The following is a 113892-nucleotide window of genomic DNA, read 5'->3' as shown; positions in this document are numbered from 1 at the left end:
GCGCACCATATTTCGACGTTCTTCACCAGCATCGCGTCTCACGACACCTATGCCCTGCTGATGGGCGTGTACTCGGCAGTCCTGGGCTTCTTCATTCCGTCCGGTGGCGGCAAGTGGATCATCGAAGCGCCGTACGTGATGCAAGTGGCCAACGACCTGAAGTACCACCTGGGCTGGGCGGTGCAGATCTACAACGCGGCCGAAGCGCTGCCGAACCTGATCAACCCGTTCTACATGCTGCCGCTGCTCGGCGTGCTGGGCCTGAAGGCGCGGGATTTGATTGGCTTCTCCTTCGTGCAATTGCTGGTGCACACGCCGTTGGTGCTGTTCCTGCTGTGGGCGTTGGGGACTACGCTGGCGTATATCCCGCCAGTGATGCCGTAAGCGTCTCCACATAACCTGTGGGAGATTCTATGTTGACTAATCAACCCCTTTCGCCACCAAGGCGGCTCCCACAGGTTGCATGTCGAATCATGGATTTGTGATCGACGCTGATTCTGTGGGAGCCGGCTTGCTGGCGAAGGCGGTGTGCCAGTCAACGTTTCGATTGCTGACCCTTCGCCTTCGCCAGCAAGTCGGCTCCCACAAGCGTCGCATCCGGCCGGAATCATTCGGCGCGCCACAGTGCCGTGTCGGCTGGTTGACGATAATTTGTATCGAACCACATAACCCCGCACAATCGCTGCCCCTCATCGACCACCCGGCAGTCCCCATGAAAAACATCGCCTACTTTGCCTTCGCCCTCCTGGGGCTGATTTGGGGCACCAACTTCATGTTCATGAAGTGGGCGTTGGAATGGATTTCCCCGGCGCAAATCGTGCTGGTGCGCTCGGTGTTCGGTTTCCTGCCGATCCTGATCTACGCCCTCGCCACCCGCGCCCTGAGCTGGAAGCACCTGCGCCACGCCCATCATTTTCTGGTCATGGCCCTGCTGGCGACGGCGGTCTATTACTACCTCTACGCCCAAGGCACGACGTTGCTGCTGTCCAGCGTCGCGGGCCTGCTCAGCGGCGTGATTCCGCTGTTTACCTTTGGTTGTGCATTTCTGTTTCTGCGGGAGGAAAAACTCAATGCCCGCATGACCCTGGGCGTGTTGATGGGCTTCATCGGGGTGCTGCTGATCGCGCGGCCCTGGGCCAGTGGCGATGCCGCCATTTCAGCGAAGGGTGTGATGTACATGATGCTCGGCTCGCTGAGCATCGGCTGCTCGTTCGTCTACGCCAAACGCTTCCTGACCGGACTGAACATTTCAGCGGTGGCGCTGTGCACCTATCAGATCGGCATCGCCATGCTGATCCTGTTCGCCGTCACCGACCGCACCGGCATCGAACACATCAGTGAAAGCCCGAAAGCCATGATCGGCGTTTCACTCGGTCTGGGGCTGTCGGGTACGGGCGTGGCGTACATCCTCTACTACTTCATCGTCGAACGGCTGGGCGCGGTGATCGCAGCGTCGGCCACCTACATTCCGCCAGTGATCGCCCTGCTGATCGGCATTTTCGTGGCAGGCGAACCCGCTCATGTGCTGGACGTGGTAGCGATTGCCGCGATCCTCGGTGGAGTATTCGTGCTGCAAAGTGGCCGAAAGATCGCGGCGCAGCGGGTCGCACCGCAAAGCTGAGGAACATCACATAACCTGTGGGAGCCGGCTTGCTGGCGAAGGCGGTGTGACAGTTAACGTTGCCATTACTGATCCACCGCCTTCGCCAGCAAGCCGGCTCCCACAACGTCTGCTGCATCACTGCGAATAGGCGTAATCACGCTCGACCCGCGTCACCCGCGTGGTGCAGCGGCGATACCAGGTCGACCTCCCGCGTTCGCGGATTTCCCGATGCTCCGGGTGTTCTTTCCAGGCCAGAATCGCCGCTTCGTCGCGCCAATACGAAACGGTGATGCCCACGCCACCCGCCCCTCTTGCTGATTCCACACCCAAAAATCCGGGCTGCTGGCGCACCAGGGCAAGCATTCGTTGCGCGGCGTGCGCATAACCCTCGTCGTCCTCGTTTGTGCGAGTCGACGTAAAGACCACCGCGTAATATGGCACCGCAAAGGTATCGGTCATCATCGCGATCAGCCTCCGCTTGCCGCGCAGGCCAGCACGAAGGCTTTCACCAGCGGCGGAGTACGGCCTTGCAGTGCGGCGCGTTCGGGTTGAAACAGAGTGGCGACGAAGAACGGATGTCCCTCCAGTTCCATCGCGCGAATTTCCTCGTCGTGGTCATAGCCTGAAACCTTCAGAGGTCCGGCGAAAACCTGCGCTTCCAGTTCCTTGCGCAAGCCGTAGCGGCAGCGATAACGCTCGTGGGTTTCCTCAGCCCCATAGGCCTTGGCGATACGCGAGCCGGCCACCAGGCGAATCGGCGCGAACGCCTCGACCAGTGAGCAACTGAGGGGCGTGATGATCGCCTGATCGGAATCCGGCGCCGTTTCGGCATGCTCGGCATCGGTCCAGTCGAGATGATTGCGCGCATATTCCAGCAGCGCATGCTGAAAGCCCCCGCAAGTGCCCAAAAACGGCATTTGCCTTTCCCGAGCAAAACCAATCGCCGTCAGCGCGCCGTCCATGTCGCGATAGGGGCTGGCCGGGACACACCAAACCCCATCGAACGCCTCCAATTCAGCGCCCTGTCCCACCTCTGTCGTCGGCACCCAGAGGCCCTCGACGACGATGCCGGTCTCCCCTGCCACTCGGTCCAGCGCCACGGGAATGGCCTGATGGGCGGGGACGCTTTCATCGTAATCACCCACCAGCGCGATACGGATCACCTGTTTCTGCTTCATGCCTGCTCCCTGTTTCAAACGCTTTGCGATCGGTCTGGGGATGACTATAAGCTTGCCGTGATGCAATCAAAATTGGCATTAACGCAAAGGATCAATGCAGCCATGCAATATCGAATCAGTCATGCCGACCTCACGTTGATCCTCGCGCTGGTGCGCGGCAAGACGTTGCTCAAGGCGGCTGAACGACTCAAAGTCGACGTCTCGACGGTGTTTCGAGCAGTGCGTCGGCTGGAAGCGTCCGTGGGCACGGCACTGTTCGATAAGAGCCGCTCAGGGTATCACCCCACCAGCGCAGCGATTCTGTTGGCACAGCAGGCAGAAAGCGCCGAACACGCCTTGAGTCTGGCGCAGATCAGCCTTGAACAAGGCCAGCACATCGTCAGCGGCACAGTACGTCTGACCTGCACCGAAGCCGTCCTCCAAAGCCTGCTACTGCCCGCCCTCACCCGCTTCATGCCCGACTATCCAGGCCTCAAGCTGGAACTCAACACGTCCAGCACCTTCGCCAACCTCAGCCGCCGCGACGCCGATATCGCGCTGCGCCTGACCAATGCCCCGCCGGAGCATCTGGTGGGTACGCGTCTGGGGACTGTTTCGTATCAGGTCTGCGCCAACGCGTCCTACCTGCAACGACACGAACCGACCGATTTGAGCGCCATGGACTGGATTGCGCCGGACGATTTTCTCCCTGACCACCCGACCGTGACCTGGCGTCGCCAGCAACTGCCGGGCGTGAACCTGGCCTACCGGTGCAGTTCAATGCTGGCGGTTGCGCAATTGGTGAGGGCCGGAATGGGCGTGGCCGCGCTGCCGGACTTCATGCTGCATGAGGGAGATTTGCAGCGACTTGGGGACCCGCTTGAAGGCTACGACACCGCACTGTGGCTGCTGACTCGACCGGATTGCCGGGCGCTGCGTTCGGTGTCGGCGTTGTTCAGTGAGCTGACCCAAACACTCAAATGGGCCTGAAGGCATCGATATGCCTGACACTGCGAGCACCCTGTGGGGGCGAATTCATTCGCGATGACGGAGGCCCAGACGATGGAGATGCAGCGTTTGCACGGACCTCATCGCGAATGAATTCGCTCCCACAGAGACCAGCGCTCTCACCCACCCCGCTGCTCACGCCGAAACTGCCCCGGTGGCATGCCATTGGCCTTGCGAAAACGTCGCGAAAAGTACGCTTCATCGGCAAACCCGCAGATCTGGGCAATGTGGCTCAGGGGTTTGCTGCTGTTCATCAAATACGTGCGCGCCAGGCGCATGCGCCGCTCAAGAACCAGCTCGGAAAACGTACTGCCCGTCTCTTTGCGCAACAGGTGCGTCAGGTAGTTGGGCGAGAGGAACGCTGCCGCTGCCGCATCGGTCAAGGTCAGGGCCGGATCGGCAATATGCTCGCGAATGTAATCCATCACCCGCGCCATCGCATCCCGCCGCCCTCGGCGCTCTGCCTTGCTTGCCGACAGCGCGCGTAACTCGGGCTCGAACTGATTGCAGACCTGACCAATCAGTTGCAGCAGATACCCCCGCAACATCGACGCCGAACCCAATTGCCGGGTTTGATCCACTTCGCGCATCTGACCGAGCAATGCCGTGATCTCGGCAAAACGGGCGTCGTCGAGGATGAAATCCAGATGTTCCTGAAAGCGAAACGGCGCCAACTCAGGCGCCTCGTTCAGCGGTATGTCCTCCAGGTCCATCGGGTCGCATTGCAGGTGCTGCAACAGAAAATCCTGAGAGAAGTTGATCAGCACGAAATTGCCGTCTTCCGGGTGAGGAATGACGTGCAGGCGATGGGGCAGGATGAACGCCAACGTGTTGCGCGGAAAGGGCCGGATCGCACCACCGATGTGCTGCACGGTGTCGCCCCCCAGGTTGATCTGGATCTGGAAATATTCGTGTCGATGGGGCGAGGTCAGGGCCGGGCGAGCGGACTTGTCACGGATGTAGAAATCCATGCGGTCGCTGCGTTGCTGCATGCCATAGGTCTGGATGCGGGAGGTATTGGCCATCGCTGAAACACCTGCAAACTCTCGGTCGGACGGCCGCATCTTAGGGCAACGACAGCCGTTCGACCAAAAGATTGTCAGGTGTGTCAGCCGATCGTGACGGTCAACTCAGCAAGCCCTTCGATGCCCGCCGTGACCACATCCCCCCGTTGCAGCGCGCCCACGCCCGCTGGGGTGCCGGTGTAGATCAGGTCACCAGCTTTCACGCCCACCGATTGCGACAGGTAGGCAATCACATCCTTGACGGCCCAGATCTGGTCCGCCAGATCGCCGCGCTGGCGGGATTCGCCGTTGACGTCCAGCCAGATCGATCCGCTGTCCGGGTGGCCCACTTTGCTCACCGGCAACAGGGCGGTGGCGGGTGCCGAGGCGTCGAATGCCTTGGCCCACTCCCATGGGCGGCCCATCTTCTTGGCTTGCGCCTGCAAATCGCGACGGGTCAGGTCCAGGCCGACGCCGTAGCCCCAGACGTGGCTCAACGCGTCTTGCGGGTTGATGTTCACGCCATCCTTGCCGATGGCCACCACCAGCTCGATTTCGTGGTGCAAGTCCTGAGTCAGCGGCGGATACGGGATCGTGCCTTCGGCAGGCACCACGGCATCGGCGGGTTTGGCGAAGAAGAACGGCGGCTCGCGATCGGGGTCGTGGCCCATTTCACGGGCGTGTTCGGAATAGTTGCGACCGACGCAGAACACGCGACGGATGGGAAAGCGCGCAGACGTTCCAGCCACCGCCAGCGATGGCGTGGCGATGGGTGCAATGACGAATTCGCTCATGGTCATGTCCTCTCTTTTGAAGGTTGATTGACATGAAAGCAGTGTGAGGATTCGGCAACAGGCCGGGTTGGACAGATCCCCGCAGGTTATGGACGGAGCAACGGAGCTGCAGGTGAACACAGCACTTGTGAGAGCTGACTTGTTGTGAAAGCGGCGGGTCAGCTAGGCATGAGGTGACTGAGGTATCGTATTCGCCAGCCAGCCGGATCCCACAGATTTTGCGGCAACTCTGATGTTCTCAGTCCGACGCAATCATTGTGGGAGCCGCCTTGGTGGCGAATGCGTCGGGGCAGGCACCAAAACTGGCTGACTGACCGCGCGTTCCAAGGAGCTTACCCACGCCCCACAAACGGCATGCTGTTGGCCATCACCGTCATGTTCAGCACGTTCGCCGACAGCGGCAGGCTGGCCATGTAACTCACGGCATCGGCCACGTGCTGCACATCCATGGTCGGCTCCACTTGCAGCTCGCCATTGGGCTGCAATACGCCCTTGGTCATGCGGTCGGTCATTTCGGTCAGCGCGTTGCCGATGTCGATCTGGCCGCAGGCGATGTTGTACTGACGGCCGTCCAGCGAGGTGCTTTTGGTCAGGCCCAGCACCGCGTGTTTGCTGGAGGTGTAGGGGGAGCTGAACAGGCGCGGCGTGTGGGCCGAAATCGAGCCGTTGTTGATGATCCGCCCGCCCTGCGGCACTTGCCGACGCATCAGGCCGAACGCTCCGCGCACGCAGAGGAACATGCCGGTGACGTTGGTATCGATCACGTTCTTCCACTGCTCGACCGACAATTCGTCCATCGGCACCGCCGGAGCGCCGATTCCGGCGTTGTTGAACGACACGTCCAATCGTCCAAAGGTGTTTTCGATGGTCGCGAACAGCGCTTCGACACTGGCCGCGTCACGCACATCGGTAGAGACGGCCAACGCCTGCTGCCCCGCCGCCTTGGCTTGTTCGGCCAATTCAACCAAGGGTTCCAGCCGACGCCCGGCAAGCACCACGGCGTAGCCGTCTTCGAGCAATTGCAGTGCGACGGCGCGGCCAATGCCGCTTCCTGCGCCGGTGACCAGCGCGACTTTCAAGGCAGGCGATAAAGACATGGAGAACTCCTTTTTGTTAATGGATTAGGAATACATCCGAGCGAACCTGTAGGCGTGAGCTTGCTCGCGATCGAGGTCCGATCAGTCACCCATGCAATAGCCTGAAGACTGGATCGCGAGCAAGCTCACTCCTACAGACAGGTGGAGCTCAAGTTAACTGTGCACCGGGGTCAACACCGGTTTGCCCGCATAAAACGCCAGCAGGTTGTTGGCCACCATCTGCACTGTGTCACGTGAAGCTTCTGGCGAAAGGCCCGCGACATGGGGCGTCAACACCACGTTGTGCAGGATTTTCAGGCTGTCAGGGATGTGAGGCTCATCATCGAACACGTCCAGCCCGGCTCCGGCCAGACGCCCGTGCTGCAACGCATCGACTAGCGCCTCGGTGTCAACCACGCTGGCGCGGGCAATGTTGATGAGAAACCCGTCTGCACCCAACGCTTCGATGGCTGACTTGTCGATCAAATGCTGTGTGCCACCGCCGCCAGGGGTCGCGATGATCAGGAAGTCACACTCGGCGGCCAGCGCCCGTGGCGAATCGCAGTAATGAAAGTCCACGTCGGCGCGTGGTGAACGGTTGTGATAACTGATCTGCATGTCAAAACCCTGCGCACGCTTGGCAATCGCCAGCCCCACCGCGCCCAGCCCAAGAATCCCCAACCGCTTGTGGGTAAACGACGGACGCGTCACCTTGCGCCATTCGCTGCGCCGCGCCGACGCATCGGCCAGGGGAATGTCGCGCACCAGCGACAACAGTAACGACATGGCATGATCGGCCACCGTCGGCGCATTAACCCCGGCGCCGTTGGTCACGGTAATGCCCCGTGCTTCAGCAGCGGGCAGATCGACTTGCTCGTAACCCGCACCGATCACACAAATGATCCCCAGCTTCGGCAACGCCGCCATCTCATCTGCGGTAAACCCCAACGGCCCACGGGTCAGCACTGCATCGATCTCATCGCCCCGAGTGGCCACCGCCTCAGCCCGCGTGGCCGGGGTCGGCGCCAGAATCAAGCGAAACCCGCTCTGCTCCAGAATCGGCAAATACTCGTTCACGCTCTCGACCAGCACCAGCACCGTCTTCGTCATCATCACACCGTCGGGTCATTTTCGATGGGACAGACAGTAGCGCGAGTCAGAGCGGTTGTGCAGGGAAATTACGTTCAACACGGTAGATGCCCGTGCCCTCTTACCCCTCGAATCGATTTCCCCCATTCTTCTTTGCGCTGTACATCGCCTCATCGGCATGCCGGAACAGTTGCGCCAGATCAGTCGCATTTTCCGGATAGTTGGCAATGCCGATGCTCGGCAGGATCTGCCAGTCGTGCCCTTTGAGCACCATCGGCACATTGAGCACCTTGCAGATTTTCTCGGCGACTTTGCCTGCATCGTCCCGACTGTTGACCCGGTCCAGCAAGACCACGAATTCGTCGCCCCCGATGCGTGCCACGGTGTCGGTTTCGCGCACGCACTGTTTGAGTCGATGTGCGACCTCCTGAAGCAGCAAGTCCCCAGCGGCATGGCCGAGGGTATCGTTGACCAGCTTGAATTTGTCCAGGTCCAGATAGAGCAGCGCCAGGCGGCCCTTGCTGTTTTTGGCGCGCTCCAGGGATTGCTGCAATCGCTCCTGAAGCAGCATACGGTTGGGAATCTGGGTCAACTGGTCGTACTGGGCCATGCTTTTGAGGCGGTCATACAGTTGTTTGCGTTCAATGGCAGCAGCGACCTGGGTCGAGACGAATTGCAGCAGTTCCTTGTCGCGTTCGTCGTAGTGCGGGCAATCAGGGTGGCTCTTGACCAGCAGCGCGCCAATGATGCCATGCTGGGTTTCCAGCGGTGCCGCCAGCCAGGACAGACCGTCGGCGCCCAGCAGAGCGCGCAAGTAGTCAGGCGCACAGTGTGGCGTGTCCTGTTGGCCATGTTCAGGGGCCAGTAACAGGGAGCGCCCCTGCCCCACCACTTCGGTCGCCAGCGCGTTGGCCATCGGCTGTTGCAAGGTCGGGTCGAGGGCGTCGACGTGGTAGGTAAAATTCAGCAGCCCGCTGTATTTGTCACGCAGGGCGACGAAGAAACTGCGCGCAGGCAGCAAATCACCGATCACGCTGTGCATGTCTTTGAACAACGCCGAGAGATCACTGGCCGTGTGAGCGGCTTCGGAGATGCGAAACAACGCAGCGCGCATCGACTCGGCACGCTTGCGCTCGGTGATGTCCCGGGCCACAGCGATGCGCAGGTTGTCCACTTCCGACCAGCGCGCCGACCACATGATGTGCACCACACGGCCATCTTTGCGGACGTAACGGTTCTCGAAACCTACGTTGGGCTGCCCGGCCATGATGTCGCGGGCCTCGGCCAATGTGCGTTCGCGATCATCGGGATGAACCAGCTCGATCATCTTGCGACCGATGAGTTCATGGGGCAGATAGCCGAAAATCCGCTCCGCCGCCGCACTGACGAACACGTAGCGACCCTCTGCATCGACCACGCAGATGGCATCCAGCAGCATGTCGACAAATCCCACCAATGCAGCGTAAGTGTTTGTTTCCATACGATAAAAGCCACCTGCAAAAAGAACGTTCACGCACCTGACAGCTGACCGTCATGAAAAAGCGCAACACGGGCCGCCATAGTGCACAAAGCCGTGACGTTCGGCCATGCGACCGGCGTTCATAACGACAGGTTTTTTCCAGTCGCGACACATCGGTTGCCCGCACTGAAGATAGCTGTTTATGGTCTGACGGATGCGCCCGGACACACAGCGCTGCCTGGCAGGCAGAAACGCGCAGCGGTTTCTCGCCGCTTCATGAATGAATCATGCTTATCAAGGAACGTTATCAATGCTTAGAGGAATCTCCAGATCATTGCGTTGCAGAACAGCGTTGGCCAGTGCAATGAGCGCTGTTCTGTTGTCTTCGGTCCCCGCCATGGCGGCCAGTGAGCCAGGCAAGGCGTTGGCAGCCAAGGCCGGTATCCCGTGGCCTGCGGTGATCGCCCACCGGGGTGCGTCGTTCAATGCCCCGGAAGAAACCATCCCCTCCTACACCCTGGCTCGTGAATTGGGTGCCGACTATCTGGAAATGGACATCCAGCGCACCAAAGATGGCGTGCTGATCGCACTGCATGACGACACGCTGGAGCGCACCACCAACATCGCCGAGGTCTACCCTGACCGTGCGAAGAACCCGGTCAGCAGCTTCACCCTCGAAGAGCTCAAGCGTCTGGACGCCGGGTCCTGGTTCAACAAGGCCCATCCGGATCGCGCCCGTGCCAGTTACGCCGGACTGAAAATTCTGACGCTGGATGAAGTGATCGACATCGCCGAGGGCGGCAAGAACAAACCGGGGCTGTACATCGAGACCAAAGTCCCCGCGCAGTTTCCAGGCATCGAAGACGATTTGAAGAAAAAGCTGGAGCAGCGCGGCTGGCTGAGCCAGCGCCCGGCCGCCGAGAAGGGCTACGTCAATGTGGCCCACACACCGGGCCGCGTGGTGCTGCAGACGTTCGAAAAGCCGAGCCTTGAGTTATTGCAGAAAGCCATGCCGAACACGCCAAAGGTGCTGTTGCTGTGGCTGGGTGACGGCTACATTCAGGCCGCCTCCGACAAGACGTTCAAGGACTCCGGCGCGAAGGACAAAGCAGCGTTCTATGCCACACAGGAAGTGAAATCGAAGGAAGAGTTCGCCGCATGGATGGACTGGGCCAAGGCCCACGGCGCCATCGGCACGGGACCTGCGGCGGCGCTGAAAGACGGCGGTGATCAGAGCTACATGGATCTGGTGCAGCCGTGGATGAACAAAATGGCCCATGATCGCGGCCTGATCATCCATCCCTACACCGTGGACGATGCGGTGGACTTCAAGGCCATCAGCGCGCGCGGGGTCGACGGTTTCTTCACCAACCGGGCGTCGGAACTGCTGAAGTTCTATGGTCGACCGTCGAAGGAGAGTATGGAGTCGATTCTGAAGCGGATCGGGTATTGAACCCATAAGTCGCGAGGGGGGATGTAGAACTGTGGGAGCCGGCTTGCTGGCTCCCACACGCCGTGTTAACGCTTTTACGCCAACTCGGCCACCACTGCCGCCAACGCTTGGGCCGGATCCGCCGCCTGGCTGATCGGGCGACCAATCACCAGATAATCGGAACCGGCATCCAGCGCCTGACGCGGTGTCAGAATGCGGCGCTGATCGTCCTGGGCACTGCCCGCAGGGCGAATACCTGGCGTCACCAGTTGCAGCGAAGGATGGGCCGCCTTCAGGGCCTGAGCTTCGAGTGCCGAGCACACCAGGCCGTCCATCCCGGCCTTTTGCGCCAATGCCGCCAGACGCAGCACTTGCTCCTGTGGCTCGATGTCCAGACCGATGGCCGCCAGGTCTTCACGCTCCATGCTGGTCAGCACGGTCACGCCGATCAACAGAGGCTTGGCGCCACTGCGCTGCTCCAGCACATTGCGGCAGGCGTCCATCATGCGCAGGCCGCCGGAGCAGTGCACGTTGACCATCCACACGCCCATCTCGGCAGCGGCCTTGACCGCCATCGCCGTGGTGTTGGGGATGTCATGGAATTTCAGGTCCAGGAACACTTCGAAACCCTTGTCGTTCAAGGTTTCGACGATGCCCGATGCGCTGCTGGTGAACAATTCCTTGCCCACCTTGACCCGACACAGTTTCGGGTCGAGCTGATCCGCCAGTTTCAACGCCGCTTCGCGGGTCGGGAAATCCAGGGCAACGATGATGGGGGTCTGGCAAGCGGACATGAGCGGGTTCTCTGGCAAGTCGAAATCGGCGCGCATTGTAGCGGAACCTGCCGCTGCGCGGGACCCGGTGATCGTAAAGTGTGACCCAGCATCGCGGTTCACCCTGTGGGAGCGAATTCATTCGCGATGACGGAGGTCCAGACGATGGAGATGCAGTGTCTATACCGACCTCATCGCGAATGAATTCGCTCCCACAGAGAGCAACGAACGCCCACTTATCGCGCACGATCAAGGCCTGATCGCCGAACAAGCATCCTGCATACGACCCTTTTCGAAACATTGCGACACATTTGCACACTACTGGCATGACCACTGCAACGCTCCACCTCCCGATGAGCCAATCAATCCAGGGAGTGACGCATGAATACGCAACTGAAGCCCACACTGGGCACGCTGCATTTGTGGGGGATCGCTGTGGGGCTGGTGATCTCCGGTGAGTATTTCGGCTGGAGCTACGGCTGGGGTGTGGCCGGGACGCTGGGTTTTCTACTCACGTCGCTGATAGTCGCGGCCATGTACACCTGTTTCATCTTCAGTTTTACCGAGCTGACCACTGCCATTCCCCACGCGGGCGGTCCGTTTGCCTACAGCCGCCGAGCCTTTGGTGAGAAAGGCGGGTTGATCGCAGGCCTCGCGACGCTGATCGAGTTCGTCTTCGCCCCGCCCGCCATCGCGCTGGCCATCGGTGCTTACCTCAACGTGCAATTTCCGGCGCTGGACCCCAAGCATGCAGCCGTCGGCGCTTATATCGTTTTCATGACCCTCAACATCCTCGGGGTCAAACTGGCGGCCACGTTCGAATTGGTGGTCTGCGTGCTGGCCGTTCTGGAACTGCTGGTGTTCATGGGCGTCGTGGCTCCAGCCTTCAGTTTCAGCAACTTCGCGCTGAATGGCTGGGCCGGGTCTGACAGTTTTGGCGCTCCGGCGATTGCCGGGATGTTTGCAGCGATCCCCTTCGCCATCTGGTTCTTCCTCGCCATCGAAGGCGCCGCCATGGCCGCCGAAGAAGCGAAAGATCCCAAGCGCACCATTCCGAAAGCCTACATCAGCGGCATCATCACCCTGGTGTTGCTGGCGATGGGCGTGATGTTTTTCGCCGGTGGTGTGGGCGACTGGAAAGCCCTGTCGAACATCAATGATCCGCTGCCTCAGGCCATGAAAGCGGTGGTCGGCGAAAGCTCCGGCTGGCTGCACATGCTGGTGTGGATCGGCCTGTTCGGGTTGGTGGCCAGTTTCCATGGCATCATTCTGGGCTATTCGCGGCAGTTCTTCGCCCTCGCCCGCGCCGGTTATCTGCCTGCTTCGCTGGCCAAACTGTCACGCTTTCAAACGCCTCATCGCGCGATCATTGCCGGGGGCGTGATCGGTATCGCGGCGATTTACAGTGACGGGCTGATCAACCTCAGTGGCATGACCCTCACTGCGGCGATGATTACCATGGCGGTATTCGGCGCGATCGTCATGTACATCATGAGCATGTTGAGCCTGTTCAAACTGCGCAAGACCGAGCCGCTGCTGGAGCGCACGTTCCGCGCGCCGGGCTACCCCATCGTGCCGGGCATCGCGCTGCTGCTGGCGGTGGTCTGCCTGATTGCCATGGCCTGGTTCAACGCGCTGATCGGGCTGATTTTCCTGGCGTTCATGGCCGTAGGTTTCGTGTATTTCGGCGTAACCGGCCATGCGCGCTCGGCGGCGCCTGCCGATTCGATGTTGACGGGGGTTTAGAAGAAGCGCTATGTGGGAGATTCTATGTTGGCGGGTCAACCGCATTCGCCACCAAGGCGGCTCCCACATTGACCGCGCCAGACCGAAGCGTTTTATTCGACGCCATACCTGTGGGAGCCCGTTTGCTGGCGAATGCAGTCTGTCACACACATCCATGTTGAATGACACACCGCGTTCGCCAGCAAGCAGGCCCCACAAAATGGCGAGCACGACACCAACTCTATAACCACGCATCCCCTGGAATGGAACCACTGAGCAGCGCCACTGCTCAAAGCGGTATCACAAGAAGGAGAGAGCCCCCATGCCCTGGTACGCCTGGTTAATTCTGGTCATTGCAATCGGCTCGATCGTCGGTGGTTTGCTGATGCTCAAGGATTCGGCAAAAAAACTGCCCCTGACCGAAGAACAATTGCGACGCGTGCACGAGCGCAACGCGGAAATGGACGCCAAGGAAGCGCGCGATCGCTGAAGCCGTCATCAGCGGGCGGTGCAACACCACCGCCTGCCTCCCCTCTTCTCAATCCCGACTGTCACCGTCGTCCAATGCCACTGCATGGTGGCTGGCCTGTGGCGTGACCGCGATACGGAACGGCTGGAATATCTTGAACATCTGTCCGTTCTCCCGGAGTTGACGCAACAGGTCGCTGAACTTCTCCCCGGTGATCGGTGCATTCGGGCGCAACAGAGCAAAGTGTCGATACACCTGATCCACCCGGTCCGACACCAAAAACTGCCCGGCGTCCTGCGGGTTGGCGGCGATGAATGTGCTCAGGTAGGAGCGCGTGACCAAGGCGATGTCCGCCCGGTCACGCAGCACCATCGCCAGGTTGCTGTCATGGGAATAGGTCAGCGTGGCGTTGTAATGCTCGGCCAGAAACTTGGGGTCGGCGTTGAAATGGGCGAATGCGTAGTGATAACCGCTGAACAGCGCCAGACGCTTGCCCTTCAACTCTTCGAAATACGCTTGCGTACGCCCCGCGACACGGTGAGCGACAAAGATTTCCGCGTCTTCAAGCCCCATGTCCACATCCTCGTGCGGGATGTCTTTCCAGCCCCAACCGGGATTTTCAAAGATGGCCATGTCGAAACGTTCCTGCTGGAAATCGCGGAAACGACGAGGAATGGACGTCGGGACCATCTCGAAGCGATAGTCACTCTGCATGGCGTTCAACGCATCGACCATTTGCGGCAACAGCCCGGTGTCTTCACCCCGTTCAGGGCGAATCGTGTAGGGCGGAAAATGCGCCGCACCAATACGCACCAACTGCGCCGCACCTGCCTGCCAAGCCCACAACGTGGTCGTCGCCAAGAGCAACGTGTTCAAAGCCATCCGCACCGGCGTAGACATCAAGACAAAGCACCTCTGGCGAATAGGAGTACGCGTAAGCTATGCGTTCACGGACAATTAGACAACGCTCAAATCAACTCAAAACCCGCTTGATTCTCGCTCCAGTCACCTGGGCAACGACAGTGCTATCTGGTTCATGCAAGGCTCCGATGTCAGGGATGTCCGGGAAATGGCCGATATGCAGCCCGATCCTTCGTCCGTAGCCTGTGTCGACGACGCCCCGCACCCGGGCCTACAAAGGTACTTACAAAAAAACGTTCGCGCCGCAATTTATGATGGGCGTTGTCACCAGGCAAGGGCTCGGACCCGATTTACGACCGTTGCCCGATAAAAAGCTGTTTCGCCCGGCAAACCACCGTTGACCCACACGGTCCCAGACATCGCACACCCGCAGCGGGTTGGACGCCGCCGCGTGAATGTGGCTACGCTGCATGTCGGTGCCACGGGTTAAGAAACTGGAGTTCGAGATGCCCCATTGGTTGGTGATAGATCTGGAGGCCACCACCGAAGAAGGCGGCTGGCCAGTGGCAGAGATGGAAATCATTGAAATCGGCGCCTGCGTGGTCAATTCGGAAGGACGGGAAGTCGATCATTTCGAACGCTTCGTTCGCCCCGTTCGCAGGCCGCAATTGACGCCGTTTTGTCGCGAACTGACCCACATACAGCAAGCCCAGATTGACAGTGCGCAACCTTTGCCGACGATCTGGCCGCAATTCGAACGCTGGATGAGCCATCACCGGTCTCGTCTGGTGGGTTGGGTCAGTTGGGGGGATTACGATCGCCAGCAGTTCGACCTGCAATGGCAACAGCACCAATTGACCAGCGACCTGAGCAGCCTGCCGCACATCAACCTCAAACAGCGCTTTGCCCACGCCCGTCAATTGCAAAAGCCCTGCGGCCTGAACACGGCGCTACAACTGGCGGGCATGCATTTCAACGGCCAGCAGCACCGCGCACTGAGCGACGCCAGAAACACCGCCCGACTGCTGCCATTGGTGGCGCCGGGCTGAAGGCGACGCATTTATCAAAGCGGATGACGGCCTTTTGTACGTTGGGCATACTGTCCGACCTTTTTCAGCCCTTCCAAGGAGATCAGCCATGTTCAAGGTCAACGAGTATTTCGACGGCACCGTCAAGTCCATCGCCTTCCAGCAAGCCGATGGCCCGGCCACCATCGGCGTCATGGCTCCCGGAAAGTACAATTTCGGCACCGCTGACCGCGAAATCATGCATGTCGTCTCCGGCTCGCTGAAAGTGCTGCTGCCCGGCGCCTCCGACTGGGAAACCTTCAACGCAGGCGACCAGTTCCGCGTACCGGCCAACAGCAAGTTCGACCTGGAAGTCAGCGTCGAAACCGCTTACCTGTGCGAATACCGCAAGGATTGAAGCACCGAGAGACTCGCCTGCCGGTCGAACGCACTGGTGGGCGTTTTATGGCGACTGATCAACTGCATTCGCCCCCAAGGCGGCTCCCACACTGACCGAGCCGGATTCAGACCCCGGTTCGACGAACCTGTGGGAGCCGCCTTGGTGGCGAAAGCGACTTGACCAAGCAACATAGAACTCCCACAAGGTTGCATCGAACCGCAGCGATGGTACAGCCCCTTACACACCTGCTCCTTGTACATTGAATTGCAACGCCGCCAACCGCGCGTACAGCGCATTGGTTGCAATCAATTCGGCATGCGTTCCCACCGCCACTAATCTCCCCTGATCCATCACGGCGATCCGGTCCGCGTTCTGCACCGTTGCCAGCCGATGGGCAATGACCAGCGTCGTACGGTCCTTCATCAAGGTCGGCAACGCCTGTTGAATCAAATGCTCGCTTTGCGCATCCAACGCACTGGTCGCTTCATCGAGCAGCAGGATCGGCGCATTGGCCAACAGCGCCCGCGCAATCGCCAGCCGCTGACGCTGCCCGCCTGACAACCCCATGCCCCCATCCCCCAGGTGCGTCTGATAACCCTGCGGCAACAGCTCGATGAACTCATGAGCGTGAGCGATGCGCGCCGCCGCCTTCACCTGCTCCTCGCTGGCTTTTGGATTGCCATAGCGAATGTTGTCTTCGACGCTGCCGAAAAACAGCGCGGGCGTCTGGGACACCCAGGCAAAACAACGACGCAGGTCCAGCGGATCGAGGCGTTCGACGGGCAGTCCTTCGATCAGTACCCGTCCTTGCTGCGGGTCGTAAAAACGCAGCAACAAGTCGAACAATGTCGATTTCCCGGCACCCGAAGGCCCCACCAGCGCGAGGGTTTCCCCGGCTTCAATGGTTAAGCTCAGACCTTCGACCGCATTGCGTTCAGGCCTCGACGGGTAGGCGAAGCTGATGTTTTCCAGTGTCAGTTGGCCGCTGACGCGCTCAGGGAGTGTCAGCAGGTCACGGCTTGGCGGGGTGATTTCGCTGCGCGCCTGCAACAGCTCGGTGATACGCTCGGCGGCGCCCGCAGCGCGCTGCATCTCGCCGATGACTTCGCTGAGGGTGCCGAACGCACTGCCGACGATCAGGCTGTAGAACACGAACGCCGCCAGTTCCCCGCCAGAAATACGACCGGCGATGACGTCCATCCCGCCCACCCACAGCATCACTGCCACCGCCCCCAACACCAGCACGATCACCAGCGTTAACAGCCATGAGCGTTGAAGAATCCGCTTGCGCGCCGTGTCGAATGCGCCTTCAGCGGTCAACGAGAAGCGCTGTCGGTCCTGTTCCTGGTGGTTGTAGGCCTGCACGGTCTTGATCTGCCCCAAGGCTTCGGACACATAGCTGCCCACGTCCGCGACCCGATCCTGGCTTTCCCGCGACAGGCTGCGCACACGACGGCCGAAAATCAGGATCGGCGCCACCACCAGCGGCAAGGCCACCACCACGATACTGGTCAGTTTGGGGTTGGTGAAAAACAGCAAGATCACCCCGCCGATCACCATCAGCGCGTTGCGCAGGAACATCGACAACGACGAGCCGATCACCGATTGCAGCAACGTGGTGTCAGCGGTCAGACGCGACTGGATTTCCGAACTGCGGTTGTTCTCGTAAAAACCGGGGTGCAGGCTGACCAGATGGTCGAACACCTCTTTGCGCAAGTCGGCCACGACGCGCTCGCCGATCCATGACACCAGATAAAACCGGGTAAAGGTGCCCACCGCGAGGGCCACCACCAGCGCCATGAACAGCGCGATGCTCTCGTTGAGCAATGCGGGCGAGCGGGTCAAAAAGCCCTGATCGACCATCAATCTGATCCCCTGCCCCATCGACAAGGTGATCGCCGCCGTGACGATCAGCGCCACCAATGCGCCGATGGCCTGTTTGCGATAAGGCGCGATCATCCGCAGCGCCAGACGAATGGCATGACGCTGACGTCCGGAAAACATTGAAGCCATGAAATGCACCTGAGAGACCACACGATGCCAGAGCGTACACCGCCGCGAAGGTGCACGCTCGTCGAGCCTGGCTGAACTCAGGCGATTACAGTGAGTCAGGTAAAGGGTGTCCACATGCGTTATGACGTTATCAAGGGAGGGTTAGCGTGGATCGGTCTAACAGCGGGGTGGCAGTTTGCACCGTGTTCTGGTGGACTGTTTGAACGCTTGATGCGTCCAGGGATGTCACGGCGCATTCATCAAGCGCGGCTACGTTATAGGTGTATTGAAGCGCACAACCTGATGAGGAGACAGGCCATGAGCTTACAGAGCAGCAATCAAGAAACGATTGTACGGCCCCAGCCCCAGTCTCAACTGGGCGGCGCCATTCTCGATGAACACGGGAATCAAATCCTGATTACTGAAGAAATGGTTCAGGCCGCATGTCAGGAATGCGAAAAGTACTGGGTCAAACCTGAAAAACAAGATTGATGAACAGACTGACTTGAAACCCGGCCCGCGCGCCGGGTTTTTTATGCGTATCCGTTTGTCTATCTTCGTCGCCCTACCACTTGTGATGAAACGTCCTACCCAGACTGAATTGACCCAAACAGCGACCTTCGATTACGTGCCTTTCTGTTCAACCTGAACCTGTTTACTCATCAAGGAAGGCATTCGCATGACACAAACAACACTCTATAGCTACACAACCGACGACGTTAACAAGGCCTACAGCCTGATCGCCCCCACTATTTTCGACTCAGTTTCCGAGCCGAACGCTAAAACGCAGCCCTCAATGCTGATCGTTGCCGGTGTTCAGGGCTCAGGTAAAACCTACCTGCTGGAAAACACCCTGCTGAAAACCAACCGCTATCAAAACTTCATCAGGCCTTACTTGCTCGAATACCGCGAATATCATCCGCAGTATCAGGAGATGATTGAATACGGCGTGTTGCACGCCTATGAGCATACCGAAAAGTTCATCTGGGAGTTGGGGCAAAAAATCTTTCAAGACGCGTTCGAAAAGAACTACAACATCATTATCGAAACCGCTCTGGACAGTATCGATTTTGCGCAACTGCCTACCTACGCGGCCAGCAAGGGGTACGTCTTTGACGTTCACCTGATCGGTTGCAAACGTGAGTTCGCTCACGTCTCTACCATCGAGCGAGCGCTGAAAAGCATCGACGACAAGACCCTGGAACGTTTCGTGATGCTGTCGAACATTGACGAGAGCATGGCCAATGCACAATCGATCCTCACCGCCTTTGAAAATGCCTGCGCGGCCTCGGTCGGTTCGACCATCACGATGTACGAACGCGGATTCGGGACGCTGCGCAATCGTCGCGTGGTCTGTCAGAGCCGATGCACCAAGCCCGACGACCTGACACCGGAAGCGATCGTCGACGACAGTGGCGCCACCCTCAACCCGGAGGATCACAACATGCGCATCGTACGTAACCCAGAAGCGAACAAGCCCTGTTCGTTCAACAACTACGCCAAACTCGTCAACACTCCAATCGTGTCCCTTGAAGAGCGCGGCGAAACCCTGAAGGCCTCGCACATTGCGTTGGCCAAGGCAGAGCGCAGCATCGAGCCTGTGCCCTATCAGGTGTTCAACGACCTGTATGCGTACGTGGTGAAATACGTGTTCCGTTAAACCGTAACGGCGCCCAGAGCCTTGACGATCCGCTGCAAGACGTCCGAGTGACCGACGATGCCGACCTTCAGACCTTCGATTTCCCGGCGCGGTGGATAGTGCTTGCGCAAGGCGTCGAAGGCCAGGCGCTGACTCGCGCTGTCGCCCACCAGGCTGCGGCGGAATTCCGCATCATCCCGGCGCGGATCATAAACCCCTCGGCAGAGCATGTTCAGCGCCCAGACCGGATCGGTCGCAGCATCGAGCGAGACCTGCGCCAGCCATTGTCGGGGCAGCAGGTCTTCGAGCTGGATCACCGGAGGCTGGCCAAGGTGCGTACAAAGGGCCTGATAGATCTGCGCCGTACCGCGTTGCCGACCATCCAGGCTGTAACCGGCGATGTGCGGGGTGCCAATGACACACAGGTCGGCCAGCTCAACGTCGACCTTGGGCTCCTCTTCCCAGACATCCAGCACCGCTTGCAGGTCTTCGCGTTCGAGCAACACGTCGCGCAGCGCGATGTTGTCCACAATCGGGCCGCGGGCGGCGTTGATCAGCCATGCGCCGTGCTTGAGCTGTTGGAGACGCGTGCGATCAAACAGATGCCAAGTCGGTAGGTCGCCACTTTTGTTCAACGGGGTGTGCAGGCTGATCACGTCGCAACGGGCGATAATTTCGTCGAGGCTGACGTAGTCGCCTCCCTGCGCTGCCTGCCGTGGCGGGTCACAGACCAGTACGTTCCAGCCCAACCCCTGCAACACCTTGATCAAACGGCCGCCCACCTGGCCTGCGCCCACGACACCATAGGTACGTTGATTGAGGTCCACTCCTTCGATTTCGGCGAGGGTCAGCAGACTGCCGAGTACGTAATCCACCACGCCGCGGGCGTTGCAGCCCGGTGCGCTGGACCATTGAATGCCCGCTTCGTTGAAATAATCGAGGTCCAGATGGTCAGTGCCGATGGTGCAGGTGCCGACGAAGCGGACTGAGGAGCCTTCCAGCAACTCACGGTTAACCTTGGTCACCGAGCGCACCAGCAGAATGTCGGCATCGGCCACGGCGGCGCGGTCGAGGGTGCGCCCTGGATAACGGCGGATTTCGCCAAAACCGGAGAAAAAGGCGTCGAGCAGTGGAATGTTTTCGTCAGCAACTATGCGCATGGTGGGCTCCCTGAGGTCGCGGCAGTGTAGGCGCTGACGCGCGCGGGGGCCAGCACCGTGCCGGGGAGCGGAGGAATATCAGGCGAGTTTCTTACGGATCCAGTACAGGTACACGCCATCGGCGGCCTGTTTATCGACCAGTTCATGATCCAGAAACACGCAGAATTTGGGGATGTCGCGCTGGGTCGAGGGATCGGTGGCGATGACCTTCAGCAGCCCGCCTGCGGGGAGGTCGCGCACTTTCTGGTGCAGCATCATCACCGGTTCAGGGCAATTGAGGCCCGTTGCGTCGAGAACGGCGTCAACGGCAAGGCTTTCGAGGGAATCAGACATGGGGCACTCCGGAAACTGGCGGGCATTGTCGCTTAAATGGGCGAGTGCGCCAACCGTTGGTAGTCTGGCGGAGCGGGTGCAGACACCACAAAACTCTGTCGTCCTTGAAACCGCTGCCGCCTGCAAGCCGGACTGCTGCAGGGTAAGGGCAAGAACCGTAACCTGATGGGAGCGAATTGCCACCCACGGCGCGCCAACGGCCTAAATTGCCATCAACCATCCCCACTCTGTGCGGTCAACTACGCTGCTGCCTACTCTCTTTGTAGGATTCTGCGACATCTTGGTGGTTGGTGATGAACACCCCGGCCCGTATGATCCTAGACATTTTTGCGCAGATTAGAAGCCTATGTCCCTGATAGTTCTACTGCTTCTGCCTTTTGTTGGCAGCTGTCTGGCGGCGCTTTTGCCGCACAACGCTCGCAACAGCGAATCCCTTCTGGCTGGCCTGATCGCCCTGATCGGCGTGATTCAGGTGGCACTCTGGTACCCGCAAATCGCCCACGGCGGCGTGATGCGTGAAGAATTTTTCTGGCTGCCCAGCCTGGGCCTGAACGTCGTGTTACGCCTCGACGGCTTCGCCTGGCTGTTCTCGATGCTGGTGTTGGGCATCGGCACGCTGGTCTCGCTCTACGCCCGTTATTACATGTCGCCCGAAGACCCCGTCCCCCGATTCTTTTCGTTCTTTCTGGCATTCATGGGCGCGATGCTGGGCCTGGTGATGTCCGGCAACCTGATTCAGATCGTGTTTTTCTGGGAATTGACCAGCGTCTTTTCTTTCTTGTTGATCGGCTATTGGCACCACCGCGCCGACGCCCGACGCGGCGCCTACATGGCGCTGATGGTCACAGGCGCGGGCGGTCTGGCGCTGCTGGTGGGAGTCATGCTGCTCGGGCATGTGGTCGGCAGTTACGACCTGGATCGTGTGCTGGCATCCGGCAACGTGATTCGTGCCCACGCCCTGTACCCGGTTTTGCTGACGCTGATCCTCCTTGGCGCCCTCAGCAAAAGCGCACAATTTCCTTTCCATTTCTGGCTGCCCCACGCCATGGCCGCGCCGACGCCGGTGTCGGCGTATCTGCATTCGGCGACCATGGTCAAGGCCGGGGTGTTTCTGCTGGCGCGGCTGTGGCCCGCACTGTCGGGCAGTGAGCAGTGGTTCTGGATCGTCAGCGGCGCAGGGGCCTGCACCTTGGTGATCGGCGCGTATTCGGCGATTTTCCAGACCGACCTAAAGGGCCTGCTCGCCTACTCCACCATCAGCCATCTGGGTTTGATCACCCTGTTGCTCGGCCTGAACAGCCCTCTCGCAGCGGTCGCCGCGGTGTTCCACATTCTCAACCACGCCACCTTCAAGGCCTCGCTGTTCATGGCCGCCGGGATCATCGACCACGAAAGCGGCACGCGGGACATCCGCAAGCTCAGCGGCCTGATCAAACTCATGCCCTACACCGCGACCCTGGCCATGGTCGCCAGCGCTGCGATGGCCGGGGTGCCGCTGCTCAACGGCTTTCTGTCCAAGGAAATGTTCTTCGCCGAAACCGTGTTCATCTCCTCCACCGCGTGGGTCGAGGCGGCGTTGCCGGTGATCGCGACCATTGCCGGGACCTTCAGCGTCGCCTATTCCCTGCGCTTCACGGTGGACGTATTCTTCGGCCCCAAGGCCACTGACCTGCCTCACACGCCTCACGAGCCGCCACGTTGGATGCGGGTGCCGGTTGAATTGCTGGTGCTGACCTGCCTGATCGTCGGGATTTTACCGGCGCTGTCGGTCGGCCCGCTGCTGTCCGCTGCCGCACAACCTGTCGTCGGCGGCGAGCTGCCCGAATACAGCCTGGCCATCTGGCACGGCTGGAATGCGCCGATGATCATGAGCCTGATCGCCATGGGCGCGGGTATCCTGCTTTACCTGTTGCTGCGCCCTCACTTCAAGCGTGCCCGCTTCAAAGGTCCGCCGCTGATCTGGCGCCTGAATGGCAAGCGCCTGTTCGAGCGAGTGCTAGTGCTCAAGCTGCTCGCGGCACGCGGTCTTGAAAACCTGCTGACAACCCGACGCCTGCAAGCCCAGTTATTCCTGATGGTGTTCGTGTCGGTGATCGCAGGCTTCGTGCCGATGTACGACGGTGGCCTGACCTGGGGCGATCGCCCGAAAATTCCGGGGTCGGGTGTGTTCGTCATGCTGTGGTTGATCGCCATCGCCTGCGCCCTTGGTGCGGCATGGCAGGCCAAGTACCACCGACTGGCAGCCGTGACCATGGTCGGCGTCTGCGGCTTGATGACGTGCGTGACGTTCGTCTGGTTCTCCGCGCCGGATCTGGCCTTGACCCAACTGGCCGTCGAAGTGGTGACCACGGTGTTGATCCTGCTCGGCCTGCGCTGGCTGCCACGACGCAACGAGAACGTCGCCCCACCGCCTCGTTCGCGCAATCGTGCTCGCGCCCGTCGGGTGCGCGACTTCGTATTGTCAGTGGCAGTGGGCGGCGGCATGGCGCTGCTGTCCTACGCCATGCTGACTCGCCCTACGCCAAACGTGATTTCCGAGTTCTACCTCAGCCGCGCGCTGTCTCAGGGCGGCGGAACCAACGCGGTCAACGTGATGCTGGTGGATTTCCGCGGCTTCGACACCTTTGGTGAAATCACCGTATTGGCGGTGGTCGCACTGACGGTCTTCGCGCTGTTACGTCGCTTCCGGCCGCCGAAAGAAAGCATCCTGCTGCCCGCGCAACAGCGTTTGCTGGCGCGGGATGTGGTCACCGATCTGGTCAACCCCCGTAACGCCAAAGACACCGCGCTGGGCTTCATGATGGTGCCCGCCGTGCTGGTGCGCCTGCTGTTGCCAGTGGCGTTCGTGGTCTCGATGTACCTGTTCATGCGCGGCCATAACCAACCGGGCGGCGGTTTCGTCGCGGGACTTGTGATGTCGGTGGCGTTCATTCTTCAGTACATGGTGGCAGGCACCCAGTGGGTCGAAGCTCATATGAGCTTGCGCCCGCTGCGCTGGATGGGCACCGGCCTGTTCTTCGCGCTGGCCACGGGGCTTAGCTCGATGGCGCTGGGTTATCCGTTCATGACCACTCACACTGCCCATCTTCACCTGCCGCTGTTCGGGGATTTCCACGTGGCCAGTGCGCTGTTCTTCGACATTGGCGTGTACGCCGTGGTGGTCGGCTCGACGCTGTTGATCCTGACCGCGCTGGCTCACCAATCCGTGCGCAGCCATCGCCCGACGTCGTTACCACAGCCGATTGATCCGGCACTCGCCCCCACCCCCTCACAAGGAATTCAGTGATGGAAGAAGTCATCGCGATTGCCATCGGCGTGCTCGCCGCCTCCGGTGTCTGGCTGATCCTGCGCCCTCGGACTTTTCAGGTAGTCATGGGCCTGTGCCTGCTGTCCTACGGCGTGAACCTGTTCATCTTCAGCATGGGCAGCCTGTTCATCGGCAAGGAGCCGATCATCAAGGACGGCGTGCCTCAAGACCTGCTCAATTACACCGACCCGCTGCCCCAGGCCCTGGTGCTCACGGCCATCGTTATCAGCTTCGCCATGACCGCGCTGTTTCTGGTGGTCCTGCTGGCGTCTCGCGGTTTGACCGGCAACGACCACGTCGACGGCCGGGAGGGCAGTGAATGAGTCTGATGAACCAACTGATCATCGCACCGATCCTGCTGCCCACCCTGACCGCCGCGTTGATGCTGTGGCTGGGCGAAAAACACAGGCCGCTGAAGGCGCGGATCAACCTGTTGTCCACCGCGCTCGGCCTGGCCATTTCCATCACCCTGATGATGTGGGTGCAGACAACCGGCACGACCGGCTCCATCGGCGTGTATTTGCCGGGCAACTGGGAAGCGCCGTTCGGCATCGTGCTGGTGGTCGATCACTTGTCTGCGTTGATGCTGGTGCTGACCGGCATCGTCGCCTTCTGCGCGTTGCTCTTCGCGCTGGCCCGTTGGGACCGGGCAGGTGCGAGCTTTCATGCACTGTTCCAGATTCAGCTCATGGGCCTGTACGGCGCGTTTCTGACAGCCGACCTGTTCAACCTGTTCGTGTTCTTCGAGGTCCTGCTTGCTGCCTCCTACGGCCTGATGCTTCACGGGTCGGGCCGTGCGCGGGTGTCGGCAGGGCTGCATTACATCACCATCAACCTGCTGGCCTCATCGTTGTTTCTGATTGGTGCGGCGCTGATTTACGGGGTGACCGGCACCCTGAACCTGGCCGATCTAGCGATCAAAATTCCACAAGTCTCCGAGGCAGATCTGGGCCTTTTGCACGCAGGCGCGGCCATTCTGGCGGTGGCCTTTCTGGCCAAGGCCGGGATGTGGCCGCTGAACTTCTGGCTGGTGCCTGCTTACTCGGCGGCCAGTGCGCCGGTGGCGGCGCTGTTTGCCTTGATGACCAAAGTCGGCGCCTACACCCTGCTGCGCCTGTGGACACTGCTGTTTTCAGGGCAAGCCGGGGCGTCGGCATTCTTCGGTGGCGACTGGCTGATCTGGGGCGGGATGGCGACACTGGCCGTGGCCGCGATCTCCATCGTGGCGGCCCAGCGGCTGGAGCGCATGGCCAGCCTGAGTATTTTGGTGTCGGCGGGTATTCTTCTGTCAGCCATCGGCTTCGGCCAGCCGAGCCTCACTGCTGGTGCGCTGTTTTATCTGGTGAGTTCAACGTTGGCGCTGGCGGCCTTGTTCCTGTTGGCCGAACTGATCGAGCGCTCACGTTCGGCCAACGAAATCCCGCTGGAAGACGACGCCGATCAACTGCCCAAGGCGCTTGAATCTCTGCACCCGGTGCCGGGCACCAACCTGGATGACGAACAGAAAGCAGTGGTCGGTCAGGTGATCCCCTGGACCATGGCCTTTCTGGGTTTGAGTTTCATCGTGTGCGCGCTGCTGATCATCGGCATGCCACCGCTCTCGGGCTTTCTCGCCAAGCTGACGCTGATCAGCGCCCTGCTCAATCCGCTGGGGCTGGACGTGGCCAAAGATGAAGCGATCAGGGCCGACAGTTGGACGCTGGTCACGTTGTTGATCGTTTCGGGGCTGGCCTCGCTGTTCGCCTTTGTGCGCGTCGGCGTCAAACGTTTCTGGACCGCCCAGGATCGCCCGTCCCCGGCTCTGCGCATGTATGAATGCGTCCCTATCGCCCTGCTGCTCGCGACCTGCATCGTCCTGACGTTCAAAGCAGAAGGATTGTTGCGCTACACCCAGGACACCGCTCAAGCGCTGCATGACCCACAGCAATACGTGCTGTCGGTGATGGCGGCCAAACCCGTGCCGTCACCCGATATGGAGGTGCAGCCATGAAGCGCCTGTTTCCTGCGCCGCTCTTGTCGCTGTCGCTTTGGGCGCTGTGGTTATTGCTCAACCTTTCCGTAAGCGCGGGCAACCTGCTGTTAGGCGCGTTACTGGCGTTTCTCGCGCCGATCCTGTTTGCGCCGTTGCGCCCGCAACCGGCACGCATTCGCAAACCGGGTGTGGCGATCAAACTGTTCTTTCTGGTCGGGCGGGACGTGCTGGTCTCCAACCTGCAAGTAGCCTGGGGCGTGTTGCGCGCCGGGCAAAAACCACCCCGTTCGGCGTTCGTCAAAATCCCGCTGGACCTGCATGACGCCCATGGTCTGGCCGCGCTTTCGATGGTGTGTACGGTGGTGCCCGGCACGGTTTGGTCGGAGCTGGCACTGGACCGCAGTGTGCTGCTGATGCACGTGTTCGACCTGGATGATGAAGCGCGCTTCATCGAGCACTTCAAGCGCACTTACGAACGCCCGTTGATGGAGATCTTCCAATGAGTCCGCTGCTCAACGTTGCGATCCTGCTCAGCCTGTCGCTGTTTACTCTGGCGATGGTGCTGACCCTGATCCGCCTGTTCAAAGGCCCGTCCGCCCAGGACCGGGTGCTGGCGCTGGACTACCTGTACCTGCTGGCCATGCTGATGATGCTGGTGCTGGGGATCCGTTATGCCAGTGACACCTATTTCGAAGCGGCACTGCTGATCGCCCTGTTCGGCTTCGTTGGCTCGTTCGCCTTGGCCAAATTCCTGCTGCGTGGCGAGGTGATCGAATGAATACGCTGGTGGTGTTGCCGATGTGGGCACAGGGGCTCACAGCCGTGTTGCTGGTCGCCAGCAGCGTGTTTGCCTTGATCGGGGCGTTGGGGCTGTTGCGCATGAAAGAGTTTTTTCAGCGCATGCACCCACCGGCGCTGGCCTCGACCATCGGCGCCTGGTGCGTGGCGCTGGCCTCGATCATCTACTTCTCGGCGCTGAAAGAAGGGCCGATTCTGCATGCATGGCTGATCCCGATTCTGCTGGCGATCACCGTGCCGGTGACCACCTTGCTGCTGGCTCGAACCGGGTTGTTTCGCAAGCGCATGGCGGGGGATGCAGATGTGCCGCCGGAGGTGTCGGAGGGGCAACATGAGGGGCGATGAGACTCGCCGATTTCAGTAGGACCAGCGAGGACAAAAACGGCCAGGGCGCTAAGGGATACCGTTGCGCCCATGCTCACGAAACCCGACACGCTGATTCAGGCGGTCGTAGTAGTCGTGAACAGCAGGTAGAGGGGGATGCGCAAGCGGCGTCTCGAACCAACGGTTCACGGACAAACCAATGGGGATATCGGCCAGCGAAAAATGCTCGCCTGCCACATAGGCGCCGGTCGATGCCAGTTGCGTGTCCAGTACGTTCATATAGCGCGCCCACTCCGCGCAACTGGCGGCAAGCATCTGCAAATCCTGATGCAAGGGCGACTGCCGCACCAACGCCATGAACGCATAGCTCCAGGACTTGTTCAGGTCCGAAGCCTGCCAGTCGATCCATTGATCGACCCGCGCCCGCGCCTGCGGATCGACCGGGTACAAACCCGCCTCACCGTAGCGTGACGCCAGGTAGCGGAGGATGGTGTTGGATTCCCACAAGGTGAAATCGCCGTCCTGAATCACCGGTACCATCGCGTTGGGGTTCAGCGCCAGAAACTCGGGCACATGAGTAGGCTGAAAACCCGATCCCCAGTCTTCACGCTGGAACGGCAGGCCGATTTCAGTGCAGGCCCACAGCACTTTTCGCACGTTGATTGAAGAGGCTTTGCCCAGTATCCGAAGCATGTCCGCGTCCTTGCCTGAAGAAAGCGGACAGTTTAATGAGGCTTCAGCCCTTCGTCACGGCACGCTCGATCCACTCGATGATGATGTGCGCGTCATAGGGCTTGCCCAGAAAGCACAGCGCCCCCGCGGCCATCGCACGTGCGCGCGCCGGCTCTCGGGGATACGCGGTGATGAAGATGATCGGCATCGACCGCCCTTCGCTCGCCAGTGCACGCTGTAACGCCAGACCGTCCATGCCCGGCATCTGCACGTCACAAATCAGGCAATCGACCGTTTCAACATCGAACGTTGCAAGAAACGCTTCGGCACTGGCAAACAGACGAGGCTCATGGCCAAGCGAACGCACCAGACTGGCAAGGGCCATCCGGCAGGATTGGTCATCATCGACGATGGCGATACGAGGCACGCGGTCCACGCACTAGGCCTCGGGCGTGCAGGCGTTTGATTGCCAGGACTTTGGGCTGGTGCCGTTCAGTTTCCTGAAGACCCGAGTGAAGTACGACTGATCCGAAAACCCGCACTCGTGGGCCACCTGACAAATGGGTAATTTGCGTTGACGTAGCAGCGCTTCCGCCCGGCGAATCTGCTCCCTACGAAACCAGTCGTGCGGGGCCATGCCGGTGGCGTTTTTGAATGCACGGGAAAAGTGGCTTCTGGAAATCGCACATTCCTTGGCGATCCACTCGATCGAGCAGCCTTGGGCCATGAGACGAATCATCAGGTCCTTGGCCTTTTTCACGCGCCATGGCGCCAGCGACTCTTGTGGCCGTTTGAATGGACCATCGTCGCAGGCGTCGGTGATGACGTTGAGATCAAGGGCTGGCAGTGCAGACATGGGCCTTCTCTCTGCCCTACGGCAGTTGCAGTTGATGACTTGCCCGTACCACATCGGCCACGGTGCTGGCGTGCAATTTGCGCATCATGTTGGCGCGGTGCAGCTTTACCGTGATCTCGCTGACCTCCAGTTGGCTGGCGATCTGCTTGTTCAAAAAGCCGTTGGCCACACCGCCCATGACTTGCCGTTCTCGGGGCGTCAGGCAATCGAATCGCTTGCGCAACACATCGACCGCCCGCTGTTGTTCCAGGTACTCGGCGTACCCTGTCAACGCACTCGCGACCGCGTCGATCAACGCCTGTGAGCGAAAGGGTTTGGTGAGGAAATCCGTCGCGCCCGCTTTCATCGCGCGCACCGACATGGGAATGTCGCCATGACCGGTGATGAAGATGATGGGCAGTCGACTGCCCGAATCCGTCAGGCGCTGTTGCAGGTCGAACCCGCTGCAACCCTGCAACCGGACATCCAGAATCAGGCACCCTGCCCGTTTCGCCAGCGGGTGCGAGAACAGTTCATCCGGGTCACCCAGGGCAACGACGCGATAGCCGACCGACCTGAGCAGGCTCGCGAGCGCCTCCCTGAGCACCGGATCGTCGTCCACGACGAACACGACCGAATCGCTCATGCGGGTCGTGATCGCCAGGGTCATGTTGTGCATGTCAACCTCCTGTCTCATCACTGCCGTTCGAGCTTTACCGGGCGTCGAACGGCCAGCGCTCACATTGCTGGATCAGCCCACCGGAATCGGGTTGTCGACCAACGACTGGTTGAAACCATGAACCTGCGCATGCGCTTGAGAGCGGAGTTGTCGCGCAGCGCCTGAATGGCGGCGACCGTCACTTCCGGTGCGTCGGTGGCAAGACCCGCCGCCTTTCTGCGGCCCGCGATAATGACTTTATTGCCCAACTTATGGAACGCTTCCGCCAGGCCACGGCCAATGCCTGATGTGCCGCCTGTGATAAAAATAGTGTTATCGGTCAGTTGCATGGCCATCTGTCCTGTTGTCATAAGTTCGGGAATTCGAAAGTGCGCCACTTGACCTGGAGACAGTGCATTAACGGTATGCGACGAACTGTGTACTTGAGCGGACAACGGGTCAACTCATACTTAAGGTTAGGGTATGAACAACTAGCCTCCCCATTCATGACGACCGAACGATAAAAAAGAGCTGTTTTTCAAGACAGATAAAGGGCCTGTTTCCGGTTAATCCGTGTCCCCTTCCCTGGCTTCGCGCCTGAGCGATTGCGGCGAGACACCCAGCTTGCGAACGAACACCTCGCGCAGATGACGACGGTCGCGAAACCCGGTCTCGCGGGCGATGATTTCCAGCGAATGCTGACCGCGCTGGATCATGTTCCGCGCGGTTTCCAACCGAAGCTGCTCCACGGCCTTGGCCGGTGACAGGCCGGTTTCCGACAGAAAGACCCGGCGGAACTGCCGCTCGCTGAGGTGGACGATCCGCGCCAGAACTTCCGCGCTCAAGTCATCGCTCAGGTGCGCCCGGGCATAGTCCAGTGCCACCTGAACGCGGTCGGATTTGGGTGCGATATTGAGCATTTCAGAATGCTGGGATTGCCCGCCAGAGCGTCGGTGGTACATGACGAGCACCTTGGCGACGCGGTTGGCGACCCCATGGCCCAGGTCTTTTTCGACCATGCCAAGCGCCAGGTCCATTGCCGCCGACAGCCCGGCAGACGTCCAGATGGCACCATCATTGATGAAGATCGAATCCGGTTCGACGAATGTGCCCGGAAAACGGTCCTTGAGAACGCTTGCATAGGCCCAGTGGGTGGTGACTTTCTTGCCTTCGAGCAGACCGGCTTGCGCCAGCACGAAGGCTCCCGTGCACATGCCGCCCACCCGCTGCGCCTGACCTGCCGCCCGCTTGAGAAAATCCAGTTCCTCGGCGGTGCTGACATGGCCGATCGGATCAACGATGCCGGACACCATCCACGTATCCGCCCGGGATTCGGACGTCACTGGCTGCGTATTCACCGACGCCCCGATGGAGGAGGTGACCACGCCCCCGCCCAGCGAATAATTGGTGACCTGATAGACCTGCTCCCTGGCGACGACGTTGGCGAATTCGAACACCGACTGGGTGCCCAACGCCATGACCTGAAATCCATCGGTCAGGAAATAGCCGATTCTGTGCATGCTCGCTCCGTCTGGCGCCATGTCCGAAAACATGACCGTAAATGTCGTTTCAATTCGCGTCAACGCACGGCACGATGCGAATAAGGAAGTGACAGCTCATCGGGGGATGATCGGGGTCGCATCCTATAATGAATTTCATCGTGAATCGACAGTTGTTCAGCCATTCACTTATTCATTGACACTGTATGAAATGTGCAGCGCCCCATAGCGCGCAACTGTAAAAGTTCTATAAAAAAACCCATTACAGAACTTAGGCAATACGCACCAGAATCCTATTAATCCTGTTCATTCGCTCGTACTAATAAAAACCGCAAGATCATCAAGGGACAGCAATAACATTCCGTTCTGCCCCTCGGTTTCTTAATAGGCTTGATCACGAAGAGCAAATGACTATGGCTGAGCAATCCGTAAGTTTTCATGCCCCTGTGCGTTACGTGGAAATCGGTGGCCGAACACTCGCCTATCGAACGTTTGGGCACGGCATTCCTCTCGTATTGTGTGTGCGGTTTCGTGGAACGATGGACGCGTGGGATCCGGTGTTTCTCGACAGCCTGGTGCAGCAGGGTTTCGAGGTCACCGTTTTCGACTACAGCGGTCTGGGCCGCTCCACCGGCGAGAAGACCTACAACCCCGCCTCGCTTGCGAAGGACACCCTTGAGCTGATCACCGCCCTGAAATTGGGTCGGGTGGTCATTGGCGGCTGGTCGATCGGCGGCGTGGCCGCGCAAATCGTGCTCGCTCAGGCGCCGCAGTCGGTGAGCCATCTGGTGTTGATCGCGACCACGCCGCCGGGCGTGCTGGTCAAGACCGGCGAGCCGCTGTTCTACGAGCTGGCTCGCCGTGAAAACGACTTCGACGATTTCGTCAGTCTGTTTTTCGAACCGTCCTCCGCGGCCAGCCGCAGCGCGGCCGAACGCGCCTGGGAACGACTCGCGGTCAAGCGCGACGATGCCAGCCCCGAGGTGCCCCACGAATGGGCCGGGGCGCAGTTGGGGGACGGACCGAAAAACCCGGTGTTCCCGGCGGACGCCGTGTTGCAGGTCTTGAAAACCACGACCGTGCCGGTGCTGCACTTGGGCGCAGACCACGACATCGTCTTTCCGGTAGAGAACTGGTACGCGTTGAGCGGCCAGTTGCCGACGCTGCACACCGTGACCTTTCCAGCTGCAGGCCACGGGCCTCAATTGCAGTTTCCCCGAACCGCTGCCCGACACATCGCGGCGTTCGTGAATGCCGACAACGACTGACACCCGATCAACCGGGCCACGTATCCCACCGCTGGCCCGCTGAGTTTTTCACGGCAACGGAGGGCGGCGTCTCGACGATGGCGAGACGCGCCGCTCACCGCTGCCCATTCAACACGTTTAGAGAGCGATCATTCATGACATCCCCGACTACTTACAAATCTGTTGTCGCCACCGCCCCCGGCCAACTGGAGCTGGTCGAACGCCCTGTCCCGATACCGGGCACTGGCCAGGTGCGCATCAGGGTCGAAGCCTGCGGCGTGTGCCACTCCGACAGCGCTACGGTGGAGGGCTTCGCAGGCGTCCCCTACCCTCGCGTACCAGGCCATGAAGTCATTGGCCGCATCGACGCACTGGGCGACGGTGTTCAGGGCTGGAGCGTCGGGCAACGGGTCGGCGTTGGTTTCCTCGCGGGAGAAGACGGCACCTGTCCATCGTGCCGACAGGGCGACCCGGTGACCTGCCAGAACCCGGTGATCACCGGGATGACCACCGACGGCGGTTACGCCGAAATCATGGTGGCCGAGGCTCGCGGGCTGGTGAACGTGCCGGAAGACCTGGACGCCGCCGAGGCCGCCCCGCTGCTGTGTGCGGGCCTGACGACATTCAACGCCTTGCGTCACTCCGGCGCTCAGGCGGGTGATGTGGTCGCCATCCACGGGCTGGGCGGGCTGGGGCATCTGGGCGTGCAGTTCGCGCGCAAGATGGGCTTTCACACCGTGGTGATCGCGCGAGGCGCCAACAAGGCAGACATGGCGCTGTCTTTGGGCGCGCACCGCTACATCGATGCGACCACCGAAAACGTCGCCGAAGTGCTGCGCAGCCTGGGTGGCGCGAAGGTGGTGCTTGGCACGGCGCCTTCGGCGCAAGGCATGACCGACACCATTCCCGGTTTGTCGCCGCGTGGTCAGTTGGTGGTCGTCGCAGTTCCGGGCGAACCCCTCGCCATCAACGCCACCGACCTGATCTTCGGCGCGCGCTCGGTCAGTGGTGCCCTCACCGGCACCGTCATCGACAACGAACAGACCCTGGCCTTCGCCAACCTTCAGGCCATTCGCCCGCTGGTGGAGACGTTCCCGCTCGAACAAGCCGCCGAAGCATACGCCCGCATGATGCGCGCCGACGTGAAGCTGCGCGCGGTGCTGGTCATGGGAACGCCCACGCCATGACACCACCGATCACGCCCGCCGAAGCGCACGTATTCGAGCGCTTTCACGACGCGGTGTTCGTGCGTGACATGGAAGGAACGATCCACTTCTGGAATGCTGCGTCGGCCGCCCTGTACGGGTGGCCCTCGCACACCGCGCTGGGCGCCAACGCGCGCGCCCTGCTGAAGTGCGAACACCACCGCGATCCACACGCCTGCGCCGACGCCAAGGTGCTGGCGGACGGTTATTGGGAAGGCGAGTTGTCGCGGCTGACCGAAACGGGCTCCCGTCGTTTGGTGAACGTCCGCTGGTCCCTGCGCAGGGATGCAGCGGGCAACCCCGTCGGCGTGCTGGAAACCGGCCACGACATTTCCTCGGCCAAGGAACTGGAGCGCCATCTCAAGGCCAGCGAGTACCGTTATCGCAATCTGTTTCAGGCCATGGCGGCCTCGTTCTGGGAGCTGGACTTCACCGCCGTCGGCCCCAAAATCCGTGCACTACTCGATGCCGGGGTGCGTGATCTGGAGCCTTACTTTCTGACCCATCCTGAAGTGGTGCGCGACATGATGCGCAGCACCCGCGTGCTCGACCTGAACGACCACAGCCTGCGCCTCTTCGGTCGTGGCAACCGCGCCGAAATGCTCGGCACGGTTGATCGCTATTGGCCGGACGAGAGCATTCAGGTTTACGCCCGCTGCGTCGTCAAATCCCTGGCGGGATTGCCCAACAACATCGAAGTCACACGCTTGAAAACCATCGACGGCACCGCGTTCGAGTGCCTGTTCACGGCCTGTTTCTCCAAAGAAAATCTGGCGCGCGGAGTGATCCTGATCGGCATCATCGACCTGTCTGAACTGGCGGCAGCGCGTCATGCGCTGGAGATCATGCAGACCGAACTCGCCCATGTGGCACGCATCTCGATACTGGGCGAGTTGAGTGCGTCGATCGCCCATGAAATCAAACAGCCCCTCACCTCGATTTCCACTTACGCGCAAGCCGCCCTGCGCTGGCTCAAACGGCCACAGCCTGATTTGCAGGAGATCGAAAACGCGCTGTTGCAGATCATAGACGAGGCACAAAGGACCGACGATGTCATCGGCCGCATTCGCGCCATGGCGCTGCGTCGCCCCGCTGAAGAATCGGACGTGGCCATCAACGAAGTGGTTCAGGACTCGCTGCAGTTCACCGATCATGAACTGCGCAAGCATTCGATCCGCCTGACCACCGAGCTGGCCGGCGCACTGCCACCGGTTCGTGCCGACCGGGTGCTGTTGCAGCAGGTGATCGTCAACCTGGTGATGAACGCCGCTCAAGCCATGGCCTCGACCGCATCTGCGCCTCGGGAACTGACGCTGCGAAGTACCAGCCCGGACGGCCAGGACGTGCGTTTCGAAGTGCTGGACAGCGGCCCCGGCATCGCTCCCGGCCTTGAGCACAAACTGTTCGAAAGCTTCTTCACCACCAAGACCACCGGCATGGGCATGGGCCTGCCGATCTGCCGCTCGATCATCGAGGCTGCGGGCGGCCTGATTCAACTGGAGAACCGGGACGACGGCTCATCGGGCGCGAAGGTCACGATCACCCTGCCCGGCCTGAAGCGCCCCGTCTGACAGCTCCCTGTCGCTCAGGAGAGACACGACAGCAGGTCATGCTCGGTGGCGTCGTCACGTTCATAGATGGCAATCGAGCGTAATAGATTGCGCTCGATCAACTGCTCGAACGCAGGCCGGAATATCGCGTCGGTGCTTGCGTCCATGGTCTCCAGCGTCGACCACGCGCACTCGATCACCCAACGCCCCCATGACTGCCCCTGCACATGCACATGACAGTCGACGCAACCGTCAGCGCCTTTGAGTTGCGCCATCGACGCATGCATCAACTGTGCGCACGTCGACGAGAGATGGGGATGTGCCTGTATGACCACGATTTTTCTTGCAGATGAAATGCGCATCGGAATCCCCGTTGACGGCCCTCTGCACCGAGAGCAGCCGAAGTGAGCAACGCATGAATGAAAGTGGGGTCTGGCCGTATGATCCAGCGCCGGGGAAAGGTGCGCCATAGTCGGTTGGCATAGCGACCCCACACTCAGGTATAGGGTGGCGATTGCGAAGCAGCAACGAGGCCCGCCATCAACAGGTGTTTCAAGGGTCGACCACTCACAGGCCATCGCACACAAGGTGCTTTTCGTAACGCAGCGCTTCGGTGTGGTCTTCGTAGTAATGCTCGACGCATGCGAAACGCTCATATCCGTTGGCTTCGTAGAGGCTGATGGCGGCGGGATTGTCGGGGCGCACCTCCAGTCGCAACCGCGTGCAATGGCGGGCCAATGCACAGGTCTGCGCTTCATCCAGCAAACGCTGCCCCAATCCATGCCCGCGCCAGGCCCGGCTGACAGCAATCGAATACAGACGTGCAACGGAGGTGCCCCGACGAAACAACACCAGGGCATAACCGGCAAGTTTTTTCTGCGCGGTGACGACGATCAGACTGGCGTTCGCCCGGCTGACCATCCTGTGGAAATGGCGCTGACGCAAGCGGTCGAGGGTGAAACATTCCTGCTCCAGCTCGACCAGAGCCTGCACATCGTCCATCGACGCAACGTGAACATCAAAAAGCATGGCAACACCGTAATGTTTGAGTAACGAACCGGGACAGGCCCAAAGGCCCGTGATTTATTGAAGCGGCGTCTTCTTCAACACGGATCGATTACTCATGTCAGCGGTGCAAGCCAACGTGAACGCAGTATTGGACAAATCCGAAGGTTCGACAATCACCCTCGTCGAGGAACCTCCCAGTCCCCACCCTTCTGGCAGTCGATTGCTGATTCTGGTCGAACGCAAAGAGGACTGGGCCGACTACCTGCCCAGCGAAAGCCTGATGCTGGCGCAGGATTACCTGGAGCACAGCGACGATTTCCCCCCTCGCACCCAAGTCATCAACCTGTGCCGTCATTACAAATACCTGGGGCAAGGCTACTACTGCTCGCTACTCGCCGAAGCCCGTGGCCACAAGGTGTTTCCCTCGGTGAGAACGGTCAGCGAACTGGCTCGCAAGGCCTTGTATGGCGTCGGGCTGGACGATCTTGAACGCACGCTGGAACGAGCACTGGCCAATCATCCCTACGGCAGCACTGAAGCGTTCACACTGTCGTTGTATTTCGGCAAGGCTTCCATCGCCTCGCTCCAAGAGCTGGGTCGCCAGCTCTTCGAGAGCTTCCCTTGCCCAATCCTGCTGGTGGAGTTTCGTCGCGGCGAAACCTGGCAGATCGCCGGGATCAAAGCGGGTGCGCTGCACCGGCTTCGCGACGAACAGCAGCACGTCTTCGCTGACGCGCTGGATGCTTTCAACCGACGTACCTGGCGTCAACCGGCCTCTCGCCGGGTGGCCCGTTACGATCTGGCGATCCTTCACGACCCGACCGAAGCACTGCCCCCCTCCAACCCCCGAGCGCTGGAACGCTTCGTCGAAACCGGCAAGCAGTTGGGCATCGACATCGAACTGATCGAGAAAAAGGACTATGCGCGCCTGGCCGAGTTCGACGCCCTGTTCATCCGCGAAACCACGCGGGTGGACGACCATACCTATCGGTTCGCCAAAAAGGCCGAGAGCGAAGGTCTGGTGGTCATCGATGACCCCTCCTCCATTCTTCGCTGCACCAACAAGGTCTACCTGGCCGACCTGCTCAAGCGCCGGGGGCTGGGTATGCCTGCCACCGACATTCTCTACAAGGACCGCCCTCAGGAACTGGAACGGGTGGGTCGTCGCCTGGGCTTTCCACTGGTGCTGAAAATCCCGGACGGCTGTTTCTCGCGAGGCGTGATCAAGGTCGCCGACGCGCAGGCGCTGCACGCCGCCGCACAGGAACTGTTCGAACACTCGGTGCTGCTGCTCGCGCAGGAATATTGCTACACCGATTACGACTGGCGGGTGGGCGTACTCAACGGCGAAGCGCTCTATGCCTGCCAGTACTTCATGTCCAAGGGACACTGGCAGATCTACAACCACAAAGCGTTGGCCGGTGAAGTCAACGGCCTGTGTCGTGCTGTCCCGGTGGAGCAGGCCCCGGTCGCCGTCATAAAGCTGGCCGTGGACACCGCACGGCTGATCGGCGATGGGCTTTATGGCGTCGATCTCAAGCAGGCCGGCGATCGCGTGTTGGTCATCGAAGTGAACGACAACCCCAATCTGGATGCCGGAATCGAAGACGCCGTGCTGGGGGACGAGTTGTATCGTCGGGTGTTGCAGGCCTTCACCCATCGACTCGAACGAAAACACCGTGGACAGGCGTGGTGAACGATGGTTGAAGGCTACTGCATTCAATCCGGTGCCCTGCGCGCGGCACCTGAACACAACGCCGAGGTGTGGCTGTGCATCGCACCGGATGCCCATCAACAAGTGGCCTTGCAGGCGCGGCTCGGCATCAGCGCACAAGCCATGGAGTCCTCGCTGGACCCGGACGAAGTGGCCCGAATCGAGATCAAGCCCGATCACCTGTTCCTGATCTGGAAGCGCCCGGAGAGCTTCGACGGCCGGGCCTTCAATGTGTCGTCTTTCGGCGTGGTGTTGAGCGAGCAGCGACTGGTGGTGATCTGCGCCAGCAACTCGCTGCTCTCGAACGTGAAGGACGAACCGGACCTGACCGGACCACTGGATGTGCTCATGGCGCTGCTGGCCGAAAGCGTTCATCACTACCTGGGGCATTTGCGCGTGGTGAAACAGGTCGCCCGCGAGATTCAGCAGCAATTCACTGAAGCGATGGACAACCGCCAACTGGCGCAGATGTACAACCTCAGCGAAAGCCTCGTGTACTACGTCAACGCGATTCACGGCAACGGTACGGTACTCACCCTGTTGCGCAGCCATGGGCAGCGGCAAGGTTTCAGCCCCGACCAACTGGACACACTCAACGACCTGATCATCGAAAACGAGCAGAGCTATCAGCAAGCCAGAATCCACGCCAAGGTGTTCGCCAACCTCATCGAATCCCGGGGCAACCTCGCCAACAACGGCATGAACCTGGCGCTGCGCAAACTCACCCTGATCAACGTCGTGTTCTTGCCGCTGAACCTGATTGCCGGCATTGGCGGCATGTCTGAGTTCAGCATGATGACCGCAGGCGTGCCCTGGTGGATATCGTTCCCGGCGCTGGTTTTGGGCATGACAGTGCTGGGTGCCGGGATGGTCGTCGCCCTGCGCCGCATGGCCTGACCAACCCCCTTCATTTCCTTCGCACACAACGTTCAGGAGTCAAAGATGCAAGCCTCAGACATCGGTTTGGTGATGATGGGTGTGATCGCGGTGCTGGGTACCGTGATCAGCCTGCTCGACCATCGCACGCAACGCGAGCCATCAGCGCAGGGCCGTCGAGCGGATCGGGAAAACCCTCGAAGCTGACAACCGCTGCGGTGACGTTACAGGGGCATGGACGCCCTCCTCCGTCAAACGGCCGCTGTCCTTCATATGTCGATGTCCAGGCTATCCACCAACGCTCTGAGCTTCAGCGTGGTGGCGATGGTCCTGATGAACAATCACTGAGCCGTGGCGAGCGCCTGAAAGACGAGCGCCGACGTGCAGGGCATGGCCACGTCGGCGCTTGTTTTTCAGGGATGAACCACCTCGATTTGCTGAAGGAAGGTCAGGTTGTCTTCCAGATGCCAGTTTTCAGCGATGCGGCCATCGGCGATGCGGTAGATGTCGGTGGCGATGAAGTTAACCGCCTGCCCCTGCCCTTTCACACCGTTGAACGTGCCGGTGAAATGCCCAGTGAAGCGCAGGTGCGAGACGACGCGATCGCCGCTGACGATCATTTGCTGGACCTCCACCGCGAGGTCCGGCACGGCCGTCAGAAACCCTTTGGACGCGGCCAAGGGCCCTGCGATGCCTTGCGGGCGCCCCGCTGGCAGGGTGCGGTCCATGAAGTCAGGGGCCAGCGCAGCGCGAGCCAGGTCCGGGTTTCCGGAAGCCCAGAAGGTCGCGTAACGGCGCGCAGCCAGCGTTTGGGCCTGCACGTGTTCTGGCGTCGCAGCGGGATCGGTGATCAGCACGTTGGGTGCAATCAACGGTGTTTCGGCAGCGACGGCCGTTTGGGTCAGCGCAGAAGTCAGGGCAGCAGCGGCCAGCAGGCCAGTGATCAAAGCACGCATCAGATTTCTCCAGTGTTGGCAGGTGGGTAGTCGACGTAGCCCTCAGCAGCGCCCCCAAACAGGGTCGACGGATCGAGTGCCGCAAGGGGCAGGTTGTGTTGCAGACGCGTTGGCAAGTCAGGGTTGCCGACGAAGGCCCTGCCAAACGCCACAAGGTCGGCGTAGCCTTGGGCGATCACCCATTCGGCGCGCTCACGGTCGTAGTGACCAGCGACGATGATCGGGCGGCTGAAACGTTCACGCAGGGACTTGCGGAATGACTCGGTGAAGACCGGCGCATCGTCCCAGTCGGCTTCCACCAGGTGCAGGTAGCCAATGCCTTTGGCTTGCAGGTATTCAGCAGCTTCGAGGATGGTGGGCAGAATGTCCGGGCAGTCCATGCCCCGCGCGGTGAGGAACGGCGCCAGGCGAATGGCCGTGCGTTCGGCGCCGATTTCATCGCTGATCGCGTCGATCACTTCCCGCAGAAAGCGCAGGCGATTACTGCGAGAGCCGCCGTATTCGTCGGTGCGTTTGTTGGAGGTGGTGCGCAGGAACTGATCCACCAGATAGCCGTTGGCGCCGTGCACTTCCACGCCATCGAAACCGGCGCGGATGGCGCGACGTGCAGCCTGGCGGAAGTCGTCGACGATTTGCGCGATTTCAATGCGGCTCAAGGCACGGGGCGTCGGGCTGTCGACCATGGCGCCTTGCCGGGTGACGGGATCGACTTTCCAGATCTGCCCTTCGAACGGCTCGGCAGACGGCGCCACCGGCAGCTCGCCACCGTGGAAGTCCGGGTGCGACATGCGCCCCACGTGCCACAGTTGCAGGAAGATGCGACCGCCTTCGGCGTGCACCGCCTGGGTGATGCCGCGCCAGCCCTCCACTTGCGCTTCGCTGTAGATACCTGGGGTGAAGGAGTAGCCCTTGCCCTGAGGCGAGATCTGCGAGGCTTCAGTGACGATCAACGCAGCCGAGGCGCGCTGGGCGTAATACTGCGCGTTGAGCGAATTGGGGATGTCGCCGGGCTGAGTGCTGCGAGCGCGGGTCATGGGGGCCATCACCACGCGGTGCGGGGCGTTCAGGCCAGCGAAGGCAATGGGGGTGAACAGGTTCGTTGAGGGTGGCATGGTGAAGGATTCCTGAGTCAGTGGCGGTTGATGGACTCAGTGTGCGTTTGGCGATCCGATTTGATAATTGGGTTAATCTTTGATGGATTTTCAAAAAATCTGGAAAAGTCATGGACAACCTGGAAGCCATTCGGCTGTTCGTCGAGGCTGCTCAATCCGGCGGGCTTTCAGCGGCCGGTCGCAAACTGGGCCTGTCACCGGCAGCGGCAAGTGCACGTTTGCTCAAACTTGAGTCGTCCCTCGACACCCGCCTGTTCGAACGCACCACACGCCAATTGCGGCTGACCGACGAGGGCCGGATTTACCTGCAACATTGCCGTCAGGCCTTGCAGGCACTGGACGACGCCCGCGCGGCGCTGTCGGTGGAGAAGAAGGAAATTCGCGGCAAGATTCGTATCTCGGCCACCTCGGACTTCGGTCGCCACGTGCTCAACCCCTGGCTTGACGAGTTCACCGCGCGGTATCCCCAGGTGGTGCCTGCGTTGCTGCTCTCTGATTCGCTGTCTCATCTGATCGCCGACGACGTGGACCTGATGATCCGTTTTGGCGTGCCGCCGGACAGTTCGCTGATCGCCCGCCCGCTGGCCACCAATCGCCGGGTGCTGTGCGCCTCCCCGGCATATCTGCGGCGCAAGGGCATGCCTGATCACCCGGATCAACTGACGAACTTCGACCACATCATCGCGGGCTCGTCAGGCTGGTCCAGCGAGTGGCGTCTGCAACGAGGCGATGAAAGCTGCGTATTCAAGGTGCCACTGGAAGCCGCCCGCGAGACCAACGACGGCGCCCTGGCCCGTCAATGGGCCATCGACGGTCATGGCATCACCCTCAAGTCAATCTGGGACATCAACGCCGATCTGGCGGCGGGTCGTTTACAGTTGGTGATGCCCGATTGGCAAACCGCCGAGGCGCCGGTGCATGCGCTGTACCCGCGCAATCGCTACCTGCCGCCGAGGGTGCGAGCATTGCTGGATTTCCTGCGCGAGCGCTTTGAACGGGCTGCGCAAGAAACCGCTCTCTAACGGCCGGTCGGCAGGACTGCTACAAGGGACCGTGTTAGCTACGCCACGACGCGGCATCTGGAAGGCAGGCTGAGCGCACGCAGATATTCAGCGCTCTGGGCTCGCTGCGCGAGCCGATCTTTCCGGTTTTTTTGAAAATCCGTCAAACACCAGCCCAATTTTCAACATCAAGACTGATTTGCACAATGAGTTCACTCCATCAATGACCTCACGGGCAAAGCAGGCCTTCCCATGTACCTGGATCACGCCAATATCGTTACCCCGGACCTCGACGCGACGGTCCGTTTCTTCACCGAAGTAATCGGTTTGAGGGCTGGCCATCGCCCGAATTTCCGGGTGCCCGGCGTCTGGCTCTACCGTGATGAGCGCCCCCTGATTCACTTGAGCCAGGCCACGGGCGGCTCGCCCGCGACCTGGTTGTCGTCGCGCATCGACCACATTGCCCTGCGCGTCGCCGACCCGACCGAGTGGACCGCCCTACTCGACCGGGTCAACGCCAGCGGCCTCGACCACCAGATCCATACACCCGATGACGGCAGCGACTTTCAGCTGTGGGTGCCATTGGCCGCGGGCGTCACGGTGGAAGTCATCGTGGCGCCATGAACGCGCGAAGAAAGCCCCTCAGGACAACGAATACTCCTTCCCGATCACTTGGGGATCGAACGGTTTGCGGCTGAAAATCCGCCGTACCATGGGCGCGAAGTGTTGCAGATCCGGTGTCGGGTAGTCGGGGTCGAACGACGCCTGATCCCAGCGCTCGCAGAAATCCACGCAGAGCGAATAACAAGGGTGATCCTTGTAGCGATCCCGCTCGTTACGATCGCCACCGAAGTGATGGGCGTAGTAGAAATTCTGGAACAGGCCATGATGGTGAAGGATCCAGGCCACCTCGCCACGCACGTAGGGCCGAATCACCGAGGCCGCGAATTGGGAGTGGTTATAGGGCGCCAGGTCGTCGCCAATGTCGTGGATCAATGCACCAACGATCATCTCCTCGTCTGCCCCGTCCGCCTCAGCGCGAGCGGCGGTTTGCAGGGAATGTTCCAGGCGGTTGATCTGGTAGCCCGAAAGCGTCGTCGCCAACCCTTGCAAAGCGTTCAGAATCCTCTCGGGCAGCCCTTTGTTGAATTCTTTTTCAAGGTGTTCAAGGAAGTGATACTCCTCGAACGTGCCGTCTTTCATGCGGATGAATTCGACCTGGTCCATATCAGGCAGCCTCTTCGGATGTACGGTTTCGTTTGAAGATCTCGCTCAACCGCTCACGGGGTCCATCAAGATCGATGTAGCAGCCCTGTAGATGGCGATGACCTTGCGCCGGGTCGTAGTGGGTGCGCCCGTGCAGCACGCGGCTGTTGTCGAACAACATCAACTCGCCGGCCTGCAGGCGGAATCTGACCTCGTAATCCGGGTGATTGAACAGCTCGGCCAGGCGCTTGCGGGCCAGATGAAACGCGCGCATGTCCGCCGCCCCCAACAGCGGCAAACTGTCCAGCCGCGGGCTGTAATGCACACCCAGGGTCTGGCCGGCTTCGTCGGTCTTGATCATCGGCCTGCGGGTGGTCAGCTCGACGCCCTTGTCCACGAAGCGGAAGCGCACCGGGGTGTTCTTGAGCAACAGGTAACCGGGCAGGTCTTGCGCTTTCAATGCCTCGACCACCTTGATGCTGTCCACCAGCGTCGACAGGCCGCCCGAAGTTTCGTTGATCAGGCAATGCAGCAACTGAATACCGGGCACCGGATCGCGATAAGGGTTGTCGGTGTGCGGCCCCAATCGGACGCTGCGGTACGCCAGATCATTGGCCTGAGGTTTGGAGTACACCTCGAAGTATTGTCCGAAGTTGGTTTCCTTCACATAACCAAACTTGCTGCCCACCGCCAGCACCTGCTCCGGCGTGTTCGGAACGTGGGTCAGCACGATGTAGCCGTACTTGAGATACGCCGTCAGTGCGGCCTCGAATGCCGGGTCGTGGTTCATCGCGCGCCAGTCGTGGCGAATCAGGCTTTGATCCAGATCGCTCCCCCACGCCACCGTTGACGGCGCGTGATCAGCATCGACCAGCTCTGCCATCAGTTCCTTCGTCGAATACGTGGCGCAATAGCCGTCGCTGAAGGCCAGTTGCACCTGCCCCGCCGAGACGTGCTGCACATCGATCAGACGAATGTCAGGGTCGATGAGGTGCGAGTCAAACAAGCGCTGCTGAGTGAGCGAATCAGTGGCATCCGGGTCCTGCGTCTTCTCTCGCAGCCAAAGGGCTGGCACTTCGTACTCGCCGGATTCGGTGAGCAACTTGATGGCGGGTGGCGTCTGTTGAATGTCCAGTTCGGTGGCGTGCATGGGGCAAGTCCTGAGGGTTTGTGAAACATTCATTCCTGGAAAGAAGCGCGAGTTGAAGCGCCGGTTCGTCGCGTCACCATGCAGCTTTCTAATGCATGCACTTTGCGAATTGGCAGCAGGCGACGTTGTGTGTGAGGATGCGCTGGCGCTTTTCGTTGCTTCTTAGTGGGCACTCTAGCCAGTGAGAGGCAGTGCCGGTAGCTGCCCAAACTTTATACAGACCATGCAAAAACCTTATGAAAGATAACCACCGCAACCTCCCGGCGCTGAAGGCACTGATGGCGTTCGAAGCCGCGGTGAGGCTCGGGTCCATGACCGCTGCTGCGAAAGAGACCGGGACCACCCAACCGGCCATTTCCCAGCAGATCAGGAGCCTGGAAGACACCGTGGGCGGTGCGCTACTCGACCGCTCGGGCAATCGCTTGCGCCCGACACCAACGGGCAAGCGCCTTCACGAAGAACTTTCTCCAGTGTTGACCCATCTGCATGCCGCCCTTGAGCGCGCCCGCGTCGGCCTGACGCAGCAGGTTCCGCTGATCACCATCGCGGCGAACTTCGGCTTTTCACACCTCTGGTTGTTACCCCGATTGCACGTGTTGCAGAGCGCGTTTCCGGACGTGCGGTTTCAGGTCCTCCCTGTCGACACGCTGGACGCTGCCCTCCTGCACGAAGCCGATCTTTCCATCAGCTTCGATCAGCGCAATTCAGGGCGCGAAGGCGAAATCATGCTGGCACCCGAGTGCGTCTTCCCCGTGTGCAGCCCGGGCTTTGCACAGCTGCATGCGTTGGGAAACGAGGTGACTGAACCCGATTTGCGCGCTGTCGCGCTGCTGCACATGGACGAGCGCAACCCGCGCTGGCTGGACTGGGCACGCTGGTCTGATCTGGCGGGGTTTGGCGAGCTGAATGAACAGACCAGCTTCACGTTCAACAACTATCCGCTGCTGTTGAACGCTGCGATTCAAGGCCATGGCCTGGTGCTGGCGTGGGGCGCGCTGGCCGAGCAGGCCATACAGGACGGGTTGCTGGTGCCGCTGGGGCCGATCGTCACCCGCGAGGATCACGGGTATCTGTTGCGAACCCGTCATCGCAACAACGCCCTGATCGCGCCCATCGTCGAGTGGTTCAAATCCACCATGAACTCGACTCAGGCGTGACCTCACTTCGCAGCCGTCAATCGGTGCACGCGACAGGGACTGCGCGTCGCTCACGGCCTGGCTCGGATCGTCGACGATGCGCACATGAATGTTCAGCGCGCGCAGTTCACGCTCTGTCTGTGCCAGCTTTTCAGCAGTGCGATTCCACAGCAGCACCGTATCGATGAAGATGAACGCTGCCTCCTCCATAGGTAGAAGTCGCCCGTGACCATGTGACCACGTTCTTCCAGTCCGCCGCCGGGTCGTCAGTGGGGCCTGAGCGTTGTGAAACGGTGATGCCGATGTCCGGGTAATCCGGGTGAGCGACGAAACGAACCCGAGCATCGGCTTCATCGATCCTCCGCACTCGTGATAAATTCTGCGCCGCCACCTCTAACCCATAGAGGGCATTCAAGGAGAGAAGTAAGTGATCAAGTCTTTGTTGGTTGGCGCAATGCTGACACTGGTATCCGCATCGGCTTTTGCACTGAGTTGCGACAACCCTCGCAACGCCTATGACCGAACCTACTGCGCGTCGCTGAAAATGGTTCAGGCAGATCAGGACATCAACGAGCAATACAAGAAGACGGTGAGCGTGCTAAACCCGGAGCAAAAGAAAAAAGTCAAAGACGCCCAGATCCAGTGGATCAAGATTCGTGACAACGCCTGCTCCAACGATGGCCTGCTCTACCTGGACTGTGCCAACGAGAAGACCGAAGCGCGTATCGTGATACTCAAAGCCATCGAGCGCGAATGCCGCGCTTCGGGTTGCGACGACGCCAAGCTGTCGCAAGTGGAATAAGCGCTACCCACTTTTTTCATCCGCTGCTTATCAATAATCAAGGGCCGGAAGCTGCCGACCATACGGAAACGGCAGCCTCAGGCTCATCTTCAGGCAACGTTGGGGAACCAGATCAACGTGCCCCGACCCGCTCACGCAGGCGTTTGGCCTCGGCAACGTTGGCCGCGCCCGGCAGGGTGATGCCGTTTTTCGCGGCGAGAATCTCGGCCATGACGCTGACCGCAATTTCCGCCGGGGTCTTGCTGCCGATGTAAATGCCCATCGGGCCATGCAGACGTTCAAGCGAGCGATCGGTCTCGCCGAAATGCTCGATCAAGCGCTCACGGCGCAATTGGCTGTTGCGCCGCGAACCGATGGCGCCGATGTAGAACGCGGGGCTTTGCAACGCTTCCAACAGCGCCAGATCATCCAGTTTGGGGTCGTGACTCAGGGCGACGATGCAGGTGCGCAGGTCGACCGCAAAATCCCGCACCACGTCATCCGGCATGCCCACCACCTTTTCGACCCCGCTCACCGCCCACGTCTCGACGTACTCGGGGCGCGGATCGCAGACCGTGACCTTGAAGCCATTGAACAGCGCCATGGTTGCCAAATACTCGGCCAACGCACCGGCACCGATCATCAGCAATCGATACCCTGGCCCCAACGTGTTGAGCATCTGCTGGCCGTCGAAGCTGAACTGCTCCGGCATCGCGCTGCGTTCCAGCGCGACCTCATTACCTTCCAACGTCAAGCGGCGGCGCACCAGATGCCCGGCGTCGAGGTGACTCAACAACTCATCGAGAGACCGCCATGAGGGGCTGAACTCCAGCACCAGTTCCAGCGTGCCGCCGCAGGGCAAGCCGAAGCGATGAGCCTCGTCAGCGCTGACGCCGTAACGCACCACCTCAGGCGTGGCGTCCGGCAGCCCGCTGCCGCCATAAGCAGTGGTGTAGCGGTGAATCAGGTCGTCCTCGATGCAGCCACCGGACACACTGCCCACCACGCGACCGTCGTTACGCAGCGCCATCATCGACCCCACCGGGCGCGGCGACGACCCCCAGGTGCGGGCTACCGTCGCCAGCAACACCCGATGCCCCGAAGCGAGCCAGTCGCGGGCCGTGCGCAACACCAACAGGTCGATGCTTTCCATCGGGCGTTCCTCTCAGCGCATCTGCAAAATGATCGGGCTACTGCTTGCCGGATCGGTGTGCTCACGCAGCTTGCCGACCGCTTGCGCATCCACAGCGCCGCCCTGATTGCCCCATGTGCCGCGCACAAACGAAAGCACTTCAGCGATCTGCTGGTCCGACAACTGCTCACGGAAGGCCGGCATGCGATAGGCATCCGGCACCCCGGCTGCAACTACTCGCTGTGAGCCATTGAGGGTGATGTTGATCGCCGAGGCCACTTCTTTGGCCAGCGTCGACGTCGCCCCCGCCAGTGGCGGCATCGCATCAGGCTGGCCCTGACCGTCAAGCCCGTGACAGGACGCGCAACGGGTCACGTAGGTATGAGCACCCGGTGCATCGAGGCGGGTCGCCGCTGAGACCGCCTGATATTGCCAAGGCGCGCCGTCACGCTGGCTGTCGCCTGGCAGCGATTTCAGGTAACGGGCAATCGCCGCCAGATCCTCATCGCTCATGAATTGCGTGGAGTTGTTGAACGCCTCGGTCATGGAGCCGAAGACCACGGCATGGCGGTTACGCCCGGTCTTGAGGAACTGTGCGATCTCGCCCTCACTCCAGCGGCCCAGCCCGGTGTTGTGGTCGTTGCGCAGGCTCGGTGCGTACCAGCCGTCGAGCAGCGCGCCGGAGACGAATGCCGAGCCAGACTCATCCAGCGCCTTCTCGTTGAACGCCAGGCCACGGGGCGTGTGGCAACTGCCGCAGTGCCCGGCGCCCTGCACCAGATAAGCGCCGCGATTCCACTGCTCGTCCTGACCGGTCTTGGCCACGTACGGCGTGGTGTCGGCAAACACGCCGTTCCACAACGCAATCGGCCAGCGCAGGTTCAAGGGCCAAGGAATCGAACTCGCGACGTTGGCTTGCTTGACCGGCGCTACGCCCTTCATGAAAAAGGCGTACAGCGCGCGGACGTCATCGTCGTTGAGCTTGGCGTAAGATGGGTACGGCATCGCCGGATACAACCGCCGCCCGCCTGGCGCGACACCATGGCGCACAGCGCGGTCGAAGTCCGCCAGGCTGTAGTTACCGATCCCGGTGTCCTTGTCCGGGGTGATGTTGGTGGCGTGAATCGTCCCCAACGGCGTGGCCATTTCCAGACCGCCTGCGAACGGCTTGCCATTCGGTACGCTGTGGCAGGCCACGCAGTCACTGAGGCGAGCGACGTATTCACCTCGGGTCACCAAGGCCGGGTCGATATTGGCCACGGCCACTGAATCGTTTTGCAAAGGCGAGGCAGGCTCGCGGGTGACATACCAGGCCAGCAGGCCAGCCGCGATCAGGCACGGCACGGCCAACCAGCCAGCGGTTCTTGCGAATCGGCTGTTCTTCATGAGCACTCCGTGCAGGTCAGGTGAAAGAATGTCGGCTCAACGGCAGGCTGCGCACGCGCTGCCCCGTCAACGTCGCCACAGCGTTGGCCACTGCAGGGGCGACAGCTGGCAACGGCGGTTCACCGATGCCGCCCATCTTTTCCCCGCTCTCCACCACCTTCACGTGCACCCGCGCCATCCGCGATGGCGGCAGGATCGGATACAGATCGTAGTTACGCCCTCTCGGCACGCCGTTGACGTACACCACCTCTTCCACCAGCGTCTGCGACAGCCCCAGCGCCACGGCGCCGTTGACCTGCGCCTCGACAATCGCCGGGTTGACGATGCTGCCCGGATCGATCGCCTGCCAGATATCGTGAACCACCACTTGACCGTCTTTGATCGACACCTCGGCGATCACGGCCGTCTGCGTACCAAATGGCGACGCCATCGCGACCCCGCGTGCGCGCTTGCTGCCGTCTTCGGCAGTGAACGGCCCGCGCTTCCAACCGCCCGACAATTCGCCCACCGCGTTGAGCAAGGTCGTCAGCCGCTGATTGTCCCGCAGCAGGTGCAGGCGCAACTCGAACGGGTCCTTGCCGCCCTTTTCGGCCAGCTCATCGAGAAACGATTCGTAGAAAAAGTCGTTGAGCGAATTACCGACCGAACGCCAGTAACCCAGCATTACCGAGCCCTTCACATAGATCTGCGCGATCCGCTTGTTGGGGATGGCGTAGGACTTGCCCGCCAGCCCTTCAAGTGCGGTGGGGTCGATCTTCTCGCCCTGTTTGCCCGCCAGCCCTTCCGTCGGCCCTTCAGTGGCGCTGACCGCTTCGATTGCCACCGGCCAGCCGTCGCTATCCAGTGCACCACGGAAATTGACCGCTGCAATAGGGCGCATCGCGTCGCGCAAAAACTCCTCTTCGCGACTCCAGATCAGCTTGACCGGCTTGCCGACCGCCTTCGCCAGCGCGATGGCCTGCGGGTATGGATTGGCTGATTCGTACAAAAAGTGCCGCCCGAAAAAACCGCCCAGTAATGGCGAATGCAGTGTGATCTTCTCCGGATCAAGGCCCGTGCGCTTGGCTATGTCGGCGCGGAACATATCCGGCGCCTGATTGGGCAGCCAGACTTCCAACGAACCGTCGGGGTTGAATCGCGCCAACGCCGAAGACGGCTCAAGCTGCGCGTGGTTCAGGTACTGGTTGTTGTACGTGGCCTCGACCTTTGATTTGGCATTGGCGAACACGCTTGCAACGTCACCTTCTTTCTCGTCATCGCGGGCCGGGCCTTTTTCGGCGGCCAGACGCTGGACGTAGGCCTCCGTGGAGAAGTTCGCCGGCATCACCCGCATGCTCGAATTCGCAGGCGCTTCCTGCCAGTCGACCTGAATCGCTTCCACCGCCCGTTTGGCATGCCACCAACGCTGCGCGACCACCGCCACGGCGCCCGGCAAACGGTGCACCGAATGCACGCCTTTCATGGCCTTGACCTGCTCTTCGTTGCGCAGGTTACCCACGGTCATGCCCAGACGCGGCGCGTGCTGAACCGCTGCATGCAGCATGCCGTCAACCTTCATGTCGATGCTGTACATCGCCTTGCCAGTGGACTTGTCATACGCATCGAGGCGCTTGACCGGCTTGCCGATCCAGCGGAACTGGCTTGGGTCGCGCAACTTCACACTGGCCGGGTCCGGCACCGGCAGGTCCATGGCGCGCTCAGCCAATTCGCCGTAGCTGATCGAACGGCCGGAGGCCGCGTGCACCACCTTGCCCGGCTCGGTGGACAGCTCGCTCACCGGTACGCCGAGTTTCTCTGCCCCGGCCTGCAAGAACATCGCACGGGCCAGCGCGCCCATACGGCGCATGGTCGGATAACTCATGCGCACCGACATGCTGCCACCGGTGATGCGCATGCCGTTTTCCATGACGTAATAGGCCTCGCCGGGCGGCGCCGCGTCGACGAAGAACTGCGACGGATCGACGTCCAGCTCCTCACCGACGATCTGCGCCATGGCAGTGAACGTGCCCTGCCCGCCTTCGATGAACGGGCAGCGCAAGTGCACGGTGTTGTCCGGGCGAATTTCCAGAAAAGCCGGGACTTGTGTGCCCCGCTCAGTGGTCGCGCCAGCGACGGCCGCCTGCACGCGGGACGACCCCAACGGCAGCCCGAAGCCCAGCACCAACGCGCCAAGGGCCGTGCCGGTCAGAAAACGGCGACGGGAGAAATTGACCGGCTCGCTCAGACGCTGGCCCAGCGCTTGTTCGATGGCATCAAGACGGGCGTTCATCAAGCTTCCCCTTTCGCGAGGTCATGCACAGCGGCGTGAATCGCGTTGTAAGTGCCGCAGCGGCACAGGTTGACCATCGCCGCTTCGATCTGTGCATCGCTCGGTTTGGGGTTGTGTTTGAGCAAGGCCGTGGCCGCCATGACCTGCCCGGACTGGCAGTAACCGCACTGAGCCACTTGATGATCGACCCAGGTCGCGACTACACGCTTGCCCACGTCGTCGTTTTCTATGGCCTCGATCGTGGTGACTTCGCGCCCGACCACACCGGCCACCGGCGTAACGCAGGAGCGCACCACATTGCCGTCGACCAGCACCGAGCAAGCGCCACATTGCGCCAGGCCACAGCCGTATTTGGTACCGGTCATGCCCAGGTCGTCGCGAATCACCCACAACAAGGGCGTATCCGCATCAGCATCGACCTGATAGGTCTTCTGGTTGATTCGTAGTTCCATGGTTCACCCGCTGATCATCGGTCGTATTGCGTGTTATAGGGCGTGACCTGCATCGGGGCGGGTCATCGTGAAAGGCTGTCTCGGCAGACCGCCAACGCCTGCGCGGCTTGGTTGTGACCGCGCCATCAGGCCGTGGTGCCCACTTTTGTGCAGGCGTCCAGAGCATCGGTGGTTGTCAAGAATGGTGAAGGTATAACGAATCAACTCTAGCCCCCAAATCGGCAATTTCCCACATGTGTACCGGCAAGCTCGGAGGATTAGGCAAGCATTCGAGAGGATTGCGCTACGACGTGAGAAACAGTCGTATTTGGATGGCAACTTATTCAACTTTGACCATGACGAGTAGCGGGAAAAACGAAATGCCCTGTTGAACAGGGTTCATCAATCGGCCAAACATGAAAAAGCCCTGCAAGTGCGCAGGGCTTCGTTGAATGCAGCGTTACCAGCGGCCGGCGTGCTGCCCACCATCGACGTTCAGGGTTTCGCCGGTCACGAACGCGCCGTTTTCCAGATACATCACCGCATCGACGATGTCCTGCTCTTCGCCCATGCGTCCCATCGGATGCAGCCTGCTGAGGAACTCATGGTTTTCCTGAGAGTGCATCGGTGTCTTGATGATGCCCGGCGCCACGGCGTTGACCCGGATACCGCGGGTCGCGTACTCGATGGCCAGGCCACGGGTGACCGCCTCCAGCCCGCCCTTGGACAGCAACGCCAGCCCCGACGGCACGGCGGTCAGGGCCTGACGCACCAGGGTCGTGGTGATTTGCACGACATGGCCGTTTCGGCGCTTGAGCATTTCTTCAATCGCCAGTTGAGTGATGTGAAAAAATCCAGCGACGTTGGTGCGCAGCACGTTGTCGTAGTCCTCGGCGGTGTACTCGGTGAAGGGCTTGCTGATGAAAATACCCGCGTTATTGATCAATGTGTCGACCCGACCGAAACGTTCCAGAGCGGCGTCGATCAACTGCTGCGCCACCTCGCGGCTGGCGATGTCGCCCGCGATCGCGATGATGCCACCGTCGGTGGAGGGTTTGATATTGCGGGAGTTGGCGATCACCCCATAACCGGCCTTGCGATAGCCTGCAACGATGGCAGCCCCGAGGCCTTGAGATGCGCCGGTGACGATAGCGACTTTTTGCTCATGATTCACGATGCAATGCTCCGATGAGGGATCGGCCTGTTCGGGGCGGTTGAGGCCTTCCAGTGCCGACCTTTGAGTGGGTTCGGAGGGGATGCTACGGCGGTTTACAGCGGTTAAAAATTCGCTATCTTCTCTCAATGGCTGATAAAAAACGCACAGACATCGACTGGCAGGACGTAAGGGTTTTCCTCGCGCTAGGCCGCCATGGCAGCCTGTCGGCGGCGGCGCGGGCGCTGTCGGTCAACCATGCGACCATCGCCAGACGCATCCAGTCCCTTGAATCCACAATGGGTGAAAAGCTGATCGAACGCAGACCGGAGGGCTACGTGCTCACGCCTGCCGGGATACGCACGATGACAGCGGCTGGCGACATGGAAGCCGCCGTTCAGACGCTGGGGCGCGGCGGCGCTGACGCATCGCCCCGAGGGCTGGTCCGGGTCAACGCACCGCCTGCGCTGGCGCAGGGCTTTCTGGTCGAACAACTGTCGAAGCTGCCTGCGCAGTACCCCGGTCTGGATATCGATCTGGCGACCGACCTGCGCTCGGTCAGCCTTGAGCGGCATCAGGCCGACATCGCCGTGCGTATTGGCCGCCCTCTGGATGGCCATTTCATCGCCAAAGCGCTGGGGCATCTGGCGTTTGGGTTCTATGGCACTGAAGCCGTCTGTCAGGCTGTTGAAGACGGAGGCGAACCGAGTTTCATCAGTTTCAATGAAGAAAACGCGGACCTGACGGATGCACAGTGGCTCGTGCGTCACTTTCCGCAGGCGCGTATTGCCTTTCGCGCCAGCCATCACGTGGCGCAGGCCATGGCGGCAAAATCCGGCTCGGGGCTGGCGCTGTTGCCACATTACGTTGGTCGTCAAACGCCCGGTTTGCGGCTATGCCCCATGGACCGCGTTCCACCGACGCGGGAAGTCTGGTTGCTGATGCGTCCCCAGGACAAGAAAGACCTGCCCATCCGAACGGTGGCGGACTTTCTGCAAGGTGTGTTTGTAGAACAGCGTGGATTGTTTGTGGACTAGCGCCGTCCTTACACCACCTTCTAAACGTCTTTTCCGTAGGAATAATCCCTCTCGTTTCCGGGATCGCAACCACGCCTTACATCCCTCGCCGTCGCTGTAACGCCCTCTCCCCCACGCCTTGAATGGCGCCTTGTCCCGGCAAGGCTGGCGCCAGAGAGGCCACGTGTTCTTTCGCAACATCGTCCCGTCGTGGTTCGAACTCCAACGGCTGATCGCCGACACGCTCGCACGCCGAACCCATCAGCACTCGGACGGCCACACCCATTTGTCCGGGCCACCCGCGCACTCCCCGGCCAATCGCGCCCACCAGGTGCGCATGGCGTTTCATCAGGCGCTGTCGCTGGCCGCACAGATGATGCGTCAGCGCTTTGCCGATCTGGACATCGACGAGGTGCTGAGCGAACTGCTCGACGTAGTCAGTCAGGCCGCGCTGATCATCGTGGGCAGTGTGCTGACCGGCGCCGTGATTGGCGGTGGTATCGGCGCATTCGCGGGAGGCATTGGCGCTGTGCCCGGCGCTGTCGCAGGTTCAGCGATCGCTCTGATTGAAGGACTGGATAGCGCCGCAAGACAAGTTGACGCGACCAAAAGAACAACCATGAAAATCAATGCAACGCTAACTCGTTGTAAGTAGGAGTTTCCAATGGATGAATACTTTCAGATATTTCTCAACGACTTGGGAGCACTGTTCGAGCACAATTCAGTGCCTCATTCATCGGTAAAAAAGTATAGGCACACGCTTCCCAAGCAACTTATTTCGCACTGGATCAAACATGGCTGGAGCGGCTACGGCGACGGTATTTTCTGGGTGACAGACCCGGATGAATATCAGAAGGTTGTCTGTGAATGGCTCGAAGAATCCAAGGTCCCTTCCGCAGATAGCTATCATGTCGTCGCCAGAGGCGCATTCGGCGATCTCTATCTATGGCAAGAACATACAGGGCACATCTTAAAGATCACCGCCTTTCTTGCCCGATATCACATCCGGACAAATGTACCGGGTAGCGATCTAGACGAGGAAATACAGTCTTTTTTCGCCCTAATGAGCCGAGAATCCAACGACTTCGATGACATGTTTGAAAAAGCCCTGAAAAAACTCGGCCCACTCAAATCCGACGAAATATACGGCTTCGTCCCCGCCATGGCCCTCGGCGGCCCTGGCAAATTCGAACACCTTCAGAAAGTGAAAATCATCGAGCACATCGCTTTCTTATCCCAACTCTCCCCCCTGACCGACTGGGGCTTTCCGGACTTCGAGACGATCATGAAGCTGACGGAATAGTGCTCCCCGGAAAAGCCCCCAACAGAATCCCGCCCTGCGCGCCTGGGTCTATGACGGCGGAAATCACCGAGTGTCTTCCAGCGCGCGCCTATCGGTTTCGATATTCCGGCACTGTCACACCGCCCACACCCCAACTGTCCAGATCCACTTCTTCGATCACCACAAACGTTGAGTCCAGCGGCTTGCCCAGCACTTCCAACAGCAACTCACTCACCCCCTTGATCAGCGCTTTTTTCTGCTCGGGCGTGGTCGCACTGGCGCCAGGGGCGGTGCCCTCACGGGTGACTTTGATGTTGACGTAAGGCATCGAAACTTCTCCTGTTCGATCAGATGGCACGGGTCGCGAATTCGACGCGCACGCCGCCGGGGATGGCGCAGATGAAATGCAGCACGTCCGATCCAGGCCTCATCGGCTGGGGTTCGAACTCAACGACCACACCAGGATAGTCACGCACACGTTCGAACAGATCCTGCAAAGCGACATGAGTGGGCACTGCCAGCGCCAGGTGATGCAGGCCGACGTTCTTGCGTCGGTCAAACGCGACCGCACGGGTCGGTTCGGCCACCTGCCATAGCGTCAGGGTGACGCTGCCGTCCGAGACGAACGCAGCCGGGTATTCGGGTTTGCGCCCCACTTCCTTCCAACCCAGCGCGCTGCAAAAAAAGGCGGTCGTTGCCTCAAGATCGGGAACGGCCAGGCCCAGATGGTGGATACCGCGGGTCAATGCTTCAGACATTGCGGGAAGCTCCTGATGCGCCCTTGTGCGGGCAAGGTCAAAGGACCAGATCATGAGCGTTCACACGCGAATTGATAATTCACAGATTTCGGGAAGCACCTTCTCACATTTCGGAAGGATGCTCGGGACTGCGGAGGGCACACCAATCCCCCGTAGCAGTCCGGCCGGGCGGCTACAGGGGTTGCGCACGATCATCTATGGAGCCGGATTGCTCCACGACCCACCCAACGCGGCCTGCAACTGCACGCTGGTCACCAGTTGAGTCGCGACCAGGCTCAGCAAGGTCTGGCGCTCGCTCAAACTGGTGGCCTGAGTGGTCGCGACGTCCAGGTAGTCGATCACGCCCGCTTCGTACTGATCACGACTGACCGACGCCGATTCCTCCGCTGATTGCGCCGAATTGCGCCGCGCTGCCAGCTCTGGCTGCAAAGTGCGCAGTTCCACCAGATAGTCCTCGACCTCACCCAACGCCGTGAGCACGGTCTGGCGGTAGGTGGCGACGCTCGCGTCGTAAGCGTGCTGCTTCTGTTCGACCTGGGCCTTGGTGGCGCCGAAGTCGAGAATCGTGCCGGTCAGGCTCGGGCCGATGGACCAGAAACGGTTGGGCAGCGAGAACAGGTGGCTGATGGTTGAGCTTTGATAACCGCCACTGGCACTCAGCGTCAGGTCAGGATAATAGGCGGCCGTCGCCACCCCGACAGCGGCGTTGGCGGCCGCCATTTCACGCTCGGCAGCGGCGATGTCCGGGCGACGTTCCAGCAAGCGGCTCGGCACACCCAACGGCACCTCGGGCACGTGGTAACGCCAATCGGGGTCGACCGCCACGGCGAAGTCCGCTGGGGGCTTGCCAATTAACAGAGCGATGGCGTGCTCGAACTGCGCGCGCTGCCATTGCAGGTCGAGCATCGAGGCCTGAGCGCTCTGCAATTGGGTCTTGCCGGTGGCCAAGTCAGCCCGCGAGACGATTTGCTCGTCGTACTTGTTCTGGATGATTTGCAGGTAGCGCTCGTACCCGGCGATGGTTTCGCGGTACAGGGCGATGCGCTGGTCGAGCAAGCGCATCTGGAAGTAGTCCTGCGCCAGCGACGACTGCGCGCTCAACGTGGCGTTGGCCAGGTCTGCGGCACTGGCCTGGGCGCTGGCGCGGTCCTGTTCGTTGGTGCGGCGCAGCTTGCCCCAGATGTCGGCTTCCCAGCTCAGGTCGAGGCTGGCCGAGTGTTCTTTTCTCACCCCGCCGCTGCTGCTTGTCGTCGTTCCAGAACTGCTCGAAGACGAACCGGTCGCCGACTCACTGCGGGTGCTCGACCCCGTGCCGGTCAGCGTTGGAAACAGATCCGCCCGGGATTCACGCACCAACGCCAGCGCCTGCTGGTACTGCGCGGCGTACAATGCGACGTTCTGGTTGTTGAGCTGAACCTGCGCCACCAGTGCGTTCAGTTGCGGGTCTTGATACAGCTCCCACCACGGGCCTTTGGGCAATTCATCCTGCGGGTGCGCGGCCTTCCAGCCTTCGGCCTCTTTGAAGGTGGTGGAGATCGGCGCGGTGGGCTTGTGATAGTCGGGGCCGACCATGCAGCCGGTCAACAGGCTGCTGGCGAGCAGCACGGCGATGCACAAGCGGGACGGCAATGGAGCGTTCATTCATTCAACCTTTCAGTCAGCCGTGCACAGGGGTGCGACGGATACGCGTGTACCAGAACTGCCGGGAGGCACGGCTCATGCGGTCTAGATAGAGGTACACCACAGGCGTGGTGAACAGCGTCAACAGTTGGCTGACCAGCAGCCCACCCGCGATGGCGACACCCAGCGGTTTGCGCAGGTCGGCGTCACCACCGCTGCCCAACGCCAGCGGCAAGGCGCCGAAAAACGCGGCCAGCGTGGTCATCATGATGGGCCTGAAGCGCATGCGGCAGGCCTCGATGATCGCCTGCTCGGGCGACATCCTGCGGTCGCGCTCGGCCATCAACGCGAAGTCGATCATCATGATCGCGTTCTTTTTCACGATGCCGATCAACAGCAAGATGCCGATCAAGGCGATCACCGTGAGCTGCATGTTCACCGCCTTGAGCAGCAACAGTGCGCCCACCCCCGCCGACGGCAAGGTCGAGAGGATGGTCAACGGGTGCACGTAGCTCTCGTAAAGCACGCCCAGCACGATGTACACCGCCAACAGCGCGGCCGCGATCAGCCACGGCATGCTCGCCGCTAGCGCCGCATAGGCCTGCGCGGTCCCGGCAAAGCCGTACTGCACGTCACGGGGCAAGCCGACCTTGTCGACCGCCTTGTTGATCGCCGCCGTGGCCTGCTCCAGCGACACGCCATCCTGCAAATTGAACGCAATGGTGCTGGTCGCCGACTGGCCCTGATGCGCGACCGCCAGGGGCGCGTTGTCCGGGGCGAAGGTGGCGAAGGCGGTCAGCGGCACTTGCTGGTTGTCGCTGTTGATCACGTACATGCGTTCGAGCATGGTCGCGTCGCTGGTGTAGACCGGGTCCAGGCCCATGACCACGTGATACTGGTTGAGGGTCTTGTACAGCGTCGCGACCTGGCGCTGGCTGTAGGCGTTGTTCAGCAGGTTGTCGATGTCGCTCACACTGACGCCCAGACGGCTGGCGGCTGCGCGGTCGATGTGCAGTTTCATTTCCTGGCCACCGGTTTGCGAGTCCGAGTCGATACCGGTCAGTTCCGGCAATGCGCGCAGGGCCGCTTCGACCTTCGGCTCCCAGGTGCGCAGCACATCCAGATCGTCCGCCTGCAAGCTGAACTGATAGGTCGCGTTGGCGCTACGACCTCCAACGCGAATGTCTTCAGCAGGCATCAAGAACACCTGAATCCCGGCCACTTTGTTGTTCTGTCGGGTCAGCCGGTTGGCGATGGCCGCCGCACTGCTGGTGCGTTGGGTGTAGTCCTTAAGCCGAATGAAGAAATCACCGGTATTGCGCGAGCCCGCCCTACCGCTGCCGGTGGAGGACATTACCGCTTCGACGTCAGGGTCAGCGGCCAGGTCGTGAGCGATCTGCATCAGGTGCGGCTTGAGCGCCTGAAAGGAGATGTTCTGGTCAGCCCGCACGGCGCCCATCAACACCCCGGTGTCCTGCGCCGGGAAGAAGCCTTTCGGCACCGTGACGTACAGGTAAACGTTGAACACCACGGTCAGCAGCAGGCTGAACAGGGTCAACAGCCGATGACGCATCACCCACGCCAGCGCCGCCAGATAGGCGCCCTGCATCTTCGCCAGACCGGTCTCGATCCAGCGATACAAACGCGGGTCGCGGTCGTTGTGATCGGACTGACGCAACAGCATCACGCACAGCACCGGCGTCAGGCTCAGCGATACGATCATCGACAGCCCCAGCGCGATACTCAGGGTCACCGCGAACTCGCGGAACAGACGCCCGACAATGCTGCCCATCAACAAAATCGGGATGAACACCGCCACCAACGACAGGGTCATCGACAGCACCGTAAAGCCCACCTCGCGAGTGCCCATCAATGCCGCACGCAACGGGCGCATGCCCCTTTCCTGATAGCGGGCGATGTTCTCCAGCACCACGATGGCGTCGTCCACCACGAACCCGGTGCAGATGATCAGCGCCATCAGCGACAGGTTGTCGAGGCTGTAGCCCATCAGGTACATGATCGAACACGTGCCGATCAGCGATACCGGCAACACCACCGCCGGAATCAGCGTGGCACGCACGTTGCGCAGGAAGACGAAGACCACGGCGATCACCAGCAACGTGGCGATCAGCAGGGTTTCTTCAGTGTCGTGCAACGAAGAACGCACGGTCGGGCCGCGGTCGATCACGCTGATCAGTTGCACGTCGGCCGGGATCTCGCGCTGCAATTCCGGGAGCAGCGCCTTGATGCTGTCGATGGTCTGCAACATGTTGGCGCCCGCCTGACGGGTCACGCCCAGGGTCACCGACGGCTGTCCGTTGTAGTAACCGCCGACGAAGGTGTCCTCCACCGAGTCATAGACGTTGGCCACATCGCGCAGGCGAATGGCGCTGCCGTTCTGGTAGGTGATGACCAGGCCCTGATAATCCTTGGCCTTGTCGATCTGATCGTTGGCGTCGATGACCCAGCTATGCCCTGCCCCTTGCAGAATGCCTTTGGGCTTGGCCTGCGTGGCTTTGTTGATCGCCTCGCGAACGGTTTCCAGCGAAATCCCGGCGTGGTTGAGCAGGTTGGGCTGCACATCGATGCGCACCGCAGGCAATGCACCGCCGCGCACCGACACTTCGCCAACGCCATTCACCTGCGCGACCTTCTGCTGCAACTTGCTGTAGGCCAGGTCATACAGCTCGCCGGGGCTGCGGGTCGAGGAGGTCAGGGCCAGCATCAATACCGGCGCTTCAGACGGGTTGGCCTTGCGATAGGTGGGCAGCGACGGCATCGAACTGGGCAACAAGGCGCGGGAGGCGTTGATCGCTGCCTGCACATCGCGAGCGGCGCCGTTGATGTCGCGATCCAGCTCGAATTGCAGGATCAGGGTCGTCGAGCCCTGGCTGCTGGTGGACGTCATTTCGGTGATCCCGGCGATTTGCCCCAGGCTGCGCTCCAGTGGCGTGGCGACGGTCGCGGCCATGGTTTCCGGGCTGGCGCCGGGCAGCGAAGCACTGACCATGATCGTCGGGAAATCCACCTGGGGCAGCGGCGCCACGGGCAGCAGCTTGTAGCCGAGAATCCCCGCCAGGGTGATGCTCAGGCTCAGCAGCAGGGTCGCCACCGGGCGCCGAATGAACAACCGCGAAAGGTTCATGCCTCGCCTCGATTCGTGCGCGCACTGCTACGAGTGAAACGGGCTTTGGCGCGTTCAGACAGGCGATCGAACAACAGGTAAATCACCGGCGTGGTGAACAGCGTGAGGACCTGGCTCAGCAACAGCCCGCCAACGATCACCAAACCCAGCGGCCTGCGCAGTTCAGCACCCGCGCCCGTCGCCAACATCAGCGGCAAGGCACCGAACAACGCTGCCAGCGTGGTCATCAGAATCGGTCGTAGACGCAGCAGCGCCGCCCGATGAATCGCCTCGCGGGCATTCAGGCGCTGGTGCTGTCGGCCTTCCAGGGCGAAGTCGATCATCATGATCGCGTTCTTCTTGACGATGCCGATCAACAGAATCACCCCAATCAACGCAATCAGGCTGAATTCGGTGCCGGTCAGCAGCAGCGCCAACAGCGCGCCGATGGCCGCCGAAGGCAGCGTCGAAAGGATCGTCACCGGGTGAATGAAGCTCTCGTACAGCATGCCCAGCACGATGTACATCGTCACCAGCGCGGCGAGGATCAGCCACAGCGTGTTGCCGGTCGCGGTCTGGAATGCTTCGGCTGCACCCTGATAGCGCAGGGTGATGCTGCTCGGCGCATTGAGGTCGGCCATGACCTGACTGATCGCCTGCTGCGCCTGCTCCAGCGAATAACCGTCCGCCAGGTTGAACGACACCGTGACCGCCGGGAACTGATCCAGACGGCTGAGGGACAGCGAACCGGTGCGCTGGCCGACCTTGGCGATGTCGGTCAGGCGCACCATCTGCGTGGCAGTCGTTGTGGTGCTGCTGGTGGTCGAGCTGGAGGTGCTGGATGTGGTCGTGGTGCTGCTGTTGCTGCCGTTGGTACTGCTCGCCGACGCCAGATAGATATTGTCGAACGCCGCCAGCGACTGTTGGAAATGCCCCGGCACTTGCAGCACCACGCGGTACTGGTTGGACTGGGTAAAGATGGTGGAAATCAACCGCTGGCCGAAGGCGTTGTACAACGCGGTGTCTACGTCCGAGGCGCTGATGCCGTAACGCATGGCCGCTGCGCGATCCAGTTCGACGTAAGCCACCAGCCCCTGATCTTGCAGATTGTCGATGACATCGCGCATTTCCGGACGGTTTTGCAGCTTCTCCATCAACTTGGGAATCAGCGCCGACAGGTTGGCGCTTTCCGAGTCGTCGAGGGTGAATTGGTACTGGCTGGGGGTCAGTTGGTCGTCGACGGTCAGGTCTTGGGACGACACCAGATTCAGGCGAATGCCCGCCACCGCGCTGGCAGATTTTTCCAACCGGGTGATGACCTGGCTGGCGGTTTCATTGCGTTCTTCAAAGCCCTTGAGTTCGATCTGCAAACGGCCATTGTTCAGCGAGTCGTTGTTGCCATCGACGCCGATGGTTGACGACACCGACTCTACCGCCGGGTCTTGACGCACCACGTCCACCATCGCCTGCTGACGGCGCGCCATCTCTGTGAACGACACGTCCTGCGAGGCGCGGGTGAAGCCTTGAATCAGCCCGGTGTCTTGCGTCGGGAAGAAGCCTTTGGGCACGACCAGATAGAGAAAACCGGTCAGGGCGACGGTGCCGACGGCGATCAGCAGGGTCAGTTTTTGATGATCCAGCACCCAGACCAGCCCCCGATCATAGCCATCGAGCACCTTCTGGTACTGACGATCACCCCAGGTCGCAAAACGTCCTTTCCCCTCTTCCGGCACATGGCGCAGCAAATGGCCGCAGAGCATCGGCGTCAGGGTCAGCGAGACAATCATCGACACCAGAATCGCCACGGCCAAGGTGATGGCGAACTCGCGAAACAGCCGCCCCACGACATCGCCCATGAACAGGAGCGGGATGAGTACAGCGATTAGCGAGAACGTCAGGGAGATGATGGTGAAGCCGATTTCCTGCGAGCCTTTGAAGGCTGCGGCCATCGGCTCTTCGCCCTCCTCCAGATGCCGCGAGATGTTCTCCACCACGACGATGGCGTCGTCGATCACGAAGCCGGTGGCGATGGTCAACGCCATCAGCGTCAGGTTGTTGATGCTGAACCCGGCCAGGTACATCACTCCAAAGGTGCCGATCAGCGACAGCGGCACGGCGAGGCTCGGAATCAGTGTGGCGGTGAAGTTACCGAGGAAGGCGAACGTCACCAGGACCACCAGACCGATGGACAGCAGCAGTTCGATCTGCACGTCCTTGATCGACGCACGAATGGTCTGGGTGCGGTCGCTGATGACGGTGAGTTTCACCGAATCCGGCAAGGCCGATTGCAGGGTCGCCAGCTTGGCCTTGATGCTGTCGACCACTTCGATAACGTTGGCGCCGGGCTGGCGTTGCACGGCAATCACAATCGCCGGTTTGCCATTGGCGCTGGCGCCCAGGTACTGGTCCTGCGGGGCTTCGGCGGTGGTCGCCACGTCCTTCAGGCGCAAGGCCGCGCCGTTCTCGTAGGCCAGCACCAGTTCGCCGTATTCCACGGCATCGCGCAACTGGTCGTTGGCGTCGATGGTGATCGAATGGGACGGGCCGTCGAAGCCGCCTTTGGAGCCGTTGACGTTGGCGGCGTTGACCTTGCTGTAGACGTCTTCCAGCGTCAGGCCGTGGGCCGCGAGGCTGGTGGGGTTGACCTCGATCTTCACCGCAGGCTGCTGACCGCCCGCCAGACTGACCATGCCCACGCCGGAAATCTGCGACAGCTTGAGCGCCACGCGAGTGTTGATCAGGTCTTGTACGCGAGTGAGCGGCAGACTGTCAGACGTCGCCGCCAGCGTGAGCACGGCGGTGTCCGCCGGGTTGACCTTTTTGTAGGTCGGCGGGTTGGGCAAGTCGGTGGGCAGCAAGCTGTCGGCGGCATTGATGGCGGCCTGCACTTCCTGCTCGGCCACGTCCAGCGACAAGTCCAGCGAGAACTTCAGGGTGATCACCGAAGCTCCCGCCGAACTGGTCGAGTACATCTGCGACAAGCCCGCCATCTGCCCCAACTGACGTTCAAGCGGGGCGGTGACCGCCGAGGCCAGCACACTGGAACTGGCGCCCGGATACAAGGTGCTGACCTGAATGGTCGGGTAGTCCACTTCCGGCAGCGCCGAGGTCGCCAGCAAGCGATAGGCGAAAATACCGGCCAACATCACCGCCAGCATCAACAACACGGTGGCTACCGGACGCTGGATAAACAGTCGCGATGGATTCATGGGGCGACAGCACCCTTTGCAGGCTTGGCAGTTTTGGCCGTTGTCTCAGTCGCTGGTTTCTCGACCTCGACCTTGCTGCCTTCACGCAAGTGATCGATGCCCCGCGTGACCACCTGCTCGCCTTGGGCTACGCCTTGGCTGATGACGGTCTGATCGCCCATCACCGGGCCGGTCTTGATCGTGCGGCGCGTGGCCTTGCCATCTTTCACCACGTACAAAAACTCGCCGTCGCTGCTCAGTTGCACCGCAGCCGACGGCACGACAACGGCGTTGCGCAGGGTGTCGGTGGTCAGCTTCACGTTGACGAACTGGTTGGGGTACAGCTTCTCGTCCGGGTTATCGAACTGCGCTTTCAACTTGATGCTGCCGGTGGCCGTGTCGATCTCGTTGCTGATGAATTTCAGTGTGCCTGTGGCCAGCGGCGTGGTGCCCAACTGGTCCAGCGCCTGCACGTTCAGGGCTTCACCCTTGCGCACCTTGGGCAGCAACGAAGCCAGTTGCGCTTGGGGCAGGCTGAAGGTCACGGCGATGGGGTTGGTCTGGGTCACCGTGACGATGCCGGTGGTGCTGCTGGACGACACGATGTTGCCCGGATCCACCAGACGCAGGCCGACATAGCCATCAATCGGCGAGACGATCCTGGCGTAGAGCAGATTGAGTTTGGCGGCGTCGATCTGGCCCTGATCGGCCTTCACCGCACCCGCATATTGGCCGACGGTGGCGATCTGCGTGTCCAGATCCTGTTTGGCGAGGGAGTCCTTGGCGAACAGTCGTTTATAACGCTCGGCGGTCAGTTGCGCGCTCTTGAGCAGCGCCTGATTCTGCGCCAGATCGCCCTGATACTGATCCAGCGTCGCCTGATAGGCGCGAGGGTCGATCTGCGCCAGCAATTGGCCCTTCTTCACGTACTGGCCTTCGGTGAAATACACCGCCATCAACTCACCGTCGACCCGGCTGGTGACCGTCACCGAGTAATTTGGAATCACGGTGCCCAGCGCCTGCTGAATCACCGGCACGTCCGCCGTGCCCGCTGTGCCCACCGCCACGCTGACCGGCGCCCCGGCATCCATCATCATGCCCGGCCCGCCATGCCGCCCGCCGGGTGCCGCGAGCGCAGGATTCTCGGCACCGGCACCGGCACCGGGGGCCGACGCAGGCGTGTGCTTGAGGTACACCACAACAGCGCCAATGGCTGCAACGATCAGGAGCGCAACGACAATGCGCTTGCGAGAACGGGTTGCTGAATTCTGGGTCATTGGAAACTTCTGTGTGGACTAGGGACAGGGTGCAACGGCCAGCACGAGCTGCATCAGAGATCAGCGTAGTGGCTAAATGACCATATGCCGCTAATGGACCGTGCAGCAGGCGAAAAAATTCCAGGGTCGGAAACATCAGCGCGCCGCCAAAACATTTAGCCGCGCAAGAAGGGCAACAACAAGTTGTAAAGACCGACTTTGCAGACTATTTACACTCGGAAAAGCCTTATGGGGCGGGGTTTGCAGGGTTTATCGTGTTTGTATCGGGATGGTTGCCGAGACGTATCAAAAAGGGTACGAAAGACAGTCGAAACACTGAATAGATGACAGTGTTGGCGGCTCAAAACGGGATCTTTGCAGTTCATCGTCTGATCAGATGATGGAATTTCTCTTGGGTGCAGCCATGAATACCTATCACCTGTTGATTTCTATGGCGGCCACCGTGCTGCGGCTGACCGGTGCATCTGGATCGCTGAGCAACGCTTACCAAATGCCATAGGGAATTCCATTTTTCTCGATCCATGCCTTGGCTTCCGGCGTGGGGGCACGGTAGTACTCGCCCTTGTTGTTCAGGTACGGGCCACGGGTTTCGATTTCGGCCTGGTAGCGGCCGATTTCCTTGAAGGCCAGACAGGGTCCCCCCAGCCACACCTTAATGATGCCCCCCGGCGCCATGCCCAGTGAAATCACCTTTCGATAATCATCGATCCACTCCTTCGCTCCTTGGCAATACACTCTCTCCGGTTTCACCATTTCGTCTCGCACCCATTGAGGGATATGAATACGAAGCTTGTAAGCTTGCGGTTCAACCAGCGACTGCCAGCGCAGAAAAAGACGTTCAGGGAGATCGACGTTGTTGATGGGCATTCCACCCGACACTCCGTTGTGCCAGCCCTTAGCGCTACCCGTATAGCTCGCAACCCCTCCGGTCACATGGAAAAACGGCAGCCCTCGCTGGTCGATCACATCCACTGTCTCGACCCACACCTCCATGTGCTTGGGCGCAGCCAATCCCACATACCACGCGTAATAAGGCAGCTTGGGAGGCGGTATCGGTTGTGGACCACTGGCACAGGCGCAGAGGCTGATCAGCAGCCCAACTAGAAGCATCAGTCGTTTCATTGCGGATACCCCTTTTGCGGCTGATCGGGGTACACGTTGCGGCGGTTATCCGGTGCAGGTTTGGCAAGCATCACACCCTTGGCCGGTGTCCAGTGAGCCGACTGGTGGATGTAGCGCGAGCGCAGCAGTCGTTCTTGATTGGGATCCAGAACGACCGAAGAACCCGCCAGCACCTGCTCGATGATGTGGTCAGCGACAGGCGCCAGATCGGAGGGCAGCTTGAAGCGCTGATCGCTGTCGCTGATCTCGTCAAAAGGCACACCATGGCGCACGCCCAGCTCGCGCATTACGCGCAACACGACCAGAGCGAGTTCCCCACGAACGCTTCGCTCCAGCGTTACGGTGAGCCAGTAGGCCTGCGTGTCGTTGCCATCCCTTCGGTGATGAGCCTGAGCAGCCGCCCAGGCTTTGGCCTCAATGTTTCCGTCACCATTCAGCCCGCTGGCGCGCAACGCCTCCGCTTGCGCGACCATGGCCAGCCACTGCGGATGCGACTCCAACTCGCGGCCCACTGCGACCTCGATCCGTTTGGGTTCGACCAGCCACAGACGCTCCCGAGCATTAGGCAGGTAGCCCCCGCCAATGTCCGAATGCACGCCGGGGAGGCTGATTTGCAGGTGATGACTCAGCAAGCCGTTCAGCGCGAAATTGAGCCTGCACTCGTCCCGGGCCCCCAACTGAATCACTTCGCGGGCACAGCGAGGAGGCAAGTACAGGTTGACGCCGTCGTTGTCGCTGTTGGCCGGACTCCAGTCGCTGCGTTCAGGCGAAGAGATGGCGGCCACCGTGTTCATTGCGGATATCGTCTCTGCGGCTGACCGGCGCAGCGGGGTCGCTGAGCTACGCTTACCAACTGCCATAAGGAATTCCGAATTGCTCGACGTAGGCCTTGTTTTCGGGTTCCAGAGGCACGTACTTGCCTTCGCTCTTACCGAGGTATGGGCCGCGGGATTCGATTTCGGCTTGGTAGCGGCCGATTTCCGTATAGCCAAGGCAAGCGCCGCCCACCCACACTTTTACAATCCCCCCTGGTGCCATGCCCAAGGTGATGGAATCCCGATAGTCATCGATCCATTCCTTGGCACCCTTACAGAACACGCGCTCGGGCTTGACCATCTCGTCTCGCACCCATTGAGGAATATCAATACGAAGCTTGTAAGCTTGCGGCTCCACCAGCGACTGCCAGCGCAGAAACAGACGTTCTGGGAGATCGACGTTGTTGATGGGCATCCCACCTGATACTCCGTTGTGCCAGCCCTCAACGCTACCCGTATAGCTCGCAACCCCTCCGGTCACATGGAAAAACGGCAATCCTCGCTGGTCGATCGCATCCACTGTCTCGACCCAGACCTCCATGTGCTTGGGCGCAGCCAATCCCACATACCACGCGTAATAAGGCAGCTTGGGAGGCGGTATCGGTTGTGGACCTCTGGCACAGGCGCAGAGGCTGATCAGCAATCCAACCAGAAGCATCAGTCGTTTCATTGCGGGTACCCCTTTTGCGGCTGATCGGGGTACACATTGCGGCGGTTATCCGGTGCAGGTTTGGCAAGCATCACACCCTTGGTCGGTGTCCAGTGAGCCGACTGGTGGATGTAACGCGAACGCAGCAGCCGCTCTTGATCGGGATCAAGCACGACAGAAGAGCCTGCCAGCACCTGCTCGACGATGTGGTCAGCAACAGGCGCCAGATCGGTGGGCAGTTTCCATTGCGGACGATCATCCAGCGTCTTGAACGGCACACCATGGCGCACGCCCAATTCGCGCATCACGCGCAACGCCACCAGCGCCAGTTCCCCACGAACGCTTCGCTCCAGCGTCACGGTCAGCCAGTAGGCCTGCGTGTCGTTGCCATCCCTTGGGTGATGGACCTGGGCAGCCGCCCAGGCTTTGGCTTCGATGTTTCCGTCACCATTCAGCCCGCTGGCGCGCAGCGCATCCGCTTGCACGACCATGGCCAGCCATTGCGGATGCGACTCCAATGAGCGGCCCGCTGCGACCTCGATCCGTTTGGGCTCGACCAGCCACAGACGCTCCCGAGCATTAGGCAGGTAGCCTCCGCCAATGTCCGAATGCACGCCGGGGAGGCTGATTTGCAGGTGATGACTCAGTACGCCATTCAGTGCGAAATTGAGCCTGCACTCGTCCCGGGCCCCCAACTGAATCACTTCGCGGGCACAGCGGGGAGGCAAGTACAGGTTGACACCGTTGTTGTCGTTGTTGGCCGGACTCCAGTCTCCCCGCTCAGGCGAAGAGATGGCGGCCACCGTGTTCATTGCGGACATCTCCTCTGCGGCTGACCGGCACAACGGGATCGCTGAGCAATGCTTACCAACTGCCATAGGGAACTCCGAATTGCTCAACGTAGGCCTTGTTTTCAGGTTCCAGAGGCACGTACTTGCCTTCGCTCTTACCGAGGTATGGGCCGCGGGGTTCGATTTCGGCTTGGTAGCGGCCTACTTCCTTATCTTTTAAACAGGCTCCTCCGACCCATACTTTTACAATTCCACCCGGTGCCATACCTAAGCTGATGATGTCCCGATAGTCGTCTTTCCATTTTTTAGAACCAGTGCAAAACACGCGCTCGGGCTTGACCATCTCGTCACGCACCCATTGGGGTATCGGGATACGAATCTTGTAGGCTTGCGGTTCAACCAGAGATTGCCAGCGCAGAAAAAGACGTTCAGGTAGATCGACATTGTTCACCGGCATTGTCTTCCCTCCACCCTCGTGCCATCCCTCCACCTGCCCGGTATAACTTGCAACACCTCCGAAAACATGGAAAAACGGCAGCCCTCGCTGGTCGATCACATCCACTGTCTCGACCCAGACCTCCATGTGCTTAGGCGCAGCCAATCCCACATACCACGCGTAATAAGGCAGCTTGGGAGGCGGTATCGGTTGTGGACCACTGGCACAGGCGCAGAGGCTGATCAGCAGCCCAACTAGAAACATCAGTCGTTTCATTGCGGATACCCCTTTTGCGGCTGATCGGGGTACACGTTGCGGCGGTTATCCGGTGCAGGTTTGGCAAGCATCACGCCCTTGGTCGGTGTCCAGTGCGCCGACTGGTGGATGTAACGCGAACGCAGCAATCGCTCTTGATCGGGATCAAGCACGACAGAAGAGCCTGCCAGCACCTGCTCGACGATGTGGTCAGCAACAGGCGCCAGATCGGTGGGCAACTTCCATTGCGGACGATCATCCAGCGTCTTGAACGGCACACCATGGCGAACGCCCAATTCGCGCATCACGCGCAACGCCACCAGCGCCAGTTCCCCACGAACGCTTCGCTCCAGCGTTACGGTGAGCCAGTAAGCCTGCGTGTCGTTGCCATCCCTGCGGTAATGAGCCTGAGCAGCCGCCCAGGCTTTGGCTTCGATGTGTCCGTCGCCATTCAGGCCGCTGGCGCGCAACGCCTCCGCTTGCGCGACCATGGCCTGCCATTGCGGATGTGACTCCAACGAGCGGCCCGCTGCGACCTCGATTCGTTTGGGCTCGACCAGCCATAGGCGCTCCCGAGCATTAGGCAGGTAGCCTCCGCCAATGTCCGAATGCACGCCGGGAAGGCTGATTTGCAGGTGATGACTCAGTACGCCATTCAGTGCGAAATTGAGCCTGCACTCATCCCGGGCCCCCAACTGAATCACTTCGCGGGCACAGCGGGGAGGCAAGTACAGGTTGACACCGTTGTTGTCGTTGTTGGCCGGACTCCAGTCGCCACGCTCAGGCGAAGAGATGGCCGCCACAGTGTCGAACAAACCGATCAGGTTGAGCTTCACACCCACCGCTGGATCAAAACTGTTCACCAACCCAAAGCGCCCAGGCTGAAGTAATTCTTTGAAAATCCCGCAGCCCGGCTTGAGGAATTCGTTGGCGCAATGGCGGGCGGCGGCGGCACCACGGCTAAATCCAAAAATATCAATTTGGATATCCCTGACTGGTTTTCCGGAATTTGTCTTCTGGAAAATATCTAGCTGTCGTTCAAGCAACCCCGGAGCTTGCGCCACTCTAGCTACAACACCAGTTTCACCTCGTCCTAAGCCTTGACCAATCACCGTGGCATCTTTGCCACCACTCCGCGTACCAATGCCCTCTACATAGACAGAGACAAAGCCGATATCCGCACTCTTTTTAAGTGGTGTTACGGCGTTATCCGGATACAGCTGATGCAAATACACCACATTACTCGGCGCATTCCCGTAGCTGTTATCCGGCGCCTGCGCAAACGCGCTCCCGGTAAACCCATCGAAGCCGTATTTGTTGCAGACCGACTGGATGCTTTCCAGATCCCGGGCGTCGTAGATCTCCAGGTCCTCCCGCCGACACTGTTCGGTGGCTGCCGCGTTGGCCATGTTGTTGCCGGTGCCATCGAAGAACAGGCCCAGACGCAGGGTGATGCCCTCTTCCAGTTCTTCTTCCTCTTCCTCCTCTTCGCGTGCTTCAGGGTCCAGCTTCACACCGGTTTCTTCCAGAGTGATCCGATCGGCGCCGTAGCCGTAGGCGCGCTCGGTCAGGCCTTCGCTGTCGGTGACGCCCTGCACGGTGCTGCCGTCGGCCAGGGTCATGCGGTAAGGAATGTAGGGCGCGGGTTTTCCGCTGTCCTTGTCGACCATGCGAAAGCCACCCTTCATCGGGTACAGGAACTCAGGGTCTTCCTGTTTCCACGGTTGCAGGGCCTTGTCCAGTGAGGACGCGCCGCCCCAGGTGATCCGATCATTCTTCAGGTTGATGCGGTTGGGGCAGCCGATTTCGACGCTGCCGTTGGCGATCTTGAGGTAGGCGCTGCCACTGACCAGGGTGATGCCGTTCTTCGCATTGAGGACAATTTCACCGTCAACACTTTCCAGGCTTAGCTCGGCCTTGGAGCGAAGGGTCATGGCGTCACTCTGCGCCTCGACCCGCACCGGGCCTCTGGCCGCCAGCAGCTTCAACCCCAGCCGATGGGCGTACAGGCTGATAGCCTCGCCCGCCGCGACGCTGAAGCGTTTGAAGACACTCACGTCGGCGCTCTCGGCCGCGGTGACCGCAAGATTTTGCGCGGCCGACACTTGCAGGTTCGTCCCGGAGGTCAGCGCCATGCCTTCCGGCGCCGATGCCAGCAGCCCGACCTTGTCGAGGCCGGACAACGCGGCTTTCAGGCGCTTTTGCTCAGCCGCATCGGCGGGCAAGGCCCCCGACACCGCAGCACTTTGCGCCAATGCCTGCACCAGTTGCAGTGCATCTTCCAACTGCGCCAGCGCGGCGTTCATGCTGAGCACATCACCCTGCGCTTTCGGCTGGCGGTCGGCGGTAATAAACAACCCCTTCCCACCCCGAATCGCCCCCCAGCCATCGGTCCTCAGCTCAAACCCTTCCCCGCGCTTTTTCTTCTGCGCATCCACCAGATGCCCCAGGTTCAACTGGCTTTTCCCGCTGTGCTCGGTGCTGAGCTTCACATGCTCCTGCCCGCGCTCATCCTCCATGCGCAGTTTGTTGTTGGCCGGGGTGCGCAGCACGTTGCGTCTGTAGTCAAGCCGCGCCAGGGTCACGTGGTCGGGGTGTTGGTCGTCGTGCAGGGCATGGGCGATGTAGGGGCGGTCGGGGTCGCCTTGTTCGAAGGCGATGGCCACTTCGGTGCCGCAGATCAGCGGCAGGTGCAGGCCGTGGGTGTCGCCCGCGTAAGGTCGGGCCAGGCGCAGCCAGAGGCTTTCTTCGCCCTGTTTCCAGTCGTCGCGGTCGAACAGGAAGTTGACCTTGTAGCGGCCTTCCCTGTCGATGTGGCTGTAGGGGTCGTTGGCGCGGTTGCTGGTGACGCGGGCAGGCAGTGTTCCGGCGATGCGCGGTTTGGGCTGCAACGGCGGTCGGAAGCAGACGCGCTCGGCGTAGGGCATGGCGTCGAAGGTGGTTTGCAGGCTTGAATCGCGGGCGGCGTGCAAGGTCAGGCCGGTGATGACCGCGCCCGGTTTGAAGGCCTGCGGTGCGCCGCCGGTGATGTCCAGCACTTGCGCCAGATGAAGGGTGGCGCAGTTGCTGGTGCCGCTCAGGCCGGTCTGGGCGTTGAGGTAGCGTTCGTGGCGCAGGCGGGCGTAGAAGAAGCCGCTTTCGCTTTGCAGGTCTTCGTCCTGATCCAGTTTGTCGCCGAGTTCGGTGTAGGGCTCGGCGTAGTGATAGGCCTCGCCGTAGGTGGTGCGCGCGCCGCGGGTCTGGTCGACGTTGTCGTCGAGTCCGACACGGGCGTTGCGTGGGTCGTAGGCACGGAAATGGATGTTCTTCTCGACCACTTCGTGGCGGGCTTGCAGGTTCCACACGGCATCCTGAGTGCCACCGCTCAGGCCCGACGGAGGGCGGCATGGCAATGGGGTGCGGGGCCAGCGGTAGTGGCGCTGGTCGTCGTGGAATTCCACCACGTCGATGCCCAGTCGGTCATCGCTGACGAAGCGGTACCAGATGCCGACCTCGGCCAGCAGGCGGGCGATGAAGGCCAGGTCGCTTTCGTCGTACTGCATGACCTGCAAGCGTTGCGGGTACTCGCGCACGGTGTTGAACCAGAAATCCTGACCGAGCATGTCGTGGCGGCTGCGCAGGACGTGATCGACGATTTCGGGCACGGATTTGTGCTGATAAATACGGGTTTGTCTGCCACGCGCCAGCCGGGCCAGACGCGGTTGCAGGGTCACGGCGTAGCGCGCTTCGTCGTGGGAGCCGGACAGACGCCGAAAGCCGGTGATGACGCCGTTCACGGTGCGCAGTGGTTTGATCTCGGGCTCCGGAAAGCCGGGGAACGGCTTGTCCAGCGGGTCGGGCACGGCGTGCAGGCTGAAACGGGCCTGACGGTTGAGCACGCGCTCGGCGGCGATGTCCTGATCTGACGAGGTGAATTCGATCTGGTAGGTGAACGGCTCGCTCAGGCGCTCGGTGCCGGTGAAAGTCAGGACGTCGAGGGTGGCTTCGAGGCTGCAGACCCAGAGGGTGTGGCGGGAGTGGTCGAAGAACAGCGGCGGCGCGTTATGCATGGTTGACATCCGTGGCAATGGAAAGGCCCGGCGCGTCCATGCGCAGAGTATCGTTGCGAACAGTCAGTGATTTTGCTGGGCAATGCCAGAGGGCAAGCCAAGAACAGGAGGGGTATTACCTAATGTCGGGATGTTTCCTACATGGCCCTAGACGGGAGGGCGGAAACAGCGTCAACGCAGCAAATTCGGCTAGGCATCCCGCCTGCGAAACACGGGATGCTACCGCTCACCGCATCTTCAGGAGTTTTCACCCGGTGTCCGACGTCCTGCACAACCCCACTTACGGCAAGCGCTTCGAGGCCGTGCTCGCCTACATCGATACGCACCTTGAAGGCGATCTGTCGGTGAGCACATTGAGCCGGATCGCGAACTTTTCGACGTTTCATTTTCATCGCCAGTTCTCGGCGTATGTCGGGGTGCCGGTGTCGCAGTATGTGCATTTGATGAGGCTTAGGCGTGCGGCGCATCGGTTGGTCGAACGGCCGGGACAGTCCGTGCTGGAAACCGCGCTGAGCGCCGGTTTCGAAAGCCCCGAAGCCTTTTCAAGGGCCTTCAAGCGCGCGTTCGGCGTGGCGCCGAGTGTGTTCGCCAGGGCGCCGAACTGGCAGGTCTGGAATGCGGCGTTCGTTGTCCCCCACTTTTCCAGGAGTATCACCATGCAGGTGCGTATCGTGACATTTACCGCAACCCGCTTCGCCGCGCTTGAGCATCGCGGGGCACCGGGGCGAATCAATGAGAGTGTCGAGCGCTTTCGCCAGTGGCGCATGCAGAGCGGGCAATCGCCGGTGGTGACGAGCCGCACGTTCGGCATGCCTTACGACAACCCCGACACCACGCCCGCCGAGGATTTCCGTTTTGCGATATGTGGCGAGATCAGCGAAGACGTAGCACCCAATGCGTTTGGCGTGGGCGAGTTGGTCATCCCCGCGGGCCGCTGCGCCGTGGTTCGCCATGTCGGCTCACCGGATTACATCGGCGAAAGCATCTACCCGATCTACCGCGACTGGTTACCCGCCAGCGCTGAGGAGCTTCGTGATCATCCGCTGTTTTTCCATTACCTGAGCGTCTATCCCGAGACGCCGCTGGACCAATGGCAAACAGATATTTATGTGCCGTTGAAATAGAGAAACGAGTACCCTCGGCCAGAAACAGGCATGTTTCAACCGCGCTATTGAAGGCGCTGAATCAGGTGTTCAAGCACCTGCCTGACTGGCCGATTCACTCACCTGCCCGAAAGGGATCGCAAATGCGTGTGGCAGTCCGCTATAACGCTTTTTCAATACCCCCCGCACGCTCAGGGACGTCCCGATGGATCGGACGGAGCCAATGAAGGCACCTCTCAGCCAGACCGAACACCGGACATTCGATGTGCCACCCTCTCCTGCCACGTTCAACATTCGCTTTGCCGTTCAGCCCAAACGGGGCGAACGCCCTGTCTCCCGACTGTTTTCACAACCCAAGGGCCAGATAGTGTTCACCCACAGCGGTATCTGGCGGGAGATGCTGATTGGCTTCACGCTGGCCCGATCGCTGAACGAGCCCGCGCGTTCGAAGTCTGCAGTACGCAGCCTGGAATTTTCCGGCGTTCTGGCCTGTGCGGTGTTGGGTTCATCGCGGTACGTGGTGACGGAGATTCGTGAGGCGATCCATCAACCATAAGGCCTAGGCAACCCAGCTCACAGGAGCCAACTGATGTTCCACCTAATGTTCAGCAGCCCGTGTCTCTACGTGATCGTTCGATACATCTGGCCGATGCCCTGGCCACTGCCTGCGAGGTTGGCCAGCGCGCTGTTGCTGCTGCTCGCCTCGCAGTACCACCTGTATTCGCGGTTCTCGTCCGGCAGTGTGTTCTCTCCGGAGTTTCCACGCGCCGTGGTGGTGCTGTTCAACTGGGCATTCGGTGCGATCCTGTTGCTGGCGGTGCTGCATATCGTCCTGGATCTGGGCACGTTGCTGACGATGCTGATTCGACAGCGCTGGCTGACCATCCCCGCTGCGGCCCGATACGCCGCTGGCACTGCCGCACTGGTGCTGGCCGCTATCGGCGTGCATCAAGCGATGCGCGTGCCGCCGGTCAAGGACATCGAGGTCGCGATCAAAAACCTGCCTGCGCAGTTCGACGGCTACACCGTATTGCAGTTGACAGACATGCACATCAGTCGGCTGTTCGATGAGCCGTGGGCGCGGGAGGTGGTCAACCGTTCGAACACGCTCGGGGTGAACCTGATCGTGATCACCGGCGACCTGATCGATGGCCCTCTCAGTACACGCACGAAGGACGTGGCGCCGCTGCGCGATCTGCATGCGCCCGACGGGGTGTACGTGATTCCAGGCAACCACGAATACTTCTTCGACAACGAAACATGGATGCAGCATTTTGCTTCGATGGGCATGAAGCGCCTGAACAATAGCCACGCGGTGATCGAACGTGACGGCGCGCAATTGACCCTGGCAGGCGTGACGGATTTGAGTGCACCGCGTGCGGGGCTGCCCGGTCCCGATCTGAGCAAGGCGCTGTCCGGCGCACCTGCGAACACGCCGATCATCCTGCTCGACCACCAGCCGCGCAACGCCCGGCAGGCTGCCCGCCAGGGCGTGGCATTGCAGCTGTCGGGGCACACTCACGGCGGTATGATCCGCCCGCTCGACCTCTTCATCGCCCGGGCCAACGAAGGTTTTGTATCCGGCTTCTATGACGTCGATGGCATGCAGCTCTACGTCAACAACGGCACGGCGCTCTGGCCGGGGTTTGCCTTGCGTCTGGGCGTGCCGTCGGAGCTGACACGTATCACGTTGAGGCGGGCTGCAGAACCGGGCTGAAGCGAGGTATTAACGCCGCCACACCTGCCCTTCCCCACTCACCACCCAAGGTGACTGATCAGCGATGATCTGCACCCCGCCCACCCAACGCTCTGCTGGCGTGCAGTCGAGCCAGTTGGCCTGCCCGCGCAGAATCTGCTCGCCCAGCTCAGTGATGCGAATCACCCGCCTGGACCACGCATCCCCCGGTTCTTCATGCACCAACGGCTGGGGCGCGTCGATCAGCGAGCGCAGCAACGCATGGAACATCATGTCGCCCAGATACGGCAGTGGTTCGTAACGCAGCATCAGTTGGCCAAACACTTTTCCGGCGGGCAACTCCCCCGCATCAGCGAGGATGCGCAGGATCAAACGCTGCGTCAGGCTCAGGCCGTCGTCTGCACCGGGCAGTTCCTGTAACTGCCTCGCCAGCGCAGGGCCGAGCAACGGCAGTTCCGTATGATGCGTTGCGGCCAGACGTGCCCAGTCGCGCGGGTCTGGCGCAGTGAAGGCCGCCCAGGCTTTGCGCGCGAGCGCCACGGCGTCTTCGCCGAGCGGTCGCCGTTGCGGCCAGAGCCAGGCCAGTACGTCCGGCGCCAATTGGCCAATGCCGATGAAGCGCTCCACACCAGGCATCCGGCTGATTTCGATGAGTTCGAGCCTGCGCGGCATCGCCGGCAGGCTTGCCAGCAAGCGGATCAGGAACAACTGATCGTAGGCATCCGCCTCGCACCACAACACCAGCTCACTGTCGGCATTCAGTTGCGCCAGCGCCTTGCGCTGCACGACTTGACGCTGCTCGACATCCCGCATCGACAGCCCGAATGCCTGCTCGATGTAAACCGCGCGCACGGCCCAGTATTCATCGTCCGGCAAAACGGGCACCGGCCCCATGACCATCGGATCGTCGAACATCTGAAACGAGCCTGAAAATCCTGCAATGCGCAGGCCGTGTTCGATGTCGTTGCCGCAGCGCCAATGCTGGACGTTCGCTTCGCCGGTCGTGGAAAAATCCGGATGACGGGCAGCAAATTCGATGCTGTCGGTGTGGGCAATCAATTTGGGCCAACTGGCGAACCCCGCTTCGCGCGCCACCAGCCATTGGGTATCGGCGAGTCGATAGTCAGGGCCAGGGATACCGAGTGTGTGCAACTGGGCACGAGCGTCGTCGGCTTCGTGGTTGTTCAGGGCTTTCAACAGGCGCTTGGCGCGTTTGCGCAGCGCAGGGACATCAAGAAGACCGGACGTGTTAGAGGCAGGCATGCCAACTCCTTACAGGGCTCGGTCCGCCGACAAGCCGGAGCTGGAATGAAGAATGTGGAAAAGCAGGCTGTGGGAGGCCCCTTCGCGCGGACCGCGGGCGTAGCAGACGCCTGAATGCGGACTTTAGCGGGATGAAGGGGCATGAGCAACGTTTGATCCTGCTCTCACGACATCAGCGCGGACATTGACAGCCTGATGAGTCGCTGGCTATAACGTATTTCGTTGTACGACAACATATGATTCGTTACGAATCACGACTAACAATAAAAACACCCGTCGGTCACTCACATGAAAGCGAATTGCTTGCTCATCACCCCACATACCCTGCCTTTGGCGCTGTTCTCGGCTGATTGCACGTCCGCTGCGTCGATATCGCTCGTGAGTATCTTTTCGATCCCGCCGCCCTGTACTTGTTAGACGTCAGACTCCAGGCGCTTCGCCTCGGAGACGTACATATGCACTCTCGCCCAATCGCCGAGAGACCATCACACCGCCAAGAACAAGAGTGATGTCATGAGCCTGAACGAGTCCACCCATCCATCATCTGCGCCTGCGCAAAGCCGTACCCAGGCGGCGACCCGGACGGTCGGCAAATACCGCTGGACGATCTGCGCGCTGCTGTTTTTTGCCACGACCGTCAACTATCTGGATCGTCAGGTGCTCAGCCTGTTGGCCCCGGATCTTTCGACGCAATTTGGCTGGAGCAACACCGATTACGCCAACATCGCCTCGGTCTTCCAGTTCGTCTACGCCATCGCGATGATCTTCGCCGGGCGCGTGGTCGACAGAATCGGCACCCGGACCGCCTACACGCTGGCCATTGGCGTCTGGTCCACGGGGGCCGTGATGCATGCGTTCTCAGTGCCGCTGGGGCAAGGCATTGGTGCGATCACCACAGCGCTGGGTTTCGCCGCCATTCCGGTGTCCATCGCAGGCTTCATGCTGTCGCGCGCCGTGTTGGCCATCGGCGAGGCGGGCAACTTCCCGATCGCGATCAAGGCCACGGCGGAATATTTCCCCAAGAAAGAACGCTCGCTGGCCACCGGTATCTTCAACTCCGGTGCCAACGTCGGCGCCATCGCTGCGCCCATTTGCGTGCCTTTGATCGCTGCGGCGTGGGGCTGGGAATCGGCCTTCATCGTGATCGGCCTGCTGGGCTTCGTCTGGCTGGGCTTCTGGATGGCGCTGTACGCCAAGCCGGATCAGCAAAAGCGCCTGACGTCCGAAGAGCTGGCTTATATCCGCAGTGACGAGGCCGAGTCGGTCAAGGCGGCGCCGGTTGCGGACACGTCTGCCAAAAAAGTGTCCTGGTTCAAACTGCTCACGTATCGCCAGACCTGGGCCTTCGCTTTCGGCAAGTTCATGACCGACGGCGTGTGGTGGTTTTTTCTGTTCTGGCTGCCCACTTATCTCTCCGCGCAGTACGGCATGAAAGGCGCGGCCATCGTGATGCCGCTGTTCGTGCTGTACAGCATGACCATGGTCGGCAGCATCGGCGGTGGCTGGTTCCCGAGCTATTTCATGGCCCGTGGCGACAAACCCTACGATGGCCGCATGAAGGCCATGTTCGTGATCGCGCTGTTCCCATTGCTGGTGCTGCTGGCACAACCGCTGGGCTACATCAGTTTCTGGGTGCCGGTGTTACTGATCGGCATTGGCGCCTCGGCGCACCAGGCGTGGTCCTGCAACATCTTCACCACCGTTTCCGACATGTTCCCGCAGAAAACCGTGGCCTCGGTCGTCGGCATCGGCGGCATGGCAGGCGGCCTGGGCGGCGTGGTCATGACCAAGATCGGCGGCTGGGTGTTCGACTATTACAAGTCGATCAACGACATTCATACCGGCTACATGATCATGTTCGCGATCTGCGCGCTGGCCTATCTGGTGGCGTGGAGCGTGATGAAAGCCTTGGTGCCGCGCCACAAAGAAATCACCGACCTCTGAACCTCAAACACAAGCGGGGCGTGATGCGCCCCGACCACAACAAAAAGGAAATATCGATGACCAAGTTGAAACTGCTGGTGGGCTTTTTGGGTGTGTTTTCAGGGTACGTCCTGGCCGCGCCATCGGCCGATGAGCAAGCTGTCGCCAAAGCGGTCGACAACATGACCCAGGCCATGCTGCACAAGGACACCAAGGCCCTCGCTGCCCTGACGTCGGACAAAGTGACCTACGGCCATTCGAGCGGCAAGATCCAGAACAAGGATGAGTTCATTGCCGACATCGAAACCGGCCGAAGCGGCTTCAAAACGCTGCAGATGTTGAACCAGAAAATCACCATCGACGGCGACGTTGCGCTGGTGCGAAACCACTTCTCCGCCCAGGCGGTGAACAGCGGCGTGGAAGTCCCGACCGAGATCGAGAACTTCCAGATCTGGCAGAAACAGAAAGGCCAGTGGTTGCTGATTGGTCGTCAGGCGTTCAAGTTCTGATCCACCTTCCTTTCTCTGAGCTGTCGGTGGGGTGATCCTCCATTACCCTGCCGACAGACTGTCGGACTCAACGCGACACAAAACACGGTCAGCAGGGCCGTGGCACCGTCCAAGGTTCAACCTCGAACACTCTCAACGCTCAAGCTCGCGCCTTCCCTGCCGATGAACTTCCCAGTTCGCCCTCGCCTTCAGGCACTATGTGCCACCGCCGTCTCAAGGAAGATGCCTCATGTCCGCTTCGCTCGACCTCGCCGCTACTCAGATCCGTCATGCCGTTCGTGCCGCTACCGAAGGGCTGGTGGGCCGTGAGCAACTGGCCGAGTTGATCGTGCTGGCGGCTGTCGCACAGGAACACATTCTCGTGGTCGGCCCGCCCGGCACCGCGAAAAGCGCGGTGGTGCGTCGTGTGGCGCAGTCTATGGGCGGTCGCTATTTCGAGTACCTGCTGGGACGCTTCACCGAGCCGTCGGAGCTGTTCGGCACGGTGGACCTGAAGAAGCTGCGCGAAGGCACGGTGGAAACCGACATCAGCGGCATGTTGCCCGAGGCCGACATCGTGTTTCTGGACGAGGTGTTCCTCGGCTCGACGGCCATTCTCAATACCTTGCTGGGCGTGCTCAACGAACGGCGCTTCCGCCGAGGTCACACGCAGGTGCAGTGCCCGTTGCGGGTCTGTGTCGGCGCGGCCAACGGGCTGCCTGACGACGAGTCGCTGGCGGCGTTCGGTGACCGCTTTTTGCTGCACCTGTTCGTGGATGCCGTGCCCGACAACCAGTTGGAAGCGATGCTGGCGGGCGGCTGGCAGTCGGAGCAGCGTCCGGTTCCCCACCTGTTGGGCCTGACTCAACTCGACACCCTGGGCCACGCGCTCAAGGACGTCGACCTCGCCCTCGTGCGGCCAGCACTGGCCCAGGCCATTCGCCGCCTGCGCGAAGCCGGTATTCACCTGTCTGACCGGCGCATCGTCAAATCACAGCGCCTGATCGCGGCGGCAGCGCTGCTGCGCGGGCAGCTCGAAGCCAGCGAAGCCGACCTCTGGCCGCTGCTCTACGTGCTGCCGACCAAAGAGATTCAGCAACACGGCCGTGAAGTGCTGAAAGACCTGTTTGCCCAGTGCAACAACAGCCATCTGTTCAGTGCCGTCGAAGAGGCGACGCTGCAACCGATGGCGCGCCTGCATCGGCTGATCGAGACTGCCGAGGATTACCTGGCACGCACTGAACCGCCCGCCAGCCCGTTGCTGGAGGCGCTGCTGCGGGAGATCGATGCCAACTTCAACAGCCAGACCCTCCCTCAGCGTCTGCATGAGGTGCGCGGCCAGGTGGCCCATCTACTGACCACCCAGGCATGACGAACATGGCCACTGCCCCCGCCATTCCCTGGCGTTGGCGAGCGCGCCGCGACCCCGGACAGGCCCAGGCCGCCGTGGCCTGGGGCGCGGTCGCAGCCCGCCTGCACACCCGGCTGCTGCGCATGAGCGAGGATCAGACGTCGCGCCTGCACGCCACCGCCAACCGAGAGGTCTTGATCGTCATGGGCCATGTCGACGACCTGCCGTGGGTCGAGGGTGTCGAATATGCCTGCGCCGAAACCGCTGCGCCCGGCCTGTGGCTGCCCACCAGTTGGGAACCGGATACGCCGCTGGACTTGATGGGACAGGCCCTGCTGCGCAGGTTCTCCCGCGCGCCGCTTTTGCTGTGGCATGCGCCGAACGCCGTGCTGCCGCTTGATCGATGCCTGCCCGTCACGGCCCGGCATCTGCAACACATTCAGGATGAGTGGGCAGGTCGCTGATGCAATTACCACCCGCCTTACAACCCTGGCGTGAATGGCTGCACGGGTTCGACTCAGAGCAATGGCCGCTGCTGGCGGATCTGTTCGCACGCCTCAACCCGATCCTCGGCCCGTTGCGCGGCATGCAGCAGGGCGGTGTGCCTGAACCCGACGGCCTGGGCGACCTGCAACGCCGTGGTCCCTATGAACGCCTGCTGACCAGCGAATGGCTGCTGGCCGACGAACTGCCCGATGAATTTCTGCGCAGGGCAGCCGTGGGCGAGCATCTGTTTCTCGCCCCGCAGTACCGTACCCATCAAGCCAATCGCATGATCGTCGTGTTGTTCGACGCAGGCCCCCTGCAATGGGGCGGACCGCGTCTGGTGCATCTGGCGCTGCTGATCCTGCTCGCCCGACGCGCCAGTGAGTCCGGTGCCGAATTGCGCTGGGGCATTCTGCAAAACACGCCACAACTGCATGAATTCAAGCATTCCGCACATTTGAAGCGACTGCTGGAGGCGCGCACCTACCAGACCGTCAGCGAACTGCACTGGGACGCCTGGCGTGACTGGCTGGCGCAGCAGGGGCACGACCACGGCGAACGCTGGCTGGTCGGTCCGCGTCTACCCATCACGGACGCCCGCGCCTGTACCCATCGGGTTCAGGTACAACGCAGCCTCGATGGCCACAGCCTGACGTTCGCGCTGCAGGGCGCAACGTCGCGAAACATCACCCTGCCCAACCCGGATGAGCGCCTGGCCCTGCAATTGATCAAGGGCGAATTCGACACCTCGCAACAGATGCCCCATCGGTCGGTCAAGGGCCGCATTCCAAGGGTCGCTCTGACGCTGGCGCCGGTCATTTCCAGCACCGGCAGCCATGTCGCCCTGAAAATGCTCGATGAGCCGGGACTGGTGGTGATCAAGTTGCCCGCCCCAAAACAGAAGAAGGCGCTGGATGTTCGTCAGACGCTCTGGAGCAAATTTGCCACACCGCTGGCGATCCACTTTCCGGGTCGCACACCCGGCGCCGTGCTGAGCATCGACGAAACGCTGGTGTTCTGGAACATGCCCGGCGTCAACCCGGTACGTCGGCCTGAACGCGAGCAACTGCAAGTGCCCGTGGGCACTGCCGCGCTGCTGCCGGTGATCTGGCTGCACAACGGCACCTATGGCCGGGTCTTTCTGCTCGACACTCAGGGGCATCTGGTCTTCTGGGTGATCGACAACGGCAAACTGCCCACCCCGCATCAGCCGGGCATCACCCACGCGATGGCCGACAACGTCGTGGGCATGGCCAAGGTCGACCACAGCACCCTGGCCTACTTGCGCAAGGATGCCGGTCGGTTGTACGTGCACCGGCTCAGCCCCTGGCAGAGCAGTTCAACGGGGCATCTGGTCGGCATGGCCAACCACGTCGATCAGGTGCTGTTCCCGGCCAGCCCTCGTTGGCATCAAGCCTTTGGGGGCTGCGCCTGGATGCGTCAGATCGACGAGCACCAACAGTGGCAACTCGTCTCGCCCAACGGCCAGACCGAGCAGGTGGATCTGGCACCTGGCTGGAAAGGCATCGGCCTGCTGATCGGGGAAGACGACGCGCTGTGCATGATCCTGCTCAGCCCCAACCAGCAATCTGTCGCGGCCTGGAGCCTGGGCGAGCAACAGGTGCTGTTCACCACCCCCGATCCCATCGCCAGAATCAGTTTCTGCCCGATGAGCAAGCTGGTCGCCACACTGACCAAGACCCGCGAACTGCTGGTGTATTGCGTGCCAGACGAGCGCCGGGTCCTGCAAATCATGTGCAATCAGGCACCTGCACTGACAGAGGACAACGCCCATGTCCGGACCTGACGCGGTCACCATTCGCCGCCCGGCGTTGACGGGCTATCAACAAATCGAGGGGCTGTGGTTTCCCGTCGAGCGCTTCAGCGAACAGGAACGCGCCCGGCTGATCGTCGCCCATTGGCAAACCGACGCCACGGCCTTTCGCTTCGCTGGCGGCGATTTGCTGCGCTTTCCCAAGGCCAGGGCGATGCTCTGCGAAGGCGTCGCGGGCTGGCCCCTGATTCGTCAGGGCAGAACGCTGTGCTCGGCGCAGTTGACCCCGGCAGAGATGCAGCGCCTGGCCCATGCCGATGTCTGGCTGGTACTGGGCACACACGTCAGCGCCCTGCACCTGCGCGACGCCACACCGCTCTCGCCCGAGCACTGGATCGACATCAGCCAGTGCGCGCTGCTCGACACCTATGACTGCCGCGAGGTACTGCCAGACGCTCTCATCGAACCACCCTCCCCACCGACTGACATACGGGAAATCCTTGGGGACTCGCTCGCGCCCGTCAGCCCCGAACGCGAAGCGGTGATGCAAGCGCTGCTGGAGCGGCAGCGCCTGGCAGGAGCCCAAAAAGCACCTTCCATTCGAGGCCCCCGCAATAACGGGAGCCATCAGCAGAACGCGCCCCCGATCAAAGATGGCATGGCAGGTTTTATCGCGGTCGCGGTGGGCATTGGCCTCTACGCGATTCATGCCTTCAATGGTGCGCAACTGCCGACCTTGACCTCCACGGCGAACCCCGTCAGGCACAAAACCCCTGCCGCCCCTGCCACGTTCGACTGGGGCAATACGGTGCTCTGGACGGTCATGGGCGCTGTGCTGTTCACCCTGGTGCTGATGGCGATACGTGCCTGGCGGCGCGGCGGCGCAACGGCGGTTGCACAACCATCGACCCACGCCGCCCGCCCCGCGCCGTCAAACGTACCGCCACGGGCATCGGGCAAACCCCGTGGCCCGGCCAGGTGGCGACGCTGGCTCACGCGCCTGGCTCACCATTCGCGCCTGTCTGCGCTCTACGGCAAACGCCAGGCGGCGTACATGCAGCGGATGCTGGAGATGTTCGAGAACGGCGACCTGCACGAAGCGCTGCGCCACGCCATTCCTCTGGGCGGCGGTACAAGCGATGGCGGACAGGCATTCGGCACTCCCAACCGACGCGACGATCTGACGCTCAGCCAGCGTTCCGGCCCGCGCAGCAGCCTGTATTTCAGCGACGATCTGGAGACCCATCTCAAGCAGGTCTACCGGCAGTCCTTCGAACGGCTGGACCGTGAGGGGCGTGTCGAAGAGGCCGTGTTCGTGCTGGCGGAACTGCTCAGAGCACGTCAGGAAGCCCTCGACTATCTGGAAAAGCACCAACGCTTTCAGCAAGCCGCCGACCTTGCGCTGGCCTGGGACATGCCCGCCTCGACCATCGTGCGCCTGCTGTGTCTGGCGGGCGACTGGCAACGGGCATTGCAGGTCGCAAGGCGTGACAGCGCATTTTCCGATGCCGTCCTCATGCTGGAGAAAAGCGGATCTGACCTCGCCCCGCGCCTGCGCCTGGAATGGGCATTGGCCCTGATCGACAAGGGTCTGTGGTTGCAAGCGGTGGACGTGATCTGGAGCCTGCCGCAAGAGCGCGAACGCGCCGGGCAATGGTTGCTCGCTGCCGAAGCGGCCGGCGGCAGTCTGGCGATCAGCGCGTTGGTAAAACGCGCCATCCTGCTGCCCGACACGCTGACCGCTTATGGCCCTTGGGTCGAACAACTGCGCGACGATCCTGCGGGAGCACTGCACCGGGCCACCCTCGCCCACGCGCTGCTGGCCCACAAAACCCACAGCCCGGCGCTGGCCTGGCTTGCGGCCGCGACCGTGCGCGCCGTCATCTGCGATCAAACCGGGCCGCACGCACAGCTCAGCCATAAGCAGCTTCAGGCGCTGGTCAGAATGAGCAAGGACAAACTGCTGCAGGCCGACTTGCCCGGCAGCGCCCTGCCCCGCAAAAAACAGCCCAATCCGGCCCTTGAGCGGGTCAGCGACCCGCTGACGTTCACAGCGCCAGAGCGAGGCAGCCGCGCGATCCTCGACGCGGTGCCGCTGACCGACGAGCGCTACCTGCTGGCATTGGGAGAAGCCGGTGCGCTGGTGGTCGACGCCAGCGGCAAGACCGTCTTTCACTTTCCAGTGCCCACCCAGACCCTCGTGCTGGGCCGCAGCCGTCAGGTCGCGCTGGCCCTGGCACAGCGCGGCGACGTCTGGCGCATCAGCAAACTGGATCTGGTCAACCGCAGTGCCCACGATCTGGGCGTGCTGATGCTGGACGCCTTCGCAAGCACCTTCGATGGCACCGCCTGGACCATCGGCCGAGGTTCGCAATTGCGCGTCGTGGACGTCGATCGCCGGTTTGAAACGCTGTGGCACATCAGCGATCTGCCCGGAAAAGTCGCCTACATTCGCGACAACGAACACAACGAATCCGTACTGCTGAGCACGCCAGAAGACACCCAAATCTGGCATTACCTGCTGCCCAGTCGCCGCCTGCTCAGCCGCGAGCCAACGCCCGCCAGAAGCCAGGCGCACAGTTGGCAAGTGTTCAACGCCACCGGCAGAACCACCGAGTTCTGGATCAAGAACAGTGATGACGCCGATTCCATCCTGATGGTCCACGCCAGCGGCGCCAGCAAAGGCTATCGCCTGCCCGGTTTCATTCAGGATGACGTCGACCCGCTACACGTTTACCCATTCGAGCAATGGCTGGTGGTGTGCTACGCCGTCGCCAACGATGAGACCCGCTGGCACTTCATCCACCGCAACAGCGACCGCCTGTGTGCCGAACTGAAATGGCCGCCGGAACATGCGCAACTGCGCGTGGTGGGCAACGAATGGGTGCTGTTCGATCATCAAGGGCGGCTGCTGCATATCGATGCCGATCATTCGCGGGTGCGAGGGGTGTCGGTGGGGTGAAAGACCTGAACGGCAGTGCTTGAGCGATTCTGTTGGCCGCTGCTCAGGTCATGCACCGCGCGATCTTTCACTGGACCCACAAGCTCGGGAGTTCAAGAAGCCTACGCCAAAGGCCGCCGCGAGCTGGAACATGAACTGGGCAAGACCATGCGTTATCGCGCCATCCGCGAACTGGCCAGTGGTGACAGTGGCAAGGTCATCAACGATCTCAAGCCCATCTGGTTGATGAGCCCGCCGGGCAATTCAACGGACTGTTCCTCAAGAACCTGGAGAACGTTCAGGGGGATGAGCGCGACGTGATCATCCTGAGCATCTGCTACGGCCCTGGCCCGACGGGCAAGATGCTGATGGACTTCGGCCCGATCAACCAGCGTGGCGGAGAACCGCAGCGGGCAAACCCCGCTAGAACAGGGCGTCATCCACATGATGACCAAGCGCGCCGAAATCGAGTTTCTCGACGCGGTCAGCGTTTACTTTCATCACGCAACGCCGGGGCTGGGCCCGCAGGTAGAGGTTTACCAGAACCCCGAATGGGGCAATCACATGCGCGACAAAGCAGTACGAGGCATGCGTTATTTCGACAGTGTCCTGAAAAATCAACCGTTCGTTGCGGGCGACAGGTTCACCATGGCCGATATTGCGGTCCTGGGCGGCATGATTTTCGCCGCTCTGGTTAAGCTTCCCATACCGGACGAATGTGAAGCGTTGCGAGCATGGCATGTAAGAATGCAAGAGAGACCAAGCGTCCAAGAGTGGCGAGCAATGGTAGAGCGCGGCGCGCCACAAAAGTGAAGCGAAGAGGCATCTGCCCTCTCTGGTAGGGGGCAGATGCAGTGCTGGGAATCTGCGTTCGTCACTGGCTGCAATCGGCCAAAATCGAACACTCGCGCTCAGTCATCTCCCCGCGTGCACCATGTGAAACGCAGCAACTCGGTTGCTGCCAAGCTGGAGGAAACTGCAATCAGCGGTGCAAATTGCGCCACCACGTACTCAGCCGGGGGCGAGCCATGAGATACGAGTTAGCAAAGAGCCTGCGGTAAGGCACCCAGGCCAACCGCTCTCATTCTCCAGATCCCGTTAAACCTGAGATCCACTGCCGAAAGGGGCTCAATATCGATGGCATGAAATGAGGCGGGTGGGCAACGCAGCACCTTGAGTAACGCTGCACGCATCAAGAACGGATGCGTGACAGCAACAATATGGCCGGTGCCTGACAATGAATCCAGCCAGTCGTTAACGCGCAGGCACACGCCATGAATGGACTCGCCTCCGTGGGGAGCTGCCTGCCAGTCTTGAATCCAGGCACCCATCGCGGCGGGCCCTATCGCTTCAACCTGCCGTCCCTTCCAGTCCCCAAAATCACAATCGCGAAGGGCTTCGGTGATTTCGACAGTGCCTGAGAACAGCGCAGCAGTCTGTCGGGCTCTCAGTTCAGGCCCGCACACAAACCGGGTCTGCCGACCAAACATCTTTGACCACTCGCCCTTCTTCTGCTCCCAGTCGATCTCCACAGGCTCGTCCAGGGGGAAGCGTGCCTGTTTTTGAGCCAGAGTCCTGGCATGAGCGATCAGCGTCAAGCGTAGAGCCATATCGGAATTCCTGTGGTGCCTGGATGCACTCAGGCTACACCAGCCGAGCTGTATCTTTATGTTAGGAAGTAGAAGTCGATCAAATTCCGACGCGGTCGGGCCACTGTAGCCGGCTCAACGCCGAAAGCCAGACCTCACTTCGATCTTCCCCACCGTCACCGGGACGCGAAATCCGGTATTTGGGTTTGCCAAGGTGTTTGAAGAACCTCAGGTGGATAAGGCAATCGCCTTTGAAGAAAGCATGGCGCACATGCACGGTGATGCAGAAGAAGAGGAAGAGCTGGCCGAGCTGCACATGACGCTGAATGACACCAGCGGCGGACTCATCGACACGCTGTAGAACGACTGACACGTGAAGCCGATCGGCTCACCATCGACCTGCGAGGTGATCACCGTGATGCCCGAGGCGTAGTGCCCGAGCGCCTCGCGAAAGCTCAGTGGCTCGATGGCCTTAGCAGAAAGCGACATGGCAGATCCTGATCCTAACGGGAGAGTTCTCGGCGAACGATATCTGCGCCAGCACTCAACGCATTCAGCTTGCCCCGGGCAACGTGGCGCGGCAAAGGTGCCATACCGCAGTTTGTGCACGGATAGAGCTTGTCGGCATCGACGAATTGCAGTGCTTTGCGCAGGGTGTTAGCGACTTCTTCAGGCGTTTCGATGGCATGGTTGGCCACGTCAATTGCCCCGACCATTACTTTCTTGCCGCGAATGAGCTCGATCAGGTCCATCGGAACGTGAGAGTTGTGGCATTCCAGCGAAACGATGTCGATGCTGGACTTTTGCAGTTTAGGGAACGCCTCTTCGTACTGGCGCCACTCTGAACCCAATGTCTTTTTCCAATCGGTATTGGCTTTGATGCCGTAGCCGTAGCAAATATGTACGGCGGTTTCGCACTTCAAGCCCTCGATGGCGCGCTCCAGCGTGGCAACGCCCCACTCGTTCACCTCATCGAAGAACACGTTGAAAGCAGGTTCGTCGAATTGAATGATGTCGACCCCGGCAGCCTCCAGCTCCTTGGCTTCCTGATTGAGGATCTTGGCAAATTCCCACGCCAGTTTCTCACGGCTCTTGTAGTGAGCGTCGTAAAGGGTGTCGATCATCGTCATCGGGCCAGGCAAGGCCCATTTGATCGGCTGCTGAGTTTGCGAACGCAGAAACCTGGCGTCTTCGACGAACACCGGTTTTTTACGCGCAACAGCACCCACGACGGTCGGAACACTCGCGTCATAGCGATCACGAATTCGAACGGTTTCGCGTTTTTCGAAATCAACGCCTTCAAGGTGCTCGATGAACGTCGTCACGAAGTGCTGACGGGTTTGTTCGCCGTCACTGACGATATCGATACCGGCATGTTGCTGTTCTTGCAGCGCCAGACGCAGCGCATCCTGCTTACCTTCAATCAGCGCTTCATCTTGCAGTTTCCAGGGTGACCAAAGTGTCTCGGGCTGAGCGAGCCAGGAGGGCTTGGGCAAACTACCCGCCGTGGACGTGGGCAACAACTTTTTCATGGGAAATAACCTTGGCTTTGAATTGATCAAAAGGCGCAACTGACAGACCACTGCTCAAGCACGGCCTGATAAGGCTTGATGAAGTGCTCTTCGGCAAACTTGCCCTGCTCCACCGCCAGACGACTGCGCTCTTCCCGGTCATACACAATTCGGGTCAAGGAGTAGTCCTGATGCTTCAGGCTCGGTTGATAGGATTTGCCTGCTGCCGAGTTCGCGTTGTAGATCTCGGGCCGGTAAATCTTCTGGAACGTGTCCATGGTGCTGATGGTGGCAATCAACTCAAGGTTGGAGTAGTCCGCCAGCAGGTCACCCGAGAAATAAAACGCCAACGGCGCAGCACTGTTCGGCGGCATGAAGTAACGCACGGTCATGCCCATTTTCCGGAAATATTCGTCGGTCAGAGAATACGCATCCTGTTGGTACTCAAAGCCCAATACCGGGTGCTGATTCTCGGTGCGGTGGTAAGTACGCGTACTCGACACGCTCAGGCAGATGACCGGCGGCTTGTCGAAATGCTCTTTATAAGTGGCGGAATTGACGAAGCACTTGAACAGCTTGCCATGCAGATCACCAAAATCTTCTGGCGTGCTGAAACCGGCCTGGTTCTTGTTGTGCTCCAACAGACGCACGCTGAAATCATAGTCCCGTACGTAAGAGGAGAAGTTGTTCCCCACGATGCCACTGATGCGCTCGTGGGTGTGGCGATCAACAATCGTCGTTTTCAGAATTTCAATCAACGGGATGGCATGTTCGCTGCTGCCCGCATCAATATTCATCTCGGCGGAAATGATGTTCAGCTCGACCGTGTAACGATCACCGGTAGGGTTGTCCCAATGGGCCAGCGCGTTGAAGCGGTTATCGATCATCTTCAATGTGTTGCGCAGGTTCTCCCGACGGCTTTCACCCCGAGCCAGATTGGCAAAGTTAGTGGTGATCCGCGTGTTGTTTGACGGAGCGTAATGCTCGTCGAAACAAATGCTCTTGATCGCAAATGTGAATTCGTTGTTCATCGTAGCTGGCACCCTAATTTTTCAGGCAAATCTGAATCAGCTTCTGGCTGCTTCAGCTTCTGCCCATCGTCGGTTTCCTCACTCGATGACCATAAGCCTGGCCTTGGTGAAGAGCTGGGGGCAGCTTAAAGCGGGGGCTACATGAACAAAAACGAATTTATCTCAAAAAAATATTAGTCACGCTCATGATGGGACGAAAGAAGCCAGAGAGGTTCTCCCCCTGCGTTGGGCCTGCATTTGCCGTGAGAAACTGCTGAAACCCTTCTTTCTGGATGGTCCGTTGGACACCCTTCAGGGCAAGTCTCGGGGGATATGTATAACGTGTCTTCGTTTGCCGTGCTCGCTGTCAGCGCCCATACCGCAGAACAGCTCGTAAACAAGCCTCAGGCTTGCGCAGCGTTACTGGCTTTACTTTGGAACATGGCGGCATCGGCCTTGAACATCAGCTCGTCGAGGAGTTCGCCATTTTCCGGATACCAGGCCACACCAAGGCTGGCGCTGACTTGGATCTGGTTGTCCCTCCAAGGCATGGGCCGCTCGATAGCCTTGCAGATGTCCTGGGTGATGCGTTGGATATCGTGTTTGTGATGCGCGCCGTCGAGCAGCAAGACAAATTCATCGCCGCCCATGCGCGCGGCAATTTCGAACTCGCGAATATGGGGTTTGATGGCCGAGGCGACATGGATCAGCACGGCGTCGCCCGCCTGGTGGCCAAAACGATCATTGATCTGCTTGAAATTATCCAAGTCGATATAACACAGGGCCAGATGCTCTCCTCGGCTCTTGGCGCCGAGCAATTTCTGGGTGACGAAGGGAATAAAACGGTTGCGATTGGGCAAGCCAGTCAGGCTGTCATAGAACGCCAGCTTGCGGACCTCCTCTTCGGCGAGTTTGCGCAACTTGATCTCTTTGCGCAGATGGCGCTGGGCATTCAACAGCACCAGCGTGAACATCAGGATCAGCACGCCACCGATGCTGATCAGGATAATCGTCTTGCGCAGCCGCTCGACGAGCTGTGGCGGGTTGGGGTCGTAGATGAAGTTTTCCAGACCGTCGATGCTGTCGACCATGCCCAGTTCGAGGAAGGTTTCAGCCATACGTTGCCAGCGCCCCGGATTCATATGGCCGATCTCGATCAAGTCGGACTGCACCAGTGGACGCATGGCTTGGGCTTCGAACGCCAGGTGAGCGCGGCTTTTCTCCACCGAATACTGCTTGAGCAGCAGGTCGATGATTTCTTCAGGGTGATCCATCGCGTAACGCCAGCCGCGCAGCGTCGCGCGACGGAAAGCCTCGACCCGCTGAGGGTGCTCATCGATCTCGGCTTGGGTGGTGAACAGGATGTCGCTGTAGAAGTCGATCCCGTAGGTGACGGGCGAGATCACGTTGTAGTCCACACCACGCTGTTGCAGGTAGAAGGGTTCGTTGGTCAGGTACGAGTTGAAGGCCGTGACCTTGCCGCTGGCCAAGTCCTCAATTTGGTAGCTGCTGGGCAGCAGTTGCATTTTTTCGAGGGGTATCCCCTCGCTGCGGAACATCGCTAGAAAGTCGGCATCGGTCTGGGCATCCATCAACATCACAGGCTTGCCGATCAGGTCGTGCACGGTGCGAACACCTTTGTCGGTGCGCGCCAGAAGCACCGAGGGCGAATGCTGAAAAATCACCGCCAGCGCCACCAGAGGCTTTCCATGCAGGCGAGCGAAGAGTAACTCGCTGTTGGCCTCACCGTACTGCGCACGCCCGGAAAGCACTTCTTCGACGGGTGTGACGTTAGGACCACCTTCGTGAATGCGTACGTCCAACCCCTCTTCGCGGTAATAGCCTTGCGCCACGGCAGCGTAGTAGCCGGCGAACTGAAACTGATGTTTCCAGCGCAGCTGCATATCAATCACCTGCACGGCACCATTCTGCTGGGTAACCGGGCTCGCCAAAGCCGCCTGAGCCGGGAACAACAGCACGAAACACAGCAGCCGACGCAGCCGACCCGACAGACGTTTATCCGGCTGACCTGGCGTATTAGAGCCGCTACGGAGGCTGGGCATAGTGGAGGGTCCGTGAATCGCGCTTATCGTTTAGCGAGCAAGGCAGGAGCGGCATTGTGGCATCACAGATGGGGTGCCAGCAATCGCGTGCCCTGTTGGGGGCGAAGTGTGGCCTTGCAGACATGTTCAGATCTAACGCAGTAGCACGCACCAGCAAGCAACCCATTGTTTGACAGCTCAACACGATCCATTCGGCATTCGCCATCGGCTGGCCTCCTGTCAAATGTCATCACCCCTCAAGCCGTCTTGCCGCCATTCACGCGCACGATCTCGCCGGTCATGAAAGGTACCGCCCCCGAGGCCACGAAGACGATCATTTGAGCAATCTCCTGCGCTGTGCCGATGCGCCTCATCGGCACACCTTCGATCATGCGTTCTCTTCCTGCCTCATCAGCGGCAATCCGATCGAACATTTCGGTTTGCACAGGGCCAGGTGCCACGGCGTTGACCCGAATGCCAAACGGCGCGGCTTCCAAAGCCACCGATTTAGTGATCCCTTCCACCGCGTGTTTGCTGCCGGCGTACAGGGACGCATTGGGCGCGCCCTTGATGCCCATGCTCGATGACAGATTGATGATGCTGCCGAACCCTTGCGCTCGCATCACGCGCATTTCGTGCTTCATCGACAACAGTGTGCCCAGCACGTTAGCGGCAAACACCTGCTCGTATTCGGCAGGTGTCACTTCCTGAATGGGTGCGAACTTGCCGTCCACCCCCGCGTTATTCACAGCCGCGTCCAATCGACCAAACGTGGAAACGGTCACATCAACGAGACGTTCGATCTCGCTTTCATCGCGCACATCCGCACGCTGAAAAATTGCCTGCGCGCCCAGCGCTTGCAGTTCCGCGAGCAGCGTTTGCCCCGCGTCGTCGCGACGCCCCGAAATCACCACCCGGTAGCCCGCTTGCCCAAAGGCGATGGCTGTCGCTCGGCCAATGCCTGCCAGCGCGCCTGTTATCAGTGCTACCGGCGTATCGTTGCTGTTGTTCACAGGGCTGCTCATCATGATTCTCCAGATTGGGTTCAGCGTCTCGCACCCGCTCAACGGGCGCCAAATACGGGGTTCTCGAAAATGTCGGCGTGACCTTGGGGAAGTGCGCGCCAGTATTGCGGGGGGGCTGCAACCTTGGCGCCCAGCTCTGCCGCCGCCCGCCATGGCCAACGGGGGCCATTGAGCATCGCGCGGGCGATGGCCACCAGGTCGGCCTTGCCCGACCGGACGATCTCGTCGGCTTGACGGGGGTCGGTGATCAGGCCCACGGCGGTCGAGAGCAGCCCGGTCTCTTGCTTCACTTTTGCAGCGAACGGCACCTGATAGCCGGGGGCAGGCGCGATCTTTTGCATCGGGGAAATACCGCCCGAGGACGACACCACTCAATCCGCCCCATGCGCTTTCAGGGCGTGAGAAATGGCCACCGTCGCCTCGATGTCCAGCCCGCCCTCCATCCAATCGGACGCCGAGAGTTTCACGCCAAGCGGGCGATCTTCTGGCCAGGCGTCGCGCACGGCGTCGAAGACTTCCAGCAGAAAGCGCATGCGATTTTCCAGCGACCCACCGTACTCGTCGGTGCGCTGATTGGCGATCGGCGAGAGGAACTGGTGGATCAGGTAACCATGGCCGCCGTGCAGTTCCAGCGCATCCACACCTAAACGGACGGCGCGCCGGGTCGAGGCGACGAAAGCATCACGAAGGCGCACGATGTCGGCTTTCGTCAGTTCGACAGGCGCCGCCTCGCCCTCTTTGTGAGGTATCGCGGACGGTGCGACGGTCTTCCACCCGCCCTCTGAAACAGGGATGAGCTGGCCACCGCGCCACGGTTCGTAACTGGAGGCCTTGCGGCCGGCGTGGGCCAGCTGCAGGGCGACAGGGATCTGCGAATGGTCCCTGATCGCTTGAATGACCGTGCCGAGCGCCGCCTCGGTGTCATCGCTCCACAACCCGAGATCACCGGGGGTGATTCGCCCTTCGGGTTCAACCGCTGTGGACTCGATGGTCAGCATACCGGCACCGGAAATGGCCAGTTGCGTAAGGTGTGCAACATGCCAGGCGTTAGCCAAACCATCGACTGCGCAGTACTGGCACATGGGCGAGACGACAATGCGGTTGGGCAACGTGAGACCGCGCACTTGCAATGCTGAAAACAGACCGTTCATGAGGACCCCGTTGATCAGAAGGTAACGGCCTGCAGAATGAGCGATGCCCCATTCGCAATAAACGGTGTAACGGTCCAGTCACTTCGGCGTTTTTGTCTGTTATTCCATCGTTGCTCTGTCCATCCGACGATCAAGGCATTGTTTGGCCCGAATGAATTCTGTTTAACGTGTACGTCGATTTATCCCGATTCATCGTCCCCGTATTGTCGCTCCACCTCTGCCGCACTCATCACAGTGAATGCGGCAACCTTCTCTCACTACGGGATACTCATATGAAAATCGTCGTAACAGGCAGCGCCGGTAACGTCTCCAGGCCATTGACCGAATTGCTTCTGGCGGCTGGACATCAAGTCAGTGTCGTCAGTCGCAACGCCGAAAACATCGCCGCGCTAGTCAAACAAGGCGCGAACGCCGCGATTGGCGACATGGAAGATGTGGCTTTCTTGACAGACACATTGAAAGGGGCGGATGGGGTTTACCTGATGTTGCCGCCGATGTGGAACTCGCAAGACCAGAAGAAACAAAGCACCGAGTACGCGCACAACTTCAAAGCTGCCATCGAAGCGACGGGCGTTAAAAACGTGGTGTTCCTCAGCAGCTACGGTGCTGATCGCCAGACGGATGCCGGCCCTATCAGCGGCATGGGCCTGGCGGAAGATGTGCTCAACACATTGGGTTCCGACGTGAACGTGCTGAGCCTGCGCACGGGCTACTTCTACACTAACTTGCTGTTGTCCATCGACCTGATCAAAAAATCCGGTCACATGGGCAACATGTTCGCAATCCCTCAGGGGCGATTCACGGTCGTCGACCCCGAAGACATCGCCCGCATCGCGGCGGCGGCGCTGGCCACACAAAACTTCAAGGGCCATACCTATCAGTACGTGATCAGCGACCTCACGGGCACCGATGAAATTGCTGCGCTGATCGGTCAGGAAATCGGTATCCCACACCTGAAATGGGAAAAGTTCGAGAAAGAGGATTTCCGCCAGGTGCTGCTGGGTTACGGTTTCGCCAACGGGGCGGCAAATGATTACGTCGAAATGTTCGACACCCTCGACAAAGGCCTGCTGTTCGAACACTTCTTCGAAACGAAGGCGCCGTTTGGTGGCACCTCTATCGAAGCGTTCGCCAAACGTTTCGCCGCCATTTATAAAAGCCGCTGACCCAGAGGTGCTGACGTGATCAAAATCAGTGTGATGTACCCGTTCGGCCGCGACGTTCACTTCAATCACCGTTATTACCGTGACGTGCACATGCCGCTGGTGAAAAAGCGACTGGGAACCTACCTCCTCTCCTACAGCATCGACAAGGGACTGTCGGGCATGGAACCGGACAGCACGCCCTTGTACGTCGGCATGTGTCACCTTTACTGTGAATCCGTCGAAGCGTTTCAAGCCGGTATTGCGCCCCATGGCGAGGAACTGGAAAACGACATCGCCAACTTCACAAACGCGTTGCCGGTGTATCAGATCAGCGAAGTCGTTGCGTTGGAGGGAGGGTTCATTCCATCAAGAGCGGATGATGCTCAAACCGCTCGGCGATCCAGTCGACGAACACCCTGACCGTCGGTGAAAGGTGTCTGTTTTGCGGATAGACGACTGAAATCGGCATGGACGGTGGAACGTAGGCGTTCAATACGTCCACCAGTTCACCGGACGCCAGATAAGGCGCTGCCATAAACCGCGGCGCCTGAATAATCCCCACCCCTCTCAAGCAAGCGTTCATCCACACTTCCGTGTCGTTCACAGCCAGGTTGCCTCGCAAAAGCGTCTCGACGAACTGGCCATCGACGGTGAAGCTGAAGTTCATCAGCTTGCCATGGCGTCCCCAGAAATAATTGATGGCGACATGGTGCTTGAGGTCGTCCAGCGCCGTGGGCATGCCGTAGCGCGTCAGGTAATCCGGGCTGGCCACCGTGACTGGCCGGTAGAGGCCAATGCGTCGTGCCACCATGTTGGATGTCGGCAATTCGCCCACGCGAATCACGCAATCGACGCTGTCCTGAATGAGATCCACGGGCTTGTCTCCAAAGCCCGCCATCAGCGCGATGTCGGGGTAGCGCTGATGAAAGTCGTAAAGACCCGGCAACACCAGCAGCTTGCCCAGTGATGTCGGCATGTCGATGCGCAAGGTGCCGCGAGGCGTGTCCGCTTTTGCCACAAGCGCATGTTCGGCCTCTTCGATGTCCGCCAGAATCCTCACGCAACGTTCGTAATACGCTGCGCCGTCCGGCGTCAGTCCGAGGCGGCGGGTGGTGCGTTGCAACAGCCGAATCTTCAGGTGGGCTTCGAGCTGCTGAATAGCGATGGTCGCTGACGCCTTGGGAATGTGCAGCGTGTCCGCCGCCTTGGTGAAGCTGTTGGACTCCACCACTCGGGTGAACACTTTCATGGCGAAGAACAGGTCCATGGGCAGGCCTCCTGCGAAGCGGAGAAGAAACATGACATGCGCATTCAGGTCTCGTCCCATCAGGTGAGAAAGCCCGCAGGGTAGGCAATCGACGTGCCCGAAAAAACCGGCCATGTCTCCAGACACATCGGACAAAAAGGCTGCAATCGCCCGCCGACCTGCGCGCTCCGCTTCGCTGCTTATCGACCCAGCAGTCATCCATTAAAGCTATTTTGTCCGGAATGTTTGGATATCTGGCCTGTTTTTCCCCTTCTTCTCTCTCCCTAGACTTCGAAGCCTGTTCCGTGAATCTCTGGAGTTCGCCATGCGCCCTTCTGCTTCCCCCATCCGCGTCGGCCTGGTCGGTCTTGGCAACTGGGCCATGCACGGCCATGTCCGCGTGCTCTCGTTGCTGCCTCAATACTCCATCAGTGCCGTTTACAGCCAGCGGCTGGACAGTGCGCAAGTCGCGGCGGCGCAGTGGGACATTCCCTATGTGGCTGAATCTCTGGATGAGTTGGTCAACCACCCCGAGGTCGATCTGGTGGTGGTCCTGACGATTGCCCCACAGCACGAAGAGGCGGTACGCGCCGCTATCGCTGCTGGAAAGAACGTGTATTGCGAGTGGCCGCTGACCACCAGCACTGCGGTCTCTCAGGAGCTGGCCTGCCTGGCGAGGCAGGCAGGTGTGCGAACCCTCGTCGGCTTGCAGCGTCGCCATGCACCGCATAACCGCTATTTGCAGGATTTGCTGCAACAAGGCTACGTCGGAAAAGTGCGCTCGGTGCGCATCCACGTGAGCATGAATTACTTCCAGGCGCTGCGCCCCAACGCGCTGCGCTGGACCGTACCGGTGGAGAACTTCTCCAGCGTGATTTCGATCTACGCCGGTCACTTTCTCGACATGCTATTCACCGCGATGGGCTGGCCAGTGAGTGTCAGCGCACTGATGGTCAACCAGTTCGACACCGTCACTATCAAAGAAACCGGCGAACGATTGAGTAGTACCGCACCGGATCAAATGGTCCTCGCCGGGCAACTGGAAGACGGCGCCTTGCTCTCGGTTCATATCGAAGGCGGCAAGCGCAACGGCTCCGGGGTACAGATCGAAATCACCGGCCACGAAGGCGATTTGCGCATCACCAACGTCTCGGCGTTCGGTGATACAGGGCAGGACTACGTGATCGAAGGCGCGCACGGCGATCACCTACCGCTGGAAGTGCTGCCCATTCCCGCCAGCTATTCGCGCCTGCCGTCTGCGGACCTGCCTTCGTCGGTGCTTGAACTGGCCGAGCTGTATCACGTTTATGCCCAGGACCTTGCCGAAGGCACTCATGCGGCGGCGACGTTTCAGGACGCCGTGCGCATGCACAAGCTGCTCGATGGTGTGCTGACCTCATCGCAGACCGGCCGTCGAGCACTGCTCGCCCTTTGAATTCTCTATCCCCGGTTGCCTGACCCATTCTGGAGATCCCCATGACCTCTTCATCGCCATTGAAGCTGTTATCCGACGCCATTGTTGGCCCCTATCGCCTCAACCATCGCGTGGTGCATGCGCCCATGACCCGGCTGCGCGCGGACCGCGATGACAGTCCGAGTCAAATGATGCAGCGCTACTACGAACAACGGGCCTCCCGAGGCGGTCTGCTGATCGTCGAATCCACTCACCCTTCAGCGGACAGCCGGGGTTACCTCGGGGCGCCGGGCCTCTACACCGATGCCCATCGGGACGCCTGGAAACCTATCGTCGAGGCCGTGCACGCCAAGGGCGGCGTGGTGTTTTTGCAACTCGGCCATGACGGCCGTCAGTCTCACAGCGACTTGAGCAACGGCAAACCGCCCATTGCACCTTCGGTCGTGCCGTTTGAAACCAACGCCTTTACTCAAAACGGCTGGGTGCCGGTCTCGCCGCACCGTGCAGTGGAAAAGGACGAACTGCCGGCGTTGGTCGAAAGCTATCGGCAAAGCGCCCAGCGAGCACTGGACGCAGGCTTTGACGGCGTCGAGCTGCACAACGCGAACGGCTACTTGCTGGACACCTTCCTGCAAGACGGCACGAACAAACGCACCGATGAGTACGGCGGCCCCATCGAAAACCGCGTGCGATTCCCGTTGCAGGTGCTCGATGCACTGGTGTCGGTCTGGGGTGCGGATCGGGTGGGCGTTCGCGTGTCGCCGAGCGGTCAGTGGGGTTCGATTTCCGACAGCAACCCGCAAGCCACCTTCGAATATTTCGCGCGCCGGCTGAATGAATATGGGCTGGCCTACCTGCACGTCATTGAACCGCGCATCAAAGGCACCGATGAAATCGAGCCCGACCGCCCACCCGTGGCAGCAGCCTTTCTGCGCCCCTTTTTCGACGGCCCGATCATCGCGGCCGGCGGCTTCGATCGGGGAGGTGCCGAGGCGATTCTGCAATCCGGGGCGGCTGATCTGGTGGCGTTCGGTCGTCACTTCAGCGCCAACCCGGACCTGCCTGAGCGCCTGCGCCACGACTGGCCGCTGACACCTTATGTGCGCGACGCGTTCTGGGGTGGCACGACACAGCACTACATCGACTTTCCCGAGTACGGCGCTGAAAAAAATGGCCGGTGACTGCCGTTTTCTAGCGCCGACTCTTCAGAAGGATCACGCCGATGAACAGCTCATCGATTTCACTCGTGCCCTTGTACTGGCTTGCACTGGGCACCTTCGCCGTGGGTACGGAAAGCTTCATGCTCGCGGGGCTGTTACCCGATATTGCCACCGACCTGGCAACGACTGTCGTCGCCACCGGCCAACTGGTGACCGTGTTCGCCCTGGCGTACGCCTTCAGCTCGCCCATATTGACCGCCTTGACGGGCCGGGTCAGCCGCCGAACGCTGATGATTTTCACCCTGCTGGGTTTCACCCTGGCGAACCTGATTGCCTTCATGGCACCTGACTACTGGGTGCTGATGTTCGCCCGGGTGCTGCTGGCGTTTACGGCAGGGCTGTTCGTACCGGGGGCCAACGCGCTGGCGGGCGCCATCGCCGGTCCTGACAAACGCGGCACGGCGCTGGCCATCGTCAACGGCGGCATCACCCTCGCCGTTGCGTTCGGTGTGCCGCTGGGTTCCGTCGTGGGTGAGTATCTGGGCTGGCGCATGACGTTCGCCGGGGTGGCGGCGCTTTCCGCAATGGCCAGCCTTGGCCTGATCGTGGGGCTGCCTGCCGACATCGGCCACGGCTTGCCAGTGGCCTCATTGCGCGAACGACTCGAAACAGCCCGCCGCCCGGTCATTCTGCTCAGCCTGTTGGTGACCACGCTCTGGGCGACCGGCGCGTACACGGTTTACACCTACCTGGCGCTGTTCATCGTCGATACGACGTCACTGACGGGCAGTCAAGTCGGGTATGTGTTTTTTGCCTGGGGTGTGGCCGCCGGGGTCGGTGTGATCGTCGGCGGCAAACTGGTGGATCGTCTCGGCGCGCGCCGGGTCATTCCCCATTGCCTGACGGCGATGATCATCTCGTTCGTGATCCTGTCTCTGAGCGCCGATACGTTTTCCGTTGATCAGGCACTGGTCCCCGTCGTGGTCGGGGTGTTGGTGTGGGGCGTGGCTCACTGGTCGTTTTATCCGGCGCAGCAAGCTGGCCTGATCGGCATCGCCGGTATCAAAGGGACGCCCATTGCGCTGTCCCTCAATGCCTCATTCATGTACCTGGGCTTTTCGCTGGGCGCTGCCCTCGGTTCGCTGACACTGGGCTTCGCCTCCGTGACGGCACTGGGCTGGGTGGCGGCGGGCTGTGAAGTGTCCGGTCTGATTCTGCACCTGCTGATTCGTCGAAAAGTGTCGAGCAGTGCAGCGCTGGTGTGTGCCGTCTGAAGCACACCCGCGTTCGCGATCGCCCTCCACCCCGAGGGCACCCTGACGGTTCGCCTTGTTCTGGGCGAGCCGTCGCTTCCTTTCTGTCCATCCCTGGAGATTCTCATGCCTCGCATTATCCATTTCACCGAATACGGCAGCCCAGACGTGCTGCGCTATCAAACCATTGAAACCCCGACCCCGGCCGCAAACGAGGTGCTGATCCGGGTCCGCGCCATCGGTTTGAACCGGGCCGAATCCATGTGGCGACAAGGCAACTATGTCGAACCGGTCAAACTCCCGGCTCGCCTGGGGTATGAATCAGCGGGCGTGATCGCCGCCGTTGGTGCGGGCGTCGAACACCTCGCTGTGGGCGACCGGGTCAGCACCGTGCCGTCGTTCTCCTTGAACGATTACGGCCTGTACGGCGAAGAAGTGCTGGCGCCCGCCCATGCCGTGGTGAAGCTGCCTGATTCGGTGTCGTTCGAACAGGCCACTGCTATCTGGAATGTGTTCATCACACCCTATGGCGCACTGATCGAGAACGGCCAGCTCAACGTCGGCGATGTGGTGTTGGTGCCAGCGGCCTCCAGCTCGGTCGGCCTCGGCACACTGCAAGTGGTTCGCGCCGCAGGCGGCATTCCGGTCGCGCTGACACGCACCCGCGCCAAACGCGAACAACTGCTGGCCGCGGGTGCGAGTCACGTGATCGTGACCGATGAGGAGGACCTGGTGTCAGCGGTCAACCACATCACCGAAGGTCGCGGCGCGGACATCGTGTTCGAGCCTGTCGGGGGCGCCAATTTCCCCAAACTGCTGGAAGCGCTGCGCGTCGGGGGCACGGTGTTCATCTACGGCGCCTTGAGCGAGGACATCACACCTTTACCGCTGCTGACAATGATCGCCAAGTCCCTGGTGATTCGTGGCTACAACCTGTTCGGCACCACCACCGACCCCGAACGTCAGCGCAAGGCGACTGAGTACGTATTCAAGGGTTTGCACTCGGGCGAACTGCGCACTGTGATTGCCAAGACATTCGCCTTCGACGAGATGGTCGAGGCGCACCGTGAACTGGAGAAGAATCTGCACCTTGGCCGTATCGTGGTCACTGTGAGCTAACGCGATCCCACGCCTCCCTTTCAATGCCCGATGCACACCATCGGGCTTTTTATTGGGCGATATCTGGCGGGTGATTGCGCTTGTCCTTCACGCACAAAAAAGCCGACAGCGATAGATCGCCGTCGGCTGGGCTGTACCGCTGTTGGATCACACTACAGCGGCAGCTTCGTAGAAGGGATAGTCGATGTAGCCGACTTCCGTGCCGCCGAAAAAGGTCGGACGGTCATAGGCGTTCAACGGAAGTTTGAGACGCAGCCTTTCCGGGAGATCAGGGTTGGCGATGAAGTGACGACCGAACGCCACCAGGTCGGCATCGCCAGCACGGATGATCGCCTCTGCGCCGTCGCCATCAAAACCACCCGCCGCGATGATCACGCCCGGGAAATGCTTGCGTATCATTCGTGCGGCCACCGGGGCAGGGTCGGCGTTTTCATCTTCGACGTTGCCCAGAATACGCGGCTCGATCAGGTGCAGGTACGCCAGGTTCAGCGGCGCCAATTGCTGAGCGACGTAGGTGAACAGGCCCTCCGGATCAGCATCGCCCATATCTCCCCACGTCCCGCTTGGACCCAGGCGCACGGCGACGCGGTTGGCGCCCCAGACTGAAATCAGCGCGTTCGTCACTTCCAGCAAAAAGCGCGCGCGGTTTTCGAACGAGCCACCGTAGCGGTCGGTGCGCTTGTTGCTGTTGTCTTGAAGGAATTGGTCCACCAGATAACCGTTGGCGCCGTGCAGTTCGACGCCGTCGAAACCGGCTTTGACGCCACGTTCGGCTGCGGTGCGGAAGCGCTCGACCAGTTCGGCAATTTCCTCGATCGTCAGTGCACGGTTAGGCGTGTTCGGCACCCAACCTTCCTGGGTGTACGCCACGCCGCCATGGGGCACTTCCGATGGTCCGACCGGAATGCTGCCCTGCGGCTGGACTTCGCTGTTGGACTGACGACCTGCGTGGTAGAGCTGCAAGAAGATCTTCGCACCCTTGGCGTGCACGGCGTCGGTGACCTGTTTCCAGCCGGCGATCTGGCTGTCGTCGAACAGGCCCGGTGCGCCCAGATAGCCGTTGCCATTGGGCGCCGCGATGGTCGCCTCACTAATGAGAAGGCCGCCTTCGGAGGCGCGCTGTGCATAGTACTCAGCCATCAAGGGACCGGGACGTGCACCCTCTTCGGCACGCATGCGGGTCAAAGGCGCCAGTACGACGCGGTGGGAAAACGTGAATGGGCCGATGGTGACCGGCGAATGGAGCTTGGACATGATTGCCTCGTTCGGATAGGGAAAAGACGCTTGCCCGCCCGAAAGTCAGCATGGCTTTCACGGGTCGGGCGCTGGCCGCCAGTACAAGGCTTTTCCTGAACGAGATAAACAGCCCAACCGTCACAACAATTCGGACTATTCGGCTGTAATCCCATCTATCGGTGACATCGTCAGGGTGTTACCGAATCTTCACGTCGGGGTTGAGGCACCGCTGCGATGTGCTGTTTGAAATAGTCGATCAACACCCGCAGCTTGGGCGTGGCGTTGCGGCCGGACGGCCAGAGCATCCACAGCGAACCCCGATGGTCGGTGAATTCCGGCAGCACACGTTCAAGCTTGCCGTCCCGCAGCGCTTGAATCGTCGAGAAGTCCGCCAGGCAAGCGATGCCCAGCCCTTCCAGCGCCATGTGGGTGAGCGCGTCGGTGGTGGTGCACGCGATGACTCTGCCCAGTTCCGGATCGCTATCGGCGTCCGGGTCGCGCACCGGCCAGCGTTCAAGGGAACCGGTGGCAGGAAACTTGTGCAGCAGGCAGGCGTGATTGCGCAACTGGTCCGGATGCGTCGGTCGACCACGACGCGCCAGATAGGCCGGTGAGGCCACCAGTTCAAGCTTGTATTCCCCTAACTTGCGCGCCATGAGCCGCGAATCCGATGGCTGCCCGGTCCGGACCACGGCATCGAAGCCCTCCTCGATCACGTCCACCATCCGATCCGAGAGGTCCACGTCCAGCTCGATCTGCGGATAGGCCTGCATGAAACCGGTCAGCAGCGGAAAGATCAGCGTGTTCTGCAACGGTACGCTGATGCGTAATTTGCCGCGGGGCTCATCCGCCAACTGCGACAGCTCGATTTCCGCCTGCTCGGCCTCTTGAATGATGCGCTTGCAACGCTCCAGAAACAGCTCCCCCTCGGCGGTGAGGGTAACGCTGCGGGTGCTGCGGTGAAACAGACGCACGCCCAGGCGCTCTTCCATGCGCGACACACTCTTGCCCACCGCGGAGGACGAAATCTCCATCAAACGGGCGGCTTCGGTAAAACTGCGTGTTTCTGCGACCTGCACAAAGGCCATGATGCCACTGAGACTGTCCAGCATGAGCGCTCCAGAGAGGGGGGCACAACTCGCACCGGCTACCCGCGAACTGGACCGGATACACCCTCATGTTACTTGCGAAAAAGACGCTAGACATTACGCCTGAGCGAACCGCCAGCATAGCTCGCTCACTCAAATGACGCTTCGCACAGGGCGCGAACCATCACTCGTCCTGTCTGCAAAATGTGTGATCTCCCCCGCCCCAACGTCGTCAAGAACCCTAACCCCCAGCCGTCATGGGGGACGAATAACAGGGCCTCCCATGCAAACGCTGTTGAACGAGATTCTCGACGAAGTGCGTCCTTTGATCGGCCAGGGCAAAGTGGCCGATTACATCCCGGCGCTGGCCGATGTGCCGGCGCAGCAACTGGGCATCGCGGTGTATGGCAACGATGGCAGTTACTACTGCGCGGGTGACGCGCGGGTGCCGTTCTCGGTGCAGAGTATTTCCAAGGTGTTCAGTCTGGTTCAGGCGATTGGTCATTCCGGCGAGGCGATTTGGGAGCGGCTGGGCCATGAACCGTCGGGTCAGCCATTCAACTCACTGGTGCAACTGGAATTCGAGCGCGGGCGTCCGCGCAACCCCTTCATCAATGCAGGTGCGCTGGTGATCTGCGACATCAATCAGTCGCGCTTCGCGGCGCCGACCTTGTCGATGCGCGATTTCGTTCGGCGGCTGTCGGGCAACCCCCACGTGTTGATGGATGCCCGTGTGGCGGATTCGGAGTATCAGTTCCGCGCGCGCAACGCGGCCATGGCGTACCTGATGCAGTCGTTCGGTAACTTCCACAACGAAGTCGAAAGCGTGCTGCGCAGCTATTTCAGTTATTGCGCCCTGCGCATGAGTTGCCTGGATCTGGCCCGGGCGTTCTGCTTCCTGGCCAACGACGGGTTCTGCAAGCACAGCGGCGAACAGATTCTGAGCCGACGCCAGACCCAGCAGGTGAACTCGATCATGGCCACCAGCGGGCTGTACGACGAAGCGGGCAATTTCGCCTACCGCGTGGGCTTGCCGGGCAAGAGCGGTGTGGGCGGCGGGATCGTGGCGATCGTGCCGGGGCAATTCACCGTGTGCGTGTGGTCGCCGGAATTGAACGCAGCGGGTAACTCCCTTGCCGGGATGGCGGCGCTGGAGTTGCTGAGTGCGCGGATTGGCTGGTCGGTGTTTTGATCGACCGACAGAAGCGCCGTCATTAGGCTGAAGCACTGCTGGTGGGGCTGCCGTTGTTTTACCGAGTCCGAAGTCATTGGCCAATCCACGAGTGGCCCAGGCCAGCAGTGTCAATTCCAGCCTGACGGCAACGAAGCGTAATGGATGAGCTTGCCGCTGAAAATTACAGAACAAGTGTGATTTTGAGGGAGCGCTATCGACCACAAACGGCAGTTACCGACCATTCAATCCCGAATGCTTGCCACGTCAAACCCGGCGAATTTCAATCTGAAGCCCTTCGCCCCTAATCCGGAGCCAGAAAGTGGCGGGTGATCAGGTCGAACTCCGAATCGGTCGCCGCGAATTCTTGCACCGCGCGACGGTTGCGAAGGTGTAAGCGGCCTCGACAGGTGTCGTCATCCACCTCTATCAAGACCGTCTTATCACTCACACTGATAATTACTATCGAACGGCCCGCCTGTCGGGCCTGCAGATCTGACTCTTACAATCGCCCCACGATTTCCCCCCCGCTCCTGCGCCTTTTCAGGCGACATCCCTACTTGGAATCCGACACCATGCCAAGCGCCAGCCAGGCCACTCAAGGCCGTCCCGAACATGACCAGCAAAATCTCAAACAGCAATGGTTAGCCATCCTTTCGGTCGCCGTGGGCGCCTTTGCGCTGGTGACCAGTGAATTTCTGCCGGTAGGCGTACTCAACGACATCGCCGCCGATATGAACATCAGTGCCGGTCACGCCGGTCTGATGGTGACCCTGCCCGGCATCATGGCCGCCCTCGCTGCGCCATTCCTTTCGGTGATCATCGGTGCACAGGACCGTCGTTATCTGCTGACCAGCCTGACGCTGATCATGATCATCGCCAACCTGACGGTGTCCTTTGCCAGCAACTTCAACCTGTTGCTGCTCGGGCGCATTTTGCTGGGCATCAGCATCGGTGGTTTCTGGGCCACGGCCATTGCCCTGAGCGGACGCCTTGCACCCAGAGGCGTGAGTGTGGCGCAGGCGACGTCGATCATCATGGTCGGTGTGACCTTGGCCACCGTGCTCGGTGTACCGGTCGGGACCTGGTTGAGCGACCTGATGGGCTGGCGCATGACGTTCCTGGTCACCGCTCTGCTGGGCGCGCCGGTGTTGCTGGCGCAAATCTTCCTGCTGCCACGGCTTGACCCGGACAAGGCGATTCGCGTCAGTGACCTTCCGGCGCTGTTCATCAATCCACTCGCGCGAGTCGGCCTGATCGCGGTGTTGCTGATCGGCCTGGCACACTTTGCCGCCTACACCTACGTTGCACCGTTCTTCAAGCACAGTGCCGGTTTCGACGGGCCGACCATTGGCTCGTTGCTGTTGCTCTATGGCATCGCCGGAGTGTTTGGCAACATCTTCGCCGGCTTCGCGGCCAACCGCAGCGTGCGTCACACCTTGATGCTGGTCGGTCTGATGATCGGTATCAGCACCGTGCTGTTCCCGTATTTCGCCACGAACCTGACCGGCGCGGCGATGCTGATCGGCCTCTGGGGCTTCGCCTTCGGCGCGTTCCCGGCCTGCGCCAGCATCTGGATGTTCGTCGTCGCCCCCAAGGATGTCGAACGCGGCATGCCGCTGTTCGTGGCCATGTTCCAGGTCATCATCGCGCTGGGGTCCTTCTTCGGCGGCCAGATCGTCGACCAGTTGGGCAGCTCGGTATTGATGAGCCTGGCCACGGCGCTGGTGGGCTGCGGTCTGGTGACGGTGCTGGTGCTGGGCCGTAACGTCAGCAATCACCTCGCAGGCGATTCGGCCGATCAGGCCGCTGTGGTCAGCCACCACTGATTGAACGCCAGTCTCACGCACCGAACACTGGTTGAGGTCTTGCCCCATCCAGTACCATCGCCCCCTGTTCAACAGCCTCAGGCCTCTGGAATGGCCAGGGTGCCCGCTGAAATCAGGGAGCGATGGATGTACGTGAATCAGAAGTCCGGCCGTTGGGTCTTGCTGGCCGGTGCGTTGGTCATCAGCGGTTGCACGTCATTTTTACAGGGCAAACAGTACGCGGTGCCAGGCCCCGATGAACCCTCTGCCACCGTACGCCTCAAGGCGGGAAATGGCGCAAGGCTCGACGCTATGACGTTCAGCGACGACGGATGCTACGCCGGTTACACGGTCCTGCCCTCCAACGGCGATTACATCGAATCGCGGGTGGCGGCAGACAAGGAAGTGATCCTGACCTACTGGCAAATCGCAGGCAGCAATGCGTGCAAGATCCCATTCTCATTCACGCCACAAAACGGCGCCACTTACACGTTGATTCAAGGCGCCTGGAGCAAACCCAGAACCGGCATTCTGTCGACCTTCAGCCACGACGAGCAGTTCTGCGGGGTGGGCGTTGTGAAGACGGTCGGTGATCAGGAGAGCCTCGAGCCGATTCAACAGCTGCAAATCAAGACCGGGTTTGCGTGCCTCAAGTTCGTCAAGTAAGACGGCGCGAAGACACCGCCCCACGGGGGGAGACGGTCTGACCGGAACTGAAGGTGTGGGTGTCCACGGCTGGCGGCCGAATGATGCCCACGGTCCTGTGGGCACCACTGGCTAACTGGAACGGTTTACCAGTTGTAACTCAACTTGGCGGTGACCTCGCGGGCCGGGTTGTAGTAGTTCGCCGTGCCGGAACCGACCACGTGCTGCTCATTGAACAGGTTGCTGACGTTCACGGCCAGGTCGGTGCCCTTCGCGATCTTGTACTTGAAGGCAGCGTCGAACAACGTGGTGCCATCGCTTTTGCTGGTGTTGGCGGCGTTCAGGTAGTACGAACCCACGTAACGCGCGCCCAGTCCCACGCTCACGTCAGTGCCGGGTATGTCGTAGTAGCTCCACAGCGAGGCGGAATGCTTCGGTGCCGTGGTGAACTCGTTACCCTTCAACGAAGTGCCGTCATACAACGAACCGCGCATCACCTCGGAATCCATATAGGAATAGGCTCCGATCAGGCTGACGTTCTGGGTCACTTGCGCCTTGGCCTCAAGATCCAGCCCCATAATGTGCGACTCGCCCACTGTCTGCTGTTCGATGATGCCGCTCGGCAGCACGACGGCAATGGCGACGTCTTTTTGGGTGAGGTCATACACGGCTGCCGAGAACAGCGCGTTCATCCCCATCGGCGAGTACTTCACGCCCACTTCGTACTGTTCGCCGGTCTGCGGTTTCACGCCCACTTGGGGAGGCGAAACGGATTGCACCAGGCTCACGTAAGTGGAGAGTTCATCGTTGACCATGTAGGTCAGCGCACCACGGTAGGAGGTTTTCGAGAAGTTGTCCTTGTCATCGAACTGGGTCGGGCTGGAGTACAGGTTATAGCCCTTGCTGCTCACGTCCATGCTGTCGTTGCGCAGACCGGCGGTGAAGATGAAGCGATCATAGAACGACAGGTTTTGCTGAAGGAAAACGGCCTTGGTCTTGGTGTCGGTCTTCTTTTCAGTGTACGGCGCAAGCGCAGCGGGCACGCCGGTGAACACCGGATTGGCGATGTCGATGGAAGACACCAGGTTGTAGATGGAGCTTTCCTTGGCCGACGAATCAAGGTACTCGACCCCCACCAGCGTGCTGCTGTCGATGTTCTCGAAACGGTGATCGTATTGCAGCATCAGGTTGCCGTTGAACTGGTCGGCATCGCTGTCGGTGCCCAGCAGGTAACGCGGGATCGTGGTACCGACGCGAGAGGCGGAATCGCTCAGGTAGACGTAGCCATAGTTGTCGGTCAGCTCGCTGTAGCGCAGGTTGCCGCGCAGCACGAAGCCGTTGTCGAAGTCGTGGGTGACGTTGCCGCTGACACTGGTGCGCTCGACGTTGTGGTAGTTGAAGCTGGGTTCACCGAAGAACTTGCCGCGGCTGTATTCCTTGTCCAGCGGGTAGCCGCCGCTGTTGGGCGAGCTGTCGGTTTTCAGGTGATCGACGATCATCGTGGCCGAGGTGTAATCGGTCGGTGCCCAAGTCAGGCCGCCCATTACCAACCGGCTGTCGTCCTGAGAATGGTCGTACTCGCGGTCGCTGTTTTGCACCTTGGCGGTGAAGCGACCGGCCACGGTTTTATCGTCGTTCAGCGCGTCGCCGACGTCGATGCCCGTCTCGGCATGGTTATACGAACCGTAGGTCACATAGCCCTCGCCGAACTTCTCGAAGCGCGGCTGCTTGGTCACGAAGTTCACCGAGCCACCCGGATCGGCGGGGCCAAACAGAGTGGAGTTGGCGCCACGCAGAATCTCGATGCGCTCGTAGGCGAACGGGTCTTCGCGCACGCCGCGCATCGAACTCAGCGTCAGGCCGTCACGGTAGGTGGTGGCCTGAAAGCCGCGAATCTGGAAGTAATCGTTGCGGTCATCCGACCCGTAATAGTCGCTGACCACGCCGGGCGTGTATTGCAACGCCTCTTCTGTCGTGCTGACGCTGCGTTGTTCCATTTCCTTGCGCGTCACCACCGACACGGAAGCGGGCGTGTTGAGGATGCTGGTCGCCACCTTGCCGCCGACCCACAGTTCCTGAGCCACCACCGAGTTGGCGTCGTCGTCGGCACTGACCTTGACCTTGGCGTTGATGATCACCGGGGCCAGGCGATAGTCATCGACCGAGGTGGCGCCCAGTTCGAGCGCAGCGGCGGGTTTGGGCTGAGGAATGAGCAAGTAAGCGTTCGGGCCTTGCTGCTCGATCTGCAAGTCGCTGCCTTGCAACAGGGAAGACAGCGCGGTCGGTGTGTCGAACGCGCCCTTTACCCCACGAGTGGTGCGGTCGGCGACGCTGGAGGCATCGTAAGACAGGCTGATGCCCGCTTCGCGCGCAAAACGGTCGAGCGCCGGTGCCAAGGGACCGGCAGCGATGTTCCACTGCTGAATCGGGTTGCTGTGTTCAACGCTCGCGGCGTGCGCCAGCGACGGCAGCGCATAGCTGCTGACGATCAGACCCAACATTGCGCCGTTCAGGGCTTGATTCAATCGGTGGCGCTGTGGAACCGGGGACACACTCATTTCTCTCTCTCGCTCCGTAGAAAGGTATCGGCAAACTGGCCTGTATTCCGGCCTTCCTTACAGGTCGAACGAGAATGAGAAATCACCTCAAATATTTTTTCAGCTTTCGATAACGTGCCATCAGGCCAGGTTGGCAGCGGTCACGGTGACCCAATATCGGGTCCGATAATCGATGCGCAAACGCAGCGACTGCGCGACCAGTGCCAGTACCTGATCGAGGTCGGCGAGTTGAAAAGTGCCGGAGACCCGTCGCTCAGCCACCTCGTCGGCGCAGCGCATTACACCGAGGCGATAGCGCGACAACTCACCGATGAAATCCTTCAGACGCATGTTGCGCGCGCTGATCACCCCCGCGCTCCAACCCCAGACATCAAGGCCATTGTCACGAAACTCACGGGCACCGCTGGAAGAAAACAGCACTTGGTTTCGGGTCAGGATGCTGCTGGCGCTGTCGGTCAGGTGCTGACTGCCTCCGGGAAAGACCGCCGCCGAGCCACCCTGCACCGCTAACAGCGTGCCGTCGTCGCGCTCGCGGGCCAGTAAACGGGGACTGTTGGCCTGTACGATCCCATCTCGCGTTTGCACCCAGAACGGTCGCGGTTGTGCAGCCTGTGCATCCGCGCCGACATTCACGATGATTTCCCCTCGGCGCAGAATGATCAGACGTCGCTGTGCATCGAAATCGCTGTCGACGGCGCTGTCGCTGTTGAGCTGTATCTGGCTGCCATCATCGAGCTGGAAACGCCGCTGCTCGCCAGTGCTGCTGTGTTGCTGGGCCAGCATCGCGGCCAGCGGCGTGTAATCCCGACCGAGCCAGGCTGCCCCTCCCACTGTCGCCAGCAGACCCAGCAGTTTCAGGCTTTCCCGGCGACGCATGCCATGACGGGTGCCCCGCAGCGTTCGTCGAGCCAGCTGCGTCGGAATACCGGCGAAGTCGTCCCCAAGCGCTGATACACGTTGCCAGGCCACTGCGTGCTCCGGGCGCAATTGCAGCCAGTGCTCGAAGGTACGCTGTGTATGTTCATCCGCCTGATTGAAGCGCAGGCGCACCGTCCAGTGAATCGCCTGATCGACAATCGCCGGGTCCAGCGACGGCTCACCCCTCGGCATAGCGCAAGCGGTAGCAATGTTGAAGCGCCTTGGCCAGATCGCGTTCCACCGTTGCACGGGAAACACCCAGCTTCTCGGCGATTTGCGGGCAGGTCAAACCGTCGAGCTGGGCCAGCAGAAAGGCCTGACGAACCCGGGGTTTGAGCAGGTCAAGCATGCGGTCGATCCGCTCAAGCGCATCCAGAATCAGCAATCGGCACTCCTCCGAGGGCACCTCTCGTTGCGGCAGCAGCGCGATGCTCTCAAGGTAGGCGCGTTCAAGTTCACGACGACGAAACTGATCGATCATCAACCCGCGGGCGATGCTGCTCAGATACGCACGGGGTTCACGCAGAGGGCTTGATTGACGGGATTTGAGCACGCGCACGAAGGTGTCTTGCGCAAGATCGGCGGCCCGGTCACGGCATCCCGTGCGTCGGCTTAGCCAGCCGTGTAACCACGAATGGTGAGTGCTGTAGAGCAGCCCTGGATCTACAGTGCCTAGTACATCGTCGCTGCGCATGAGAATCCAGCAAATACATAAGTGATAATTAGTCGCATTCTACGCAGCAGACTGGTCCCAGGCAAATACACGGCGCTGAGCGAGCCGTCATCGCGGGCGTTGTCTGGATTTACGGATTCAACCCGGCCTGCTGCTGCGCGCTCCACAGTTCAAGGTTCGACTTCACCAGCGCTTGCGGCAGTGGGCTTGCCACCATTTTCTTCATCTCGTCACTGATCCGATCGCGCATGCCCGGATGAAGGCATTGAGAGTCAGGCGCCAGCGCCAGATACAGGCCCTCACTGCTGACCGGCGGCTCCAGTGCCTGAACGGCATGGTCGATCCCCAGTTTTTTGGCCAGCGCCATGCCGGGATACTGCTCGAAAATCACGAAGTCGTTGCGCTTCATCATGAGCTTCTGGAACGCCTGGCTGGCGGTCGGCACGGCCTCCAGCGACAGGTTCGCCTTCGCGTAGTCATCGAAGGCTTGGCCGTAGCTGTTATTGACCAGCGTTCCACCGCTGTGGCCGATCAGGTCGGACCATTGGTGATAGGCAAACCCGTCGTTCTTCCTCACCCAGATCATGCTTGGCGTGAACAAAAACGGAGGATCCACGAAATTCAGCGTTTGCGCCCGCTCAGTGGTGAGGAAATAACCGGCCAGCATGTCGATGCGCCCCGCCCTCACCTCCTCCTGCGCTCGCGACCACGGCCCGCCATAGACGACCTCGATTTGCAGACCCAGGCGCTTGCCCAATTGTTTGATCAGATCAGCGTTGGCACCGATGAGCTGCTCGGGAGCGTGTGGGTCTCGCCACAGATAGGGGGGGTATTCGGCGTTGCCGGTGGCCGTGAGGTGATCGCACGCCGGCTCGCTCATCGCGACACCCGGAAGCAGCAGTGCGATTGTTATGGACATGAATCCGTACAGACAGCGCCCGATCATAGTGAACCTCTGAGGAAATCCCACGTGCGAGCGGTGTGTCCGCCGCAGCCCCATCACGATTCAGTCACCCGCAGTTGTGGCACCTGCAGCCAGCCGCTTTCACCACAGCATCATACGTACTAGCAGGGGATTGCAGGTTGTCATCTTTTTCCGTGGTGTCTTGACGTGATGACGTATCAAGCTCCCGGCTCATGTCAGGTTAGAGCGAACGGACTATCCGGGTTCCATCGATATGCCGAAGGTTAGCGGGTGTTCGACAGGATGATTGCAAGGCTGCGGAAAATTTTTCGTTGAGAGCAAGTGCCCTGTGGCTGTCTTGCTAATGATGCAGTCTGGGTTATTGCTTCGCCAGAAGCTCCCACAAGGATCACGCCAGCCCCAAATGTCGTGATCCACGCAGAACGGGGGAAGACTCCAGGTTGAGCGCAGCGTTCTGTCATGCATGCTCCTTCTACAACAACCGCACCGCTCTGATTGTCAGCCGAACACGACCGCGTAGATCCCCACCACGCTTAATGCGATCACCGTCGCACCCAGTACCGCCACTTCACGCAGCGGTGCGGGAATCCTTTCCTGCTTCAAGCCCTTCGCGCTTTTGCGATAACGGGCGTTGAGGCCGATCTGGATGAGGATACCTGCCATCAGCGAGACGATGACCGGCAGCAATGCGATCAAGCCGAAATGCGGAATCCAGCGCAGAAAGATCGTACACACCACCAGCAACGTCATCAGCGTGCGGCGCCAGGCCAGCAGCGTGCGCTCCGGTTGCAGACCGGGATCGTCGTGGCTCAGCGTAACGGGACCACGACGGCTCATGACGCGCCGTAAATCAGAAACACGATCAGCCCCGCCGCCACCAGTGCACCACCCAGCGAGAGAATCGGCACTAGCACCGGCAACGGCAGCGGCTTGCGCAGACGCATCGCTCGCTCGACCTTCAGCCATCGCACGCAGGCGCTGGCGCTGACCAGCATCGCCAGCACCAGCAACGACAAGGCTACAGCCCGCCGCAGCCCCGGGCTGAACACGTCGCCGGTAAACGCTTCGACGGCAATGCCTCCGGCCAGAAACGCCAACGCGGTGCGAATCCACGCCAGAAACGTGCGCTCGTTGGCCAGGGTAAAACGTGGGTCGGGTTCGCAACCTCCGCCCAACAGGGACGAGGACAGACGATCACGATCAGGAGAAGGGACTTTGCCGGAATCCGGAGAGTTCATGTCGCACCGAGGTCGGGTAGATGCCGTCGATCATACCGGTCATCACCACGAAAGGCCCGCCTCGCCTGCGACATGGGCGTATCCGTGCCCGCAGATCGTGAAAGTCATTTGCAATTTCCCTTCAAAATCCCTGACTTGTCCTACGCTCTGTGTCAGACGGTCGCTGTTGCGATACCGTGTGAACGGACCTTGAAGCGTCCG

Annotated in this window: 101 protein-coding genes and 6 pseudogenes (1 of these 107 running past the window's edge); 48 read left to right on the top strand and 59 right to left on the bottom strand. The window is 60.7% G+C overall.

From position 1 onward, the window contains the following. Both ACI5GA_RS23965 and ACI5GA_RS23960 read left to right on the top strand, forming a co-directional pair. Nucleotides 1-384 carry the 3' end of a short-chain fatty acid transporter gene (locus ACI5GA_RS23965; protein WP_404639938.1) on the top strand. Its footprint begins 1035 nt before the window's first position, so 384 of the gene's 1419 nt are visible here — the last part of the coding sequence; its start codon lies beyond the left edge, outside the window; it ends in the stop codon at nucleotides 382-384. A 328-nt stretch (nucleotides 385-712) separates the two neighbouring features. Next, nucleotides 713-1621: a DMT family transporter gene (locus tag ACI5GA_RS23960; RefSeq protein ID WP_404639936.1), complete on the top strand. Its 909-nt coding sequence runs from the start codon at nucleotides 713-715 to the stop codon at nucleotides 1619-1621. A 117-nt stretch (nucleotides 1622-1738) separates the two neighbouring features. Here ACI5GA_RS23960 and ACI5GA_RS23955 read toward each other — a convergent pair whose 3' ends face one another. Next, on the bottom strand, nucleotides 1739-2065 hold the full coding sequence (locus tag ACI5GA_RS23955; protein ID WP_404639934.1) for an antibiotic biosynthesis monooxygenase family protein: 327 nt from the start codon (nucleotides 2063-2065) through the stop codon (nucleotides 1739-1741). Between the two features lie 5 nt (nucleotides 2066-2070). Then, nucleotides 2071-2781, bottom strand: coding sequence for a CTP synthase C-terminal region-related (seleno)protein (locus tag ACI5GA_RS23950; RefSeq protein WP_421424543.1), 711 nt, complete (start codon nucleotides 2779-2781; stop codon nucleotides 2071-2073). Nucleotides 2782-2841: 60 nt separating this feature from the next. Between ACI5GA_RS23950 and ACI5GA_RS23945 the strand changes: the two genes are divergently transcribed. Then, nucleotides 2842-3750, top strand: a complete 909-nt coding sequence (locus ACI5GA_RS23945) for a LysR family transcriptional regulator (RefSeq protein ID WP_421424542.1) — start codon at nucleotides 2842-2844, stop codon at nucleotides 3748-3750. Between the two features lie 137 nt (nucleotides 3751-3887). Here the strand turns inward: ACI5GA_RS23945 and ACI5GA_RS23940 are convergent, their stop codons facing one another. From ACI5GA_RS23940 to ACI5GA_RS23920, 5 genes are all read right to left on the bottom strand, one after another. Then, the gene (locus ACI5GA_RS23940) at nucleotides 3888-4793 is read right to left on the bottom strand and encodes an AraC family transcriptional regulator (protein WP_421424540.1); all 906 of its coding nucleotides are present in this window, start codon (nucleotides 4791-4793) and stop codon (nucleotides 3888-3890) included. 83 nt (nucleotides 4794-4876) lie between these two features. After that, nucleotides 4877-5566: a fumarylacetoacetate hydrolase family protein gene (locus ACI5GA_RS23935; protein WP_421424538.1), complete on the bottom strand. Its 690-nt coding sequence runs from the start codon at nucleotides 5564-5566 to the stop codon at nucleotides 4877-4879. Nucleotides 5567-5898: 332 nt separating this feature from the next. After that, nucleotides 5899-6663 carry an SDR family oxidoreductase gene (locus ACI5GA_RS23930; RefSeq protein WP_421424536.1) on the bottom strand — a complete coding sequence of 255 codons (765 nt, stop codon included), beginning with the start codon at nucleotides 6661-6663 and terminating at the stop codon, nucleotides 5899-5901. Nucleotides 6664-6816: 153 nt separating this feature from the next. Next, nucleotides 6817-7752 (bottom strand): 2-hydroxyacid dehydrogenase, encoded by a 936-nt coding sequence (locus ACI5GA_RS23925; RefSeq protein ID WP_421425526.1) that lies wholly within the window; start codon nucleotides 7750-7752, stop codon nucleotides 6817-6819. Between the two features lie 100 nt (nucleotides 7753-7852). After that, a complete protein-coding gene (locus ACI5GA_RS23920) occupies nucleotides 7853-9211 on the bottom strand; it encodes a diguanylate cyclase domain-containing protein (protein WP_421424533.1) in 1359 nt (452 codons plus the stop codon). A 343-nt stretch (nucleotides 9212-9554) separates the two neighbouring features. On the opposite strand from ACI5GA_RS23920, the gene ACI5GA_RS23915 reads away from it, so the two are divergent. Then, nucleotides 9555-10643 (top strand): glycerophosphodiester phosphodiesterase, encoded by a 1089-nt coding sequence (locus ACI5GA_RS23915; RefSeq protein WP_421424532.1) that lies wholly within the window; start codon nucleotides 9555-9557, stop codon nucleotides 10641-10643. Between the two features lie 74 nt (nucleotides 10644-10717). Here ACI5GA_RS23915 and pyrF read toward each other — a convergent pair whose 3' ends face one another. Next, nucleotides 10718-11416, bottom strand: coding sequence for an orotidine-5'-phosphate decarboxylase (gene pyrF, locus ACI5GA_RS23910; protein ID WP_421425525.1), 699 nt, complete (start codon nucleotides 11414-11416; stop codon nucleotides 10718-10720). A 360-nt stretch (nucleotides 11417-11776) separates the two neighbouring features. On the opposite strand from pyrF, the gene eat reads away from it, so the two are divergent. Continuing rightward, nucleotides 11777-13141, top strand: coding sequence for an ethanolamine permease (eat, locus tag ACI5GA_RS23905; protein WP_421424531.1), 1365 nt, complete (start codon nucleotides 11777-11779; stop codon nucleotides 13139-13141). A 301-nt stretch (nucleotides 13142-13442) separates the two neighbouring features. Further along, complete coding sequence (locus ACI5GA_RS23900) at nucleotides 13443-13610, top strand: DUF2897 family protein (RefSeq protein ID WP_108240131.1); 168 nt, start codon at nucleotides 13443-13445, stop codon at nucleotides 13608-13610. A 48-nt stretch (nucleotides 13611-13658) separates the two neighbouring features. On the opposite strand, the gene ACI5GA_RS23895 is transcribed toward ACI5GA_RS23900, so the two are convergent. Continuing rightward, the gene (locus tag ACI5GA_RS23895; protein WP_404639916.1) at nucleotides 13659-14489 is read right to left on the bottom strand and encodes a substrate-binding periplasmic protein; all 831 of its coding nucleotides are present in this window, start codon (nucleotides 14487-14489) and stop codon (nucleotides 13659-13661) included. Nucleotides 14490-14956: 467 nt separating this feature from the next. Here ACI5GA_RS23895 and ACI5GA_RS23890 point away from each other — a divergent pair, with 467 nt between their 5' ends. Next, on the top strand, nucleotides 14957-15499 hold the full coding sequence (locus tag ACI5GA_RS23890; RefSeq protein ID WP_421424527.1) for an exonuclease domain-containing protein: 543 nt from the start codon (nucleotides 14957-14959) through the stop codon (nucleotides 15497-15499). Nucleotides 15500-15587: 88 nt separating this feature from the next. Further along, nucleotides 15588-15875: a pyrimidine/purine nucleoside phosphorylase gene (locus ACI5GA_RS23885; RefSeq protein ID WP_421424525.1), complete on the top strand. Its 288-nt coding sequence runs from the start codon at nucleotides 15588-15590 to the stop codon at nucleotides 15873-15875. Nucleotides 15876-16094: 219 nt separating this feature from the next. Here the strand turns inward: ACI5GA_RS23885 and ACI5GA_RS23880 are convergent, their stop codons facing one another. After that, nucleotides 16095-17870: an ABC transporter transmembrane domain-containing protein gene (locus ACI5GA_RS23880; protein WP_421424524.1), complete on the bottom strand. Its 1776-nt coding sequence runs from the start codon at nucleotides 17868-17870 to the stop codon at nucleotides 16095-16097. A gap of 297 nt (nucleotides 17871-18167) precedes the next feature. Here ACI5GA_RS23880 and ACI5GA_RS23875 point away from each other — a divergent pair, with 297 nt between their 5' ends. Both ACI5GA_RS23875 and ACI5GA_RS23870 read left to right on the top strand, forming a co-directional pair. After that, on the top strand, nucleotides 18168-18341 hold the full coding sequence (locus tag ACI5GA_RS23875; protein ID WP_404639992.1) for a PA1571 family protein: 174 nt from the start codon (nucleotides 18168-18170) through the stop codon (nucleotides 18339-18341). 187 nt (nucleotides 18342-18528) lie between these two features. Continuing rightward, nucleotides 18529-19509 carry a zeta toxin family protein gene (locus ACI5GA_RS23870; RefSeq protein ID WP_421424522.1) on the top strand — a complete coding sequence of 327 codons (981 nt, stop codon included), beginning with the start codon at nucleotides 18529-18531 and terminating at the stop codon, nucleotides 19507-19509. Here ACI5GA_RS23870 and pdxB read toward each other — a convergent pair. Further along, nucleotides 19506-20648, bottom strand: coding sequence for a 4-phosphoerythronate dehydrogenase PdxB (gene pdxB / locus ACI5GA_RS23865; protein ID WP_421424520.1), 1143 nt, complete (start codon nucleotides 20646-20648; stop codon nucleotides 19506-19508). The two genes, ACI5GA_RS23870 and pdxB, sit on opposite strands and share 4 nt — an antisense overlap. Before the next feature lie 78 nt (nucleotides 20649-20726). Next, complete coding sequence (gene tusA / locus ACI5GA_RS23860; protein ID WP_404639904.1) at nucleotides 20727-20981, bottom strand: sulfurtransferase TusA; 255 nt, start codon at nucleotides 20979-20981, stop codon at nucleotides 20727-20729. 346 nt (nucleotides 20982-21327) lie between these two features. Between tusA and ACI5GA_RS23855 the strand changes: the two genes are divergently transcribed. The 6 genes from ACI5GA_RS23855 to ACI5GA_RS23830 are packed head-to-tail and all read left to right on the top strand — an operon-like array spanning nucleotide 21328 to nucleotide 27403. After that, on the top strand, nucleotides 21328-24267 hold the full coding sequence (locus tag ACI5GA_RS23855) for a monovalent cation/H+ antiporter subunit A (protein ID WP_421424519.1): 2940 nt from the start codon (nucleotides 21328-21330) through the stop codon (nucleotides 24265-24267). Further along, the gene (locus ACI5GA_RS23850; protein WP_108237088.1) at nucleotides 24267-24611 is read left to right on the top strand and encodes a Na+/H+ antiporter subunit C; all 345 of its coding nucleotides are present in this window, start codon (nucleotides 24267-24269) and stop codon (nucleotides 24609-24611) included. Before ACI5GA_RS23855 ends, ACI5GA_RS23850 begins: the two co-directional genes overlap by 1 nt. Further along, nucleotides 24608-26278 (top strand): monovalent cation/H+ antiporter subunit D, encoded by a 1671-nt coding sequence (locus tag ACI5GA_RS23845; protein ID WP_421424518.1) that lies wholly within the window; start codon nucleotides 24608-24610, stop codon nucleotides 26276-26278. Before ACI5GA_RS23850 ends, ACI5GA_RS23845 begins: the two co-directional genes overlap by 4 nt. Next, nucleotides 26275-26763: a Na+/H+ antiporter subunit E gene (locus ACI5GA_RS23840; RefSeq protein WP_404639896.1), complete on the top strand. Its 489-nt coding sequence runs from the start codon at nucleotides 26275-26277 to the stop codon at nucleotides 26761-26763. Before ACI5GA_RS23845 ends, ACI5GA_RS23840 begins: the two co-directional genes overlap by 4 nt. Next, nucleotides 26760-27038, top strand: coding sequence for a K+/H+ antiporter subunit F (locus ACI5GA_RS23835; RefSeq protein WP_404639894.1), 279 nt, complete (start codon nucleotides 26760-26762; stop codon nucleotides 27036-27038). Before ACI5GA_RS23840 ends, ACI5GA_RS23835 begins: the two co-directional genes overlap by 4 nt. Beyond that, complete coding sequence (locus tag ACI5GA_RS23830; RefSeq protein WP_404639892.1) at nucleotides 27035-27403, top strand: Na+/H+ antiporter subunit G; 369 nt, start codon at nucleotides 27035-27037, stop codon at nucleotides 27401-27403. The genes ACI5GA_RS23835 and ACI5GA_RS23830 overlap by 4 nt, the downstream gene beginning before the upstream one ends. Nucleotides 27404-27451: 48 nt before the next feature. On the opposite strand, the gene ACI5GA_RS23825 is transcribed toward ACI5GA_RS23830, so the two are convergent. The 6 genes and pseudogenes from ACI5GA_RS23825 to ACI5GA_RS23800 all read right to left on the bottom strand — a co-directional run bounded on the left by ACI5GA_RS23825 (nucleotide 27452) and on the right by ACI5GA_RS23800 (nucleotide 31067). Continuing rightward, nucleotides 27452-28075 carry a glutathione S-transferase family protein gene (locus ACI5GA_RS23825; protein ID WP_421424517.1) on the bottom strand — a complete coding sequence of 208 codons (624 nt, stop codon included), beginning with the start codon at nucleotides 28073-28075 and terminating at the stop codon, nucleotides 27452-27454. 43 nt (nucleotides 28076-28118) lie between these two features. Further along, nucleotides 28119-28490, bottom strand: a complete 372-nt coding sequence (locus ACI5GA_RS23820; protein WP_404639888.1) for a response regulator transcription factor — start codon at nucleotides 28488-28490, stop codon at nucleotides 28119-28121. A gap of 3 nt (nucleotides 28491-28493) precedes the next feature. Beyond that, nucleotides 28494-28910 carry a helix-turn-helix domain-containing protein gene (locus ACI5GA_RS23815; RefSeq protein ID WP_421424516.1) on the bottom strand — a complete coding sequence of 139 codons (417 nt, stop codon included), beginning with the start codon at nucleotides 28908-28910 and terminating at the stop codon, nucleotides 28494-28496. A gap of 16 nt (nucleotides 28911-28926) precedes the next feature. Further along, nucleotides 28927-29568, bottom strand: a complete 642-nt coding sequence (locus ACI5GA_RS23810) for a response regulator transcription factor (RefSeq protein ID WP_404639884.1) — start codon at nucleotides 29566-29568, stop codon at nucleotides 28927-28929. Nucleotides 29569-29777: 209 nt separating this feature from the next. Continuing rightward, a pseudogene (locus ACI5GA_RS23805) lies at nucleotides 29778-29897 on the bottom strand (SDR family NAD(P)-dependent oxidoreductase); the annotation flags it as partial. Between the two features lie 216 nt (nucleotides 29898-30113). Then, nucleotides 30114-31067: a GlxA family transcriptional regulator gene (locus ACI5GA_RS23800; protein ID WP_421424515.1), complete on the bottom strand. Its 954-nt coding sequence runs from the start codon at nucleotides 31065-31067 to the stop codon at nucleotides 30114-30116. 392 nt (nucleotides 31068-31459) lie between these two features. Here ACI5GA_RS23800 and ACI5GA_RS23795 point away from each other — a divergent pair, with 392 nt between their 5' ends. The 3 genes from ACI5GA_RS23795 to ACI5GA_RS23785 all read left to right on the top strand — a co-directional run bounded on the left by ACI5GA_RS23795 (nucleotide 31460) and on the right by ACI5GA_RS23785 (nucleotide 35069). Further along, nucleotides 31460-32314, top strand: coding sequence for an alpha/beta fold hydrolase (locus tag ACI5GA_RS23795; protein WP_421424514.1), 855 nt, complete (start codon nucleotides 31460-31462; stop codon nucleotides 32312-32314). A gap of 134 nt (nucleotides 32315-32448) precedes the next feature. Beyond that, the gene (locus tag ACI5GA_RS23790; RefSeq protein WP_421424513.1) at nucleotides 32449-33480 is read left to right on the top strand and encodes an alcohol dehydrogenase catalytic domain-containing protein; all 1032 of its coding nucleotides are present in this window, start codon (nucleotides 32449-32451) and stop codon (nucleotides 33478-33480) included. After that, nucleotides 33477-35069, top strand: a complete 1593-nt coding sequence (locus ACI5GA_RS23785; RefSeq protein ID WP_421424512.1) for a PAS domain-containing sensor histidine kinase — start codon at nucleotides 33477-33479, stop codon at nucleotides 35067-35069. Before ACI5GA_RS23790 ends, ACI5GA_RS23785 begins: the two co-directional genes overlap by 4 nt. 14 nt (nucleotides 35070-35083) lie before the next feature. Here the strand turns inward: ACI5GA_RS23785 and ACI5GA_RS23780 are convergent, their stop codons facing one another. Then, nucleotides 35084-35410 carry a hypothetical protein gene (locus ACI5GA_RS23780; RefSeq protein WP_421424511.1) on the bottom strand — a complete coding sequence of 109 codons (327 nt, stop codon included), beginning with the start codon at nucleotides 35408-35410 and terminating at the stop codon, nucleotides 35084-35086. Nucleotides 35411-35615: 205 nt separating this feature from the next. After that, entirely contained in the window at nucleotides 35616-36077 is a 462-nt protein-coding gene (locus ACI5GA_RS23775) for a GNAT family N-acetyltransferase (protein WP_421424510.1), read from the bottom strand. Nucleotides 36078-36171: 94 nt separating this feature from the next. Between ACI5GA_RS23775 and ACI5GA_RS23770 the strand changes: the two genes are divergently transcribed. The 3 genes from ACI5GA_RS23770 to ACI5GA_RS23760 are packed head-to-tail and all read left to right on the top strand — an operon-like array spanning nucleotide 36172 to nucleotide 38853. After that, on the top strand, nucleotides 36172-37752 hold the full coding sequence (locus ACI5GA_RS23770) for a RimK family protein (RefSeq protein WP_421424509.1): 1581 nt from the start codon (nucleotides 36172-36174) through the stop codon (nucleotides 37750-37752). Nucleotides 37753-37755: 3 nt separating this feature from the next. Further along, nucleotides 37756-38667, top strand: coding sequence for a magnesium transporter CorA family protein (locus ACI5GA_RS23765; RefSeq protein ID WP_404639868.1), 912 nt, complete (start codon nucleotides 37756-37758; stop codon nucleotides 38665-38667). A 45-nt stretch (nucleotides 38668-38712) separates the two neighbouring features. After that, entirely contained in the window at nucleotides 38713-38853 is a 141-nt protein-coding gene (locus tag ACI5GA_RS23760; RefSeq protein WP_404639866.1) for a hypothetical protein, read from the top strand. A 206-nt stretch (nucleotides 38854-39059) separates the two neighbouring features. Here the strand turns inward: ACI5GA_RS23760 and ACI5GA_RS23755 are convergent, their stop codons facing one another. Both ACI5GA_RS23755 and ACI5GA_RS23750 read right to left on the bottom strand, forming a co-directional pair. Further along, nucleotides 39060-39602 carry an ester cyclase gene (locus tag ACI5GA_RS23755; RefSeq protein ID WP_421424508.1) on the bottom strand — a complete coding sequence of 181 codons (543 nt, stop codon included), beginning with the start codon at nucleotides 39600-39602 and terminating at the stop codon, nucleotides 39060-39062. Continuing rightward, nucleotides 39602-40714, bottom strand: a complete 1113-nt coding sequence (locus ACI5GA_RS23750; RefSeq protein ID WP_421424506.1) for an alkene reductase — start codon at nucleotides 40712-40714, stop codon at nucleotides 39602-39604. The genes ACI5GA_RS23755 and ACI5GA_RS23750 overlap by 1 nt, the downstream gene beginning before the upstream one ends. Nucleotides 40715-40824: 110 nt before the next feature. On the opposite strand from ACI5GA_RS23750, the gene ACI5GA_RS23745 reads away from it, so the two are divergent. Together ACI5GA_RS23745 and ACI5GA_RS23740 are read left to right on the top strand one after the other, a co-directional pair. Then, the gene (locus tag ACI5GA_RS23745; protein WP_404639860.1) at nucleotides 40825-41736 is read left to right on the top strand and encodes a LysR family transcriptional regulator; all 912 of its coding nucleotides are present in this window, start codon (nucleotides 40825-40827) and stop codon (nucleotides 41734-41736) included. A gap of 231 nt (nucleotides 41737-41967) precedes the next feature. Then, nucleotides 41968-42339 (top strand): VOC family protein, encoded by a 372-nt coding sequence (locus ACI5GA_RS23740; RefSeq protein WP_421424504.1) that lies wholly within the window; start codon nucleotides 41968-41970, stop codon nucleotides 42337-42339. A gap of 18 nt (nucleotides 42340-42357) precedes the next feature. Here ACI5GA_RS23740 and ACI5GA_RS23735 read toward each other — a convergent pair whose 3' ends face one another. Further along, entirely contained in the window at nucleotides 42358-42942 is a 585-nt protein-coding gene (locus ACI5GA_RS23735) for an HD domain-containing protein (protein ID WP_404639856.1), read from the bottom strand. 1 nt (nucleotide 42943) lies between these two features. Beyond that, the gene (locus ACI5GA_RS23730; RefSeq protein ID WP_404639854.1) at nucleotides 42944-44071 is read right to left on the bottom strand and encodes a TauD/TfdA family dioxygenase; all 1128 of its coding nucleotides are present in this window, start codon (nucleotides 44069-44071) and stop codon (nucleotides 42944-42946) included. Nucleotides 44072-44307: 236 nt separating this feature from the next. On the opposite strand from ACI5GA_RS23730, the gene ACI5GA_RS23725 reads away from it, so the two are divergent. Next, nucleotides 44308-45228 (top strand): LysR family transcriptional regulator, encoded by a 921-nt coding sequence (locus tag ACI5GA_RS23725; RefSeq protein ID WP_421424503.1) that lies wholly within the window; start codon nucleotides 44308-44310, stop codon nucleotides 45226-45228. Nucleotides 45229-45634: 406 nt separating this feature from the next. Then, on the top strand, nucleotides 45635-46009 hold the full coding sequence (locus tag ACI5GA_RS23720) for a lysozyme inhibitor LprI family protein (RefSeq protein ID WP_421424502.1): 375 nt from the start codon (nucleotides 45635-45637) through the stop codon (nucleotides 46007-46009). Nucleotides 46010-46121: 112 nt separating this feature from the next. Here the strand turns inward: ACI5GA_RS23720 and ACI5GA_RS23715 are convergent, their stop codons facing one another. The 5 genes from ACI5GA_RS23715 to ACI5GA_RS23695 form a co-directional block, all read right to left on the bottom strand. Next, entirely contained in the window at nucleotides 46122-47141 is a 1020-nt protein-coding gene (locus ACI5GA_RS23715; protein ID WP_421424501.1) for an XdhC family protein, read from the bottom strand. Between the two features lie 12 nt (nucleotides 47142-47153). Continuing rightward, nucleotides 47154-48506, bottom strand: a complete 1353-nt coding sequence (locus ACI5GA_RS23710; protein ID WP_421424499.1) for a c-type cytochrome — start codon at nucleotides 48504-48506, stop codon at nucleotides 47154-47156. A 16-nt stretch (nucleotides 48507-48522) separates the two neighbouring features. Further along, the gene (locus tag ACI5GA_RS23705) at nucleotides 48523-50775 is read right to left on the bottom strand and encodes a molybdopterin cofactor-binding domain-containing protein (RefSeq protein WP_421424498.1); all 2253 of its coding nucleotides are present in this window, start codon (nucleotides 50773-50775) and stop codon (nucleotides 48523-48525) included. Beyond that, nucleotides 50775-51227, bottom strand: a complete 453-nt coding sequence (locus tag ACI5GA_RS23700; RefSeq protein ID WP_404639842.1) for a (2Fe-2S)-binding protein — start codon at nucleotides 51225-51227, stop codon at nucleotides 50775-50777. Before ACI5GA_RS23700 ends, ACI5GA_RS23705 begins: the two co-directional genes overlap by 1 nt. 439 nt (nucleotides 51228-51666) lie before the next feature. Then, nucleotides 51667-52380 carry an SDR family NAD(P)-dependent oxidoreductase gene (locus tag ACI5GA_RS23695; protein WP_404639840.1) on the bottom strand — a complete coding sequence of 238 codons (714 nt, stop codon included), beginning with the start codon at nucleotides 52378-52380 and terminating at the stop codon, nucleotides 51667-51669. 128 nt (nucleotides 52381-52508) lie between these two features. Here ACI5GA_RS23695 and ACI5GA_RS23690 point away from each other — a divergent pair, with 128 nt between their 5' ends. The 3 genes from ACI5GA_RS23690 (at nucleotide 52509) to ACI5GA_RS23680 (ending at nucleotide 54678) form a co-directional block, all read left to right on the top strand. Further along, entirely contained in the window at nucleotides 52509-53396 is an 888-nt protein-coding gene (locus ACI5GA_RS23690) for a LysR family transcriptional regulator (RefSeq protein ID WP_421424497.1), read from the top strand. Between the two features lie 163 nt (nucleotides 53397-53559). Next, nucleotides 53560-54030, top strand: a complete 471-nt coding sequence (locus tag ACI5GA_RS23685; protein ID WP_421424495.1) for a DUF6861 domain-containing protein — start codon at nucleotides 53560-53562, stop codon at nucleotides 54028-54030. Between the two features lie 9 nt (nucleotides 54031-54039). Beyond that, on the top strand, nucleotides 54040-54678 hold the full coding sequence (locus ACI5GA_RS23680; protein ID WP_421424493.1) for a GAD-like domain-containing protein: 639 nt from the start codon (nucleotides 54040-54042) through the stop codon (nucleotides 54676-54678). An 88-nt stretch (nucleotides 54679-54766) separates the two neighbouring features. Here the strand turns inward: ACI5GA_RS23680 and ACI5GA_RS23675 are convergent, their stop codons facing one another. From ACI5GA_RS23675 to ACI5GA_RS23620, 12 genes and pseudogenes are all read right to left on the bottom strand, one after another. Then, nucleotides 54767-54985 (bottom strand): tautomerase family protein, encoded by a 219-nt coding sequence (locus tag ACI5GA_RS23675; RefSeq protein WP_404639832.1) that lies wholly within the window; start codon nucleotides 54983-54985, stop codon nucleotides 54767-54769. A 19-nt stretch (nucleotides 54986-55004) separates the two neighbouring features. Continuing rightward, entirely contained in the window at nucleotides 55005-55415 is a 411-nt protein-coding gene (locus ACI5GA_RS23670) for a VOC family protein (protein WP_421424490.1), read from the bottom strand. A 195-nt stretch (nucleotides 55416-55610) separates the two neighbouring features. Then, nucleotides 55611-57056 carry an efflux transporter outer membrane subunit gene (locus tag ACI5GA_RS23665; RefSeq protein ID WP_421424488.1) on the bottom strand — a complete coding sequence of 482 codons (1446 nt, stop codon included), beginning with the start codon at nucleotides 57054-57056 and terminating at the stop codon, nucleotides 55611-55613. A gap of 16 nt (nucleotides 57057-57072) precedes the next feature. Next, the gene (locus tag ACI5GA_RS23660) at nucleotides 57073-60180 is read right to left on the bottom strand and encodes an efflux RND transporter permease subunit (protein WP_421424487.1); all 3108 of its coding nucleotides are present in this window, start codon (nucleotides 60178-60180) and stop codon (nucleotides 57073-57075) included. After that, a complete protein-coding gene (locus ACI5GA_RS23655; RefSeq protein ID WP_421424485.1) occupies nucleotides 60177-63368 on the bottom strand; it encodes an efflux RND transporter permease subunit in 3192 nt (1063 codons plus the stop codon). Before ACI5GA_RS23655 ends, ACI5GA_RS23660 begins: the two co-directional genes overlap by 4 nt. Then, the gene (locus tag ACI5GA_RS23650; protein ID WP_421424483.1) at nucleotides 63365-64624 is read right to left on the bottom strand and encodes an MdtA/MuxA family multidrug efflux RND transporter periplasmic adaptor subunit; all 1260 of its coding nucleotides are present in this window, start codon (nucleotides 64622-64624) and stop codon (nucleotides 63365-63367) included. The genes ACI5GA_RS23655 and ACI5GA_RS23650 overlap by 4 nt, the downstream gene beginning before the upstream one ends. Nucleotides 64625-65107: 483 nt before the next feature. After that, entirely contained in the window at nucleotides 65108-65746 is a 639-nt protein-coding gene (locus ACI5GA_RS23645; RefSeq protein ID WP_421424481.1) for a DUF2931 family protein, read from the bottom strand. Continuing rightward, the gene (locus ACI5GA_RS23640) at nucleotides 65743-66540 is read right to left on the bottom strand and encodes a hypothetical protein (protein ID WP_421424479.1); all 798 of its coding nucleotides are present in this window, start codon (nucleotides 66538-66540) and stop codon (nucleotides 65743-65745) included. Before ACI5GA_RS23640 ends, ACI5GA_RS23645 begins: the two co-directional genes overlap by 4 nt. Nucleotides 66541-66592: 52 nt before the next feature. Beyond that, a complete protein-coding gene (locus ACI5GA_RS23635) occupies nucleotides 66593-67231 on the bottom strand; it encodes a DUF2931 family protein (protein ID WP_421424477.1) in 639 nt (212 codons plus the stop codon). Then, entirely contained in the window at nucleotides 67228-68022 is a 795-nt protein-coding gene (locus tag ACI5GA_RS23630; protein WP_421424476.1) for a hypothetical protein, read from the bottom strand. Before ACI5GA_RS23630 ends, ACI5GA_RS23635 begins: the two co-directional genes overlap by 4 nt. Nucleotides 68023-68074: 52 nt before the next feature. Continuing rightward, nucleotides 68075-68713, bottom strand: a complete 639-nt coding sequence (locus ACI5GA_RS23625) for a DUF2931 family protein (protein ID WP_421424475.1) — start codon at nucleotides 68711-68713, stop codon at nucleotides 68075-68077. 1718 nt (nucleotides 68714-70431) lie between these two features. After that, nucleotides 70432-72741 (bottom strand): annotated as a pseudogene (locus ACI5GA_RS23620) (type VI secretion system Vgr family protein); the annotation flags it as partial. A 254-nt stretch (nucleotides 72742-72995) separates the two neighbouring features. Between ACI5GA_RS23620 and ACI5GA_RS23615 the strand changes: the two are divergent. The 3 genes from ACI5GA_RS23615 to ACI5GA_RS23605 all read left to right on the top strand — a co-directional run bounded on the left by ACI5GA_RS23615 (nucleotide 72996) and on the right by ACI5GA_RS23605 (nucleotide 75561). Then, nucleotides 72996-73865, top strand: coding sequence for an AraC family transcriptional regulator (locus ACI5GA_RS23615; protein ID WP_421424474.1), 870 nt, complete (start codon nucleotides 72996-72998; stop codon nucleotides 73863-73865). 202 nt (nucleotides 73866-74067) lie between these two features. Then, nucleotides 74068-74400, top strand: a complete 333-nt coding sequence (locus ACI5GA_RS23610) for a hypothetical protein (RefSeq protein ID WP_421424472.1) — start codon at nucleotides 74068-74070, stop codon at nucleotides 74398-74400. A 33-nt stretch (nucleotides 74401-74433) separates the two neighbouring features. After that, on the top strand, nucleotides 74434-75561 hold the full coding sequence (locus ACI5GA_RS23605) for a metallophosphoesterase (protein ID WP_421424471.1): 1128 nt from the start codon (nucleotides 74434-74436) through the stop codon (nucleotides 75559-75561). A gap of 9 nt (nucleotides 75562-75570) precedes the next feature. Here the strand turns inward: ACI5GA_RS23605 and ACI5GA_RS23600 are convergent, their stop codons facing one another. After that, nucleotides 75571-76803: a DUF1835 domain-containing protein gene (locus tag ACI5GA_RS23600; RefSeq protein WP_421424469.1), complete on the bottom strand. Its 1233-nt coding sequence runs from the start codon at nucleotides 76801-76803 to the stop codon at nucleotides 75571-75573. Nucleotides 76804-77316: 513 nt separating this feature from the next. Here ACI5GA_RS23600 and ACI5GA_RS23595 point away from each other — a divergent pair. The 7 genes and pseudogenes from ACI5GA_RS23595 to ACI5GA_RS23565 all read left to right on the top strand — a co-directional run. Continuing rightward, nucleotides 77317-78747 carry an MFS transporter gene (locus ACI5GA_RS23595; RefSeq protein WP_421424466.1) on the top strand — a complete coding sequence of 477 codons (1431 nt, stop codon included), beginning with the start codon at nucleotides 77317-77319 and terminating at the stop codon, nucleotides 78745-78747. A gap of 56 nt (nucleotides 78748-78803) precedes the next feature. Continuing rightward, nucleotides 78804-79235: a nuclear transport factor 2 family protein gene (locus tag ACI5GA_RS23590; protein WP_421424465.1), complete on the top strand. Its 432-nt coding sequence runs from the start codon at nucleotides 78804-78806 to the stop codon at nucleotides 79233-79235. A 229-nt stretch (nucleotides 79236-79464) separates the two neighbouring features. Further along, on the top strand, nucleotides 79465-80586 hold the full coding sequence (locus ACI5GA_RS23585; protein ID WP_421424463.1) for an AAA family ATPase: 1122 nt from the start codon (nucleotides 79465-79467) through the stop codon (nucleotides 80584-80586). Between the two features lie 5 nt (nucleotides 80587-80591). Continuing rightward, the gene (locus ACI5GA_RS23580) at nucleotides 80592-81029 is read left to right on the top strand and encodes a hypothetical protein (protein WP_421424461.1); all 438 of its coding nucleotides are present in this window, start codon (nucleotides 80592-80594) and stop codon (nucleotides 81027-81029) included. After that, a complete protein-coding gene (locus ACI5GA_RS23575) occupies nucleotides 81029-82858 on the top strand; it encodes a hypothetical protein (protein ID WP_421424458.1) in 1830 nt (609 codons plus the stop codon). Before ACI5GA_RS23580 ends, ACI5GA_RS23575 begins: the two co-directional genes overlap by 1 nt. Continuing rightward, entirely contained in the window at nucleotides 82845-85787 is a 2943-nt protein-coding gene (locus tag ACI5GA_RS23570) for a bpX6 domain-containing protein (RefSeq protein WP_421424456.1), read from the top strand. The genes ACI5GA_RS23575 and ACI5GA_RS23570 overlap by 14 nt, the downstream gene beginning before the upstream one ends. Before the next feature lie 387 nt (nucleotides 85788-86174). Further along, nucleotides 86175-86579 (top strand): annotated as a pseudogene (locus ACI5GA_RS23565) (glutathione S-transferase family protein); the annotation flags it as partial. 227 nt (nucleotides 86580-86806) lie between these two features. Here the strand turns inward: ACI5GA_RS23565 and ACI5GA_RS23560 are convergent. From ACI5GA_RS23560 to ACI5GA_RS23530, 7 genes and pseudogenes are all read right to left on the bottom strand, one after another. After that, nucleotides 86807-87376, bottom strand: coding sequence for a histidine phosphatase family protein (locus ACI5GA_RS23560; RefSeq protein WP_404640100.1), 570 nt, complete (start codon nucleotides 87374-87376; stop codon nucleotides 86807-86809). Between the two features lie 279 nt (nucleotides 87377-87655). Further along, nucleotides 87656-87844, bottom strand: a pseudogene (locus ACI5GA_RS23555) (flavin reductase family protein); the annotation flags it as partial. Nucleotides 87845-87858: 14 nt separating this feature from the next. Continuing rightward, complete coding sequence (locus tag ACI5GA_RS23550) at nucleotides 87859-88887, bottom strand: methionine synthase (RefSeq protein ID WP_421424454.1); 1029 nt, start codon at nucleotides 88885-88887, stop codon at nucleotides 87859-87861. Between the two features lie 26 nt (nucleotides 88888-88913). Further along, the gene (locus ACI5GA_RS23545; protein WP_404640092.1) at nucleotides 88914-89897 is read right to left on the bottom strand and encodes a DUF1852 domain-containing protein; all 984 of its coding nucleotides are present in this window, start codon (nucleotides 89895-89897) and stop codon (nucleotides 88914-88916) included. A 383-nt stretch (nucleotides 89898-90280) separates the two neighbouring features. Beyond that, nucleotides 90281-91939 (bottom strand): ABC transporter substrate-binding protein, encoded by a 1659-nt coding sequence (locus tag ACI5GA_RS23540; RefSeq protein WP_421424451.1) that lies wholly within the window; start codon nucleotides 91937-91939, stop codon nucleotides 90281-90283. A gap of 236 nt (nucleotides 91940-92175) precedes the next feature. After that, the gene (locus ACI5GA_RS23535) at nucleotides 92176-92946 is read right to left on the bottom strand and encodes an SDR family NAD(P)-dependent oxidoreductase (protein WP_421424449.1); all 771 of its coding nucleotides are present in this window, start codon (nucleotides 92944-92946) and stop codon (nucleotides 92176-92178) included. A 35-nt stretch (nucleotides 92947-92981) separates the two neighbouring features. After that, nucleotides 92982-94094: pseudogene (locus ACI5GA_RS23530) on the bottom strand (NADH:flavin oxidoreductase/NADH oxidase). A 272-nt stretch (nucleotides 94095-94366) separates the two neighbouring features. On the opposite strand from ACI5GA_RS23530, the gene ACI5GA_RS23525 reads away from it, so the two are divergent. Next, nucleotides 94367-95260, top strand: a complete 894-nt coding sequence (locus ACI5GA_RS23525) for an NAD(P)H-binding protein (RefSeq protein ID WP_421424446.1) — start codon at nucleotides 94367-94369, stop codon at nucleotides 95258-95260. 15 nt (nucleotides 95261-95275) lie between these two features. Continuing rightward, nucleotides 95276-95659, top strand: coding sequence for an EthD family reductase (locus ACI5GA_RS23520; protein WP_421424444.1), 384 nt, complete (start codon nucleotides 95276-95278; stop codon nucleotides 95657-95659). On the opposite strand, the gene ACI5GA_RS23515 is transcribed toward ACI5GA_RS23520, so the two are convergent. Continuing rightward, nucleotides 95598-96506 carry a LysR family transcriptional regulator gene (locus ACI5GA_RS23515; protein WP_404640080.1) on the bottom strand — a complete coding sequence of 303 codons (909 nt, stop codon included), beginning with the start codon at nucleotides 96504-96506 and terminating at the stop codon, nucleotides 95598-95600. The two genes, ACI5GA_RS23520 and ACI5GA_RS23515, sit on opposite strands and share 62 nt — an antisense overlap. A gap of 304 nt (nucleotides 96507-96810) precedes the next feature. Here ACI5GA_RS23515 and ACI5GA_RS23510 point away from each other — a divergent pair, with 304 nt between their 5' ends. The 4 genes from ACI5GA_RS23510 (at nucleotide 96811) to ACI5GA_RS23495 (ending at nucleotide 101431) form a co-directional block, all read left to right on the top strand. Continuing rightward, complete coding sequence (locus ACI5GA_RS23510) at nucleotides 96811-97920, top strand: Gfo/Idh/MocA family protein (RefSeq protein ID WP_404640078.1); 1110 nt, start codon at nucleotides 96811-96813, stop codon at nucleotides 97918-97920. Between the two features lie 41 nt (nucleotides 97921-97961). Then, on the top strand, nucleotides 97962-99080 hold the full coding sequence (locus ACI5GA_RS23505) for an alkene reductase (protein ID WP_421424441.1): 1119 nt from the start codon (nucleotides 97962-97964) through the stop codon (nucleotides 99078-99080). Between the two features lie 41 nt (nucleotides 99081-99121). Continuing rightward, nucleotides 99122-100333: an MFS transporter gene (locus ACI5GA_RS23500; protein WP_404640074.1), complete on the top strand. Its 1212-nt coding sequence runs from the start codon at nucleotides 99122-99124 to the stop codon at nucleotides 100331-100333. A 105-nt stretch (nucleotides 100334-100438) separates the two neighbouring features. After that, nucleotides 100439-101431, top strand: coding sequence for a zinc-dependent alcohol dehydrogenase family protein (locus tag ACI5GA_RS23495; RefSeq protein ID WP_421424439.1), 993 nt, complete (start codon nucleotides 100439-100441; stop codon nucleotides 101429-101431). Nucleotides 101432-101578: 147 nt separating this feature from the next. Here the strand turns inward: ACI5GA_RS23495 and ACI5GA_RS23490 are convergent, their stop codons facing one another. Continuing rightward, nucleotides 101579-102685: an alkene reductase gene (locus tag ACI5GA_RS23490; protein ID WP_421424438.1), complete on the bottom strand. Its 1107-nt coding sequence runs from the start codon at nucleotides 102683-102685 to the stop codon at nucleotides 101579-101581. A gap of 170 nt (nucleotides 102686-102855) precedes the next feature. Then, entirely contained in the window at nucleotides 102856-103776 is a 921-nt protein-coding gene (locus ACI5GA_RS23485; RefSeq protein WP_404640125.1) for a LysR family transcriptional regulator, read from the bottom strand. A 262-nt stretch (nucleotides 103777-104038) separates the two neighbouring features. Between ACI5GA_RS23485 and glsB the strand changes: the two genes are divergently transcribed. Next, a complete protein-coding gene (gene glsB / locus ACI5GA_RS23480; protein WP_404640068.1) occupies nucleotides 104039-104947 on the top strand; it encodes a glutaminase B in 909 nt (302 codons plus the stop codon). 246 nt (nucleotides 104948-105193) lie between these two features. Here the strand turns inward: glsB and ACI5GA_RS23475 are convergent. Further along, a pseudogene (locus tag ACI5GA_RS23475) lies at nucleotides 105194-105356 on the bottom strand (ATP-binding protein); the annotation flags it as partial. A 145-nt stretch (nucleotides 105357-105501) separates the two neighbouring features. On the opposite strand from ACI5GA_RS23475, the gene ACI5GA_RS23470 reads away from it, so the two are divergent. Further along, nucleotides 105502-106755: an MFS transporter gene (locus ACI5GA_RS23470; RefSeq protein WP_421424437.1), complete on the top strand. Its 1254-nt coding sequence runs from the start codon at nucleotides 105502-105504 to the stop codon at nucleotides 106753-106755. Between the two features lie 126 nt (nucleotides 106756-106881). After that, entirely contained in the window at nucleotides 106882-107400 is a 519-nt protein-coding gene (locus ACI5GA_RS23465) for a hypothetical protein (RefSeq protein WP_404640064.1), read from the top strand. Between the two features lie 125 nt (nucleotides 107401-107525). Here ACI5GA_RS23465 and ACI5GA_RS23460 read toward each other — a convergent pair whose 3' ends face one another. The 6 genes from ACI5GA_RS23460 to ACI5GA_RS23435 form a co-directional block, all read right to left on the bottom strand. After that, complete coding sequence (locus tag ACI5GA_RS23460; protein ID WP_421424436.1) at nucleotides 107526-109937, bottom strand: TonB-dependent siderophore receptor; 2412 nt, start codon at nucleotides 109935-109937, stop codon at nucleotides 107526-107528. Nucleotides 109938-110057: 120 nt separating this feature from the next. After that, a complete protein-coding gene (locus ACI5GA_RS23455; protein WP_421424435.1) occupies nucleotides 110058-111047 on the bottom strand; it encodes a FecR domain-containing protein in 990 nt (329 codons plus the stop codon). Beyond that, nucleotides 111034-111549, bottom strand: coding sequence for a sigma-70 family RNA polymerase sigma factor (locus ACI5GA_RS23450; RefSeq protein WP_404640058.1), 516 nt, complete (start codon nucleotides 111547-111549; stop codon nucleotides 111034-111036). The genes ACI5GA_RS23455 and ACI5GA_RS23450 overlap by 14 nt, the downstream gene beginning before the upstream one ends. Nucleotides 111550-111658: 109 nt before the next feature. Continuing rightward, entirely contained in the window at nucleotides 111659-112474 is an 816-nt protein-coding gene (locus tag ACI5GA_RS23445) for a substrate-binding periplasmic protein (RefSeq protein WP_404640056.1), read from the bottom strand. Between the two features lie 477 nt (nucleotides 112475-112951). Further along, a complete protein-coding gene (locus ACI5GA_RS23440) occupies nucleotides 112952-113290 on the bottom strand; it encodes a DUF202 domain-containing protein (protein WP_404640054.1) in 339 nt (112 codons plus the stop codon). Continuing rightward, nucleotides 113287-113691, bottom strand: a complete 405-nt coding sequence (locus ACI5GA_RS23435; protein ID WP_404640052.1) for a YidH family protein — start codon at nucleotides 113689-113691, stop codon at nucleotides 113287-113289. Before ACI5GA_RS23435 ends, ACI5GA_RS23440 begins: the two co-directional genes overlap by 4 nt. Nucleotides 113692-113892: the final 201 nt, after the last annotated feature.

It is taken from the genome of Pseudomonas sp. Pseu.R1 (assembly GCF_045764065.1).
GTDB lineage: Bacteria > Pseudomonadota > Gammaproteobacteria > Pseudomonadales > Pseudomonadaceae > Aquipseudomonas.
Note: the sequence above shows the minus strand (reverse complement) of the source record. Positions and strands in the feature narration are given on the sequence as shown.

Bases quoted from the DNA above. Each gene is read 5' to 3' on its own strand.
- ACI5GA_RS23790 (WP_421424513.1), top strand. From the start codon at position 32,449: ATGACATCCCCGACTACTTACAAATCTGTTGTCGCCACCGCCCCCGGC.
- ACI5GA_RS23795 (WP_421424514.1), top strand. From the start codon at position 31,460: ATGGCTGAGCAATCCGTAAGTTTTCATGCCCCTGTGCGTTACGTGGAA.
- ACI5GA_RS23515 (WP_404640080.1), bottom strand. From the start codon at position 96,506: ATGGACCTGTTCTTCGCCATGAAAGTGTTCACCCGAGTGGTGGAGTCC.
- ACI5GA_RS23740 (WP_421424504.1), top strand. From the start codon at position 41,968: ATGTACCTGGATCACGCCAATATCGTTACCCCGGACCTCGACGCGACG.
- ACI5GA_RS23840 (WP_404639896.1), top strand. From the start codon at position 26,275: ATGAAGCGCCTGTTTCCTGCGCCGCTCTTGTCGCTGTCGCTTTGGGCG.
- ACI5GA_RS23570 (WP_421424456.1), top strand. From the start codon at position 82,845: ATGTCCGGACCTGACGCGGTCACCATTCGCCGCCCGGCGTTGACGGGC.
- ACI5GA_RS23470 (WP_421424437.1), top strand. From the start codon at position 105,502: ATGCCAAGCGCCAGCCAGGCCACTCAAGGCCGTCCCGAACATGACCAG.
- ACI5GA_RS23710 (WP_421424499.1), bottom strand. From the start codon at position 48,506: ATGAAGAACAGCCGATTCGCAAGAACCGCTGGCTGGTTGGCCGTGCCG.
- ACI5GA_RS23705 (WP_421424498.1), bottom strand. From the start codon at position 50,775: ATGAACGCCCGTCTTGATGCCATCGAACAAGCGCTGGGCCAGCGTCTG.
- ACI5GA_RS23500 (WP_404640074.1), top strand. From the start codon at position 99,122: ATGAACAGCTCATCGATTTCACTCGTGCCCTTGTACTGGCTTGCACTG.
- ACI5GA_RS23780 (WP_421424511.1), bottom strand. From the start codon at position 35,410: ATGCGCATTTCATCTGCAAGAAAAATCGTGGTCATACAGGCACATCCC.
- ACI5GA_RS23575 (WP_421424458.1), top strand. From the start codon at position 81,029: ATGCAATTACCACCCGCCTTACAACCCTGGCGTGAATGGCTGCACGGG.
- ACI5GA_RS23600 (WP_421424469.1), bottom strand. From the start codon at position 76,803: ATGCCTGCCTCTAACACGTCCGGTCTTCTTGATGTCCCTGCGCTGCGC.
- ACI5GA_RS23850 (WP_108237088.1), top strand. From the start codon at position 24,267: ATGGAAGAAGTCATCGCGATTGCCATCGGCGTGCTCGCCGCCTCCGGT.
- ACI5GA_RS23835 (WP_404639894.1), top strand. From the start codon at position 26,760: ATGAGTCCGCTGCTCAACGTTGCGATCCTGCTCAGCCTGTCGCTGTTT.
- ACI5GA_RS23680 (WP_421424493.1), top strand. From the start codon at position 54,040: ATGGATGAATACTTTCAGATATTTCTCAACGACTTGGGAGCACTGTTC.
- tusA (WP_404639904.1), bottom strand. From the start codon at position 20,981: ATGTCTGATTCCCTCGAAAGCCTTGCCGTTGACGCCGTTCTCGACGCA.
- ACI5GA_RS23920 (WP_421424533.1), bottom strand. From the start codon at position 9,211: ATGGAAACAAACACTTACGCTGCATTGGTGGGATTTGTCGACATGCTG.
- ACI5GA_RS23645 (WP_421424481.1), bottom strand. From the start codon at position 65,746: ATGAAACGACTGATGCTTCTAGTTGGGCTGCTGATCAGCCTCTGCGCC.
- ACI5GA_RS23535 (WP_421424449.1), bottom strand. From the start codon at position 92,946: ATGATGAGCAGCCCTGTGAACAACAGCAACGATACGCCGGTAGCACTG.
- ACI5GA_RS23545 (WP_404640092.1), bottom strand. From the start codon at position 89,897: ATGAACAACGAATTCACATTTGCGATCAAGAGCATTTGTTTCGACGAG.
- ACI5GA_RS23540 (WP_421424451.1), bottom strand. From the start codon at position 91,939: ATGCCCAGCCTCCGTAGCGGCTCTAATACGCCAGGTCAGCCGGATAAA.
- ACI5GA_RS23955 (WP_404639934.1), bottom strand. From the start codon at position 2,065: ATGATGACCGATACCTTTGCGGTGCCATATTACGCGGTGGTCTTTACG.
- ACI5GA_RS23800 (WP_421424515.1), bottom strand. From the start codon at position 31,067: ATGCACAGAATCGGCTATTTCCTGACCGATGGATTTCAGGTCATGGCG.
- ACI5GA_RS23670 (WP_421424490.1), bottom strand. From the start codon at position 55,415: ATGTCTGAAGCATTGACCCGCGGTATCCACCATCTGGGCCTGGCCGTT.
- ACI5GA_RS23625 (WP_421424475.1), bottom strand. From the start codon at position 68,713: ATGAAACGACTGATGTTTCTAGTTGGGCTGCTGATCAGCCTCTGCGCC.
- ACI5GA_RS23460 (WP_421424436.1), bottom strand. From the start codon at position 109,937: ATGAGTGTGTCCCCGGTTCCACAGCGCCACCGATTGAATCAAGCCCTG.
- ACI5GA_RS23940 (WP_421424540.1), bottom strand. From the start codon at position 4,793: ATGGCCAATACCTCCCGCATCCAGACCTATGGCATGCAGCAACGCAGC.
- ACI5GA_RS23890 (WP_421424527.1), top strand. From the start codon at position 14,957: ATGCCCCATTGGTTGGTGATAGATCTGGAGGCCACCACCGAAGAAGGC.
- ACI5GA_RS23765 (WP_404639868.1), top strand. From the start codon at position 37,756: ATGGTTGAAGGCTACTGCATTCAATCCGGTGCCCTGCGCGCGGCACCT.
- ACI5GA_RS23595 (WP_421424466.1), top strand. From the start codon at position 77,317: ATGAGCCTGAACGAGTCCACCCATCCATCATCTGCGCCTGCGCAAAGC.
- ACI5GA_RS23660 (WP_421424487.1), bottom strand. From the start codon at position 60,180: ATGAACCTTTCGCGGTTGTTCATTCGGCGCCCGGTGGCGACCCTGCTG.
- ACI5GA_RS23675 (WP_404639832.1), bottom strand. From the start codon at position 54,985: ATGCCTTACGTCAACATCAAAGTCACCCGTGAGGGCACCGCCCCTGGC.
- ACI5GA_RS23735 (WP_404639856.1), bottom strand. From the start codon at position 42,942: ATGGACCAGGTCGAATTCATCCGCATGAAAGACGGCACGTTCGAGGAG.
- ACI5GA_RS23490 (WP_421424438.1), bottom strand. From the start codon at position 102,685: ATGTCCAAGCTCCATTCGCCGGTCACCATCGGCCCATTCACGTTTTCC.
- ACI5GA_RS23465 (WP_404640064.1), top strand. From the start codon at position 106,882: ATGTACGTGAATCAGAAGTCCGGCCGTTGGGTCTTGCTGGCCGGTGCG.
- ACI5GA_RS23785 (WP_421424512.1), top strand. From the start codon at position 33,477: ATGACACCACCGATCACGCCCGCCGAAGCGCACGTATTCGAGCGCTTT.
- ACI5GA_RS23605 (WP_421424471.1), top strand. From the start codon at position 74,434: ATGTTCCACCTAATGTTCAGCAGCCCGTGTCTCTACGTGATCGTTCGA.
- ACI5GA_RS23560 (WP_404640100.1), bottom strand. From the start codon at position 87,376: ATGGCTCTACGCTTGACGCTGATCGCTCATGCCAGGACTCTGGCTCAA.
- ACI5GA_RS23495 (WP_421424439.1), top strand. From the start codon at position 100,439: ATGCCTCGCATTATCCATTTCACCGAATACGGCAGCCCAGACGTGCTG.
- ACI5GA_RS23770 (WP_421424509.1), top strand. From the start codon at position 36,172: ATGTCAGCGGTGCAAGCCAACGTGAACGCAGTATTGGACAAATCCGAA.
- ACI5GA_RS23745 (WP_404639860.1), top strand. From the start codon at position 40,825: ATGGACAACCTGGAAGCCATTCGGCTGTTCGTCGAGGCTGCTCAATCC.
- ACI5GA_RS23895 (WP_404639916.1), bottom strand. From the start codon at position 14,489: ATGTCTACGCCGGTGCGGATGGCTTTGAACACGTTGCTCTTGGCGACG.
- ACI5GA_RS23810 (WP_404639884.1), bottom strand. From the start codon at position 29,568: ATGCACAACATGACCCTGGCGATCACGACCCGCATGAGCGATTCGGTC.
- ACI5GA_RS23815 (WP_421424516.1), bottom strand. From the start codon at position 28,910: ATGTCTGCACTGCCAGCCCTTGATCTCAACGTCATCACCGACGCCTGC.
- ACI5GA_RS23845 (WP_421424518.1), top strand. From the start codon at position 24,608: ATGAGTCTGATGAACCAACTGATCATCGCACCGATCCTGCTGCCCACC.
- ACI5GA_RS23445 (WP_404640056.1), bottom strand. From the start codon at position 112,474: ATGATCGGGCGCTGTCTGTACGGATTCATGTCCATAACAATCGCACTG.
- ACI5GA_RS23590 (WP_421424465.1), top strand. From the start codon at position 78,804: ATGACCAAGTTGAAACTGCTGGTGGGCTTTTTGGGTGTGTTTTCAGGG.
- ACI5GA_RS23750 (WP_421424506.1), bottom strand. From the start codon at position 40,714: ATGCCACCCTCAACGAACCTGTTCACCCCCATTGCCTTCGCTGGCCTG.
- ACI5GA_RS23715 (WP_421424501.1), bottom strand. From the start codon at position 47,141: ATGGAAAGCATCGACCTGTTGGTGTTGCGCACGGCCCGCGACTGGCTC.
- ACI5GA_RS23610 (WP_421424472.1), top strand. From the start codon at position 74,068: ATGAAGGCACCTCTCAGCCAGACCGAACACCGGACATTCGATGTGCCA.
- ACI5GA_RS23825 (WP_421424517.1), bottom strand. From the start codon at position 28,075: ATGCTTCGGATACTGGGCAAAGCCTCTTCAATCAACGTGCGAAAAGTG.
- ACI5GA_RS23885 (WP_421424525.1), top strand. From the start codon at position 15,588: ATGTTCAAGGTCAACGAGTATTTCGACGGCACCGTCAAGTCCATCGCC.
- ACI5GA_RS23925 (WP_421425526.1), bottom strand. From the start codon at position 7,752: ATGACGAAGACGGTGCTGGTGCTGGTCGAGAGCGTGAACGAGTATTTG.
- ACI5GA_RS23450 (WP_404640058.1), bottom strand. From the start codon at position 111,549: ATGCGCAGCGACGATGTACTAGGCACTGTAGATCCAGGGCTGCTCTAC.
- ACI5GA_RS23875 (WP_404639992.1), top strand. From the start codon at position 18,168: ATGAGCTTACAGAGCAGCAATCAAGAAACGATTGTACGGCCCCAGCCC.
- ACI5GA_RS23525 (WP_421424446.1), top strand. From the start codon at position 94,367: ATGAAAATCGTCGTAACAGGCAGCGCCGGTAACGTCTCCAGGCCATTG.
- pdxB (WP_421424520.1), bottom strand. From the start codon at position 20,648: ATGCGCATAGTTGCTGACGAAAACATTCCACTGCTCGACGCCTTTTTC.
- ACI5GA_RS23960 (WP_404639936.1), top strand. From the start codon at position 713: ATGAAAAACATCGCCTACTTTGCCTTCGCCCTCCTGGGGCTGATTTGG.
- ACI5GA_RS23665 (WP_421424488.1), bottom strand. From the start codon at position 57,056: ATGAACGCTCCATTGCCGTCCCGCTTGTGCATCGCCGTGCTGCTCGCC.
- ACI5GA_RS23900 (WP_108240131.1), top strand. From the start codon at position 13,443: ATGCCCTGGTACGCCTGGTTAATTCTGGTCATTGCAATCGGCTCGATC.
- ACI5GA_RS23635 (WP_421424477.1), bottom strand. From the start codon at position 67,231: ATGAAACGACTGATGCTTCTGGTTGGATTGCTGATCAGCCTCTGCGCC.
- ACI5GA_RS23755 (WP_421424508.1), bottom strand. From the start codon at position 39,602: ATGCGTGCTTTGATCACTGGCCTGCTGGCCGCTGCTGCCCTGACTTCT.
- glsB (WP_404640068.1), top strand. From the start codon at position 104,039: ATGCAAACGCTGTTGAACGAGATTCTCGACGAAGTGCGTCCTTTGATC.
- ACI5GA_RS23650 (WP_421424483.1), bottom strand. From the start codon at position 64,624: ATGACCCAGAATTCAGCAACCCGTTCTCGCAAGCGCATTGTCGTTGCG.
- ACI5GA_RS23510 (WP_404640078.1), top strand. From the start codon at position 96,811: ATGCGCCCTTCTGCTTCCCCCATCCGCGTCGGCCTGGTCGGTCTTGGC.
- ACI5GA_RS23505 (WP_421424441.1), top strand. From the start codon at position 97,962: ATGACCTCTTCATCGCCATTGAAGCTGTTATCCGACGCCATTGTTGGC.
- ACI5GA_RS23775 (WP_421424510.1), bottom strand. From the start codon at position 36,077: ATGCTTTTTGATGTTCACGTTGCGTCGATGGACGATGTGCAGGCTCTG.
- ACI5GA_RS23870 (WP_421424522.1), top strand. From the start codon at position 18,529: ATGACACAAACAACACTCTATAGCTACACAACCGACGACGTTAACAAG.
- ACI5GA_RS23730 (WP_404639854.1), bottom strand. From the start codon at position 44,071: ATGCACGCCACCGAACTGGACATTCAACAGACGCCACCCGCCATCAAG.
- ACI5GA_RS23760 (WP_404639866.1), top strand. From the start codon at position 38,713: ATGCAAGCCTCAGACATCGGTTTGGTGATGATGGGTGTGATCGCGGTG.
- ACI5GA_RS23830 (WP_404639892.1), top strand. From the start codon at position 27,035: ATGAATACGCTGGTGGTGTTGCCGATGTGGGCACAGGGGCTCACAGCC.
- ACI5GA_RS23930 (WP_421424536.1), bottom strand. From the start codon at position 6,663: ATGTCTTTATCGCCTGCCTTGAAAGTCGCGCTGGTCACCGGCGCAGGA.
- ACI5GA_RS23655 (WP_421424485.1), bottom strand. From the start codon at position 63,368: ATGAATCCATCGCGACTGTTTATCCAGCGTCCGGTAGCCACCGTGTTG.
- pyrF (WP_421425525.1), bottom strand. From the start codon at position 11,416: ATGTCCGCTTGCCAGACCCCCATCATCGTTGCCCTGGATTTCCCGACC.
- ACI5GA_RS23640 (WP_421424479.1), bottom strand. From the start codon at position 66,540: ATGAACACGGTGGCCGCCATCTCTTCGCCTGAACGCAGCGACTGGAGT.
- ACI5GA_RS23945 (WP_421424542.1), top strand. From the start codon at position 2,842: ATGCAATCAAAATTGGCATTAACGCAAAGGATCAATGCAGCCATGCAA.
- ACI5GA_RS23700 (WP_404639842.1), bottom strand. From the start codon at position 51,227: ATGGAACTACGAATCAACCAGAAGACCTATCAGGTCGATGCTGATGCG.
- ACI5GA_RS23690 (WP_421424497.1), top strand. From the start codon at position 52,509: ATGGCTGATAAAAAACGCACAGACATCGACTGGCAGGACGTAAGGGTT.
- ACI5GA_RS23435 (WP_404640052.1), bottom strand. From the start codon at position 113,691: ATGAACTCTCCGGATTCCGGCAAAGTCCCTTCTCCTGATCGTGATCGT.
- ACI5GA_RS23725 (WP_421424503.1), top strand. From the start codon at position 44,308: ATGAAAGATAACCACCGCAACCTCCCGGCGCTGAAGGCACTGATGGCG.
- ACI5GA_RS23585 (WP_421424463.1), top strand. From the start codon at position 79,465: ATGTCCGCTTCGCTCGACCTCGCCGCTACTCAGATCCGTCATGCCGTT.
- eat (WP_421424531.1), top strand. From the start codon at position 11,777: ATGAATACGCAACTGAAGCCCACACTGGGCACGCTGCATTTGTGGGGG.
- ACI5GA_RS23950 (WP_421424543.1), bottom strand. From the start codon at position 2,781: ATGAAGCAGAAACAGGTGATCCGTATCGCGCTGGTGGGTGATTACGAT.
- ACI5GA_RS23550 (WP_421424454.1), bottom strand. From the start codon at position 88,887: ATGAAAAAGTTGTTGCCCACGTCCACGGCGGGTAGTTTGCCCAAGCCC.
- ACI5GA_RS23935 (WP_421424538.1), bottom strand. From the start codon at position 5,566: ATGAGCGAATTCGTCATTGCACCCATCGCCACGCCATCGCTGGCGGTG.
- ACI5GA_RS23855 (WP_421424519.1), top strand. From the start codon at position 21,328: ATGTCCCTGATAGTTCTACTGCTTCTGCCTTTTGTTGGCAGCTGTCTG.
- ACI5GA_RS23630 (WP_421424476.1), bottom strand. From the start codon at position 68,022: ATGAACACGGTGGCCGCCATCTCTTCGCCTGAGCGGGGAGACTGGAGT.
- ACI5GA_RS23880 (WP_421424524.1), bottom strand. From the start codon at position 17,870: ATGGCTTCAATGTTTTCCGGACGTCAGCGTCATGCCATTCGTCTGGCG.
- ACI5GA_RS23915 (WP_421424532.1), top strand. From the start codon at position 9,555: ATGAGCGCTGTTCTGTTGTCTTCGGTCCCCGCCATGGCGGCCAGTGAG.
- ACI5GA_RS23580 (WP_421424461.1), top strand. From the start codon at position 80,592: ATGGCCACTGCCCCCGCCATTCCCTGGCGTTGGCGAGCGCGCCGCGAC.
- ACI5GA_RS23455 (WP_421424435.1), bottom strand. From the start codon at position 111,047: ATGCCGAGGGGTGAGCCGTCGCTGGACCCGGCGATTGTCGATCAGGCG.
- ACI5GA_RS23440 (WP_404640054.1), bottom strand. From the start codon at position 113,290: ATGAGCCGTCGTGGTCCCGTTACGCTGAGCCACGACGATCCCGGTCTG.